This is a genomic window from Mesorhizobium sp. WSM4828 (assembly GCF_055811175.1).
In genome coordinates this window covers 1-114,404 of record NZ_JBVVQK010000016.1, presented here as the reverse complement: position 1 = coordinate 114,404, position 114,404 = coordinate 1, and the positions used below count along the sequence as shown (strand labels likewise).

Annotated in this window: 100 protein-coding genes (1 of these 100 running past the window's edge); 56 read left to right on the top strand and 44 right to left on the bottom strand. The window is 64.0% G+C overall.

What is annotated here, in order from left to right:
- The 4 genes from AC0L2X_RS19230 to AC0L2X_RS19215 form a co-directional block, all read right to left on the bottom strand.
- Positions 1–2,045 carry the 5' portion of a thiamine pyrophosphate-dependent enzyme gene (locus AC0L2X_RS19230; protein WP_473560686.1) on the bottom strand. Its footprint begins 109 nt before the window's first position, so the window shows 2,045 of its 2,154 coding nt (coding positions 1–2,045); its start codon is at positions 2,043–2,045; its stop codon lies off the left edge, out of view.
- 45 nt (positions 2,046–2,090) lie between these two features.
- Complete coding sequence (locus AC0L2X_RS19225) at positions 2,091–2,570, bottom strand: MarR family winged helix-turn-helix transcriptional regulator (RefSeq protein WP_473560685.1); 480 nt, start codon at positions 2,568–2,570, stop codon at positions 2,091–2,093.
- Positions 2,570–4,141 (bottom strand): phytoene desaturase family protein, encoded by a 1,572-nt coding sequence (locus tag AC0L2X_RS19220; RefSeq protein WP_473600259.1) that lies wholly within the window; start codon positions 4,139–4,141, stop codon positions 2,570–2,572. The genes AC0L2X_RS19225 and AC0L2X_RS19220 overlap by 1 nt, the downstream gene beginning before the upstream one ends.
- A gap of 305 nt (positions 4,142–4,446) precedes the next feature.
- Positions 4,447–5,238, bottom strand: a complete 792-nt coding sequence (locus AC0L2X_RS19215) for a cyclase family protein (RefSeq protein WP_473560680.1) — start codon at positions 5,236–5,238, stop codon at positions 4,447–4,449.
- A gap of 117 nt (positions 5,239–5,355) precedes the next feature.
- Here AC0L2X_RS19215 and AC0L2X_RS19210 point away from each other — a divergent pair, with 117 nt between their 5' ends.
- From AC0L2X_RS19210 to AC0L2X_RS19135, 16 genes are all read left to right on the top strand, one after another.
- Positions 5,356–6,930: a phytoene desaturase family protein gene (locus tag AC0L2X_RS19210; protein WP_473600258.1), complete on the top strand. Its 1,575-nt coding sequence runs from the start codon at positions 5,356–5,358 to the stop codon at positions 6,928–6,930.
- A 108-nt stretch (positions 6,931–7,038) separates the two neighbouring features.
- A complete protein-coding gene (locus AC0L2X_RS19205; RefSeq protein WP_473560676.1) occupies positions 7,039–8,565 on the top strand; it encodes an ABC transporter substrate-binding protein in 1,527 nt (508 codons plus the stop codon).
- 224 nt (positions 8,566–8,789) lie between these two features.
- Positions 8,790–9,797 (top strand): ABC transporter permease, encoded by a 1,008-nt coding sequence (locus AC0L2X_RS19200; RefSeq protein ID WP_473560674.1) that lies wholly within the window; start codon positions 8,790–8,792, stop codon positions 9,795–9,797.
- Positions 9,790–10,638: an ABC transporter permease gene (locus tag AC0L2X_RS19195; protein WP_473560673.1), complete on the top strand. Its 849-nt coding sequence runs from the start codon at positions 9,790–9,792 to the stop codon at positions 10,636–10,638. Before AC0L2X_RS19200 ends, AC0L2X_RS19195 begins: the two co-directional genes overlap by 8 nt.
- Entirely contained in the window at positions 10,635–11,525 is an 891-nt protein-coding gene (locus tag AC0L2X_RS19190; protein WP_473560672.1) for an ABC transporter ATP-binding protein, read from the top strand. The genes AC0L2X_RS19195 and AC0L2X_RS19190 overlap by 4 nt, the downstream gene beginning before the upstream one ends.
- A complete protein-coding gene (locus AC0L2X_RS19185; protein WP_473560670.1) occupies positions 11,518–12,348 on the top strand; it encodes an ATP-binding cassette domain-containing protein in 831 nt (276 codons plus the stop codon). Before AC0L2X_RS19190 ends, AC0L2X_RS19185 begins: the two co-directional genes overlap by 8 nt.
- Before the next feature lie 81 nt (positions 12,349–12,429).
- Positions 12,430–13,029, top strand: coding sequence for a VOC family protein (locus AC0L2X_RS19180; protein ID WP_473560669.1), 600 nt, complete (start codon positions 12,430–12,432; stop codon positions 13,027–13,029).
- Positions 13,030–13,171: 142 nt separating this feature from the next.
- Positions 13,172–15,466: a bifunctional salicylyl-CoA 5-hydroxylase/oxidoreductase gene (locus AC0L2X_RS19175; RefSeq protein ID WP_473560666.1), complete on the top strand. Its 2,295-nt coding sequence runs from the start codon at positions 13,172–13,174 to the stop codon at positions 15,464–15,466.
- A complete protein-coding gene (locus tag AC0L2X_RS19170) occupies positions 15,463–16,236 on the top strand; it encodes an SDR family NAD(P)-dependent oxidoreductase (RefSeq protein ID WP_473560665.1) in 774 nt (257 codons plus the stop codon). Before AC0L2X_RS19175 ends, AC0L2X_RS19170 begins: the two co-directional genes overlap by 4 nt.
- Complete coding sequence (locus tag AC0L2X_RS19165; RefSeq protein ID WP_473560664.1) at positions 16,230–16,700, top strand: MarR family winged helix-turn-helix transcriptional regulator; 471 nt, start codon at positions 16,230–16,232, stop codon at positions 16,698–16,700. The genes AC0L2X_RS19170 and AC0L2X_RS19165 overlap by 7 nt, the downstream gene beginning before the upstream one ends.
- On the top strand, positions 16,697–17,509 hold the full coding sequence (locus AC0L2X_RS19160; protein ID WP_473560662.1) for an enoyl-CoA hydratase family protein: 813 nt from the start codon (positions 16,697–16,699) through the stop codon (positions 17,507–17,509). Before AC0L2X_RS19165 ends, AC0L2X_RS19160 begins: the two co-directional genes overlap by 4 nt.
- A gap of 231 nt (positions 17,510–17,740) precedes the next feature.
- Positions 17,741–18,889 (top strand): acyl-CoA dehydrogenase family protein, encoded by a 1,149-nt coding sequence (locus tag AC0L2X_RS19155; RefSeq protein ID WP_473560661.1) that lies wholly within the window; start codon positions 17,741–17,743, stop codon positions 18,887–18,889.
- A 74-nt stretch (positions 18,890–18,963) separates the two neighbouring features.
- Positions 18,964–19,359: a RidA family protein gene (locus tag AC0L2X_RS19150; protein WP_473560659.1), complete on the top strand. Its 396-nt coding sequence runs from the start codon at positions 18,964–18,966 to the stop codon at positions 19,357–19,359.
- Positions 19,360–19,533: 174 nt separating this feature from the next.
- Positions 19,534–20,325, top strand: coding sequence for an ABC transporter substrate-binding protein (locus tag AC0L2X_RS19145; RefSeq protein WP_352565195.1), 792 nt, complete (start codon positions 19,534–19,536; stop codon positions 20,323–20,325).
- A gap of 109 nt (positions 20,326–20,434) precedes the next feature.
- A complete protein-coding gene (locus AC0L2X_RS19140) occupies positions 20,435–21,109 on the top strand; it encodes an amino acid ABC transporter permease (protein ID WP_292656040.1) in 675 nt (224 codons plus the stop codon).
- 30 nt (positions 21,110–21,139) lie between these two features.
- Positions 21,140–22,432: a cysteine desulfurase-like protein gene (locus tag AC0L2X_RS19135; RefSeq protein WP_473560657.1), complete on the top strand. Its 1,293-nt coding sequence runs from the start codon at positions 21,140–21,142 to the stop codon at positions 22,430–22,432.
- On the opposite strand, the gene AC0L2X_RS19130 is transcribed toward AC0L2X_RS19135, so the two are convergent.
- Positions 22,363–23,235, bottom strand: coding sequence for an NAD(P)H-dependent oxidoreductase (locus AC0L2X_RS19130; protein WP_473560656.1), 873 nt, complete (start codon positions 23,233–23,235; stop codon positions 22,363–22,365). The two genes, AC0L2X_RS19135 and AC0L2X_RS19130, sit on opposite strands and share 70 nt — an antisense overlap.
- 94 nt (positions 23,236–23,329) lie before the next feature.
- Between AC0L2X_RS19130 and AC0L2X_RS19125 the strand changes: the two genes are divergently transcribed.
- Positions 23,330–24,250, top strand: coding sequence for a LysR family transcriptional regulator (locus AC0L2X_RS19125; protein ID WP_473560655.1), 921 nt, complete (start codon positions 23,330–23,332; stop codon positions 24,248–24,250).
- 22 nt (positions 24,251–24,272) lie between these two features.
- Here the strand turns inward: AC0L2X_RS19125 and AC0L2X_RS19120 are convergent, their stop codons facing one another.
- From AC0L2X_RS19120 to AC0L2X_RS19100, 5 genes are read right to left on the bottom strand one after another with little or no spacing between them, the layout of a single operon-like run.
- A complete protein-coding gene (locus AC0L2X_RS19120; protein ID WP_473560653.1) occupies positions 24,273–25,103 on the bottom strand; it encodes a dipeptide ABC transporter ATP-binding protein in 831 nt (276 codons plus the stop codon).
- Positions 25,100–25,975, bottom strand: a complete 876-nt coding sequence (locus AC0L2X_RS19115; protein WP_473560651.1) for an ABC transporter ATP-binding protein — start codon at positions 25,973–25,975, stop codon at positions 25,100–25,102. The genes AC0L2X_RS19120 and AC0L2X_RS19115 overlap by 4 nt, the downstream gene beginning before the upstream one ends.
- Positions 25,976–25,979: 4 nt before the next feature.
- The gene (locus AC0L2X_RS19110; protein WP_023676823.1) at positions 25,980–26,897 is read right to left on the bottom strand and encodes an ABC transporter permease subunit; all 918 of its coding nucleotides are present in this window, start codon (positions 26,895–26,897) and stop codon (positions 25,980–25,982) included.
- 1 nt (position 26,898) lies between these two features.
- Positions 26,899–27,906 (bottom strand): ABC transporter permease subunit, encoded by a 1,008-nt coding sequence (locus tag AC0L2X_RS19105; RefSeq protein ID WP_473560649.1) that lies wholly within the window; start codon positions 27,904–27,906, stop codon positions 26,899–26,901.
- A gap of 58 nt (positions 27,907–27,964) precedes the next feature.
- Positions 27,965–29,557 (bottom strand): ABC transporter substrate-binding protein, encoded by a 1,593-nt coding sequence (locus tag AC0L2X_RS19100; RefSeq protein WP_473560647.1) that lies wholly within the window; start codon positions 29,555–29,557, stop codon positions 27,965–27,967.
- Positions 29,558–30,033: 476 nt separating this feature from the next.
- Between AC0L2X_RS19100 and AC0L2X_RS19095 the strand changes: the two genes are divergently transcribed.
- Together AC0L2X_RS19095 and AC0L2X_RS19090 are read left to right on the top strand one after the other, a co-directional pair.
- A complete protein-coding gene (locus AC0L2X_RS19095) occupies positions 30,034–31,995 on the top strand; it encodes a long-chain-fatty-acid--CoA ligase (protein WP_473560645.1) in 1,962 nt (653 codons plus the stop codon).
- 37 nt (positions 31,996–32,032) lie between these two features.
- The gene (locus AC0L2X_RS19090) at positions 32,033–32,737 is read left to right on the top strand and encodes a class I SAM-dependent methyltransferase (protein ID WP_473560717.1); all 705 of its coding nucleotides are present in this window, start codon (positions 32,033–32,035) and stop codon (positions 32,735–32,737) included.
- Here the strand turns inward: AC0L2X_RS19090 and AC0L2X_RS19085 are convergent.
- Positions 32,721–33,443: an HAD family hydrolase gene (locus tag AC0L2X_RS19085; RefSeq protein ID WP_473560643.1), complete on the bottom strand. Its 723-nt coding sequence runs from the start codon at positions 33,441–33,443 to the stop codon at positions 32,721–32,723. The genes AC0L2X_RS19090 and AC0L2X_RS19085 overlap by 17 nt on opposite strands.
- A 5-nt stretch (positions 33,444–33,448) precedes the next feature.
- Positions 33,449–35,092 (bottom strand): glucose-6-phosphate isomerase, encoded by a 1,644-nt coding sequence (gene pgi, locus AC0L2X_RS19080; protein ID WP_473560641.1) that lies wholly within the window; start codon positions 35,090–35,092, stop codon positions 33,449–33,451.
- 254 nt (positions 35,093–35,346) lie between these two features.
- On the opposite strand from pgi, the gene pdxR reads away from it, so the two are divergent.
- Both pdxR and AC0L2X_RS19070 read left to right on the top strand, forming a co-directional pair.
- Positions 35,347–36,840 carry a MocR-like pyridoxine biosynthesis transcription factor PdxR gene (gene pdxR / locus AC0L2X_RS19075; RefSeq protein ID WP_473600257.1) on the top strand — a complete coding sequence of 498 codons (1,494 nt, stop codon included), beginning with the start codon at positions 35,347–35,349 and terminating at the stop codon, positions 36,838–36,840.
- 190 nt (positions 36,841–37,030) lie between these two features.
- A complete protein-coding gene (locus AC0L2X_RS19070) occupies positions 37,031–38,620 on the top strand; it encodes a trimethylamine methyltransferase family protein (protein ID WP_473560639.1) in 1,590 nt (529 codons plus the stop codon).
- 3 nt (positions 38,621–38,623) lie between these two features.
- Here AC0L2X_RS19070 and chrA read toward each other — a convergent pair whose 3' ends face one another.
- From chrA to AC0L2X_RS19050, 4 genes are all read right to left on the bottom strand, one after another.
- Entirely contained in the window at positions 38,624–40,012 is a 1,389-nt protein-coding gene (chrA, locus tag AC0L2X_RS19065) for a chromate efflux transporter (protein ID WP_473560638.1), read from the bottom strand.
- Positions 40,009–40,848, bottom strand: coding sequence for a chromate resistance protein ChrB domain-containing protein (locus AC0L2X_RS19060; protein ID WP_473560637.1), 840 nt, complete (start codon positions 40,846–40,848; stop codon positions 40,009–40,011). Before AC0L2X_RS19060 ends, chrA begins: the two co-directional genes overlap by 4 nt.
- Positions 40,849–41,116: 268 nt before the next feature.
- Positions 41,117–42,922, bottom strand: a complete 1,806-nt coding sequence (locus AC0L2X_RS19055) for an IlvD/Edd family dehydratase (protein WP_473560636.1) — start codon at positions 42,920–42,922, stop codon at positions 41,117–41,119.
- 234 nt (positions 42,923–43,156) lie between these two features.
- Complete coding sequence (locus tag AC0L2X_RS19050) at positions 43,157–44,341, bottom strand: Mrp/NBP35 family ATP-binding protein (RefSeq protein ID WP_352488071.1); 1,185 nt, start codon at positions 44,339–44,341, stop codon at positions 43,157–43,159.
- Between the two features lie 196 nt (positions 44,342–44,537).
- Between AC0L2X_RS19050 and AC0L2X_RS19045 the strand changes: the two genes are divergently transcribed.
- Positions 44,538–44,915, top strand: coding sequence for a VOC family protein (locus AC0L2X_RS19045; RefSeq protein WP_352448526.1), 378 nt, complete (start codon positions 44,538–44,540; stop codon positions 44,913–44,915).
- A 38-nt stretch (positions 44,916–44,953) separates the two neighbouring features.
- On the opposite strand, the gene AC0L2X_RS19040 is transcribed toward AC0L2X_RS19045, so the two are convergent.
- Together AC0L2X_RS19040 and AC0L2X_RS19035 are read right to left on the bottom strand one after the other, a co-directional pair.
- On the bottom strand, positions 44,954–45,958 hold the full coding sequence (locus tag AC0L2X_RS19040) for an inorganic phosphate transporter (protein ID WP_352488068.1): 1,005 nt from the start codon (positions 45,956–45,958) through the stop codon (positions 44,954–44,956).
- Positions 45,958–46,599: a DUF47 domain-containing protein gene (locus AC0L2X_RS19035; protein ID WP_254816177.1), complete on the bottom strand. Its 642-nt coding sequence runs from the start codon at positions 46,597–46,599 to the stop codon at positions 45,958–45,960. The genes AC0L2X_RS19040 and AC0L2X_RS19035 overlap by 1 nt, the downstream gene beginning before the upstream one ends.
- A 192-nt stretch (positions 46,600–46,791) precedes the next feature.
- Between AC0L2X_RS19035 and AC0L2X_RS19030 the strand changes: the two genes are divergently transcribed.
- The 9 genes from AC0L2X_RS19030 (at position 46,792) to AC0L2X_RS18990 (ending at position 56,602) form a co-directional block, all read left to right on the top strand.
- Entirely contained in the window at positions 46,792–47,691 is a 900-nt protein-coding gene (locus AC0L2X_RS19030; protein WP_023717897.1) for a LysR family transcriptional regulator, read from the top strand.
- 133 nt (positions 47,692–47,824) lie between these two features.
- Positions 47,825–48,304, top strand: coding sequence for a formate dehydrogenase subunit gamma (locus AC0L2X_RS19025; RefSeq protein WP_352488066.1), 480 nt, complete (start codon positions 47,825–47,827; stop codon positions 48,302–48,304).
- Positions 48,301–49,857: a formate dehydrogenase beta subunit gene (locus AC0L2X_RS19020; protein ID WP_473560633.1), complete on the top strand. Its 1,557-nt coding sequence runs from the start codon at positions 48,301–48,303 to the stop codon at positions 49,855–49,857. Before AC0L2X_RS19025 ends, AC0L2X_RS19020 begins: the two co-directional genes overlap by 4 nt.
- 12 nt (positions 49,858–49,869) lie before the next feature.
- Positions 49,870–52,782, top strand: coding sequence for a formate dehydrogenase subunit alpha (gene fdhF, locus AC0L2X_RS19015; RefSeq protein ID WP_473560632.1), 2,913 nt, complete (start codon positions 49,870–49,872; stop codon positions 52,780–52,782).
- A gap of 3 nt (positions 52,783–52,785) precedes the next feature.
- Complete coding sequence (gene fdhD, locus AC0L2X_RS19010) at positions 52,786–53,616, top strand: formate dehydrogenase accessory sulfurtransferase FdhD (protein ID WP_473560630.1); 831 nt, start codon at positions 52,786–52,788, stop codon at positions 53,614–53,616.
- A complete protein-coding gene (locus tag AC0L2X_RS19005) occupies positions 53,606–53,911 on the top strand; it encodes a formate dehydrogenase subunit delta (protein ID WP_352488059.1) in 306 nt (101 codons plus the stop codon). The genes fdhD and AC0L2X_RS19005 overlap by 11 nt, the downstream gene beginning before the upstream one ends.
- A 105-nt stretch (positions 53,912–54,016) precedes the next feature.
- Entirely contained in the window at positions 54,017–55,570 is a 1,554-nt protein-coding gene (locus tag AC0L2X_RS19000; protein ID WP_473560627.1) for an alpha/beta fold hydrolase, read from the top strand.
- Positions 55,571–55,681: 111 nt separating this feature from the next.
- Positions 55,682–56,155 (top strand): carboxymuconolactone decarboxylase family protein, encoded by a 474-nt coding sequence (locus AC0L2X_RS18995; protein WP_473560625.1) that lies wholly within the window; start codon positions 55,682–55,684, stop codon positions 56,153–56,155.
- An 84-nt stretch (positions 56,156–56,239) separates the two neighbouring features.
- On the top strand, positions 56,240–56,602 hold the full coding sequence (locus AC0L2X_RS18990) for a nuclear transport factor 2 family protein (protein ID WP_352836830.1): 363 nt from the start codon (positions 56,240–56,242) through the stop codon (positions 56,600–56,602).
- A 178-nt stretch (positions 56,603–56,780) separates the two neighbouring features.
- Here AC0L2X_RS18990 and AC0L2X_RS18985 read toward each other — a convergent pair whose 3' ends face one another.
- The 3 genes from AC0L2X_RS18985 to AC0L2X_RS18975 form a co-directional block, all read right to left on the bottom strand.
- Complete coding sequence (locus AC0L2X_RS18985) at positions 56,781–57,281, bottom strand: MmcB family DNA repair protein (protein ID WP_352488561.1); 501 nt, start codon at positions 57,279–57,281, stop codon at positions 56,781–56,783.
- Between the two features lie 62 nt (positions 57,282–57,343).
- Positions 57,344–57,670, bottom strand: a complete 327-nt coding sequence (locus AC0L2X_RS18980) for a hypothetical protein (protein WP_473560623.1) — start codon at positions 57,668–57,670, stop codon at positions 57,344–57,346.
- Between the two features lie 782 nt (positions 57,671–58,452).
- Positions 58,453–58,752, bottom strand: a complete 300-nt coding sequence (locus tag AC0L2X_RS18975) for a DUF1330 domain-containing protein (protein ID WP_023717905.1) — start codon at positions 58,750–58,752, stop codon at positions 58,453–58,455.
- A 153-nt stretch (positions 58,753–58,905) separates the two neighbouring features.
- Here AC0L2X_RS18975 and AC0L2X_RS18970 point away from each other — a divergent pair, with 153 nt between their 5' ends.
- The gene (locus tag AC0L2X_RS18970) at positions 58,906–59,232 is read left to right on the top strand and encodes a GYD domain-containing protein (protein ID WP_023717906.1); all 327 of its coding nucleotides are present in this window, start codon (positions 58,906–58,908) and stop codon (positions 59,230–59,232) included.
- 65 nt (positions 59,233–59,297) lie between these two features.
- Here AC0L2X_RS18970 and AC0L2X_RS18965 read toward each other — a convergent pair whose 3' ends face one another.
- Positions 59,298–59,567 carry a hypothetical protein gene (locus AC0L2X_RS18965; RefSeq protein WP_473560621.1) on the bottom strand — a complete coding sequence of 90 codons (270 nt, stop codon included), beginning with the start codon at positions 59,565–59,567 and terminating at the stop codon, positions 59,298–59,300.
- Between AC0L2X_RS18965 and AC0L2X_RS18960 the strand changes: the two genes are divergently transcribed.
- A complete protein-coding gene (locus AC0L2X_RS18960) occupies positions 59,560–60,177 on the top strand; it encodes a L,D-transpeptidase (protein WP_473560620.1) in 618 nt (205 codons plus the stop codon). The two genes, AC0L2X_RS18965 and AC0L2X_RS18960, sit on opposite strands and share 8 nt — an antisense overlap.
- A 110-nt stretch (positions 60,178–60,287) precedes the next feature.
- On the opposite strand, the gene AC0L2X_RS18955 is transcribed toward AC0L2X_RS18960, so the two are convergent.
- The 5 genes from AC0L2X_RS18955 to AC0L2X_RS18935 form a co-directional block, all read right to left on the bottom strand.
- Entirely contained in the window at positions 60,288–60,857 is a 570-nt protein-coding gene (locus AC0L2X_RS18955; protein ID WP_023676386.1) for a NifU family protein, read from the bottom strand.
- Between the two features lie 306 nt (positions 60,858–61,163).
- Positions 61,164–61,655, bottom strand: coding sequence for a universal stress protein (locus AC0L2X_RS18950; protein WP_352469977.1), 492 nt, complete (start codon positions 61,653–61,655; stop codon positions 61,164–61,166).
- An 89-nt stretch (positions 61,656–61,744) separates the two neighbouring features.
- Positions 61,745–62,821 carry a tryptophan--tRNA ligase gene (trpS, locus tag AC0L2X_RS18945; RefSeq protein WP_473560618.1) on the bottom strand — a complete coding sequence of 359 codons (1,077 nt, stop codon included), beginning with the start codon at positions 62,819–62,821 and terminating at the stop codon, positions 61,745–61,747.
- 281 nt (positions 62,822–63,102) lie between these two features.
- Positions 63,103–64,701 (bottom strand): murein biosynthesis integral membrane protein MurJ, encoded by a 1,599-nt coding sequence (murJ, locus tag AC0L2X_RS18940; RefSeq protein WP_473562107.1) that lies wholly within the window; start codon positions 64,699–64,701, stop codon positions 63,103–63,105.
- 46 nt (positions 64,702–64,747) lie between these two features.
- Positions 64,748–67,546: a [protein-PII] uridylyltransferase gene (locus AC0L2X_RS18935; protein WP_473562106.1), complete on the bottom strand. Its 2,799-nt coding sequence runs from the start codon at positions 67,544–67,546 to the stop codon at positions 64,748–64,750.
- Positions 67,547–67,775: 229 nt separating this feature from the next.
- Here AC0L2X_RS18935 and AC0L2X_RS18930 point away from each other — a divergent pair, with 229 nt between their 5' ends.
- The 3 genes from AC0L2X_RS18930 (at position 67,776) to AC0L2X_RS18920 (ending at position 71,642) form a co-directional block, all read left to right on the top strand.
- Positions 67,776–70,280, top strand: a complete 2,505-nt coding sequence (locus AC0L2X_RS18930) for a heavy metal translocating P-type ATPase (RefSeq protein ID WP_473562105.1) — start codon at positions 67,776–67,778, stop codon at positions 70,278–70,280.
- Between the two features lie 43 nt (positions 70,281–70,323).
- Entirely contained in the window at positions 70,324–70,710 is a 387-nt protein-coding gene (gene copM / locus AC0L2X_RS18925; RefSeq protein ID WP_473562104.1) for a CopM family metallochaperone, read from the top strand.
- 86 nt (positions 70,711–70,796) lie between these two features.
- The gene (locus tag AC0L2X_RS18920) at positions 70,797–71,642 is read left to right on the top strand and encodes an aldo/keto reductase (RefSeq protein WP_473562103.1); all 846 of its coding nucleotides are present in this window, start codon (positions 70,797–70,799) and stop codon (positions 71,640–71,642) included.
- 234 nt (positions 71,643–71,876) lie between these two features.
- Here AC0L2X_RS18920 and mutS read toward each other — a convergent pair whose 3' ends face one another.
- The gene (gene mutS, locus AC0L2X_RS18915; RefSeq protein WP_473562108.1) at positions 71,877–74,528 is read right to left on the bottom strand and encodes a DNA mismatch repair protein MutS; all 2,652 of its coding nucleotides are present in this window, start codon (positions 74,526–74,528) and stop codon (positions 71,877–71,879) included.
- A gap of 203 nt (positions 74,529–74,731) precedes the next feature.
- Between mutS and AC0L2X_RS18910 the strand changes: the two genes are divergently transcribed.
- The gene (locus AC0L2X_RS18910) at positions 74,732–77,011 is read left to right on the top strand and encodes an NADP-dependent malic enzyme (protein ID WP_473562102.1); all 2,280 of its coding nucleotides are present in this window, start codon (positions 74,732–74,734) and stop codon (positions 77,009–77,011) included.
- 179 nt (positions 77,012–77,190) lie between these two features.
- Here the strand turns inward: AC0L2X_RS18910 and AC0L2X_RS18905 are convergent, their stop codons facing one another.
- Entirely contained in the window at positions 77,191–78,183 is a 993-nt protein-coding gene (locus tag AC0L2X_RS18905; RefSeq protein ID WP_473562101.1) for an adenosine kinase, read from the bottom strand.
- 219 nt (positions 78,184–78,402) lie between these two features.
- Between AC0L2X_RS18905 and AC0L2X_RS18900 the strand changes: the two genes are divergently transcribed.
- Together AC0L2X_RS18900 and AC0L2X_RS18895 are read left to right on the top strand one after the other, a co-directional pair.
- Positions 78,403–79,293: a DMT family transporter gene (locus tag AC0L2X_RS18900; protein WP_473562100.1), complete on the top strand. Its 891-nt coding sequence runs from the start codon at positions 78,403–78,405 to the stop codon at positions 79,291–79,293.
- An 83-nt stretch (positions 79,294–79,376) separates the two neighbouring features.
- A complete protein-coding gene (locus tag AC0L2X_RS18895; protein WP_473562099.1) occupies positions 79,377–80,072 on the top strand; it encodes a sulfate transporter family protein in 696 nt (231 codons plus the stop codon).
- Here the strand turns inward: AC0L2X_RS18895 and AC0L2X_RS18890 are convergent.
- The 6 genes from AC0L2X_RS18890 to AC0L2X_RS18865 form a co-directional block, all read right to left on the bottom strand.
- Positions 80,069–81,067, bottom strand: coding sequence for a proline racemase family protein (locus AC0L2X_RS18890; RefSeq protein ID WP_473600256.1), 999 nt, complete (start codon positions 81,065–81,067; stop codon positions 80,069–80,071). The two genes, AC0L2X_RS18895 and AC0L2X_RS18890, sit on opposite strands and share 4 nt — an antisense overlap.
- Before the next feature lie 15 nt (positions 81,068–81,082).
- Positions 81,083–81,886, bottom strand: a complete 804-nt coding sequence (locus AC0L2X_RS18885; protein ID WP_473562097.1) for an isocitrate lyase/PEP mutase family protein — start codon at positions 81,884–81,886, stop codon at positions 81,083–81,085.
- A 77-nt stretch (positions 81,887–81,963) separates the two neighbouring features.
- Complete coding sequence (locus AC0L2X_RS18880) at positions 81,964–82,815, bottom strand: hypothetical protein (protein ID WP_473562096.1); 852 nt, start codon at positions 82,813–82,815, stop codon at positions 81,964–81,966.
- Between the two features lie 79 nt (positions 82,816–82,894).
- Positions 82,895–83,551, bottom strand: coding sequence for an HAD family hydrolase (locus tag AC0L2X_RS18875; RefSeq protein ID WP_473562095.1), 657 nt, complete (start codon positions 83,549–83,551; stop codon positions 82,895–82,897).
- Complete coding sequence (gene dut / locus AC0L2X_RS18870) at positions 83,551–84,036, bottom strand: dUTP diphosphatase (RefSeq protein WP_473562094.1); 486 nt, start codon at positions 84,034–84,036, stop codon at positions 83,551–83,553. Before dut ends, AC0L2X_RS18875 begins: the two co-directional genes overlap by 1 nt.
- A gap of 84 nt (positions 84,037–84,120) precedes the next feature.
- Complete coding sequence (locus AC0L2X_RS18865; RefSeq protein WP_473562093.1) at positions 84,121–84,591, bottom strand: Lrp/AsnC family transcriptional regulator; 471 nt, start codon at positions 84,589–84,591, stop codon at positions 84,121–84,123.
- 115 nt (positions 84,592–84,706) lie between these two features.
- Between AC0L2X_RS18865 and AC0L2X_RS18860 the strand changes: the two genes are divergently transcribed.
- Together AC0L2X_RS18860 and AC0L2X_RS18855 are read left to right on the top strand one after the other, a co-directional pair.
- Positions 84,707–84,922 (top strand): DUF6356 family protein, encoded by a 216-nt coding sequence (locus AC0L2X_RS18860; RefSeq protein ID WP_473562092.1) that lies wholly within the window; start codon positions 84,707–84,709, stop codon positions 84,920–84,922.
- A 172-nt stretch (positions 84,923–85,094) separates the two neighbouring features.
- Positions 85,095–86,468: an amidase gene (locus AC0L2X_RS18855; RefSeq protein ID WP_473562091.1), complete on the top strand. Its 1,374-nt coding sequence runs from the start codon at positions 85,095–85,097 to the stop codon at positions 86,466–86,468.
- Here the strand turns inward: AC0L2X_RS18855 and AC0L2X_RS18850 are convergent.
- Entirely contained in the window at positions 86,462–87,538 is a 1,077-nt protein-coding gene (locus AC0L2X_RS18850; RefSeq protein WP_473562090.1) for an NAD(P)/FAD-dependent oxidoreductase, read from the bottom strand. The genes AC0L2X_RS18855 and AC0L2X_RS18850 overlap by 7 nt on opposite strands.
- Before the next feature lie 118 nt (positions 87,539–87,656).
- On the opposite strand from AC0L2X_RS18850, the gene AC0L2X_RS18845 reads away from it, so the two are divergent.
- The 4 genes from AC0L2X_RS18845 (at position 87,657) to AC0L2X_RS18830 (ending at position 91,508) form a co-directional block, all read left to right on the top strand.
- Positions 87,657–88,247 (top strand): TetR/AcrR family transcriptional regulator, encoded by a 591-nt coding sequence (locus AC0L2X_RS18845; RefSeq protein WP_473562089.1) that lies wholly within the window; start codon positions 87,657–87,659, stop codon positions 88,245–88,247.
- A gap of 4 nt (positions 88,248–88,251) precedes the next feature.
- Complete coding sequence (locus tag AC0L2X_RS18840) at positions 88,252–89,169, top strand: haloalkane dehalogenase (RefSeq protein WP_473562088.1); 918 nt, start codon at positions 88,252–88,254, stop codon at positions 89,167–89,169.
- 300 nt (positions 89,170–89,469) lie between these two features.
- Positions 89,470–89,799 carry a hypothetical protein gene (locus tag AC0L2X_RS18835; RefSeq protein WP_352488014.1) on the top strand — a complete coding sequence of 110 codons (330 nt, stop codon included), beginning with the start codon at positions 89,470–89,472 and terminating at the stop codon, positions 89,797–89,799.
- A 110-nt stretch (positions 89,800–89,909) separates the two neighbouring features.
- Complete coding sequence (locus AC0L2X_RS18830) at positions 89,910–91,508, top strand: peptide chain release factor 3 (RefSeq protein WP_473600255.1); 1,599 nt, start codon at positions 89,910–89,912, stop codon at positions 91,506–91,508.
- Positions 91,509–91,678: 170 nt separating this feature from the next.
- Here the strand turns inward: AC0L2X_RS18830 and AC0L2X_RS18825 are convergent, their stop codons facing one another.
- Positions 91,679–92,152 carry a VOC family protein gene (locus AC0L2X_RS18825; protein ID WP_473557535.1) on the bottom strand — a complete coding sequence of 158 codons (474 nt, stop codon included), beginning with the start codon at positions 92,150–92,152 and terminating at the stop codon, positions 91,679–91,681.
- A gap of 290 nt (positions 92,153–92,442) precedes the next feature.
- On the opposite strand from AC0L2X_RS18825, the gene ilvD reads away from it, so the two are divergent.
- From ilvD to AC0L2X_RS18810, 3 genes are all read left to right on the top strand, one after another.
- Positions 92,443–94,287: a dihydroxy-acid dehydratase gene (gene ilvD / locus AC0L2X_RS18820; RefSeq protein ID WP_473557538.1), complete on the top strand. Its 1,845-nt coding sequence runs from the start codon at positions 92,443–92,445 to the stop codon at positions 94,285–94,287.
- A 231-nt stretch (positions 94,288–94,518) separates the two neighbouring features.
- Positions 94,519–95,793, top strand: coding sequence for an amidohydrolase family protein (locus AC0L2X_RS18815; protein ID WP_473557540.1), 1,275 nt, complete (start codon positions 94,519–94,521; stop codon positions 95,791–95,793).
- A 218-nt stretch (positions 95,794–96,011) separates the two neighbouring features.
- Complete coding sequence (locus AC0L2X_RS18810) at positions 96,012–96,932, top strand: DMT family transporter (RefSeq protein ID WP_473557542.1); 921 nt, start codon at positions 96,012–96,014, stop codon at positions 96,930–96,932.
- Here AC0L2X_RS18810 and AC0L2X_RS18805 read toward each other — a convergent pair.
- A complete protein-coding gene (locus AC0L2X_RS18805) occupies positions 96,929–97,831 on the bottom strand; it encodes a phosphotransferase (protein ID WP_473557545.1) in 903 nt (300 codons plus the stop codon). The two genes, AC0L2X_RS18810 and AC0L2X_RS18805, sit on opposite strands and share 4 nt — an antisense overlap.
- A gap of 103 nt (positions 97,832–97,934) precedes the next feature.
- Here AC0L2X_RS18805 and AC0L2X_RS18800 point away from each other — a divergent pair, with 103 nt between their 5' ends.
- Complete coding sequence (locus tag AC0L2X_RS18800) at positions 97,935–98,567, top strand: class I SAM-dependent DNA methyltransferase (RefSeq protein WP_473557546.1); 633 nt, start codon at positions 97,935–97,937, stop codon at positions 98,565–98,567.
- 18 nt (positions 98,568–98,585) lie between these two features.
- Here the strand turns inward: AC0L2X_RS18800 and AC0L2X_RS18795 are convergent, their stop codons facing one another.
- Both AC0L2X_RS18795 and AC0L2X_RS18790 read right to left on the bottom strand, forming a co-directional pair.
- Positions 98,586–101,039: a GcvT family protein gene (locus AC0L2X_RS18795; protein ID WP_473557548.1), complete on the bottom strand. Its 2,454-nt coding sequence runs from the start codon at positions 101,037–101,039 to the stop codon at positions 98,586–98,588.
- A complete protein-coding gene (locus tag AC0L2X_RS18790; protein WP_473557834.1) occupies positions 101,036–101,920 on the bottom strand; it encodes a phosphotransferase in 885 nt (294 codons plus the stop codon). Before AC0L2X_RS18790 ends, AC0L2X_RS18795 begins: the two co-directional genes overlap by 4 nt.
- 435 nt (positions 101,921–102,355) lie before the next feature.
- Here AC0L2X_RS18790 and AC0L2X_RS18785 point away from each other — a divergent pair, with 435 nt between their 5' ends.
- The 7 genes from AC0L2X_RS18785 to AC0L2X_RS18755 all read left to right on the top strand — a co-directional run bounded on the left by AC0L2X_RS18785 (position 102,356) and on the right by AC0L2X_RS18755 (position 109,890).
- Positions 102,356–103,132, top strand: a complete 777-nt coding sequence (locus tag AC0L2X_RS18785) for a DeoR/GlpR family DNA-binding transcription regulator (protein ID WP_473557551.1) — start codon at positions 102,356–102,358, stop codon at positions 103,130–103,132.
- Between the two features lie 67 nt (positions 103,133–103,199).
- Positions 103,200–104,126, top strand: coding sequence for a LysR family transcriptional regulator (locus tag AC0L2X_RS18780; protein WP_473600254.1), 927 nt, complete (start codon positions 103,200–103,202; stop codon positions 104,124–104,126).
- 202 nt (positions 104,127–104,328) lie between these two features.
- The gene (locus AC0L2X_RS18775) at positions 104,329–105,483 is read left to right on the top strand and encodes an ABC transporter substrate-binding protein (protein WP_473557555.1); all 1,155 of its coding nucleotides are present in this window, start codon (positions 104,329–104,331) and stop codon (positions 105,481–105,483) included.
- A 188-nt stretch (positions 105,484–105,671) separates the two neighbouring features.
- The gene (locus AC0L2X_RS18770; RefSeq protein WP_473557557.1) at positions 105,672–106,667 is read left to right on the top strand and encodes an ABC transporter ATP-binding protein; all 996 of its coding nucleotides are present in this window, start codon (positions 105,672–105,674) and stop codon (positions 106,665–106,667) included.
- A gap of 14 nt (positions 106,668–106,681) precedes the next feature.
- Complete coding sequence (locus AC0L2X_RS18765) at positions 106,682–107,632, top strand: ABC transporter permease (RefSeq protein ID WP_473557836.1); 951 nt, start codon at positions 106,682–106,684, stop codon at positions 107,630–107,632.
- Positions 107,622–108,437, top strand: coding sequence for an ABC transporter permease (locus AC0L2X_RS18760; RefSeq protein WP_473557558.1), 816 nt, complete (start codon positions 107,622–107,624; stop codon positions 108,435–108,437). The genes AC0L2X_RS18765 and AC0L2X_RS18760 overlap by 11 nt, the downstream gene beginning before the upstream one ends.
- Before the next feature lie 25 nt (positions 108,438–108,462).
- Positions 108,463–109,890 (top strand): gamma-aminobutyraldehyde dehydrogenase, encoded by a 1,428-nt coding sequence (locus AC0L2X_RS18755; RefSeq protein ID WP_473557559.1) that lies wholly within the window; start codon positions 108,463–108,465, stop codon positions 109,888–109,890.
- A gap of 123 nt (positions 109,891–110,013) precedes the next feature.
- Here the strand turns inward: AC0L2X_RS18755 and nhaA are convergent, their stop codons facing one another.
- The 4 genes from nhaA to AC0L2X_RS18735 all read right to left on the bottom strand — a co-directional run.
- On the bottom strand, positions 110,014–111,207 hold the full coding sequence (gene nhaA, locus AC0L2X_RS18750; RefSeq protein WP_473557562.1) for a Na+/H+ antiporter NhaA: 1,194 nt from the start codon (positions 111,205–111,207) through the stop codon (positions 110,014–110,016).
- Between the two features lie 91 nt (positions 111,208–111,298).
- Complete coding sequence (locus tag AC0L2X_RS18745) at positions 111,299–111,862, bottom strand: ActR/PrrA/RegA family redox response regulator transcription factor (RefSeq protein WP_023676342.1); 564 nt, start codon at positions 111,860–111,862, stop codon at positions 111,299–111,301.
- Positions 111,863–111,925: 63 nt separating this feature from the next.
- Positions 111,926–113,251: an ActS/PrrB/RegB family redox-sensitive histidine kinase gene (locus AC0L2X_RS18740; RefSeq protein ID WP_473557564.1), complete on the bottom strand. Its 1,326-nt coding sequence runs from the start codon at positions 113,249–113,251 to the stop codon at positions 111,926–111,928.
- An 89-nt stretch (positions 113,252–113,340) separates the two neighbouring features.
- A partial coding sequence (locus tag AC0L2X_RS18735) for an ATP-dependent helicase C-terminal domain-containing protein (protein WP_473600253.1) occupies positions 113,341–114,404 on the bottom strand: 1,064 nt, incomplete at its 5' end.

Below are 114,404 nucleotides of genomic sequence, written 5' to 3'. Positions count from 1 at the left end.
ACCACGTCGGCGCGGTAGAAGGACGGGCAGAGCACCGCCGCATCGGCGACCTCGCCGCAATTGCCGCAGCCGACACAGCTCTGGTCGATATGCGCCACCGGATCGTCACGCAACGGATCGTCCAGCGATTTCACCGAAAGCGACGGGCAGCCGGAGAGCCGCATGCAGGCATGGTCGCCGGTGCAGATGTCCTCGTCGACACCAAATTTCGGCTTGACGATGCGCGTCCCGCCCTTGATGGCCTTGTCGACCAAGGGCTTTTCGCGGCGCTGCCGGTTGAGCATGCATTCGGACGAGGCGACAATGACTTTCGGGCCCTTTTCGTCCGTCGTCAGCGCCTCGCGCAGCGTGTCTTGCATCTTGGCTACGTCGTAGGTGCGGTCGATGTGGCGTAGCCATTTGACGCCCATGCCTTTCACCGCCTCGGTGATCGGATGCTTGGTCGATTTCGTTTTGTTGCCGGCGCGGGATGACAGGATGTCCTGCCCTCCGGTCGCGGCCGAATAGAAATTGTCGACGATGACGATGACGCCGTCGTTCTGGTTGAAGACGGCGTTGCCGACCGAGGAGGTCAGGCCGTTGTGCCAGAAGCCGCCGTCGCCGACGAAGGAGATCGAGCGGCGCTTGGCATCGGGCGAATTGAACGCCGAAGCCGAGGCTGGCCCCAGCCCGTAGCCCATAGTGGTGGCGCCGAGCTCGAAAGGCGGCATGATCGAGAACAGGTGGCAGCCAATATCGGAGGCGATGTGGTGCTTGCCCAACTCCTGCTCGACCAGCTTGGTCGCGGCGAAGATCGGCCTTTCCGGGCAGCCGACGCAGAAGCCGGGCGGGCGGCCCGGGACGACGTTGATCAGGTCGGCGGTGTCGAGCCCGTCGCCGATCTTGTTCGGCGCGCGGACCTCGCTTGGCAGCAGATGCGGGATGGTGGCGCGCAGGAACGATCCGATGCCGTCGAGCATCACCTGGCCGGTGTATTCGCCGGCCATAGGCAGATGTTCCTTGCCGACGAGTTTGGTGCCGCGCCCGGCCTTGTGCAGCATCGCGGCAAAGGCCTGCTCGATGTAGTTGGGCTGGCCTTCCTCGACGACGAGCACGGCGTCCTTGCCTTCGCAGAAGGACAGGAACTCGTCATCGACTAAGGGATAGACGGCGTTGAGCACGTAGAGCGGCACATCGGTGTCGCCATAGGTGTCGGCGAGGCCGAGCCGCTGCAGCGCCCGGATGACCGAATTGTACATGCCGCCCTGCATGACGATGCCGACCGAGTCGTGCTCCGGGCCGAAAAACTCGTTGATCCTGTTGGTGCGGATGAAATCGACCGCCGCCGGCCAGCGTTTCTGCACCTTTTCCTTCTCGTGCAGGAAGGACGCGGGCGGCAGCACGATGCGGCCGGTGTCGCGGCGCGGCGCCTCGAGGGCATCCGCCACCGTCATCGCCGGGCGCTTGTTGTCCTTGGCAATGAAATGGCCGTGGACATGGCAGCAGCGGATGCGAACCTGCAGCATGACCGGCGTGTTGGAAACCTCGGACAGCTCGAAGCCGTCCTCCACCGCCTTGACGATCGACGGCAGGTTCGGTCGCGGATCGAGCAGCCAGACCTGGCTCTTCATGGCAAAGGCGTGGCTGCGCTCCTGCATGATCGAGGAGCCTTCGCCGTAATCCTCGCCGACGATGATCAATGCGCCGCCGGTGACGCCGCCGGACGCGAGATTGGCGAGCGCGTCGGAGGCGACATTGGTGCCGACCGTCGACTTGAAGGTCGCCGCACCGCGGATCGGATAGTGCACCGATGCCGCCAGCATGGCAGTGGCGGTCGCTTCCGAGGCGCTCGCCTCGAAATGCACGCCGAGCTCGCCGAGGATGTCCTGCGCGTCGGCCAGCACGTCCATCAAATGGCTGATCGGTGCACCTTGATAGCCGCCGACATAGCCGACGCCGCATTGCAGCAGCGCCTTGGTGATGGCCAGAATGCCCTCGCCGGAAAACTCCTCGCCGGCGCCGAGCCTGAGCTTTTCGACTTCCTTGGCAAAAGACCGTTCGGCCATTTTGGGCTCCTTCCGTTACCGCCCCGATGGCGGCGCGTAAGATCGTCAGATGTCGTGCTTGCGAATGTTCTTCAGCATCTTTTGCAGCGTCGCGATCAGCGCCGCATATTCGGCATCGTCGATGTCGTCGAACATCGTCTCGAAAGCGTCGTGCATGGCCGGCCAGGCGCGCGCGAATTCGGCGCGGCCATCGTCGGTCAGGAACACATGGCGGATCCGGCTGTCGGTGACCCCCTGCTCGCGCCGAACAAACCCTTGTCCCTCCAGCGTGTCGAGCGTGCGGCTCAAGGTCGACTGCTCGATGACAGTATAGACCGAGAGATCGTTGACGGTGACGCCATCGGTGACCGACAGCACGGCCAGCGTCCTCACCTGTGGAATGGTCAGGCCCTGCTTGCGGAAATTGTCGCGCAAGGTGGCATTGTAGCGGCCCATGATGCGGTTCATCAGATAGGGCGCGAACTGCTGCAGGCCGATCTGGCCCAAAGTCGAGATGCGCTGGCGCCTTTCGACCTTCTGTTCCATCACAGCCTCCCCGCCAGGAGAAAGCCGGAGCCGCCGCCCAAGCCAGCACCCGGATGGGTCGAGGCGCCGATGTGGTAGAGTCCCTTGACCTCGGTGGCGTGATTGCGGCTCGTCTTGAACGGCCGCCACAGGAACGACTGGTCGATGGTCGAGGAGCCGCCATAGGGGTCGCCGCCAACCAGGTTGATGTTCATCGCTTCGAGATCAGCCGGCGAATAGGCACGACGTGCGATAACGCTGTCCTTGAACCCGCCTATATGGCTGGCGAGGATCGCTTCGGCACGATCGGCATAGGCTTCGCGCAATGCCTCGGTCCAGCGGCCGTCGGCCGGTATCTGCAGTTTGCCGGCGGCATCGCCCTTGATATGCCGTGGCGCCTCGGGCAATTGCAGCCACAGGACCGCCTTGCCATCCGGGCAGCGCGATGGGTCGAGCGCGTGCGGCTGGCCGACACAGATGGTCGGCACCTCAGGCAACATGCCGCGCACGGCCTCGTTGCAGGCCTTCGACACGCCATCCAACCCGGGCGTCAGATGCAGCAGCGCGACCTTGTCCAGGCCGTCGCCGCGCCATGCCGGTGGTTTATCCAAGGCATAGTGGATCTGGAAATTGCCCTTGCCGTAGCGGTATTTTTGCGCTGCCTCGACGTCGGCTTTCGAGGCCGCGTCGCCGAGCAGCCGCTCGTAGAGCTGGGTCGGCGTGACCGAGCAGATAACGCTCTTGTTCGCCGTGACCGTTTCGCCCGAAGCCAGCCGCACGCCGGTGGCGCGGCCTCCGCTTTGGACGATAGCCGCGACGTCGGCGCCGGTGCGGATTTCGCCGCCACGTTCCCTGATCAGGGCTTCGAAGGCGGACAGCAGGTTCCTGGCGCCGCCCTTGACGATCGGCGCGCCGGCCGCCTCAAGCGCGAAGGCGATGACCCTGGCGATCTGGCCGGAGAACGCGTCCTCAGGCCCGAGGCCGGCATGCAGCACCCAGGGCGCCCACAGCGCGCGCATGGTTTCCGACTGGTAGGTGCTTTCCAGCCAGCCGCGCGCCGGCACCAGTGCGTCGCCGAGAAAGGCGGCAAGGCCGCGCGGGCCGCGCCGCCAGGCTTCACCCGCCAGCAGCCTGGCCGTCGGGTAGGACCACAGGCTGCCGCCGAGCAGCCCGAACAGCAGACCGGCGTTGCGCTCGATCTCGCCGACATCGTTTGCGTGCCGGTCGCCGTCACCCGCGGCAAGCGCATTGATCGCCGCTACATTGGCGGTACGGTCGGTGCGCAGGACGGCATGGCTGCCGTCCGGGCGCAGCACGCCGGTCGGCCTGGAGGTGTTGCAAAACTCCAGGCCGTGCCGCGCCAGTTCCTTGCCCAATGCCGCATAGGCCGGCGAGGTGATGAACAGGACGAAGGTCGTCGCCATCACGTCGTGGATGAAGCCGGGCGCGGTGATTTCTTCGGTGCGCACGCAGCCGCCGATGCGGTCGTTGCGCTCGAGCACCAGCACCTTCGCCCCCTTGCCGCCGAGCATCGCCGCGCAAACCAGCGCGTTGATGCCGCTGCCGACGATGATGTGATCGGGAGCGCTCATCGAGGGTTGCTCCTAACCGGCAGGAGTTCAATTGCAGAGATTGGCGCTCTACGGCGCCCCCCTCTGTCCTGCCGGACATCTCCCCCACTTGGGGGGAGATCGGCCGTCACCTTGGCCTTCGCCACGCTCCAACGTCGCAGGAATGAGCGGGGCGCCGAAACTGCCAATCTCCCCACAAGTGGGGGAGATGTCCGGCAGGACAGAGGGGGGCGCCGTAGAGCCGCAGCCTTGCAGGTCTGCTGCTCCCAAACCGTCACTACAGCATTGCCTGCGCACATGATCTTCTCCCGAAGACCGCAGCTACCCTATTGCCTTGGCACCAATGCCAGCGCGCGGATCGGGCTGCCGGTACCGTGCTCGATCTTGAGCGGTGCCGCGATCAGGATCGCGCCCTTCGGCGGCAGCCGGTCGAGGTTGCAGAGGCTGGCAAGGCCGTAGCGGTTGGCCTTGTGCATCAGGCTGTGCGCCGGGAATGGCGGCTCCATGCCGCCTGCTTTTCCAGCATCCGTGCCGATCGTCTCACTACCCCAGCCCTTGATGTCCTTGCCGATCAGATACTGGATGGCTTCGGCGGTCGGGCCGGGCGTGTGCGGACCAGTCTCATTGGCGTTGAGGAACTCGGCTTCCGAGCCGTTGCGCTTATACCAGTCGGTGCGCATCACCACCCACTCGCCCGCGTTGATAGCGCCATGTTCGGCTTCCCATGCCTTGATGTGATCGACGGTGAGCAGGAAATCGTGATCGGCTGCCGCTTGCTTCGAACAGTCGATGACGTTGACGGGGCCGACGAAGTTCTGCGCCGGAATGGTGTCGGTAGCGCCGTCCGGATAATCCTTGCCGGTGATCCAGTGGTTGGGCGCGTCGAAATGGGTGCCCGAATGCTCGCCGAGCTTCAACCAGTTCCACGCCCACCACGGGCCATTCTTGTCATAGGCGGAGATGGCGTGGATCTCGATCTTCGGCGTGTCCACCGCGAGTTCCGGCGGCAGCTTGATCAGCGGCGTGTCCGGCCCGAGCGGCGCCGTCAGGTCGACCACCTGGATGGCGCCGGAAAGAAGCTGGCCGGCAACTTCGCCGAGGAGTTGTTGTGTTTCCATGGTCTCTGTTCCCTCTTTCTCGATGGTGCTGAAGGCTCTCGCGGCCCTTAATATCCTACTAGACGAAAACATATGCATCTGCAATTATCTTTAAGCATAAAGGAAATGGGACGGGGCGTGAGCGAGTTCGACGCCATATTTGTCGGGGCAGGCCACAACAGTCTGGCATGCGCCGCGCATCTGGCGCTCAAAGGTTGGAAAACTGCGGTTTTCGAACGCAATGCAACGATCGGCGGCGCCGTCCAGACGCGCGAATTCACGCTGCCGGGCTTCCGGCACGATTTCGGTGCGATGAATGTGAGCCTGTTCGCTGGTTCGGGCTTCCACAAGAAATATGCAAATGAATTGAAAACCCGCGGGCTGGAGTTCGCGCCGGTCGCCGACTGCTTCGCCAGTGCCTTCCCGGATGGTCGCTGGTTCGGCGTCAGCAACGACCTGGAAAGGACCGCGTCGCGGATGGCGGCTTTTTCCGCGGCCGACGCGGCGACATGGCGCCGGCTGGTCGCGGCTTTCCCTGCCGAGGCCGAGCATCTGTTCCGGCTGCTGGGCGCACCGATGAGTGGCCGTGCGCTGGCCGGCACCGCCTGGAACCTGTGGCGCAAGAAGGGCCTTGCCGGCGCGCTCGACACTGGCCGGTTGCTGCTTTCCTCGCCGCGCGCCTGGCTCGAGGAGAACTTCGAGTCGCCGCATGTCAGGGCAACGCTCGCCACCTGGGGCATGCATCTCGATTTCGCGCCCGACATCGCCGGCGGCGCGGTATTCCCATACCTTGAATCCATGGCCAACCAGTGCTTCGGCATGGTGCTCGGCAAGGGCGGCGCCGACACCATCATCCGCGCTTTGTCGGGCATGCTCACGGCTGCCGGCGGCAAGATCGTCACCGAGGCTGATGTTGCCGAGATCACAGTTTCGGCCGGCAAGGCGACCGGCGTGCGGCTCGCTTCCGGCGAGACCCACACCGCCACCAGGGCCGTCATCGCCGGTGTCGCGCCCAAGGCGCTGACCGGGAAACTTTTGCGTAATGGATCGGGCGATGCCGGCTTCGACACGGCCATGAAAAAATTCCGCCGCGCGCCGGGGACGATGATGATCCATCTGGCACTCGACGATCTGCCGGACTGGCGCGCCGGTGCCGAGCTTCGGCAGTTCGCCTATGTGCATCTGTCGCCGTCGCTCGATGCCATGTCGCGGACCTATCAACAGGCGATGTCCGGCATGCTGCCGGATGAACCGGTGCTGGTCGTCGGCCAGCCGACCGCGGTCGATCCCTCGCGTGCGCCAGACGGCAAGCACGTGCTGTGGGTGCAGGTGCGCATGCTGCCGGCCGAGATTGTGGGCGATGCGGCGGGCACGATCGCGGCGGCTCACTGGGACGAGGCTAGGGAGCACTACGCCGAGCGCGTCCTCGACATTATCGAGCGCTATGCGCCCGGCCTTCGCCGGAAGATCCTCGGCCGCGCCGTGTTCTCGCCCGTCGACCTCGAACGCGAGAACCCGAACCTCGTCGGCGGCGACCAGATCTGCGGCAGCCATCATCTGGCGCAGAATTTCCTGTTCCGGCCGGCGCGCGGTTACGCCGGCTGGAACACGCCGGTCGGCAATCTGCACCTGACCGGGGCGGCAACATGGCCGGGCGCCGGCACCGGGGCGGCGTCGGGCTTCATGCTCGCGCAACAACTTGGCGGGAGGTAGGCACCATTTTTCATCCAGGGGTGAAGGAGGACAAGGCGCGGTTGCCCAAGGAGCCTGAACCCACGAAACGACAACGACACCGCGCATAAAAGCAACAGGGGAACGACCATGACAATCAACAGACGAGAATTGCTCGGATATGGCGCGGCGGCACTTGGCGCAACGGCGCTCGGCCTGCCGCAAATCGCCAAGGCTGCCGGCGAACTGACCATCGCCTACAATGTCAACCTGCCGTCCTGGGACCCGACCACCGGGCCTTCGGCCGTCAACCCGACCATCCAGGGCCTCTACCAATCGGTGTTCGACCAGTTCATCCCGCAGAAGCCGGATCTTTCCTTCGCGCCCGGCCTGCTCACCGAATGGGGCTGGAACGAAGATCGCGGCAAGATCATGATGACGGTGCGCGAGGGCGTGAAATGGCATGACGGCTCGCCATTTACGGCCGAAGACGTGGTCTGGTCGCTGCAGCGGGCGGGCGACGAAAAGACCGGCAACCCGATCCAGTTCGTCTGGAAGAACGTCAACAACTTCAAGATCGACGGCAACAAGATCACCGGCGATGTCGTGCAGTTCGACCCGGTGTATTTCAAGTGGATGTCGTTCCTCACCGGCTACATCATGCCGAAGGCCTATTACGAGAAGGTCGGCGCCGAAGGCTTCGAGAAAGCTCCGATCGGCACCGGACCCTATATGGTCGACAAATTCGAGCGCAACGCCTTCCTGCGGCTTAAAGCCAACCCGAACTACTGGGGCGGCAAGCCGGCCTTCGAAAACGTGACCATCAAGTTCGTCACCGATGCGGCGAGCCGCGTCGCCGAGATCGAGTCCGGTTCCTCGCAGGTGACGCTGGAAATTCCTTACGAGGAATATGACCGCCTGATCGCCAAGGACGGGCTTGCCGGCTCGTGCAAGAATGTTTCCGACATCGGCATGATCTTCTTCAACGACATCGACGTGATGCTGGACAAGAACGTCCGCCAGGCAGCGGTGATGGCGGTCGACAAAAAGCTTTTGGTCGATCGGTTGCTGCGCGGCTACGGCCAACCCATAGATACGCTGGAGACACCGGAATACGCCGCCTACGATGCGTCGATCAAGGTCGAGCACAATCCGGAAAAGGCCAAGGAATTGCTGGCCGCATCCGGCTATTCGCCGGAAAAGCCGGTCAAGTTCACGATACAGACGACCAAGGGCTTCAAGCCCAAGGATTACGAGATGATCCAGGCGATCGTCGGCATGTGGCGCAAGGTCGGTATCGAGGCGAAGATCGAGGTCTACGAGATCGCCAAGCACTACGAGCTGCGCGCAGCCGACAAGCTGGCGCCGGCGGCCTTCTACAATTGGGGCAATGCCATCGGCGATCCCACGACGTCGACCGGCTTCGCCATGTATGGCCCAAGCCCGCATTCGGTATGGGACAGTCAAGACCTGATCGACATGATCAACCCGCTATGGGGCGAGAAGGACGAGGCCAAGCGCATCGCCGGCTGGAAGGCCGTCGACAAATACATCGCCGAACAGGCCTATGTGCTGCCGCTGATCCAGTATGCGCAGCCGATCGTGCATGCCAAGGGCGTCAACGTCGTACAGCATGTGTCGGGCGCACTTCTGCCGGCGCTGATGAGCCCGGCCTGAGATCAGCGCGAGGAGGCCCGCGGTCGCAAGATAGCGTGCCTCCTCTGCTTGCGCAGGCCCCCTCATCCGGCCCTTCGGGCCACCTTCTCCCCAGCTGGGGAGAAGAGACTGGCTCAGCCGTCAGCGACCTCTTCTCCCCTCGGGGAGAAGGTGGCCGCGAAGCGGCCGGATGAGGGGGCCTGTTCGTTCCATCAGTCACTGAAACGCATTAGGCTTAAGCCAGAATGCTGCTGCAAAGATTCCTGATCCGTCTTCTGACGATGGCGATCACGCTGTTCGGTGTGGCCGTCGTCGTCTTCGTCGTCATCCGCGTCGCGCCGGGCGACCCAATCGCGATGATGCTGCCGCCCGGCGCGACCGATGCCGACATCGCCCGGCTGCGCGCGCTTTACGGGCTCGACAAGACCATCGTCCAGCAGTTCTTCATCTGGCTGGCCGGTGTCGTCAGGGGCGATTTCGGCACGTCGATCTCACTGCGTCAGGACGTGCTTGGGTTGGTCTTCAATCGCCTCCCGGCGACGCTGGAACTCGCCACCGTCGCGCTCCTGATGGCGGTGGCGATCGGCGGCACGACGGCGATCCTCGGCGCGCGCGAGCGCGGCACAGCGGTCGAAGCCGGCATCGACATTGCGAGCGGTGCGGCGCTCTCGATTCCCGATTTCCTGTGGGGCCTGGTGCTGATCCTGCTGTTCGGCGTGCTGGTGCCCATCTTCGACATTTCCGGCCGGGTGTCGCCGCAGCTCGACCTGCCCTTCGCCACGCAATTCTATCTGTTCGAAAGCATCGTGCGACTGCGCTTCGACCTGACCAAGGATTTGCTGGCGCACGTGCTGATGCCGGCCGTGGCCTTGGCGCTGCCGCTGGCCGCCATCATCTCGCAGTTGCTGAAACAGTCGCTCAAGGAAGTGCTCGACCTCGACTATGTCGTGCTGGCGCGGGTAAAGGGCTTTTCGGAAACGCAGGTCATCCTGCGCGAGGCGCTGAAGAACGCGGCGCTGCCGACGCTGACGCTGGTCGGCGTGCAGTTCACCTTCCTGATCGGCGGTACGGTCATCGTCGAGCGGCTGTTTTCCTATGAAGGCCTCGGCAATATGGCGATCGATGCCGTCATCAACCGCGACCTGCCGCTGATCCAGGGCATCGTGCTGGTGTTCGCGCTGTTGTTCGTGCTGATCAACCTTGCCGTCGACATGATGTATGCGCTGCTCAATCCGAGGCTGCGCCATGGATGAGGCCCGTATTTCAAGACATGGCTCGCGGGCACGCCTGTGGCTGGCCGGCGGCTGGCTGCTGATTGCGCTGCTGGCCGCAATTTTCGCGCCGCTGGTCGCACCGCAGGACCCGCTGGCGCAGGATTTGATGCTGGAGCGGCTGCCGCCGATCTGGCTGACCGGTGCAGAGCCCGGCTACTGGCTCGGCACCGACAGCCTCGGCCGCGACCTGCTCTCCCGGCTGATCTTCGGCGGCCGCATCGCCTTCATCGTCGCCTTCGCCGCCGCGATCGCCGCCTGCCTGGTCGGCTCGACGCTCGGCCTGATATCAGGCTATTTCGGCGGCTGGGCCGACCGCATCATCTCGCGCATCGTCGATGTCTGGATGGCGTTCCCGCCGGTGCTGTTTGCCATCCTGCTGGTCGCCGTGCTCGGTACCGGCTTGAGCTCGGTCATCATCGCCATCGCCGTCATCGACTGGACGCGCTTCTGCCGGGTGATCCGCGCCGAGGCGATGGGCCAGTCGCGAATGGACTATGTCGAGAACGCCCGCATCGCCGGCTATGGCCGCATCGGCATCATGCTGCGCGAGGTGCTGCCCAATGTGGTGCCGTCGATCGTCGCACTGCTGTCGCTTGAGATGGGCATTGCCGTCATCGTCGAGGCGATCCTGTCCTTCGTCAATCTGTCGATCTCGACCGACGATCCGACCTGGGGCGGCATCATCGCCGAGGGCCGCCTGTCGATCCATCAGGCCTGGTGGGTGCTGGTGTTCCCGCTGGTCACCCTGATCCTGACGGTGCTGTCGTTCAGCCAGTTCGGCGAAGGTCTCAGGGCACGTTTCGATCCGGTGCTGCGATGAACGCGCCCGCGAAACCCTGCCTGGACATACGCAGCCTTAGCGCGGTGCTGCCTAATGGCTTGCGCGTGCTGCGCTCGGTGTCGCTAGCCGTCGGGCCCGGAGAAGTCCGGGCGCTGGTCGGCGAGAGCGGCGCCGGCAAGACGATGATCGGCAAGGCGGTGCTCGGCGTGCTGCCACCCAGCGTACGCATCGTCGAAGGCGATATGCTTTTCGAGGGCGAGGACCTCGGCAAGCTCCAGCCCAGGGCACGGCGCACGCTGATCGGCGCGCGCACGGCGCTGATCCCACAGGATCCCTTGACCGCGCTCAATCCGTCGCGCCGCATCGGCCCGCAGATGACCGACCGGCTGGTGCGCATCCTGCGCTGGAGCGGCGAGAAGGCCGATGCACGCATCCGGCAATTGCTGGACGAGGTGCAGATCCGCGATCCCGAGCGTGTCCTCAAATGCTATCCGCACGAGCTGTCCGGCGGCATGCGCCAGCGCGTGCTGATCGCCGCGGCGTTCGCAGCCGAACCAAGGCTGATCGTCGCCGACGAGCCGACCACGGCGCTCGACGTAACCGTGCAGAAGCAGATCCTGCGGCTGATCGCGCAATTGCAGCGCGAGCACGGCACGGCGATCCTGTTCGTCACCCACGATCTCGGCGTCGTCGCCAAGATCAGCCAGAAAGTTTCCGTGCTCTATGCCGGCAAGGTGGTGGAGGAGGCCGAGACGGCTGTCCTCTTCGCCGCCCCGCAGCACGCCTACACACGGGCGCTGATGGCGGCGACGCCGCGCTACACCGATCCGCTTGCATCGCTGAAACCGGTGGACGAGGCGGTATTGGCCGGGCTTGCTGCGGAGATCGCTTCTGCCGATCAGGCCTGGAGGCGACCGCATGACTGAGCCGCTGTTTTCCGTACGTGGGCTGAAGGTCGCGCTGCCCGACATGACGCGCAAGCCGCTGATCGGTCGCGCGCCAATGGCCGAGATCCTGAAAGGCCTCGATTTCGACCTGCCAAGGGGATCGGTAACCGGCATCGTCGGCGAATCCGGCTCCGGCAAATCGACGCTTGGCCGCGCGCTGGTGCGGCTTTTGGAGCCGAGCGCCGGCACCGTCACCTTCGACGGCCGCGACATCACGCATCTGGCGGAGAATGAGCTGCGGCCGCTGCGCCGCAATCTGCAGATGATCTTCCAGGATCCGATGTCGTCGCTCAACCCGCGCCGCACCATTGCCAGCATCATCGCAGCACCCCTCAAGCAGAACGGCCTTGGCGATAATCTCAAGGCGCGCGTCGCCGAGGCGTTGAAGCGCGTCGGGCTGCCGCAGAGCTTTGCCAGCCGCTACCGCCACGAATTGTCGGGCGGCCAGCGCCAGCGTGTCGGCATCGCCCGCGCCCTGGCGCTGTCGCCGAAATTCGTGCTGGCCGACGAGATCGTCTCCGGCCTCGACGTCTCGACCCAGGCGCAGATCCTCATGCTGCTGGAAAAACTCGCCGCCGAGATGGGCCTCACCATTGCCTTCATCAGCCATGATCTGTCGGTGATCCGGCGGCTCTGCAGGCAAGTGATCGTCATGCGCGAAGGCGCGATCGTCGAAGCCAGCGCGACGGATACTTTGTTCGAGAAGCCTCAGCAGGCCTACACGCGCGACCTCCTCGCCGCCATTCCGCTGCCCGAGATCGATGACGCTTGGTTGCTGCCCGCCGCAAAGGCGCCGGCATGAAACACAATCCTATTCGCACGCCGAAGGGCGGGCCTCGGACGTGCGTCGACAAGTCAGCTCGCGAAACGGAGGAGAACTGGAATGAAATACGCGATCAGAAACACGATGCTTGCGGCAGCTCTGCTCGGCTCGATGGGGACAGCCTCGGCTGATTCGATACCCGGCATGCGTGGCCACGACCACACCGGGGTCACCGTCCCCGACATGCAGCAGGCAGTCGAGTTCTTCACCGAAGTGGTTGGCTGCAAGAAGGCGATGTCGTTCGGCCCGTTCGCCGACGACAAGGGCACGTTCATGCAGGATCTGCTGGGCGTCGATCCCAAGGCGGTGATCGAGGAGATCACCCTGGTCCGCTGCGGACACGGGTCGAACATCGAGCTGTTCAAATACACTGCGCCGGACCAGAAGGACCTGACGCCTCGCAACAGCGACATAGGCGGCTTCCATATCGCCTTCTATGTCGACGACATCGCCGCCGCAAAAACCTATCTTGACGGCAAGAGCGTCAAGACGCGGATGGGGCCGCTGCCGGTTACCGAAGGCCCGGCCGCAGGCCAGACCATCCTCTACTTCCAGGCGCCTTGGGGCTTGCAGTTGGAAGCGATCAGCTATCCCAATGGCATGGCCTATGAAAAAGATGCGGAGACGGTGCTGTGGAGCCCGAAGAACCCGGAAAAATAGTCCGGGCGTCCCTGGCCTGCGCAAGCCGATTGCCGGCAAGCTGGGTTTCCGAGGCGGATTGTTTCAATCCTGAAACTTCAAGCTTGAATTAATCCGCCTCAGGCGTAAACTCGACGGACAGAAGCGAAGAGGAGATCGCACGATGAAAGTTGCGGTTCTCGGCGGCGGACCAGCCGGGCTCTACTTTGCCATCTCGCTGAAGCTCAGGGATGCCGCGCATGAAGTGACGGTGCTCGAGCGCAACCGTGCCGATGATACGTTCGGCTGGGGCGTCGTGCTGTCGGCCGAAACGCTGGAGAACCTGACCAAGAACGACCCGGTCAGCGCCGTCTGGATCCGCAAGCACTTCGCCTATTGGGACGACATTGCCGTCATCCATGACGGCGTGCGCACGGTCTCGACCGGCCACGGCTTTTGCGGCATCGGCCGCAAGCGGCTGCTCACGCTGCTGCAGCGGCGGGCGCGCGAACTAGGCGTCAAGCTGGTCTTCGAGACCGACATCGCCGATCCCAAGCCGTATATGGAGACGCACGATCTGGTCGTCGCCGCCGATGGGCTGAACTCGAAAGCGCGGGGCGCCTTCGTCGACGTGTTCAAGCCCGATATCGACATCCGTAAATGCAAGTTCGTCTGGCTCGGCACCCACCAGAAATTCGACGATGCCTTCACCTTCATCTTCGAAAAGACCGAGCATGGCTGGGTGTGGGCGCATGCCTACCAGTTCGACAGCGATACCGCGACCTTCATCGTCGAATGCAGCGAGCAGACCTGGCAGCGCTTCGGCTTCGGCGCGATGTCGCAGCAGGAATCGATCGCCGTCTGCGAGCGCATCTTCGCCAGGCATCTGGGCGGCCACGCGCTGATGACCAACGCCAATCATATCCGCGGCTCGGCGTGGATCAATTTCCCACGCGTCTTGTGCGAACGCTGGTCCTACAAGAACCTGGCGCTGATGGGCGACGCGGCGGCGAGCGCGCATTTCTCGATCGGCTCCGGCACCAAGCTGGCGCTGGAAAGCGCGGTTGCGCTGGCCGACTATGTCGAGTCCGAGCCGGGCCTCGATGCGGCCTTCCGCAAATATGAGGATGCGCGGCGCACCGAAGTGCTGAAGCTGCAGTCGGCGGCGCGCAATTCGCTCGAATGGTTCGAGGAGGTCGAGCGCTATCTCGGCCTCGATCCAGTGCAGTTCAACTATTCGCTGCTGACCCGCTCGCAGCGCATCGGCCACGAAAATTTGCGGCTGCGCGATGCCGAATGGCTGGCCGGCGCTGAAGAATGGTTTCAGCGCCAGGCCGGAGCCGGCGGCAACAGTCTTCGTCGCGCGCCGATGTTCGCGCCGTTCCGGCTGCGCGACATGACGCTGCAGAACCGCATCGTCGTCTCGCCGATGGCGCAGTACAAGGCCGTCGACGGCTGTCCGACCGACTGGCATTTCGCCCATTACGCCGAACGGGCCAAGGGCGGCGCCGGCCTCCTCTACATCGAGATGACCTGCGTCAGCCCGGAGGGCCGCATCACGCCTGGCTGCCCCGGTTTCTATGCGCCCGAGCATGAGGTCGCCTGGAAGCGGCTGGTCGAGTTCGTCCATGGCGAAACCGAGGCCAAGATCTGCGCCCAGATCGGCCATTCGGGTGCCAAGGGGTCGACCAGGCTCGGCTGGCAAGGAACCGACGTGCCGCTGCCCTCGGGCAATTGGCCGGTCATGGCAGCGTCTTCCGTGCCGTGGTCGCTGGAAAACCAGGTGCCGAGGGCGATGAACCGCGCCGACATGGATATGGTGCGCGACCAGTTTGTCGCCTCGGCCGAGATGGCGGCGCGCTGCCGCTTCGACATGCTCGAAATACACGCCGCGCACGGCTATCTCCTGTCCTCCTTCATCACGCCCCTGACCAACCGGCGTACCGATGCCTATGGCGGCTCGCTGGAAAACCGCATGCGCTATCCCTTGGAAATCTTTCATGCGGTGCGCGCCGTGTGGCCGGCCGAGAAGCCGATCTCGATGCGCATCTCCGCCAATGACTGGCTCGGCATCGAAGGCGTGACGCCGGCCGATGCCGTCGAGATCGCGCGGCTGCTGCATGAGGCCGGCGTCGACATCTGCGACGTGTCGGCCGGCCAGACTTCGGCCGTGGCAAGACCGGTCTATGGCCGCATGTTCCAGACACCGTTTTCCGACCGCATCCGCAACGAGGTCGGTATGGCGACGATGGCGGTCGGCAATATCTACGAGCCGGACCATGTCAACTCGATCCTGATGGCGGGCCGTGCCGATCTCGTCGCACTGGCTAGGCCGCATCTTGCCGATCCCTACTGGACGCTGCACGCGGCCGTCACGCTTGGCGATCGCGGCGTCAAATGGCCGGATCCCTATCTGCCCGGCCGCGACCAGCTCTACCGGCTGGCCGAACGCGAAGCGGCAGCGGGGCTGAAAGTATGAGTGCCGCGACGACGATTTCGGGGCGTCATGCGCTGGTCACCGGCGGCGGCTCCGGCGTCGGCCGGGCGATCGCGCTGGCGCTTGCCGGCGCGGGCGTTAACGTGACCATCTGCGGCCGGCGCGAAGCGGCGCTGGCTGCGGTTGCCGCCGAGAACAAGCGCATCTTCGCCAATGCCGCCGACGTCGCCGACGAGGCATCGATGGCGTCGCTCTACGAGGCCGCGGAAGCGGCACGCGGACCGTTCGACGTCGTCGTTGCCAATGCCGGCATGTCCGGCAGCGCCCCGGCGCAGCGGACCTCGCTGGCAGACTGGCAGCGCACGCTCGACGTCAACTTGACCGGTGCGTTTCTGACTGTGAAGCCGGCGTTGGCCGGCATGGCAGTGCGCAAGACTGGCCGTATCATCTTCGTCGCCTCCACCGCCGGACTGAAAGGCTATCCCTATGTTGCAGCTTACGTTGCCGCCAAGCATGGCGTCGTCGGCCTGATGCGGGCACTCGCCGTCGAGACCGCCAAGTCCGGCATAACAGTGAATGCCGTGTGCCCAGGGTTTGTCGAAACCGAGATGCTGGAGAGCGCCGTCCAGCGCATCGTCCAAACGACCGGCCGCTCGTCCGAGCAGGCACGGACAAGCCTTGCCGCGACCAACCCGCAAGGCCGCTTCATCCAGCCGGAAGAAATTGCGGCCGCGGTACTTTATCTGTGTGGCGACGCCGCCCGGTCGATTACCGGGCAGACGATTTCGATCTCCGGAGGTGAGACATGGTAGCCGGTCCCCTGCCTGCCCCGTCCGGACCCGGCAAAGACCGCCTGCGGCTGTGGATACGCCTGCTGCGCGCCTCGCGCACCATCGAGGCCGAGCTGCGCGAACGCTTGCGGCAAGAGTTCAACACGACGCTGCCACGCTTCGACGTGATGGCCGCGCTCTACAGGGCGCCTGAAGGCATGCTGATGAGCGACCTGTCGCGCTTCCTGCTGGTGTCCAACGGCAATGTCACCGGCATCATCGACCGGCTGGTCTCGGAAGGGCTGGTGATGCGGGCCCGACGCAATGGCGACCGCCGCACTTCGATGGTGCGGCTGACCGAGGAAGGGTCGAGGACTTTCGCCGTAATCGCCGCCGCGCATGAGAAATGGGTCGGCGAGTTGCTGGGCAATGTGAGCGAGGACGAGGCGCGCCGGCTGACCGGCATGCTGACCTCCTTCCGCAGCAATTGGGAGGGACGGGAATGACGAAGATGGCGGGCCGCAAGCCGAAGCATTTCCAATGGCAGGTCGAAGGCAAGGTCGCAAAGATCCGGCTCGACCGGCCCGAACGCAAGAACCCGTTGACCTTCGACAGCTATGCCGAATTGCGCGACACTTTTCGCGACCTCGTCTATGCCGACGACGTCGATGCAGTGGTGTTCCTGCCCAATGGCGGCAATTTCTGCTCGGGCGGCGATGTCCATGAAATTATCGGCCCGCTGGTCAAGATGGACATGAAGGCGCTGCTCGCCTTCACTCGCATGACCGGCGATTTCGTCAAGGCGATGTTGAATTGCGGTAAGCCGATTGTTGCGGCGGTCGACGGCGTGGCGGTCGGCGCCGGCGCGATCATCGCCATGGCTTCCGATATCCGCATCGCAACGCCACAGGCCAAAACGGCTTTCCTGTTCACCCGCGTCGGCCTTGCCGGCTGCGACATGGGCGCCTGCGCGATCCTGCCGCGCATCATTGGCCAGGGCCGCGCCGCCGAGCTGCTCTATACCGGCCGCACGATGAGCGCCGAGGAAGGCGAGCGCTGGGGCTTCTACAACCGGCTGGTCGATGCCGCAACGCTCGAGACCGACGCGCTCAACATGGCCGCGCGCATCGTTTCCGGCCCGACCTTCGCCCATGGCATGACCAAGACGCAGCTGAATCAGGAATGGTCGATGGGGCTTGACCAGGCGATCGAAGCGGAAGCCCAGGCGCAGGCGATCTGCATGCAGACCCGTGACTTCGAGCGGGCGTACACGGCTTTCGTCGCGAAGGAAAAACCGGTGTTCGAGGGGGATTGAGAATGATCGCTTCCATGGCCACGCTGGCGGGACAGCACCCCCCTCTGGCCTGCCGGCCATCTCCCCCTCAAGGGGGGAGATCGAATGTCGCTGCGGCTTTCGCCAATCGCCACCGCCGCAAGATAGGAGCCGACGCCGGAGCTGCCAATCTCCCCACTAGAGGGGGAGATGTCCGGCAAGACAGAGGGGGGCGCCGTGGAGCGGCAGGGCCGGAGAACTGTGGAGGCAGAAATGCCTGACCGTTCCTTCCTCTCCTGGCCGTTCTTCGAGGATCGTCACCGCGAACTGGCAGAGCGGCTGGAGGCATGGTGCGCCAAGAACCTGCCGGTCGCGCATGACGATGTCGACGCCGCCTGTCGCGAGCTGGTGACCAAGCTCGGCAAGGACGGCTGGCTGAAGCCGACGGGGCTCGATTCCGACAACCCTGCAGCACTCGACGTGCGCACGCTCTGCCTCACCCGCGAGACGCTGGCCCGGCATGACGGGCTGGCCGATTTCGCCTTCGCCATGCAAGGGCTCGGCACTGGTGCGCTCAGCCTGTTCGGCTCGCCCGACCAGCAGAGCTGGCTGGCGAAAACACGGGCCGGCAAGGCGATTTCGGCTTTCGCGCTGTCGGAGCCGCGCTCGGGCTCGGACGTTGCCAATATGGAAATGACGGCCACGCGTGACGGCGACAGCTATCTCCTATCGGGCGAAAAGACTTGGATCTCCAACGGCGGTATCGCTGACTTTTATGTTGTCTTTGCCCGTACCGGCGAGGCGCCCGGCGCCAAGGGGCTTTCCGCCTTTGTCGTGCCTTCCGAAACCGAGGGGCTGATCGTTGCCGAGCGGCTGGAGGTGATTGCGCCGCACCCGCTCGCCCGGCTGTCCTTCGACAATGCACGCATTCCAGCCTCGGCGCTGATCGGCAAACCCGGTGACGGTTTTCGCATCGCCATGTCCGTGCTCGACGTGTTCCGTTCGACCGTCGGCGCAGCGGCGCTCGGCTTTGCCCGGCGCGCGCTGGACGAAAGCATCACAAGAGTGGCCGAGCGCAGCCTGTTCGGTGCGCCGATGGCCGAGCTGCAGATGGTGCAGGGCCACATCGCCGACATGGCGCTGGATGTCGATGCCGCCGCGTTGCTGGTCTATCGTGCCGCCTGGACCAAGGACATGGGCGCGGCTCGGGTTACCCGCGAAGCCGCCATGGCCAAGCTGTTCGCTACCGACAAAGCGCAAGAGGTGATCGACAAGGCTGTGCAGCTGCATGGCGGCGACGGCGTCCGCAAGGGCCATATCATCGAAAGTCTGTATCGTGAGATCCGGGCGCTGCGCATCTACGAGGGAGCGTCCGACGTGCAGAAGGTGGTGATTGCACGGCAGGTGATGGGGGCGGCCTGAGACCGGAGTTGTGTGGAAGAATTGATTGTCTTTGAGTTTTAAGCGACCGGATTTGAGCATTGGGAGGTTTTGACATGCACACCATCCTGCAGCCGGAAGGCTGGGCGAAACCCGTCGGCTACGCCAATGGCGTTACCGCGCGTGGGCAGCTTGTCTTCGTCGGCGGGCAGGTCGGCTGGAACGGACAGGGCCGCTTCGAGACCGATGATCTTGTCGGCCAGGTGCGGCAGACGCTGGCCAATATTGTTGCCGTGCTCGCCGAGGCCGGCGCCACGCCTGATCATATCACCTCAATGACCTGGTACTTTACCGACAAGGCGGAATATCTGGCCAATCTCAAGGGGATCGGCGAGGTCTATCGCGAGGTGATCGGCCGGCATTTTCCGGCGATGGCCGCTATGCAGGTGATGGCGCTTGTCGAGGATCGCGCCAAGGTTGAGATCCAGGCCACGGCGGTTATTCCGGAGTGACGGCAACACGCGGCAATTTTTTAAGCTTAAAACTTTCGCCTTGAAAAGCACGGTACTTTGGATAGCATCGATCTTACGACTGCCGTGCCGGGAGGGCTTTCCGGCAGTCCGGTCACTTGGCGTATCAAAGCCGTGCGGGGCCAACCCGTCCGATCACAACCAGAGGGAACGAAAATGAACTTCACCCGTCGCAACCTGCTGCTTCTTGCTGCCGCCATCGGCATCGCCGGCGGCCCGGCCTATGCCGAAGGCACGCTGAATGTCGGCGCCTATCCGACCAATCCGCCTTTTGAATACAAGAACGAGAGCGGCACGTTCGAGGGTTTCGAAGTCGACATCATCAATGAGGCGGCAAAGCGTATCGGCATGACCACTGATATCGCCGACCTCGGTTTCCAGGCGCTGTTCGCTGCCACCACCTCGAAGCGCATCGACGTCGCCATCTCGTCGATCACCATCACGCCGGAGCGGCTGAAGTCTCAGTCGTTCACGCAGCCCTACTATGATTCCGACATGGGCATCGCCGCGAAGGCCGACAGCCCGATCAAAGCCGAGGCCGACCTCAAGGGCAAGATCGTCGGCGTGCTGTCCGGCTCGACCGGCGAAGCCTGGGTCAAGGCCCACCAGGAAGCGGACGGGTTCAGTGACGTCAAAGGCTACGACACGCAGCAGAATTTGCTGCTCGATCTCAGCTCCGGCCGCGTCGATGCGGCGGTCAGCGATATTCCGGGCCTGGAATATTCTTTCACCAGGATGAAGGATCTCGCCGTAAAAGAGCGCATCAAGACCGGCGAGCAGTACGGCCTGATGATGACCAAAGACCACCCGCTGCTCGGCAAGCTGAACGACGCGCTGACCGCGATGAAGAAGGACGGCACGCTGGCCGCGATCCACAAGAAGTGGTTCGGCAGCGACGCACCTGCCGAGTCCTCGACCGTCAAGGAAATGCCTATGCCGAAGGCCTGAGCGGCAGTTCGCGCTTAAATGTCGTGCCGGCTTTCGTGCTGGCACGATTTTCGGATTTCGGGCTCGGGCTCGAGCGTCGCGGGACGCCAAACGTTTCGGGAATGCTGCGATGTCGCTGCTGGACACCTTCTTCAACGCCGACGTCATGGTCTCCAGCCTGCCGGCGCTGCTGCGCGGTTTCCTGAACACGCTGTTGCTTGGAATCATGAGCATCGGCATCGGTATTCCCGTCGGCCTCGCGATCAGCCTGGTGCGGCTCTATGCGCCGAAGCCGCTTCGGTTACTGGCTGTCGGCTACATCGACATTTTCCGGGCGATGCCGGTGCTGGTCGTGCTGATCCTGATCTACTATGCGCTGCCGTTCCTCGGCATTCGCCTGTCATCGTGGACGTCCGCGGTGATGGCCTTCGCCATCATCATGGCGGCCTATTCGGCCGAGGTGTTCCGCTCCGGCATAGAGAGCATTCCGCGCGGCCAGTTCGAGGCGGCGCAGGCGCTCGGCCTGCCGTTCTTGCTGACATTGCGCAAGGTGGTACTGCCGCAGGCGATCCGCGTGGTCATTCCGCCAATGACGAGCAATTGCGTTTCGATGTTCAAGGATACTTCGCTCGCATCCACCGTGGCGCTGCCCGAACTGCTGAAGGAAGCGACCAACGCACAGTCGCTCTATGCCAACCCCTCACCGCTGATCGGCGCGGCGCTGGTCTACCTCATCTTTCTCTGGCCGATGGTCCGTCTCGTCAGCCTCCTTGAACGCCGCTTCCAAACCGAAAAGACCCGCTGAATCTGTCAGCGCACTTCGCAGGAGACGACCTTGAACCAGCATCAGATTTCGAAAACCGGCGATGCCGCAGCTTTCCCGGTCGAGACGATCCGCGCCATGTTTCCCGCCTTGCAGCAGGCGGGCGACTTCGTCTTCATGGACAATGCCGCCGGCGCGCAGATCCCGCAAAGCGTACTCGATGCGGTCACCAACCATTTGGTCGCGCATAATGTGCAGCGCGGCGGCCGCTATGGCCGCAGCGTCACCGTCGACCAAGCCGTCGCCGGCGCGCGCGAAAGCGTGGCCTTGCTGATCAACGCCGCCAACCCGGCGGAGATCTGTTTCGGCATGAACGCCACTTCGTTCATCCGCCTGGTCAGCCTCGGCATCGGCCAGATGCTTTCCGAGCGACCAAACGAGGAGCGTGATGAGATCGTCGTCACCGACATGGACCACGACGCCAATATCGCGACGTGGCTGGCGCTGGCGCCCGCCGGCGCCAAGTTCAAATGGTGGCGGATGCGCGAGGACGGCAATCTGCATGTCGACGATTTGCGCCCGCTGGTCTCCGAGCGCACCCGGCTCGTGGCCTGCACGGTGACGGCGCATTCGATCGGCTCGATTGTCGACGTTGCCTCCGTGGCTGGGATTGCGCATGCGGCAGGCGCTGAAGTGTTCCTCGACTGCGTGCATTACGGACCGCACGGGTTGATCGATGTGCAGGCTTGGGATTGCGACTATCTGGTCTGCTCCGGCTATAAGAATTTCTCGCCGCATATGGGCTTCCTGTGGGGCCGCTTCGAAACGTTGAAGCGCTTGCCGACCTTCCGCGAGGATTTCATCCCCGACGAGCCGCCCTACAAGATCGAGGCCGGTACCTTCATTTACGAGAACGTCTCCGGCATGGATGCCGCGGTGCGCTACCTCGAATCGATCGGCCGCAATTTTGCTCCAGCCAATAACCGGTCGCGCCGCGACAACATCGTCGCCGGCATGAATGCCATCCGCGACTACGAGCAGGTGCTGGCGCGCGAAATGCTGGCGGTGCTCAAAGATTGCGGCGCTACGATCTACGGCGTTGCCGAAGAGGCACGCCTCGGCGAGCGCGTGCCGACCTTCTGCTTCAACATCGGCACGCTGTCGCCGCAGAGGATCGTCGAGGAGATGGCCGAGATGCAGATCGGCATCCGCGACGGCCACATGTATGCGCCGCGCCTGATGAAGCGGCTCAATCTCAGCATGGACAGCGGCGCCGTGCGCGCCTCGCTGGTGCATTACAATACGATCGAGGAAGTCCGGCGCTTCGGCGAGGCGCTGCGCACCATCATCGCCCGGCTGTCCTGATCGGGCTGGCCGGCGGCGCCGGCGCGGTTCTCGTGAAGCGCGAAGGCGGTCGCACCCGGGTTCTCCAGGCCCGGGCGCAATTGCATGCTTGGGATCAAGTAATCGCCGCCATTCTGCTGCCGATAAGGAATGGGCCGGATTGTCTCGAGCGTCCGCATCCTCTCGCGCAGTCGCTCCGCGGCAGGCTCGAAATCGGCCTCCCCGAAACGGTCCACCCTGTAGACCACGAACGGCGGAAGCACGTCGTAGCCCGGATAGTAGAGAATCCCGTGATTGATCGGGAACAGCAGGTCGTCGATCGGGCCGTTGACGCCGCGGGCGGAATAATGCTCCTCCCAGCCGCCGGTGGTCACGATCAGCATTGCGCGCTTGCCGGCGAGCGTTCCCTCACCAAAGCGGTCGCCCCACCGCTTGTCGCTGTGCTCGCCGACGCCATAGGCGAAGCCGTAGGCGTACACCCGATCGACCCAGCCCTTGAGGATCGCCGGCATGGCGTACCACCACAGCGGGAACTGGAGGATCAGGGTGTCGGCCCATAGCAGCTTGCCGATCTCGGCTTTGACGTCATTGGTCAGAGTGTTCGTCGCGAAAGCCTTTTTGGAGGCGCCGGCCGGCAGGAAACGTGCTTCGGGCGGCCACGACGGAAAGTCGGCACGGTCTACCTCGGATTTCCAGCCATCGGCATAGAGGTCGGACACCCGCACCTCGTGGCCCTGGGCCTCGAGTTCCCTGATGGCGACGTCACGCAACGCGCCGTTGAGCGAACGCGGTTCAGGATGAGCAAAAACAAGCAGGACTTTCATGGGTCTACTCCGAAGAAGGGACGATAGACACCAAAAGTAGCCAGCCGTGGGCTGATCCACTATATGCAGGAAATGTATAATATAATGCCGAATAATGGATAGATCGGACGTCACTCTCGAGCGCATGCGCACCTTCGTTCGGGTTGCCGAGCGCGGTAGCCTCTCGGCTGTGGCGCGCGAACTCGGAGTTGGGCAGTCGACAATCACACGGCATTTGCGGGAACTCGAGGAGGCCGTCGGAGTACCCTTGCTCAGCAGGACCACCCGGCGCGTCACGATGACCGACGAAGGCAGCCGTTACTATGCCGACAGCGTCCAGATCCTGCGCCTCGTTGAGCAGGCCGGCGACGAGGCGCGAGGCACGCGCGGCGCATCGGCCGGCACGATCCGGATATCCTGCACGGCGGCGCTCGGGGTCTTGCATGTCAGCCGGCTGATCTTCGCCTTTCAGGACCGCTATCCCGACATCGGCATCGATCTCAGCCTCACCGACGACCGCATCGATCTTGTGCGGGAGGGCGTCGATATCGCGCTTCGCCTCGGTCCGCTCACCGACAGCTCGATGAAACTGCGGGCGCTCGGCCAGTCCCGACGTCTGCTGGTGGCGGCGCCGGCCTATCTGGCGGCGCGCGGCAGACCGGCTGTCCCGCAGGATCTGCCTGGCCATGAAGGCATCCGGATGTCGAACATCGCGGGAAGCGACATGCTCGTCCTGCAGGGGCCGGGCGGCGAGACCTTTGCGGTGCCCTTTGGCGGGCGATTTCGTGTGGACCATGGGCTTGCCGCGCGCGAAGCCCTTGTCGCCGGACGCGGCATCGCACCCGCGCACCACTGGCTTGTCGACGATCTCCTGGCGGCCGGCCGGCTGGAGGTGGTCATGCCGGGCTATTTTCCGCCTCCGGTCCCGCTGAGCATGCTGATCGTTCCGGAGCGTGCGGGCATTGCCCGGGTGCGGCTGCTGGTCGACTTTCTCGTCGAGCAGATCTCCGGCATTCCGGGGATCGAGAAGCGGTAGCCGGCCGGCAAACCTCGCCGGATCAGGCGGCCTTCTTTTTCGCCAACCTTGCCTTGATGCTGGCAACGTCGGCACGCGGCGTCGCCGCGAACAGCGTCCTGGTGTAGCTGTGCTTGGGGTCGGCGAAGACCTCGTCGCGCGCGCCGTATTCGACCGCTTCGCCGAAATACATCACCATCACGTCGTCAGCGATATAGCGCACCACCGACAGGTCGTGGCTGATGAAAACATAGGTCAGCTGAAACTCGTCCTGCAGGTCGGCGAGCAGGTTCAGCACCTGCGCCTGCACCGACAGGTCAAGCGCCGAGACCGGCTCGTCCAGCACCAGGAGGCTGGGGTTGAGCATCAGCGCGCGGGCGATGGCGATCCGCTGGCGCTGGCCGCCCGAAAACATATGCGGGTAGCGATTATAGTGCTCGGGGCCGAGACCGACCTTCTTCAGCATCTTCATGGCAAGATCGCGCCGCTCGTCAGCCGTGCTGTCGGTGTTGATGAGCAGCGGCTCGCCAAGCACGTCGCCGATCTTCTGGCGTGGATTGAGCGAACCATAGGGGTTCTGGAAGACGATCTGCACCTTGCGACGCATTTCCTTCGACAGGCCGTCCCTGGCGATGTCCACCTTCTTGCCGTCGATGAAAAGCTCGCCGGAGGTCGCCGGATCGATCAGGGTGATGATGCGGGCAAGTGTTGACTTGCCGCAGCCGCTTTCGCCGACGATGGCCAGCGTCTTGCCCTTGTTGACGCTGAACGAAACACCCTTGACCGCATGAACCGTACGGGAAGGGCGGAAAAGCCCGCCGCCGACATGATAGTCGCGCACGATGTTCTTGCCTTCGACTACCGTCACGCTCATGAGGCGGTTCCTCCTGCGGACCGGGCTGCGACTACAGATGGGGCCGGCTCGAACAACATGTCGGAAACAGTAGGCAACCGGTCGCCGACGGCGTTTTCCGGCAGCGCCGACAGGAGCGCGCGCGTGTAGTTGCTCTTGGGGGACTCGAACAGCGACAGCACGTCGGCCTCTTCCATCTTGCGGCCCTTGTACTGGACGATGACACGGTCGGCGGTCTCGGCAACCACCCCCATATTGTGGGTGATCATGATCAGGCCCATGCCATATTTGGCCTGCAGGCCGACCAGCAGATCGAGGATCTGCTTCTGGATGGTGACGTCGAGGGCCGTGGTTGGCTCGTCGGCTATCAAAAGCTTGGGATTGCAGGCGATGGCGATGGCGATCATGACGCGCTGACACTGACCACCCGACATCTGGTGCGGGAAGGAGCCCAGCCGTTCCTCGGGGTCGGCGATGCCGACGAGCTTCATCAGTTCAATGGCGCGCGCCCGGCGCTGGGCGCGGTCCATACCCATGTGGAAGCGCAGCACCTCCTCAATCTGGAAGCCGACGGTAAAGCACGGGTTGAGGCTGGCGACCGGCTCCTGGAAGATCATCGAAATGTCCTTGCCGACGATCTTGCGCCGCTCGGATGGGCCGAGCTTAAGCAGGTCGATGCCGTCGAAGGCCATGCGGTCGGCCCTCACCGTCGCCGTGTTGGGCAAAAGCCCCATCACCGCCAGCATCGCCACCGATTTGCCGGAACCGGATTCGCCGACGATCGCCAGCACCTCGCGCGGTTCGATCGACAGGTCGATGCCTTGTACCGCCATGAATGGTCCGGCGGCGGTGTCGAAGGAAACGGTCAGGCTCTTGATCTCGAGAAGAGGCATTGGATCATGACCTCTTCAGCTTGGGATCGAAGGCATCGCGCAGACCATCGCCGATCAGGTTGATGGCAAGCACAGTGATCAGGATGGCAAGGCCGGGGAAGGTCACCACCCAAGGCGCGCGCAGGATGAACTCGCGCGCCGAGGCCAGCATCGTGCCCCATTCCGGCGTCGGCGGCTGCGCACCGACACCGAGGAAGCCGAGCGCCGCAGCCTCGAGAATAGCGTTGGAGAAGGACAGCGTCGCCTGCACGATCAGCGGTGCCAGGCAGTTCGGCAGGATCGTCCTCACCATCAAGCGAAGATGACCGGCGCCGGCCACCTTGGCGGAGATGACATATTCGCGGTTCTTTTCGGCCATCACAGCGGCGCGGGTGAGGCGTGCGAAATGCGGCTGCAGCACCAGCGCGATCGCCAGCATGGCGTTGAACAGGCCCGGGCCGAGGATCGCCACCAGCACCAGCGCCAGAAGCAGCGACGGGAAGGCCAGGATGATATCCATGATGCGCATGATCAGCGTGTCGACCCAGCCGCGGAAATAGCCGGCGAGCACGCCAAGCACGATGCCGCTGGTGAGTGAGAAGACGACGACCACCAGGCCGATGAACAGCGAAAAACGCGCCCCGAAGATCAACCGTGAAAGCATGTCGCGACCGACGGCGTCGGTGCCGAGCAGGAACATCGATTTGCCGCCTTCCTGCCAGGCAGGAGGTGCCAGCAGCGCATCGCGAAACTGCTCGTCGGGCGAATGTGGGGCGACGAACGGCGCAAAGATCGCCACCAGCACCAGCGCCGAAAACACGACAAGGCCGATTACCGCGCCGGTGTTCATCGAGAAATAGTGCCAGAACTCGGCGAAAGCCCGTTGCCTGCCGCCTGTCGGGATGGAGGCAGCGGTGGCTTCGGCGGCGGATTCGTCGGTCATCTCACTGCACCCGGATGCGCGGATTGATGACGGCGTAGAGCACGTCGACGATCAGGTTCACCGCCATGACGATCAGCGCGATGATCAGCAATCCGCTCTGGACGACGACATAGTCGCGCTTGCCGATGGCGTCGATCATCCATTTGCCGATGCCCGGCCAGGAAAAAATGGTTTCGGTCAAAATGGCGCCCGCCATCAATGTGCCGACCTGCAAGCCAATGGTGGTGACCACCGGGATCAGCGCGTTGCGAAAAGCGTGCAGACCGATGACGCGGCGCGGCGCCAGGCCCTTGGCGCGCGCGGTGCGGACATAGTCCTCGCCCAGCACCTCGAGCATCGCCGAGCGCGTCTGACGCGCTATGACGGCAAGCGGGATCGTCGCCAGCACGATCGACGGCAGGATCAAATGGCTGACGGCGGATTTGAAAGCGCCGCTCCTGCCGGAGATCAGGCTGTCGATGAGCATGAACCCGGTCGTCGGCCTGAAGAAATACTGCAGGCCGATGCGGCCGGAAACCGGCGTCCAGCCGAGATAGCCGGAGAAGAAGATGATGAGCAGCAACCCCCACCAGAAGATCGGCATCGAATAGCCGGTCAGCGCGACACCCATCGTCGCCTGGTCGAACCACGAGCCACGCTTGACCGCGGCGAAGATACCGGCAGGAATGCCGAGCAGGACGGCGATGATCAACGCCACTGTCGCCAGTTCCAGCGTGGCTGGAAACAGCGCCTGGAATTCGCCGAGCACTGGCCGCTTGGTGGCAATGGATATGCCGAAATCGCCGGTCAGGACCCTGCCGATATATTCCAGGTATTGGATGACATAGGGCCGGTTGTAGCCGAACTGCTCGATGAGCCGGGCGTAGCGCTCGGGGCTGACGCCGCGCTCGCCCGCCAGGGCCAGGATAGGATCGCCAGGCAGAAGCCGGACGAAAGCGAACGCCGCCAGCGATATGCCGAACACGGTCGGGATGATCAAAGCGAGCTTGTGGAAGAGATAACGGAGCATCTTGCTTCATAGAACGGCGGCGCGGGAAGTCCAGCGCCGCCGTTCAATTTCTCAGGACTTATTCGGTGACGTCGACGCCGTCAAACCGATGAATGCCGAGCGGGTCCATAACGAAGCCCGACACCTTCTTGTTCATCGGCATGAAGACCTTGGAGTGGGCGATGGTCAGCCACGGAGCCTCACGCTTGAACACCACCTGAGCTTCCTCGTAGATCTTGGTGCGCTCGGCGACGTCGGTCGTCGCCTTGCCCTTCTTCAGCAGATCGTCGAACTCCTTGTTGCACCAGATCGCATAGTTGGACTGGCCGATAGCATCGCAACCGAGCAGGAACAGGAAATTGTCCGGGTCGCCATTGTCACCGGTCCAGCCCAGTTCAAAGGCGCCGTCACGATCCTTGGCCTTGCCGCGCTGGCGGTATTCGGTCCATTCGTAGCTGACGATCTCCGCCTTGACGCCGACGGCGGCATAATCGGCCTGGATCAGTTCGGCCACGCGCTGGGCGTTCGGGTTGTAGGGACGGCTGACCGGCATTGCCCAGATCTTCATCGACAGATCCTTGACGCCTGCATCGGCCAGCATCTTCTTGGCCGCCTCGGGATCATAGGGATCGTCCTTGATGTCCTTGTTGTAGGACCACATGGTCGGCGGAATCGGGTTGACGGCAACCTGGCCGGCGCCCTGATAGACGGCGTCGATGATCGCCTTCTTGTTGACCGCCATGTTGAGGGCCTTGCGGACCTCGACCTTGTCGAAGGGCGGCTGCGTGGTGTTGTAGGCGAGATAGCCGATGTTGAGGCCTTCCTGCTCGTCGACCTTGAGGTTCGCGTCACCCTGCAGTCCGGCAATGTCGGCCGGCGCCGGGTATGACATGATATCGCACTCGCCTGCCTTCAGCTTCTGCGCGCGTACGGCGGGATCGGGTGTAATGGCGAAGATCAGATCGTCGATCTTCTGGCGGCCGCCAAAGTAGCCGTCCCATGCCGCATAGCGCACGACCGCATCGACCTGATAGTCGACGAACTGGAACGGACCAGTGCCGACCGGCTTCTGGGTGAACTGCTGCCTGGTGCCGGCCTTGTCGAGCTGGTCGGCATATTCCTTGGAAACGATCGAGGCGAAATCCATGCCGAGGTCCGGCAGGAACGCGACTTCAGGCTTGTTCAGCACGAATTTCACCGTCAGGTCGTCGACCTTGACGATTTCCTTCAGGAGATCGGGGAAGCCCATGCCGGTGAAATATTCCCAGCCGGTGCCTTCCAGATAGCTGTACCACGGGCTTTCTTTCTTCCACTGGCGTTCGAAGGAAAAGATCACGTCGTCGGCGTTGAGGTCGCGCGTCGGCGTGAAATAATCCGTCGTCTGGAATTTCACACCCGGGCGAAGCTTGAAGGTGTATTCGAGACCGTCGTCGGAAACCGTCCAGCTCTCGGCCAGGCCGGGCGAGATGGTGGTCTTGCCATGCTCGAACTCGACAAGGCGCGAATAGATGGTGCGCGACGAGGCGTCGAAGTCGTTGCCGCCGCTCCATGGCGACGGGTCGAAGCCGGCCGGCGAAGCCTCCGAGCAATAGACCAGTTGTTTTGCATTGGCCATGCCGCCGAGGACGCTTGCAGCCAGCAACGCGGCTGCAAAAGTCAGTTTCTTTTTCATTGAGCACTCCCTGATGTTCTTCCAAGCCCCTCTGTCAGGCTCGCGAAGGCCGCATATAAGCACCGTTTTTCTAGCTTTGGAACTGCTTGTTTGCCTAACCCACGGGAAGCAGAAAAAGAATTCCGGCACGCAGCAAATTGTGGAAAAAACGAGCCGAATCCGCAGATCACGACATTATTAGCGACTTCAATTTTTTGTTGATCTGCGATGCCGCCAATTGGGGGAATCGAGCCGTTCGGTTCAAGAGATGCGCGTCCAAAAACCGGTCGCGGCCGAGAGGTTTGACAGCAAGTCTTGCCGCACTCCAGGTGGGCGAGGCTTGCACGGCCGCCGCGTGTGGCAATACATAGATAGATGGACAGCGTGCTGGATTTCCCAGGTTCCGGACATGGCCGCAAGCGTGGGATACCTTTGTTCGTCAGGGGCGGCGGCGCGCAAGCGTACCGACACAATAAGAACGATTGAGGGAGCGACAGGTGGCAAAACCGGCAAAGACAACCAACGCGGCGAAAGCAAAGGCCGAGGCAACATCGAAAGCGGTCAAGCCAAAAGCGGCCGCCGCCAGGCCGACGGCTACCGCGAAGGCAAGCGCGAAGCCGGCGGCGAAGACCGGGGCTGGAACGGCTGCTAAACCGGCAACCGGCAAGACGGCGTCTGCAGCAAAATCTGCCGCCAAGCCGGCGGCGAAGGCAGTGCCGACAGCGCCACGACCGCCGGCAGGTCCGGCCAAGAGATTACCGAAGGCGATCACCGCACTGGCCGCCGGCCTGCCTGAAAAACCATGGCTCCAGAGTTACCCAAAGATCGTGCCGGCCGAGATTGGCGCCCTGCCCTCCAGCTCGATCGGCGACTTTCTCGTCGCCGTGTGCAAGCAGTTTGCGAATCGGCCGGCCTTCGTCTGCATGGGCAAATCGATCACCTATGCCGACCTCGAGCAACAGTCGGCCGCCTTCGGCGCCTATCTCCAATCAACGGGGCTGCAGAAGGGCGCGCGCGTCGCGCTGATGATGCCGAATGTGCTGCAATATCCGGTGGCGATTATGGCAGTGCTTCGCGCCGGCTATGTCGTGGTCAACATCAATCCGCTCTACACGCCGCGCGAGCTGGAGCACCAGCTCAAGGATTCCGGCGCTCAAGCCATTGTCATCCTCGAAAATTTCGCCTGCACCCTGCAGGCGGTGATCGCCAGGACGGCGGTCAAGCATGTCGTGGTCGCCTCGATGGGCGACATGCTCGGCGGGGTCAAGGGACCAATCGTCAACTTCGTTGTACGCCGCGTCAAGAAGATGGTGCCGGCATGGTCACTGCCCGGCCATGTCAAATTCAACGCCGCATTGAAGGCCGGCTCCGGCGTGACCTTCAAACCCGCCGAGGTCGTGGCCGACGACATCGCCTTCCTGCAATATACGGGCGGCACGACCGGCATCTCCAAGGGCGCGATGCTTTTGCACAGCAACATTTTGGCGAACGTCGCGCAGAACGCGTTATGGGCCGAAGACGCCTTTACCGTCAAACCGAAGCCGGCCCATATGAACTTCCTCTGCGCGCTGCCGCTCTATCACATTTTTGCGCTGACGGCGAACGTGCTGGTAGGCATGCAGCAAGGCGCGCAGAATGTCCTCATCCCCAATCCGCGCGACATTCCCGGCTTCGTCAAGGAGCTGCAGAAATACCCGATCCACATCTTTCCGGGCCTCAACACGCTGTTCAATGCGCTGCTCAACAATGAGGATTTCCGCAAGCTCGATTTCAAGCCGCTGATCCTGACGCTGGGTGGCGGCATGCCGGTGCAGAGGGCCATCGCCGAACGCTGGAAGGCGCTGACCGGCTGCCCGATCAGCGAAGCCTACGGGCTCACCGAGACCTCGCCGGGGGCAACCATCAACAAATTCAGCGACGGCGTTTACACCGGCACGATCGGCCTGCCGCTGCCCTCGACCGAGCTCGCCATCCGCGACGACGACGGCAACAATTTGCCGCTCGGCGAAGTTGGCGAAATCTGCATCCGCGGACCGCAGGTGATGGCCGGCTACTGGAACCGGCCGGACGAGACCGCCAAGGTGATGACCGAGGACGGCTTCTTCAAGTCGGGCGACATGGGCTTCATGGACGAGCGCGGCTACACCAAGATCGTCGACCGCAAGAAGGACATGATCCTTGTTTCCGGCTTCAACGTCTATCCGAACGAACTCGAGGAGGTGGTGGCGCAGCATCCGGGCGTACTCGAAGTGGCGGCGATCGGCGTGCCGGACGAGCATTCGGGTGAAGTGCCGAAGCTGTTCGTCGTCAAAAAGGACCCGGCACTGACCGCCGAGATGCTGACGGCTTATTGCCGCGAGAACCTGACCGGCTACAAACGCCCCAGATATATCGAGTTCCGCACCGAACTGCCGAAGACACCGGTCGGCAAGATCCTGCGCCGGGCGTTGCGGGGCTAGGCGCAGCTTGAGTCATTGCATCGCCGACGCCCACGCCATGGATACAGGTGCGCGTCCGGACCCGGCAGAGTTCATCCGGGCGAACATGCGGATCGCGGCAGTGCCTGCGATTCCCGATATTCGGCTTTACACCGCCCATCCGGGAAGCGGACTCAGGCGGCTTGTCGAGTGGAGCCAACACGCGACCGAAGAAGACGGGCCTGAACCGGAGCCACCGTACTGGGCCTATGTCTGGGCCGGCGGCGCGGTGCTCGCCCGCTACATATTCGACCGGCCGGAGACCGTGGCCGGCCGTCGCGTGCTCGACCTCGGCGCCGGTTCGGGTCTGGTCGGCATCGCAGCGGCAAAAGCCGGCGCCAGCGAGGTCGTCGCGGCCGAGATCGATCGCAATGGTGTGGTTGCGCTCGGCCTCAACGCCGCGGCGAACGGCGTCGTGATCGCGACGATCGGCGAGGACATCACCAACGGTCCGCCGCCACCTGTGGATGTCGTGGTGGTCGGCGACCTGTTTTACGCCCATGATCTTGCGGGCCGGGTCGTTCCCTTCCTCGACCGCTGCCTTGAGGCCGGCATCGCCGTGCTGGTCGGCGATCCGGGCCGCGCCTATCTGCCCCGCTCGCGGCTTCGCCTGCTGGCCGAATACGAGGTGCCGGATGTCGGCGAAGGCAGGAATGCGGCGATGAAGCCGAGCGGCGTGTTCTCGTTCGGACCAGCCAGCTGCGAGTCTAGACCGTCGCGCTGACTCGGGCGGAAAGAAAATCGGGCAGATCGGCAACTGAATCCAGGATGACGTCGGCGATCTGCGACAGCGATTCACGTGTGCCGGTGCCGGACAGCACGCCAATCGCCAGGCCACAGCCGCCGGCCCGCGCCATCTCCAGATCGTGGCGATTGTCGCCGACCATTGCGATCGTCGCCGGCCTGAGCCCTGTCAGGTCCGAGAAGGCAAGGATCGTATCCGGCGCCGGTTTTGGATTGGCCACCGCATCGTAACCATAGGCGGCGTCGAAAAGCTGCGCGACGCCCAGCGTGACCAAGGTCTTTTCCGCACCGCTGGTCGAGTCGTTCGTGGCGACGCCAAGCCGGTAGGATTTTCTGTGAAGCAGGCCAAGCGTCTCGACCACACCCGGCAGCGCCACCGCCATTGCCGATCCCTGCGCCGAAGTGATGGCGTTGAAGCGGGCAACGGCAAGCATCTGGTCCTCGTCGGACAGCCGTGGAAACCACAGCTCGACGACGTCCATGTTGGTACCGGAGGCAAAAATCGAATCCGGCTTGAAGCGCTTGGTGGCGAAGTCGAAGCCCGCCGCCGCAAGCAGCCTGTCTGCTTTCCAGCGATCGCCTTCGGCCGCGTCCATCGCCATGAAATCGGCGATGCCCAGCCATGTCGCATTGAAATCTACGAGCGTGCCGTCCTTGTCGAACAATATTCCCTTGATGTCCGCCAAGCTTTTCACTCCGGGCCGCGCAAGCGGTGAATGTATTCCACCAGTCCGGCAGTCGAGGCATCTCGCTTTGCGGCGTTCTCCTTGCCTTCAACGACGGGCAGCAGCCCGGTCGCCAGTTCCTTGCCAAGCTCGACGCCCCACTGGTCGAAGGAGTTGATGTTGAACAGCGTGCCTTCGACGAAGACGCGGTGCTCGTAGAGTGCAATCAGCCGTCCGAACGTGTGGGGGTCGAGTTTCCTGTAGAGGATCGTCACCGAGGGGCGGTCGCCGGAGAAGACGCGGTGCGGAGCAATCCTGTCGACATCGGCCGGCTTCATGCCTTTCGCCAGCATCTGCGCGCGGGCTTCCTCAAGCGTGCGGCCCTTCATGAAGGCTTCCGACTGCGCCAGGCAATTGGCGAGCAGAAGGTCGTGGTGATGCTTCAGTTCCGGCTCGTGGCCCACGGCAGCGGCAAGGAATTCGACCGGAATGAAATCGGTGCCCTGATGCAGAAGCTGGAAGAAGGCATGCTGGCCATTGGTGCCGGGCTCGCCCCAGACCAGCGGGCCGGTCGGCGTCGTTACAGCGCCGCCGTCCAGGGTGACGCTCTTGCCATTCGATTCCATGTCGAGCTGCTGCAGATAGGCCGGCAGCCTGGACAGACGCTGATCGTAGGGGATGACGGCGCGAGCGGGGTATTTGCAGACCACCCGGTGCCACCAGCCGATCAGCCCCATCAGCGCCGGCAGGTTCTTTGGCAGCGGCGCGGTGCGGAAATGCTCGTCCATCTCATGGGCGCCGTCGAGAAAGGCGCGAAAATTCCGCGGGCCGACGGCAATCATCACCGGCAGGCCGATCGCGCCCCAGACGGAATAGCGGCCGCCGACCCAGTCCCAGAAGCCGAAGACGCGATCGGGCGCGATGCCGAATTTGGCGACCAGGTCGAGCGCCGTCGAGACGGCGGCGAAATGCTTGCCGACCGCTTCCTTGCCGAGCGCCTTCTCGACCCATCCGCGCGCCGTCTCGGCATTGGTCATCGTCTCGACCGTGGTGAAGGTCTTGGAGGCGATGATGAACAGGGTGGTTTCGGCGGAAAGACCCTTCAGCGTGTCATGGATGTGGGCACCGTCGATATTGGACACGTAATGCGCGCGCGGCCCGTCGTGATAGGGCGCCAGCGCCAGCGTCGCCATGGCCGGGCCAAGATCGGAGCCGCCGATGCCGATGTTGACGATGTCGGTGATCTTCTTGCCGGTCGCGCCGGCCGCCTTGCCGGAACGCACCGCGTCCGCGAAGGCACCCATCGCGTCGAGTACGGCAAGGACTTCCACCTTCACGTCCTGGCCGTCGAGCACGATGCCCTTGCCGGTCAGGTTGCGCAGCGCCGTGTGCAGCACGGCGCGGCCTTCGGTGACGTTGATCTTCTTGCCAGCAAACATCGCATCGCGCCGGCCTTCGAGGTCGGCGGCCTCAGCCAGCTTCTCCAGCAACTCCATCGTCCGCGCATCGACCGCGCATTTCGACCAGTCGAGCAGCAGGTCGCCGTCGCTGGCGGAGAATTTCTCGAAGCGCTGCGGATCGGCGGCGAAAGCCTCGCGCATCGAGCCCGATTTGGCCGCACGATGATCGCGCAATGCGTCGAGCTGCTTTTGAAAGGACGGTTGATCCACTGCCTCGCTCCGGTTCTTGAGGTGCATCTTATCAGGCCGGATGTTTCCGGCGCGTGTCGTCGCGGCAAACTATCGGGTCGAATTCCATCTGTTTCAATGCGCAGCGATGCCGCAGCGCAGCGTGGGCCGGCGCAAAGGATCACTGGCATAAATCCCAGCGATCAGAAAAATTGATTGGCGCAACACCTTGTGCCACCGGTACATTCGACTGGTCCAGCCAAGTGAAAAAAGCTGGCCATCGAGGAACATCTCCCATGCCACAGCGAAACGACACGGCCATATGGTCCGGCCTGTTCCGGATTTCGGCGGAATCCGGTCAGACCCTGCAGGCGCAGATCCGTCAGGCGATCGTCGCCGCCATCCTCGACCGGCAGATCGCGGCTTCCATGCCGCTTCCGTCCTGCCGGATTCTTGCCGAAAAACTCGGCGTAGCGCGCGGCACCGTGGTGCTGGCCTTCCAGCAGCTGGTCGACCAGGGCTTCCTGGTGGCGCGCGAGCGCCGCGGCCATTTTGTCAATCCCGAAGTGCTGGCGACGCCAGCCAAACCGCACCAGAAGGCGCCCGACCAGGCCAATGAGATCGACTGGAAGGCGCGCCGGCAGATCGCGGCGAGCGACATGCCACCGCCGGCCAAGCACGACAACTGGATCAAGTCGTCCTACCCCTTCGTCTACGGCCAGTTCGACCCGGCGCTGTTCCCGACCGCCGAATGGCGCGAGTGCAACCGCATGGCGCTGGCGGTGCTCGAAATCCGCAACTGGGCGTCTGACATGGTCGACCGCGACGATCCGCTCCTGATCGAGCAGATCCAGGCACGGCTGCTGCCGCGACGCGGCATCTTCGCTAATCCGGACGAGATCATCGTGACGCTGGGCGCGCAGAACGCGCTTTACATGCTGGCGACGCTGTTGATGACCAAGGGCTCCAAGCTGGCGATGGAGGACCCGGGCTATCCCGATGCGCGTTCGATCTTCCGGCTGGCCGGCGCCGAGATCCAGCCGGTTCCGGTCGACCACTCCGGCATCGTAACCTCGGCCATTCCCAATGATTCCGGCTTCGTCTTCGTCACGCCCAGCCATCATTGCCCGACCATGGTGCCGCTGTCGGCAGAGCGTCGGCAGGATCTTTTGGCGCGTGCCAACCGGCACAACCAGATCATCATCGAGGACGGCTATGACAGCCAACTCCTGGACGAGGCGCCGCAGCAGGCGCTGAAGAGCCTCGATCGCTCCGGCCGCGTCGTCTATGTCGGCTCGATGTCGAAGACGCTGGCTCCCGGCCTCAGGCTCGGTTACATCGTCGCCTCGGCCGGGCTGATCTCCGAGCTTCGGGCGCTGCGCCGCTTCATGCTGCGCCATCCGCCGGCGAACAACCAGCGCGCCGTCGCGTTGTTCCTGTCGCTCGGCCATCACGAAGCGCTGGTGCGGCGGCTGTCGAGTGCCTTCGACGAGAGGCGCAAGCGTCTGGTCCATGCGATTTCCGCCTTCCTGCCGGAATGGCGCTCGACCGATTCGGCCGGCGGTACGTCGCTCTGGCTCGAGGGGCCGCGCGGCACCGATTCGCGCGGACTGGCGGAGGCCGCAGCCTCGCGCAGCGTCATCATCGAGCCTGGCGACCGCTTCTTCGACCGCACTGAAAAACCATCGCGTTTCATGCGCTTGGGCATTTCCTCGATCGCTTTGCAGCACATCGAACCCGGCATCCGCGAACTGGCGACGGCAGCTGGGCGCAGGCCGGCAGCGGCCTGATCTCCCTTCCCCGATCGGAGCCGGCGCATGTTGTGCGGCTCCGGTTCTTTAGCACCTTGGCATATGCGACGGGACCGGCTGGCACATAGGCTGTGCCAATGCCGGCGGCATAGTCGGCGTATAGGGGACGAAGCAGGCAGATGGTGGACCAACCGCCGCGCCCGCTCCGCAGCTAAGTTGGAGTGCCTTCATGCCAGTGGCCCATGAGAAGCAGGACGTGTCCGCAGACCAGCGTTCGCGGCGGTCCGGCGGGCGCGAGGCGCGCCGCGCCATGCGGGCGGCACCGCTCGCCGACGACGTGAAGCCGGTGCGCGCCGGCCTCGAAGGCGGGAGCTACAGCCCGCTCAGCGGCAATGATTGCGAACGTATCCACGAGGCCGTGCTTACCCTTCTGGAGACGGTCGGCTTCGCCAACGCCATCCCCTCCTGCATCGAGGCGCTGACCAAGGCCGGCGCGACCTTCAGTGAGGACGGCCGCCTGCGCTTTCCTCGCGGCCTTGTGCTCGACACCATCAAGAAAGCGGCGCGCCATTTCACCCTCCACGGCCAGGATCCGAAGCACGACATGGTGATCCAGGGCAAGCGTGTGCATTACGGCACAGCTGGTGCTGCGGTGCATCTCGTCGATGTCGAAAAGCGTGAGTATCGCGAGTCGCTGCTGCAGGATATTTACGATGCCGCGCGCCTGGTCGAAGGGCTCGACAACATCCATTTCTTCCAGCGGCCGATGGTGCCGCGCGACATTCCCGACCCGCTCGATATGGATTTCAACACGCTCTACGCCTGCGTCATGGGCACGTCGAAGCATGTCGGCACCTCGTTTACCGTGCGTGAGAACGTCAAGCCGGCGCTCGACATGCTCTATGCGATCGCGGGCGGCGAAGAGAATTTTCGCGCGCGGCCTTTCGTCTCCAATTCCAACTGCTTCGTCGTGCCGCCGATGAAGTTCGCCGAGGACGCCTGTGGCGTGCTCGAGGCCTGCGTCGAGGGCGGCATCCCGATCCTGCTGCTGTCGGCAGGCCAGGCGGGTGCGACGGCACCGGCGGCGATTGCCGGCGCCGTCGTGCAGGCGGTCGCCGAAGTGCTCGTCGGCCTCATCTATGTCAACGCCATCAAGCCAGGCCATCCGGCGATTTTCGGTACCTGGCCGTTTGTCTCGGATCTCCGGACCGGCGCCATGTCGGGCGGTTCGGCCGAGCAGGCGGTGCTGACCGCGGCCTGCGCGCAGATGGCGCAATTTTACGACCTGCCGGGCGGTTCGGCCGCCGGCATGACAGATTCGAAACTGCCTGACATTCAGTCCGGCTACGAAAAGGGCATAACCGACGTGATGGCCGGTCTTGCCGGCCTCAACCTGGTCTATGAATCGGCCGGCATGCACGCCTCGCTGCTCGGCTTTTGCCTTGAGAGCCTGATCATCGACAACGACATGCTCGGCCACTGCCTGCGCTGCGTGCGCGGCATCGAAGTGACGGACGAATCGCTGTCGATCGACACCATTGCCGATGTCTGCCTGAAGGGCCCGGGCCATTATCTCGGCAACGAGCAGACGCTGCGGCTGATGCAGACCGAATATTTCTATCCGGCCGTCGGCGACCGCTTTTCGCCGAAGGAATGGAATGAGAAAGGCAGGCCCGATATCCTGCAGCGGGCGATCATCGAGAAGAAACGCGTGCTTGCCGAACGCTTCCCGCGCCATGTGCCGAAGCCGGTCGACGACAAATTGCGCGCCCGCTTCGGCGATATGATCAAGCTGCCGCGCGGCAGAATGGGCGGCTGAGCGTTACCCACTTACCGCCAGCAACAAGACACCGGCCAGCGCCGATCCGGCGAGCGTCGGCAGCATACCGATCTTCAGCTTCAGAATGGCGATCATCGAGGCACAGGAAAGCAGCGCCGCGCGCCAGTCTATCGATGAAAGCACCGGCACGTCCATTCCAAGCCCGACATTGCGCACTTCGCCGAAGATGACGTGCAAGCCGAACCATAGAGCGAGATTCATGATGACGCCGACGACGGCGGCGGTGATTGCGCCGAGCGCCGCCGACAGCGCCTTGTTGCCGCGCAGCGCTTCGATGTAGGGCGCGCCAAGGAATATCCACAAGAAGCACGGCGCAAATGTCGCCCACAATGTGAGCAATGCCCCAAGCGCGCCGGCGAGCAGCGGAGCAAGCGCGCCGGAGTGGCGGAAGGCGGCAACGTAACCGACGAACTGCAAGACCAGGATCAACGGGCCGGGCGTGGTTTCGGCAAGCCCAAGGCCGTCGACCATTTCACCGGGTGCGAGCCAGCCGAAGGACTCGACCGCTGCCTGCGCGACATAGGCAAGCACGGCGTAGGCGCCGCCAAAGGTGACGACCGCCATGACACTGAAGAAGCCACCGATTTGCGTCCAAACGCTGGCAGGACCGGTGACAGCCCAGACCAGCAGAACAGGCCCCAGCCAGATCGGCAGCCAGATCGCCAAAGTGCGCGGCGCATGCCATCGCGTCGGCCTGACGTGGGTCAGTTCACCGCGCTCGAACATCAGATCGACCGCGCCCTTGATGTCGGGAACATCGCCCTTGCCCTGCGATGCCCCTGAAAAAAATGCCGGCGCACTACGGTTGCCGATCCAGCCTGCCAGGCCGGCAAGCAGGACGATCAGCGGAAACGGTACGTTCAACGCGTAGATAGCGATGAAGGCGGCGAGTGCGATCGACACCATGACGGGGTTCTTCAGCGCGCGTCTGCCGATCCGGATCACCGCCTCGATGACGATGGCGAGCACCGTTGCCTTGACCCCGAAAAACAGCGCCGCGACGAGTGGTAGATCGCCATAGAGCGCATAGAGGCTGCTGAGGACGAGCATGACAAGCGCGCCCGGCACGACGAAGAGAATGCCGGCAACAAGGCCGCCGACCGTCTTGTGCAGCAGCCAGCCGATATAGATGGCGAGTTGCTGGGCCTCGGGGCCAGGCAGCAGCATGCAGTAGTTCAACGCATGCAGGAAGCGCTGTTCGCCGATCCAGCGCCGTTCCTCGACCAGTTCCTTGTGCATGAGCGCGATCTGCCCGGCCGGGCCGCCAAAGCTGAGCACGCCGATTTTCGCCCAGACCTTCACGGCCTCCCGGAAGCTCGGCACAGCGGGCTCCCGGATCTCCGCCGGCTTTTTCGAAAGGACGGCGCTCACGATGGTTTGCCTGCGCCGAGACTGACTGCGCCGGCCGCCGGCCAGTTATGCGTCTCCTCGGTGGCATCGCGGCACCAGCGGAAGAACGCATCGTAAAGCAGCATGCCGGCCTCGAGCTGCTCCAGATCGTCGCGAAACATCCGCGACAGGCCAAGCGAGGCGGCCAGGAACCCGGCCGCCTGCGGAACAAGATCGAGGCTGGCAGTATCGGCAGCGCGTATGATCGTGGCCAGGCGATCGAGCGCTTCGGATCTAAGCCCGAACTCCTCGATCATGGTGTCGAAAGTGCAGCGTTCTCCGCGGTGGCTCCAGAACACGTTCTCGATGTCGAAAGGCACGGCCTGAAAGCGATCGGCGACGGCCGCCACTTCGGCCGGCTCGACGAAGAGAAAGACCGCGTGAGGATCGATGAAGCGCCGGATCAGCCAGGGGCAAGCGATGCGGTCGACCTTCGGGCGCGTACGCGTTACCCAAACGGTGCGGCCCTTGGCATCGACGGGCGGCATCTTGTCGGCGTAAACGAGAAGGCCCTTGGCATCGCGCCATGCTTCAAACCCGCCGTCGAGCGACTCGGCGGCAATGCCCTCGTACCGCAGCCACGCGACTACGCCTTGCGAGAGCTTTTTTCCCTGCTGGCAGACGACTGTCACTTGCCTGCCGGTGAAGTCGGCAGCCCAGTTCGAGACAGTCCTGAAATCACGACGATCCGACCCCGGCAGCAGGCGCGGATCGTCGTTGTAGTCATCATCGATGCGGACGTCGATGATTGCGGGTGCACCCGGCAGCCCAATCAGACGGGACAGTTGCGACACGGTGATAGCGGTTGTTGACGGCATGGCGTCCACCTCCTTGAATGAGAAGCTTGGACGCGAACGTTGGGCTGACGCCTCACGGGGTCGTCGCGATGCACCCCTTGCGATGATCGTGGATTTGTCACGCCCGCTTGTCAAGCATTCCCGTTCTCGCGGGCGCAATCGCTTTTGACAAATGACCGCGTCCAACCCTGTGCCGGGCATTTCTCCCCGTTAGCGGGCTGTTAACGGGGAGAAATGAGGTGACCACAACATTGGCGACCTGACGGCCGCCTCATGCGACGGATCCTGGTCAGTGATTGTCCCTCGGTACGCCGCTCGTATGAGCCACATCCTGGTATTTCACCGCCGGCTTCAGCACCATGCCTTCGGAAAACTGGTCGACCATGCCGCGCTGGATTTCCTGCCAGGGCGTCTGATGCTTCGGATAGTGATAGCCGCCCTTGTTTTGCAGCTGGGCGCGGCGCCGCGTGATCTCGTCGTCGCTGACGAGGATGTCGGCGGTACCCTTGCGCAGGTCGATGCGGACGCGGTCGCCGGTCTTCAGCAGCGCCAGGCCGCCGCCGATGGCGGCTTCCGGCGAGGCGTTGAGGATCGATGGCGAGCCCGACGTGCCCGACTGGCGACCGTCGCCGATGCAGGCCAGCGCGTGGATGCCCTTTTTGATCAGATAGGCAGGCGGCTGCATGTTGACGACTTCGGCGCCGCCGGGATAGCCGATCGGGCCGGCGCCGCGCATGAACAGGATGGTGTGCTCGTCGATGCCCTGTGCCGGGTCGTCGATGCGGGCGTGATAGTCCTCGGGACCGTCGAAGACCATGGCGTTGCCCTCGAACGCTTCGGGGTCCTTCGGGTTCGACAGATAGCGCTCGCGGAATTCGGGCGAGATGCCGCTAGTCTTCATGATCGCCGAATCGAACAGATTGCCCTTGAGGTTGATGAAGCCGGCATTGGCTTTCAGCGGCTCGGCAACCGTGCGGATGACGTCGAGGTTCTCGTTGACGGCGCCGCTGCAATTGTCGCCGATGGTCTTGCCGTTAGCGGTCATGGCTTCCGGATAGGGCAGCAGGCCGCCCTTCATCAGTTCGGCGACCACGGCCGGCACACCGCCGGCATGGTGATAGTCCTCGCCAAGATATTCGCCCGTCGGCTGCAGATTGACGATGAGCGGTATGTTGAGGCCGACCTTCTGCCAATCGTCATTGTCGAGCGGTACGCCGAGATGGCGGGCGATGGCGTTGAGGTGGATCGGCGCATTGGTCGAGCCGCCGATCGCCGAGTTGACGACGATGGCGTTCTCGAAGGCCTTACGGGTCATGATGTCGGAGGGCTTCAAATCCTCATGCACCATGTCGACGATGCGCTTTCCGGTCTCGTAGGCGATCTGGCCGCGTTCGCGATAGGGGGCGGGGATAGCGGCCGAGCCCGGCAATTGCATGCCGAGCGCCTCGGCCAGCGAATTCATCGTGGTTGCGGTGCCCATCGTGTTGCAATAGCCGGTCGACGGCGCCGAGGAGGCGACGATATCCATGAACTCGTCATAGCCAATCTCGCCGGCCGACAGGCGCTGGCGCGATTCCCAGACGATAGTGCCGGAGCCGGTGCGCTTGCCCTTGTGCCAGCCGTTGAGCATCGGGCCGACCGAAAGCGCGATAGCCGGAATGTTGACGGTGGCCGCGGCCATCAGCATGGCCGGCGTCGTCTTGTCGCAGCCGATGGTGAGCACCACGCCGTCGAGCGGATAGCCGTAGAGCACCTCCACCAGGCTGAGATAGGCAAGGTTGCGATCAAGTGCAGCAGTCGGCCGCTTGCCGGTCTCCTGGATCGGGTGGCAAGGGAACTCGAAAGGAATGCCACCCACCGAGACGATGCCTTCGCGCACGCGCTTGGCCAGTTCGATGTGATGGCGGTTGCAGGGCGACAGGTCCGAGCCGGTCTGGGCGATGCCGATCAGCGGCTTGCCGGACATCAGTTCGGCCCGCGTCAGCCCGTAATTCAGGTAACGTTCCAGATAGAGTGCCGTCATGCCCGGATTGTCGGGATTGTCGAACCACTCCTGCGAGCGAAATTTTTTCTTGTGGGTGGGGGCGCCTGCCATCGTGGTCTCCGTATTTGTATGACAAATCGATATGACAACGCGCGGGAGCAGGCAAGGGGCACGCGCCATCCGAATCCGCTCTTTGGTACGAAAGACATACATCTGCCTCCGCGCTAGACGGGATCGTGGTTTGTCAGCCCGCCATCCGGAAAAGTCGGAGCGCGTCGCCACGGACCTCACCCCGCCCTTCCGGCCACCCTACCCCTCAGGTCCACTTGGGGGAGGACATCCGTATCACTCGAATACGATGCTCGGCACCGCAGCCTCGGCCGCGCCGCGCTCTTCATTGACGCGGTCCCAGACCTTGGCGGCGATGTCGCGGTAGATTTTCGCCTCGGCGCCATCGGGTTTCGAGACCACCACCGGCGTGCCGGCATCGGAGCTTTCGCGGATGCCCATCTCGAGCGGCACTTCGCCAAGGAAGGTGACGCCGAGACGCTCGGCCTCGCGGCGCGCGCCGCCATGGCCGAAGATGTCGTAGCGTTTTCCCGTATCGGGGGCGAGAAAATAGCTCATGTTTTCGACTATACCCAATAGCGGCACGTCGACCTTTCTGAACATGTTGAGGCCTTTGCGCGCATCGATCAGGGCCAGGTCCTGCGGCGTCGAGACAATGACGGCGCCAGCCAGCGGCACCTGTTGGGCCATGGTCAGCTGGGCGTCGCCGGTGCCGGGCGGCATGTCGACGACGAGCACATCAAGCGGTCCCCATTCGACCTCGCGCAGCATCTGCGTCAATGCCGACATCACCATCGGCCCGCGCCAGATCATCGGCGTCTCCTCATCGACGAGGAAGCCCATCGACATGACCTTGAGGCCATAGTTCTGCATCGGCTTCAGGATCTTGCCGTCGACGGTCTGCGGCCTGCCACGAATGTTGAGCAGACGCGGCATGGAAGGGCCATAAATATCGGCATCGAGCACACCGACCCGCAGCCCGTTGGCGGCAAGCCCAAGGGCGATATTGACGGCGGTGGTCGACTTGCCGACGCCGCCCTTGCCGGAAGCGACGGCGATGATCGCCTCGATGCCGGGTACGCCGCGCTTGCCGTGGCTGTGCGAGGCGGGCGCCTGCGGCGCGGGACGCGCAGGTGCGGCCGGCGGAGCGGGCCTCTGAGCCGGTCTTTGCGGAACCGGCGCCTCCATGCCACCGCCCTTCTTTTCAGCCGTCAGCGCGACCACGGCGCCGGCAACACCGGGAATCGCCTTGACGACGCGCTCGGCCGCCGCACGCAGCGGTTCCATCTCCTGGGCACGGGCAGCGGGAACGGTGATCGAAAAGAACACCTTGGCATCGGCAATGAAAATCTCGGAAACCAGGCCGAGGTCGACGATATTGCCGGTGAAATCCGGCCCATTGACCGTCTTCAGGCGCTCGATAACGATTTCCTTGGTCACGTTTTCATTAGCGGCGGGCATGAGTTCTTTCCTCTACTTTTCCGCTCCAGATAATGCAGTTCCGGAACAGAACCAAGCAATGGACCAACAGTTGCAGCAGCGTATCAGGGAGGCGGCGACCATATGACGGCATTTCCAGTGGGAGTGGCCGTCGCCAAATCGTCAACGCAGCCTATTTCAATGGACAGGGAATGACCGCCAGGGAAGGAGACGAACCATGCTCGCAAACAGCAACGCAACGGCCAATCTCGCTGTGAAGGACCTGGCCAAGGCCAGGGCTTTCTACGAAGGGGTGCTCGGCCTGAAAGAGGTGCACAATGAAGGTGGCGAACTGATCGTCTATAAAAGCGGCGATACCAGCATCAACGTCTACCGTTCGAACTTCGCTGGAACCAACAAGGCGACAGCTGTGACCTGGACGGTCGGCGATGAACTCGGCAAGATCGTTGAGGCATTGAAATCGAAGGGCGTGACCTTCGAGCATTACGACATGCCAGGCCTGACGCTGGAGGGTGACGTTCATGTCGGTCAGGGCATGAAGGTCGCATGGTTCAAGGATCCGGACGGCAACATCCTGAACCTTGTGGATAGGTAGATACGGCGCATCGCCTGCCGCGCAGTGCTACGGTGCTGTCACCTTGCCAGGCCGAGCGCAAGGTAGGTGAGAGCCGCGATCGCCGCGGTTGCCGGCAGGGTGACGATCCATGCCACCACGATGTTGCCGGCAATGCCCCAGCGAACGGCGGAGACGCGGCGGGCGGCGCCGACGCCGATGATGGCGCCGGTGATCGTATGGGTAGTCGATACCGGAATACCGAGCCAGGTGGCGGCAAACAGCGTGATCGCTCCGCCGGTCTCGGCGCAGAAACCCTGCATCGGGTTCAGCCGGGTGATCTTCGAGCCCATTGTGTGGACGATACGCCAGCCGCCGAGCAACGTGCCCAGCGCCAGCGCCGACTGACAGGTGATGACGACCCACAGCGGCACGTAAAAATGCGCGCCGAGCATGCCTTGCGAATAGAGCAGCACGGCGATGATGCCCATGGTCTTCTGCGCGTCGTTGCCGCCATGGCCGAGCGAATAGAGCGAGGCGGAAAAGAACTGCATGACGCGGAAGGTGCTGTCGACGGCGAATGGTGTCTGCCGCAGGAACAGCCAGGAGACCGCGAGGATCAAGACGAGCGCCAGCAGAAAGCCTGCCGCCGGCGATAGCACGATGGCCGCCGTGGTCTTGCCCAACCCGGCCCAGACGATGGCGCCGGTGCCTGCCTTGGCAACGCCGGCGCCGACCAAACCGCCGATCAGCGCGTGCGAGCTGCTGGACGGGATGCCGACGAGCCAGGTGACGATATTCCAGACGATGGCGCCGACAAGTGCTGCGAAGATCACTGCCGGCGTGACGATGCTGGCGTCGATGATGCCGGTTCCCAGCGTCTCCGCCACGTGAAGACCGAAGAACATGAAGGCGATGAAATTGAAGAAAGCCGCCCAGAACACCGCATAATGCGGCCGCAGCACCCGGGTGGAGACGATGGTGGCGATCGAGTTGGCGGCATCATGCAGGCCGTTGAGGAAATCGAAGAACAGCGCGACGACGACAAGGCCGACCAGCACGGGAAAGGCTATTGCGGCTTCCACTATACGTTCTCGATGACGATGCCGCTGATTTCGTTGGCGACGTCCTCGAAGCGGTCGACCACCTTTTCCAGTTGGCCGTAAATCTCGCTGCCGATCAGATAGGCCATCGGGTCGCTGCGGCCGTGCCGCTTGAACAGGTCCTTCAGGCCTTGCTCGTGCAGGTCATCGGCCCGGCCTTCGGCGCGCATGACTTCCTCGGCGATGGCATTGAGGCGCACCGTATGCGCCCCGACCTTGCCGAGCAGCGGGATCGCCTCGGCCACCAACTTGGCGGCCTCGACGATGACGCCCCCCATTTCCTGCATCAGCGGGTCGAATTCCTTCTTTTCGAACAGCCTTACCGTCTTGACGGTCTTGTGCATCATGTCGATGGCATCATCCATCGACTGGATCAGGTCCTTGATGTCGCCGCGATCGAAGGGCGTGATAAAGGAGCGGCGCACGGCCAGCAGCACTTCCGCCGTGATCTGGTCGGCTTCGTCCTCGAGATCGATGATCGTCTGACACCAGCGGTCGATGTCGTTGCCCTGCAAAAGCTGCTGCAGTGCCTCGGCGCCGCCGACCACGGTGCGGGAATGCCGCTCGAACAGGTCGAAGAAGCGATCTTCGCGCGGCAAAAGCTTGCGGAACCAGCCCAGCATGTTCGGTCTCCCGTCGTGTCCAGTCCACGACCCGTCTCATCCACATAGCGCCGCATTCCATCGCGGGAAACAGTAAGCAGGCTGAAAGATGTGGATGCGGACGATTTACAGAGGCGGCTTGCGGCCGAAGGCGATTTCCACGACGTTGCGCGCTACGATCGGACACAGCGTCCGTGACAGGCTCCCGACGGCATGATCGACAAGCTGGAATTCTTCATAGCACTTGCCAGGGAAGAACATTTCGGCCGGGCGGCGGAGGTGTGCGGCGTCACCCAACCGACGCTTTCGGCCGGCATCAAGCAGCTGGAGGGCCAGCTCGGCGTGATGCTGGTGCTGCGCGGCTCGCGCTTCCAGGGGCTGACGCCGGAAGGCAAGCAGGTGCTGGTTTGGGCGCGCCGCATCGTCGGCGACAGCAGGACCATGCGCGAAGAGATGCGGGCGGCACGCCACGGCCTGTCGGGGCGCATCCGTATCGCGGCGATCCCGACGGCGCTCGCCATGGTGGCGCGATTGACGACACCGTTTCGGGCAAAGCACCCCGGCGTCACCTTTTCGGTGCTGTCGCGGACCTCGATCGAGGTGCTGTCGCTGCTCGGCAATTTCGACATCGACGCCGGCATCACCTATCTCGATAACGAGCCGCTCGGGCGCGTCACCAGCGTGCCGCTATACGACGAGCGCTACCAGCTGATCACCGCGGTCGGGAACCCCTATTTCGACCGCGACAAAGTGACATGGGCGGAACTCAGCCAGCTGCCGCTCTGCCTGCTGACGCCGGACATGCAGAACCGCCGCATCATCGACCAGCATCTGGCCGAAGCCGGCGTGCAGGTGCGGCCGACATTGGAATCCAACTCGATGATCGTGCTGTTTTCGCATATCCGCACCGGCAAATGGTCGTCGATCATGCCGCTTAACCTTGCGGAAACGTTCGGCTTTTCCGAGCCGATCCGGGCTATCCCGATCGTCGAGCCGGATGCCAGCCACACCGTCGGGTTGGTGGCGGCGCCGCGCGAGCCGCACACGCCGCTGGTCTCGGCGCTGTTGGACGAGGCAATGGCGCTGGCGGACGATTTCCGCGCCCGTCGCTAGGCTAGAAAATGCTGGTGACCGCCAACGATAGAAAATTTCTATCGAGCAACGGATCGGCTTTATTGATTTAGCGGGTTTCCTCTGATTTCCTAAGCACTTAGCGGAAGACCGCCACGACCAGGGAGGGCGCTGCATGACGATGCAGCCTGCAAGTACCGAGATCGCATCGCGCACGGCGGCGATCATCCACGAGCTAAAAAGCCTCGAAGGCCCGCTGTTGCCGATCCTGCACGGCATACAGGAAGAGTTCGGCTATGTGCCGCAGGAGGCGCTGCCGGTCATCGCCGAGGCGCTGAACATCTCCAGGGCCGAGGTGCATGGCGTCGTCACCTTCTATCATGATTATCGCAGCCAGCCGGCCGGCCGGCATGTGCTGAAGCTTTGCCAGGCGGAAGCCTGCCAGTCGATGGGTTCGGATGCGATTGCCGCCAAGCTCAAGCAATTGCTGGGCATCGGTTTTCACGAGACAACCCGCGACGGTTCGGTGACGCTGGAGCCGGTCTATTGCCTCGGCCTTTGCGCCTGCTCGCCGTCGGCGATGCTGGACGGCGAGGTGATCGGGCGGCTCGATGACGAAAAGCTCAATGAAATCGTTGCCGAGGTGCGCTCATGATCCCGCGTATCTACATTCCCGGCGATTCCGGCGCGCTGGCGCTGGGTGCGGAAAAGGTCGCCAAGGCGGTTCGGGCGGAATTGGCCGAGCGCGGCATCGAGGCCAAGATCGTGCGCAACGGCTCGCGCGGCGCCTATTTCCTCGAGCCGATGGTCGAAGTGGCGACAGCCACTGGCCGCGTCGCCTACGGGCCGGTGAAGCCCTCCGACGTCAAAAGCCTGTTCGACTGCGGCTTCCTCACCGGCGGCCACCACAAGCGCTGGCTGGGCGCACCGGACAAGATCCCGTTCCTTGCCAGGCAGACGCGGCTGACCTTTGCGCGCTGCGGCGTCACCGATCCGCTGTCGCTAGACCACTACAAGGCGCATGGCGGACTGAAGGGCCTGCAGAATGCAGTGGCGATGACGCCGGCCGACGTCGTCAAGCAGGTGACCGAGTCCGGGCTGCGCGGTCGTGGCGGCGCCGGCTTCCCGACCGGCATCAAGTGGAAGACGGTGCTCGATACGTCGGCCGACCGCAAATACATCGTCTGCAATGCAGATGAAGGCGATTCCGGCACGTTCGCCGACCGCATGATCATGGAAGGCGACCCCTTCGTGCTGATCGAAGGCATGGCGATCGCCGGCATCGCCACCGGCGCGACCAAGGGCTTCATCTATATCCGCTCCGAATACCCGCATGCGGTGGCGGTGATGCAGAAGGCCGTCGAGATCGCCCGCAAGGCCGGCGTGCTCGGCGTCAATGTGCTCGGCTCGGCCAATTCATTCGACATGGAAGTCCGCATCGGCGCCGGCGCCTATGTCTGCGGCGAGGAGACGGCCCTGCTCGACAGCCTCGAAGGCAAGCGCGGACAGGTGCGGGCCAAGCCGCCGCTGCCGGCGCACAAGGGCCTGTTCGGCAAGCCGACGGTAATCAACAACGTCATCTCGCTGGCCTCGGTGCCGGTGATCATGGACAAGGGCGCCGCCTTCTACAAGGATTTCGGCATCGGCCGTTCGCGCGGCACCATCCCGATCCAGATTGCCGGCAACGTCAAGTATCCCGGTCTCTACGAGGCCGCGTTCGGCATGACGCTGGGTGAGATCGTCGACGACATCGGCGGCGGCACGGCGACCGGGCGTCCGGTCAAGGCGGTGCAAGTGGGTGGCCCGCTCGGCGCCTATTTCCCGCGCGCCCTGTTCGACACGCCGTTCGACTACGAGGCGTTTGCCGCCAAGGACGGGCTGATCGGCCATGCCGGCATCGTCGTTTTCGACGACAGCGCCGACATGCTGAAGCAGGCACGCTTTGCCATGGAATTCTGCGCCATCGAGAGCTGCGGCAAGTGCACGCCGTGCCGCATCGGCTCGACGCGCGGCGTCGAGGTGCTGGACCGGCTCGCCCAGAACGTCGAACCGGAAAAGCAGATCGCGCTGGTCACCGACCTTTGCAACACGATGAAGTTCGGCTCGCTTTGCGCTCTCGGCGGCTTCACCCCATATCCAGTGATGAGTGCACTCAACCATTTCCCGGACGACTTTCGGCCGACGCCGGTCGCCGAAGCAGCGGAATAGGAGCGGACAGGCATGAACGCGGCATTCGACATCAAATCGCTGGTCCAGGAAATCGACTACGGCACGCCCGCCTCCGACGCTGAACAGCAGGTGACGCTGACGGTTGACGGCAAGTCGGTAACGGTGCCGGCGGGGACCTCTATCATGCGCGCTTCGATGGAAGCGGGCGTCGAAATCCCGAAACTCTGCGCCACCGACATGCTGGACTCGTTCGGCTCTTGCCGGGTCTGCCTCGTCGAGATCGATGGTCGCGGCGGCACGCCGGCCTCGTGCACGACGCCGGTCGGCGAAGGCATGGTCGTGCATACGCAGAGCGACCGGCTAGACGCCATCCGCCGCGGCGTGATGGAACTCTACGTCTCCGACCACCCGGCGGCGTGGGGCGAGAAGGCCGGCACCGGCGCCAGCGAGTTCGACAAGGTCGCCAGGACGGTCGGTCTGACCGAGAACCGCTATGGTGTGGACGGCCGCAACCACGTCAAACAGGAAAACGGCGTGGCGCCCGGCCATGGCTCGCTGACCATCGACTACATCGCCCGCGATGAATCGAACCCCTATTTCACCTACGATCCGGCGCAGTGCATCGTCTGCTCGCGCTGCGTGCGCGCCTGTGAGGAGGTGCAGGGCACGTTCGCGCTGACCATCGAGGGCCGCGGCTTCGAATCCAGGGTCTCGGCCGGTATGCACGAGGCGTTCGTCGATTCCGAATGCGTTTCGTGCGGGGCCTGCGTGCAGGCCTGCCCGACCGATGCGCTAAGGGAAAAGACCGTGCTGGCCAAAGGCCTGCCCGAGCGCTCAACCGTCACCACCTGCGCCTATTGCGGCGTCGGCTGCTCGTTCAAGGCCGAGGTCAAGGGCGACGAGGTCATCCGCATGATGCCCTACAAGGCAGGCAAGGCCAACCACGGCCACTCCTGCGTCAAGGGCCGCTTCGCCTATGGCTACGCGACGCACAAGGACCGTATCCTGAAGCCGATGATCCGCGAGCGGGTCAGCGATCCGTGGCGCGAAGTGTCGTGGGAAGAGGCGCTCACCCATACGGCGAATGAATTCCGCCGCATCCAGTACCAGTACGGCCGCACCTCGATCGGCGGCATCACCTCCTCGCGCTGCACCAACGAGGAGACCTACCTCGTCCAGAAACTGGTCCGGCAGGGCTTCCGCAACAACAATGTCGACACGTGCGCCCGCGTCTGCCATTCGCCGACCGGCTATGGCCTCGGCCAGACCTTCGGCACCTCCGCCGGCACGCAGGACTTCGATTCGATCGAGCAGACGGACGTCATCCTGCTGATCGGCGCCAATCCGACCGATGCGCATCCGGTGTTCGCCTCGCGCATGAAAAAGCGCATGCGCCAGGGCGCCAAGCTGATCGTGCTCGATCCGCGCCGCACCGACATCGTGCGCTCGGCCCATGTCGAGGCGCAGTTCCATCTGCCGCTGAAGCCGGGCACCAACGTCGCCATGCTGACCGCACTTGCCCATGTCATCGTCACCGAAGGCCTGTTCGACGAAGCCTTCATCCGCGAGCGCTGCGACTGGGACGAGTTCCAGGACTGGGCATCGTTCGTGGCGCTGCCGGAAAACAGCCCGGAAGTCGTCGGCCAGCTCGCCAATGTCGATCCCGACGACATACGCGGCGCGGCGCGGCTTTACGCCCGCGGCGGCAACGGCGCGATCTATTACGGCCTCGGCGTGACCGAGCACAGCCAGGGCTCGACCACCGTCATCGCCATTGCCAATCTCGCCATGGCGACCGGCAATATCGGCCGGCCGGGCGTCGGCGTGAACCCGCTGCGCGGCCAGAACAATGTGCAGGGCTCCTGCGACATGGGCTCGTTCCCGCACGAGCTTCCCGGCTATCGCCACATCTCAGGCGACGCCGTGCGCGCCATCTATGAGAGCCTGTGGGGCGTCAAGCTCGACCACGAGCCCGGCCTGCGCATCCCCAATATGCTGGATGCAGCTGTCGACGGCTCGTTCAAGGGGCTCTATGTGCAGGGCGAGGACATCCTGCAGTCGGACCCCGACACCAAGCATGTCGCGGCGGGTCTCGCCGCGATGGAATGCGTCGTCGTGCACGACCTCTTCCTCAACGAGACGGCCAATTACGCGCATGTGTTCCTGCCCGGCTCGACCTTCCTCGAGAAGGACGGCACCTTCACCAATGCCGAGCGCCGCATCAACATGGTGCGCAAGGTGATGGAGCCGAAATGCGGCTATGCCGACTGGGAAACGACGCAGGAGCTCGCCAAGGCGCTCGGCCTCGGCTGGAACTACACGCATCCGTCGCAGATCATGGACGAGATCGCCAAGACGACACCGAGTTTCGCCGGCGTTTCCTTCGACCTTCTCGACCGGGTGGGCTCGGTGCAGTGGCCCTGCAACGAGAAGTCGCCGGAAGGCACGCCGATCATGCATATCGGCGGCTTCGTGCGCGGCAAGGGCAAGTTCATCCGCACTGAATACGTCGCGACCGACGAGAGGACCGGGCCGCGCTTCCCGCTGCTGCTGACCACCGGCCGCATCCTGTCGCAATACAATGTCGGCGCGCAGACCCGGCGCACGGACAACGTGGTCTGGCATAGCGAGGACCGGCTGGAGATCCATCCGCACGACGCCGAAAATCGCGGCCTGCGCGACGGCGACTGGGCGCGGCTGACCAGCCGCTCCGGCGAGACGACGCTGCGCGCGCTGATCACCGAGCGGGTGTCGCCGGGCGTCGTCTATACGACCTTCCACCATCCCGACACCCAGGCCAACGTCATCACCACCGACTTCTCCGACTGGGCGACCAACTGCCCGGAATACAAGGTGACCGCGGTGCAGGTGGGTGCATCCAACGGCCCGTCGGAATGGCAGCGCGACTATGACGAGCAGGCGAAGCAAAGCCGCCGCATCGCGAAGCTGGAAGCGGCGGAGTAGTCTTTGACCGCGCGCCGCAAAGCCATTGCGCAGATCAGCCGCCTCGCGCGCCGCGCGGGCGGCACCGCGGCCGCCAACCGGATGGTGCCGGAAGAGACGCCGGTGGCATTCTCCTTTGCCGGCACCACGCATGCGGTGATGATGGCAAGCCCGGCCGATTTCGAGGATTTCGCGCTCGGCTTCTCGCTGACCGAAGGCATCATTGCCTCGCCGGACGAAATCGAAGCGATCGAGGTCGAGGACCACGGCGCCGGCATCGATATCCAGATCCGGCTGAAGGATAGCGCCAACACCCGTTTCGAGGCGCGTCGCAGACGGCTGGCCGGCCCGGTCGGCTGCGGGTTGTGCGGCATCGAATCGATCGAGGAGGCGATGCGCTCGGTAAACCCGGTCGGTGCGTCGCAACTTACACTTCAGGCCGATGACATCGTCCGCTCGGTCAAGCTTTTGTCGAAGCTGCAGCCACTGCACGCCGAAACCGGTGCCGTCCACGCCGCCGGTTTTTACCTTCCCGGCAAGGGCATCGTCATGGCGCGCGAGGATGTCGGCCGCCATAACGCGTTGGACAAGCTGGCCGGCGCACTGGCCAGGACCGGTATCGACGGCGCCGGCGGTGCGGTCGTCGTCACGTCGCGCGTTTCGGTCGAGATGGTGCAGAAGACCGCGGCAATCGGCTCGGCCGTCATCATTGCCGTCTCGGCGCCGACCGCGCTTGCCATCCGCACCGCGGACGATGCCGGCATGACGCTGGTGGCGCTGGTGCGCGGCGATGATTTCGATATTTTCACCCATCCTGACCGCGTGGTTTCCGGAGTTGCCAAGCATGTCGCATGACGAAGGCCACCTCATGAGCACCAGCGAAAAGCTGGTTCGCATGGCCAACCAGATCGCCGCCTTCTTCCACTCCAAGCCGCGCGAGCAAGGCATTGCCGGCGTCGCCGAGCACATCAACAAGTTCTGGGAACCGAGGATGCGCCGGCAATTGTTCGAGATGCTTGATAGCGGCGGCGAAGGGTTCAATGAGCTTGTCGTCGCGGCTGCGCCACACATCAAGCGGCCGGGCGCGCCGGAGGGCGCAGGTTTTAGCGTCGGCGGAGCGAACACCGAGACCGCCGCGTCACAGAAGTAGGTGCCGCGGGCCTACATTCACTCGCTCTAAAGTTTCATCTGCCGCAAGCTGCGCGGCTCTGCTATGATCCGGCGATAAGAAATCGTCGGGTCGGGCGGACAACTCGTGAGGCCGATCGAAACTCGATACGCGCTTAGCGGCGACGTGCGGATCGCCTATCAGGTGGTCGGCCAGGGATCGCTCGATCTCGTCTTCGTGCCGGGTTTCATTTCCAATCTCGACCTGCACTGGGAAGACGAAGGCTACACCCGGCTGTTGAGGCGGCTTTCCGCGTTCTCACGGCTGATCCTGTTCGACAAGCGCGGCACCGGTCTGTCCGACCGCGTCGATGTCCACCACCTGCCCAGCCTCGAAACCCGTATGGACGATGTGCGCGCGGTGATGGACGCGACCGGCAGCGGCCGCGCCGCCTTGCTCGGCGCTTCGGAAGGCGCGCCGATGGCAATGCTGTTCGCCGCCACCTACCCCGAGCGGACGCGGGCGCTGGCGCTTTATGGCGGCTATGCGCATTTCCACAAATGGGTGATGCCGCCGGAGCGCCTGGAGGCCTTCATCGCGACGGCGGAGACCGCATGGGGCACCGGCGCCACCCTGCCGCATTTCGCGCCCGGACGCGTCGACGATCCGCGTTTCGCCACATGGTGGGCGCGCTTCGAGCGGCTGTCGGCGAGCCCGACGGCGGCAATCGCCCTGGCCCACATGAATGCGGCGATCGACGTGCGCGGCGTACTGGAAGCGATCAGCGCACCGACACTGCTGATCCATCGCCGCAACGACGCACGCGTCGACCCGGAGGCCAGCCGCTTCCTGGCAAGGAAGATCCCGAATTCGCGGCTGGTCGAGGTGCCCGGGCGCGACCACCCGATCTGGACCGGCGATGTCGACCGGGTGGCCGATGTGATCGAGGAGTTCCTGACCGGAGCGCGAGCGGTAGCCGAGGTGGAACGCGTGCTAGCGGCACTGCTGGTCACCCGGATCTACGACACGGCGCGGCTTGGCGACCGCATGTGGAGCGAGCGCAGCCAGCGCTTTCAGGAAACATGGCGCCTGCTGGTCGGACGCCATGGCGGCCGCCCGGCCGGCACGCATGGCGAGCTGATGATGGCGCGCTTCGACGGCCCAGCGCGGGCCGTACGCTGCGCGGCGGCGCTGCGCGATGCGGCGCAGGAAATCGGCGTCGCCAGCGCGCAGGGCGTGCATGTCGGCGAGGTCGAGTTGCGCGGACCGCCGACGGGATTGACGGCGCGCGTGACGATGCAGCTCGCCACGCATGCCGGGCGCGGCGACATCCTTGCGTCGCGGCTGGTCGCCGAACTTGCCGCCGGTTCAGGCCTTCATTTCAACGACGCCGGGCGCATCGCGCTTGACGAGCTGGATGAACCGCTTGCGCTGGTGCAGGCGACCTCGGAACAGCATCTGGAGCCTGCCTGCCGCCCAAAGGCCAAGGCGACCGAGCCTGCCGCGTTGACGGCGCGCGAAAGCGAGGTGGTGAACCTGATCGCCGATGGCAAGAGCAATGCCGCGATCGCCGCCGAACTCGGGCTGAGCGAACACACGGTCAAGCGTCACGTCGCCAACATTCTGCTCAAGCTGGACCTGCCGTCGCGGGCGGCGGCGGCGGCGTTCTCGGCCCGGCACGCTGGCCCGCACGGGCCATAGGCGCCATGGCGCTTTCGGGCGAAGCGGCCGGGCATGCGTAAGCGCTATCACTTCGTCCCATGCAGGCCAGGCGGATATCGCCGGGAAAGGCCCTGCGAAGGGAGAAATAAAATGCTGAAGTCGACACTCAAATCGCTGCTGCTGGCGGCAGGCGTTGGCGCGCTGCTGGCGATAGTTCCTGCCAAGGCCGAGGACGCCTCGGCGACGGCCGCCTACAAGGACATCCAGGCCACGCTTGGCTCGGTGCCGGACATGTTCAAGACGCTGCCGGATGTCGCCGTTGCCGGCGGCTGGGCCGAGATCAAGGGCGTACAGCTCAACCCGAACACCGCGCTCGACGGCAAGACCAAGGAATTGATGGGCCTCGCCGTCGCCTCGCAGATCCCATGCCAATACTGCATCTATTTCCACACGCAGGCGGCCAAGCTCAATGGCGCCAGCGATGAGGAGATCAAGGAGGCGGTGGCGATGGCGGCGATCGTGCGCCACTGGTCGACGATGCTCAACGGCAGCCAAGTCGATCTCGCCACCTTCAAGAAGCAGTCCGACGAGGTGTTTGCGGCCGTCAAGGCAAAGTCGCAGTGAAAGATCGCTGCCCGACGGCGAGCGCCGGGCAGCGCCTGATCAAATAAACCGCCCGATCGAGAAGAAGGGCCTGTGGAGGGTAAAATGCTGACCAAGACACAGACGATAGACGGCGCTGCGATCAAGAAGGCGATCGAGGGCCGTGACGGAAAATTGCTGGCGAGCTTCTATGCCGACGATGCATTGGTGCGGGTGATCGACCGCAACAACCCGCCGAGCAAGCCTCGCGAAATCCGCGGGCGCGCTGCGATCACTACGTTCTGGGACGACATCTGCAGCCGGGCGATGACCCACAAGGTCGACACCACCATCGCCGACGGCAACAATCTCGCCTTCACCCAGGCCTGCGCTTATCCGGACGGGACCAAGGTGTTCTGCGCGGCGATGCTGGAGCTGAAGAACGGCCTGATCGCGCGGCAGACTGTGGTGCAAGCCTGGGACGAGTGAGGCGGCCATGTTCGCCAAGATCGACGCGCGCGCCAATGGGTCAAGGAGATGGAGCCCTACCGCATCATGGAATAGCTTCTCTCTGGTTTGCTCCCTTCTCCCCGTCACTTACGGGGAGAAGGTGGCGGCAGCCGGATGAGGGGCAGCGCCGCATCTACAATTACGCGGAGTGCAAAGCCTACTCGCTCTCACCCTCCAGCGCCGGCACCGACACGCCGGCAAGCTCGGCCGCCAGCAACCGCGCAGCACCGGCGCGGGCGATCCTCAACATCAGCGCCTTGCGCGTCGCCGCCGCCATCCGGTGTTCGGGCGCATCGCGCAGAATCTCAGCACCATAGCCGTCCGAGAGAATGAAGCCGCATTCCTCCGGAAAGATTTCCTGGGGCACGCCGGGATGCGTGGCGAAGAAGAAGCGGTCGGAATGCAGGCGGTAGTCCGGCCATTTGCGGTCGACCCTGAAATCCTCGACCGAGGATTTGATCTCGATGATCCAGATGTCGCCCTGGCGGGTCAGTGCCACGAGATCGGCGCGGCGCCCGGTCGCCAGCGACAGTTCGGGCAAGACATGCGCGTCCATCTGCTTGAGCAGCCGCTGGACGCCACGCCTGACCAGCATGGCACGCTCCGACTGGCGACCGTCGATAAGCGGGTTGAGGGGTAGAGGTGAGATGATCGGCATGACCGCACCATGCCAGATTTTGTTCACGGTTTGAACGCGGTTTTTTGGGGCGATTATGTACTTTACAAACAGGAAGGTCTGAAGACGCGGGTAGCCCCCTCTTCGGGGTCGATCACCAACACAACGTTTTCTGGGTTTTGCCAAGGCAGCGACATCACGTAGGCCGCAAAGTCGTCTTCGGAGAAATGGTTGAAGCCGCCGCCAGCTACAAACATTTGCGGATGCTTGCTGCCGCCGAAGCTAGCCTCGACGCTGTTAAGTTGTTGGAAGGGGCCGGCGCGCTCCGCCAGCCATTCCTGTATGCGCCCAAAAAGAACGAGCTGACCGTTCGGGCTCGAACAATCTTCAGCAATAGATGTACAAAGCACCACACCGCTGACGACGCTCATTGTGACTCATCCATTGCCTAACGGGCCTCCTTGCCTTTCGGCTTTGGTTTTGGGGCGAGCGGCATGTGCGCCAGCTTGCCCATCAACGTGTACATAATCGCCTTTTTGGGGGCGATTACCGGGCTGACGAACCTATCTGCAAAATACTGTGGAGCGGGCGCTACAAGGCCCGCCCTTCCACAAGGCGGGCTGCTCGCGTTATGAATGCGGTTCCTACTAGCGAGGGGAGCTATGTTTTCGCGAGGCGTCGCGGTTGATCTAATATTCACCGCTGCATGCCCGATAGTGGTCGCAGCGTAATCAAAAAGGTGGCGAAGCATGGTTACTGAGAATGCAAGTTTGACGGTCGAGCAGACTAGGCTCAATAGGATGCTCACGCGGGGCGTCGTATTTTCCGTCATTTGGCTCGCCGGTTTCGGGTCTTCTTATGCACTCTACCAGGGGCTTCTGGCGCGACGGATGATAAAAATGAATCCCGTGCTTCGGGGAAATGGCCGCGCCTGGTGGTGCATCATTGTGGGAGGGCTTGGGGCCGCAGTCTTATGTGCGATAGTTGGCGCCGGCATTTTCAACGCCATGACACAACCCTAGGTCTGCCGATCCGGTGTGGGGCCATATTGATATGTAGGTCTCGTTCAATGAGTGCTGCCGGCGTCATCCCCCCATCATTGGCCGTCATTTCCCGCCCGCAAGTTTGAAGCTTGCTGATTCATATCCTGTCCTGTCGCCGGACCGCACCAGATATGGCAACTCAGATTTACCATTGTCATCGACCCGGCCCTCTAACTAACCGGCATCATGCCCTCCAGTGCAATAATCCTCGTCTTTGCGCAGCGTTCGCGGATGGCTTTGAGGCGGCCGTATTCCGGAGAGTCGTACCATGCTAGGAGGGAAGCCATGTCTGGGAATTCGACAATGACGAGGCGATGAGGTTCCCAATCACCTTCCAGAACTTTGGTGGCTCCGCCGCGAGCTATGTATCTGCCCCCGTAGCGGGCTTCGGTTGCCGGCACGTCCCGGCGGTATTCCTCGAAAACGGCGGCGTCGGTTATGTCGACATCAGCAATGAGATATGCGGCCATTGACCTTACTCCCCTTGGGAAAGGCAATTGAAACAGGTCTATTAGCGGCCCCGCAACTAAGCCAGCGGTACTACGCCTCGGAAACGACTCGCCTTCTCCCGGATTGCGGCGCTTAACTATCCTCGTGGGGGCAGCTCTGGGAGGAGACGAACCATGCCGATGTATCTTACGCGATTCAGCTACAGGCCCGAAACCTGGGCGCGCTTGATGGATAATCCCGAGGATAGACGCGAGGCTGCCCGTTCTTACATCGAGTCGGTCGGCGGAAAGCTGCACGGGTTCTGGTATGCCTTCGGAGAATACGATGGCTGGAACCTATGGGAGGCGCCGGACAATGTGTCCATGGCATCCGTCATGCTCGCCATCGGTGCGGGAGGCGCGCTCAGCTCTTACGAGACCACCGTCTTGTTAAGTGTCGAAGAGACGATGGACGCGCTTGGGAAAGCCAAGTCGATCCGGTACCGCCCGCCGGGATCGTGACCGCCGCCCCTGCCTTGCGGCGTGTCGAAGGCTGGGGAACGCTTGCTCTCGAACGGCGCAGGTTCCTAAACTTTTGAGCGCTGGGCAGCGTCACCGACATTCATGGTGATTTCCTCGTCTTCCGGTTGTTGTTCTTGTCCCATTGATTTTGCAGCATAATCCTGCTGGGGCTGTTGCCGAAATGCCATAGTCGCAGGTTTACCAACACGCGAGGCCAAGGATATAGGCATCGCCCGCTTGGCAAGCAAAGCAAATGCCAGCATGAATGAAGATGAAAAAAGCGGCCGACTCGAGCCGCTGTTGTTTGGGCAGGCATCGGACCTTTTCATGCGCATGAAGTCACTTGCAATCGTCGCGGCCCTGGCGCTGTCGACGGCTGTCGCCGGTTGCAGCACCATCGGCTCGCAGATCTTCACCAACAACTATGGCGCGGTAACCGACGCCGGCTATCATCTGCCGCGCGTTCCGATCGAAAAGGTGCCGTTCAAATACCGCCGGCAGATCGTCGACTACGACACCAAGGAAAAGCCGGGCACCATTATCGTCGATACGCAGAACAAGTTCCTCTATTTCGTCATGGGCAACGGCGAGGCGATGCGCTACGGCATCGGCGTCGGCCGTGAGGGTTTCGAATGGCACGGCACCGCCCATATCGCGCTGAAGCGCGAATGGCCGACCTGGACACCGCCTTCGCAGATGATCAGGCGGCAACCGGAGCTGGCCAAGTTTGCCGGCGGCATGGAGCCGGGGTTGAAGAACCCGCTCGGCGCGCGCGCCATGTACCTGTTCAACAAGGGCGGCGACATGGGCTACCGCCTGCATGGCAGCCCGGAATGGAATTCGATCGGCAAGGCGATGTCGTCGGGCTGCATCCGGCTGATGAACCAGGACATTATCGACCTCTACGACCGCACCTCGGTCGGCGCCAAGGTCATTGTGATATAAAACCCTTATACGCGGACCGTCTAGGCAACAACACAGACGTCGCAAACAGAAAACCGGGCACTTTGGCCCGGTTTTTTGTTGTCTATCGACGTTGACGATGGAACGGTGCGTCAGGAGACCTGTTCGACATGCTGCACTTCCGGCACAAAGTGCCGGAGCAGGTTCTGGATACCGTGCTTCAGCGTCGCCGTCGAGGACGGGCAGCCGGCGCAGGCGCCTTTCATGTGCAGGAACACGGTGCCGTTCTCGAAGCCGCGGAAAGTGATGTCGCCGCCGTCCTGGGCCACCGCCGGGCGCACCCGCGTATCGAGCAGCTCCTTGATGGTGACGACAAGCTCCTCGTCGGCCTTGTCGTAGAATTCGCCGGTCTGGCTGGTCTCGGCGGCGGGGCCGGCCTTGGCCATCACCGGGGCGCCGGACATGAAATGCTCCATGATGGCGCCGAGGATAGCCGGCTTCAGATGCTGCCAGTCGGGGCCGTCCTTGGTCACGGTGATGAAATCATAGCCGAAGAAGACGCCGGTGACGCCGGGGATCTCGAACAGCCGGCCAGCCAGCGGCGAAGCCGTCGCGGCGCTGTCGGCATCGCGGAAATCGGCAGTGCCTTCTTGCAGCACTTCCTTGCCGGGCAGGAATTTCAGCGTCGCCGGGTTTGGCGTCGACTCGGTCTGGATGAACATGGCCGTCTCCGTGCCCGTTTCGGGCAGCTAGTTTGGAATAATTCTAATTAGGCTTTATCCGCCCGACATTCAAGCGAAAGGCATCGCGGGGAACGGCTGGCTGGCGGAATGTTTTGCTAGCGCTCTGAAACGCTTGGAGATGTGTTGAGATTCAGGTCAGGCCGAGCCGGAGTCGAAGACGGGCGCGAAGCGACCAAACTGGGTGGGTTCCGAGAACCGGAGCGGAGCGTACTTTTGGGTACGTGAGCACCGGAAGCGGAGGAAGCCGCCATTTGCAGGCCGGCCTCACCTGAATATCGACACATCTCAGGCTAGGCTGTCGATCTCCTCGTCGGACAGGTTCTGCGGCACCACCGTGACCGGGATGGGAAAGGCGGCGCCCTTGCCGGCGACCGCGCCGACCAGCGGCCCGGGCCCTTCCTTGCCGGCGCCTGCCGCCAGCACCAGGATGGCGATGTCCTGGTCTTCCTCGATCAGCTTGTGGATCTCTTCGGTCGGCTTGCCTTCGCGCACCACCAACTCCGGCTCGATGCCGAGCTTCTGGCGCACCTTGTTGGCGTAGCTGTCGAGTGCCGCGCGCGCCGTGGCGTTCGCCTCCTCGCGCATGATCTTCTCGACGCCGAGCCAGTGCTGGAAATCATCCGGCTCGATGACATAGAGCAGCACCAGCACGCCGCCCGTGCTTTGCGCCCGCTTCGAGGCGTAGGCGACGGCGCGCTCGCATTCCGGCGTGTCGTCGATGATCGCCAGGAACTTGCGGCGATGACCGGCTTCGCGGCTGAGGCGTTTGGAGACCATATTCACCCTGTTCGATGGTTTCGGTCGCAATCTGCCACCGCCACAGCCCGCCCGCAAGCGACCGGCGGCTGTGGCGATATTGGTGCAGCTCAGCCCTGCAGCAGGCCAATAATGTCGCGCACGGTCTTCATCGTCGTTTCGGCCAATGTGCCGGCACGCTCGCCGCCATCCCGCAGCACCGCGTCGACATAGGCGCGGTCGCCGGAGATGCGGCGCATCTCGCCGGCGATCGGCGCCAGCTTTTCCACCGCAAGGTCGGCCAGTGCCGGCTTGAACACCGAAAACTGCTGGCCGCCATATTCCTTCAGCACCGCCTCTTTCGATATTTCGGCGAGGCCGGCATAGATGCCGACGAGGTTTTCCGCTTCCGGCCGGCCGGCAAGCCCGTCCAGTTCGCCGGGCAAAGCCTCCGGGTCGGTCTTGGCCTTGCGGATCTTCTTCGAAATGGCATCGGCATCGTCGGTCAGATTGATGCGCGACAGGTCCGACGGGTCCGACTTCGACATCTTCTTCGAACCGTCGCGCAGCGACATGATGCGCGCCGCTGGGCCGCCGATGACCGGCTCGGTCAGCGGGAAATAGCCGTTCACCGTTTCCTCGCCGACCTGCATCTCGACGCCGACGCCAAGCGCTGCGATCCGGTCCGAAAAGTCGTTGTTGAATTTCTGCGCGATGTCGCGGGTCAGCTCCAGATGCTGCTTCTGGTCGTCGCCGACCGGCACGTGGGTGGCGCGGTAGACGAGGATGTCGGCGGCCATCAGGGAGGGATAGGCGAGCAGGCCGAGCGAGGCGTTCTCGCGGTCCTTGCCGGCCTTGTCCTTGAACTGCGTCATGCGGTTCATCCAACCGATGCGCGCCACGCAGTTGAAGATCCAGGCAAGCTCGGCGTGCTGCATCACCCGCGACTGGTTGAAGACGATGTGCTTGGTCGGGTCGATGCCCGAGGCGAGAAACGCCGCGGTGATCGAACGCGTCTGGTCCTGAAGATCCTCATGGACGAGCTGTGCGGTCAGCGAATGCAGGTCGACGACGCAATAGATGCAGTCGGAGGTGTCCTGCAGGGCGACGAATTTCTTGATGGCGCCGAGATAATTGCCGAGATGCAGATTGCCGGTTGGCTGGACGCCGGAAAAAACGAGCGGCTTGAAGGGGGGCTGATCGGTCATGGTGTTTCCCTGGCTTGTGGAGGGCCGTTTCGCGCGCGGCGAAAGTCTTGCGACGGCGCGCTTATGGACGAGAGCGAGGAGACGATCAAGAGGGGCGTTGGCCAGAGCGCGGGGCTTTGGCTTCGGCCGAACAGAAGGCTGTTTGAGGGGATGGCGCCGACCAGAAACAAAAACCCGCCTCGGCGGGCGGGTCACTGGAGCCAATTAGCACCATACTGAGATTAATAGCATAGCTGCCGGCACAAAGCAAGAACAAAATTGGCGCTGACGAATTTTCCGCCTCATGAATCGGGAGATTGCTCCTTGACCGGCTGGGATCCCTTCCGGCCGATATTGCGGCGGATCATGCCGAAATCTGCGCCGCCGATGGCGAAGGCGGTGACGAAGTAGAGCAGCGCCCCGCCGGCGACGAGCGCAAGCAGGGTTACCGCCTTGATCACCAGAGGCGAGCCGGAAGCCAGCCTTGCGGCGAACCAGTGCTCGGCAAAATAGAGCGCGGCGGCCATAACCGCCGCCGACAGCACCAGCCGCGGGATGCGTTTCATGAGCGGCACGTCGCGGCCCCAATGGCCGCGCCGGATCAGCACGGCGAGCAGCATCGCCGCATTGACCCAGCCGGCGACGGCGGAGGCAACGGCAATGCCGGGCGCGCCCATGGTCGGAAACAGCGTCAGCGCCGTGGTAATGTTAACCGCCACCGAGATGGCGGCGAAAATCATCGGCGTGCGCGTGTCCTCGCGGGCGAAATAACCTGGGGTGAAGGCCTTGATCAGCACGAAGGCCGGCAGGCCGAGGCCGAAGATCGCCAGGATTGCCGCGACCGTCGGCGTCGAATTGTTGGCGGCAAAGGCGCCGCGCTCATAGACCAGCCGCACGATCGGCTCGGACATGACCAGCAAGGCGGCCGCCGCCGGCAAGGTCATGAAAAGGGTAAACTCGACCGAGCGGTTCTGCAGATTGGCCGCCTCGACCAGATTGCCCGATTTCAGCGCCCGCGACAGTTCCGGCAAAAGCACGATGGCGACGGCGACGCCGACGACGCCCAACGGCAGCTGGTAAACGCGGTCGGCATAGGCCAGCGACGACACGGCGCTGTCCTGCGCCGACGCGATCGCCGTGCCGATCAGCTGGTTGATCTGGGTGATGCCGCCAGTGATCGCCGCCGGCAGCGCCAGGATCAGCAGCCGCTTGACGTTCGGCGTCATCTTCGGCCGCCGGAAGCCGATCGAAATGCCGGCATGGCGCACCGCCGCCCAGACGATCGCCAGCTGCACCAAGCCGGCCGCCAGCACGCCCCAGGCCAGGCCGAAACCAACGGTGCGGGCGTCCGAACCCTTGTACCAGGCATAGGCGAGCACGGCGATGAGGATGACGTTGAGGAACACCGGCGCCACTGCGGCGGCGAAATAGCGGCGCAGCGAATTCAGCATGCCGGCCATCATGGCGCCGAGTGACATGCAGATCAGGTAGGGGAACATGACGGTCGCCAGCGCCACCGTCGTTTCGAATTTTCCCGGCGTGTCGGCAAAGCCCGGCGCCACCAGGTAGCGCACGATCAGCGGCATCGCCAGTTCCATGGCGATGGTCAGCGCCAGAAGCGCGGTGAACAAGACGCCGAACACCTCTTCGGAAAAGCGCTTGGCGCCGTCGGTGCCGTGCGTCTCGATCTCCTTGGCGAACAGCGGCACGAAGGCGGCGTTGAAGGCGCCTTCGGCGAACAGCCGGCGAAAGGTGTTGGGGAACTGGAAGGCTGCGTTGAAGGCGTCGGCGATCGGCCCGGTGCCGAGTGCGGCAGCCATCAGCATCTCGCGGCCGAAACCGAGGGCCCGGCTCATCAGCGTGCCGGAAGCGACCGTGGCGAATTTCTTGACAAGGCTCATGCGCTTGAAGACTGCCTGTGCGATTGGGGCAAATGGAAGGTAACAGTCACTCGGCGGCCGTTTTGGTCTTGCCGCGCTCGGACGCCGTGCCCTCGAGCACCGCGATCAGCCTGTTGCGGATGGTCGCGGTGCGCGACGGGCTGTCGATCTTCTGGCCAGTGAGATCGGTGACATAGAACGTGTCGATGACCTTTTCGCCGAAAGTGGTGATGTGGGCCGAGGCGATGTCGAGCGACAGGTCCGACAGCATGCCGGTGATCTCCGACAGAAGGCCCGGCCTGTCCAGCCCCTCGACCTCGACCACCGAGAACCGGTTCGACAGCGCGTTGCGGATTTCGGCGCGCGGCGGGATGCGGAAAACCTTGGCGCCGCGCCGTGGCTTGGTGCGCTTTTCGATCATTTCGGGCAGCCAGCTCTTGCCCGACAGCACGTCCTCGATCAGCCGGCCGACGCGCTCGGCGCGGCGGCGCTCGTCCTCGTCGCGGTCGAACTCCCTCGAGATCAGGATAGTGTCGAGCGCCCGACCATCCGAGGTCGTGAAGATCTGCGCGTCGACGATGTTGCCGCCGGCCGCAGCACAGGCGCCAGCAATCACCGAAAGCAGGCGCGGATGGTCCTGCGCCAGCACCGTGATCTCGGTCACCGCCTCGAACTGGTGAGTCTTGACCATGGTGGCCAGCTTCTTGCCGGCGTGATCGGCCTCGCGGATGAATTCGGCATGGCGCAACTGGTCGGGAAGATCGACCGCCAGCAGATAGTTCTCGTAGTGCTGGCCGACATAACGCTTGCGGGCCTTTTCCGGCCAGTCGGCAAGCGCCTCGGCCAGTTGCTCGCGCGCCGCCGCCGTCCGCTTGGCGCGCGACACCTCCGAAAACCCGCCGGTCAACAAAAGCTCGGTCTCGTAGTAGAGCGTACGCAGCAACTGGCCTTTCCAGCCGTTCCAGACACCAGGCCCGACGCCACGGATATCGCAGACGGTAAGCACCAAAAGCATCTTCAGCCGTTCGACCGACTGCACGATGGCGGCAAAATCCTCGATCGTCTTGCGGTCGTTGAGATCGCGGGTCTGCGCGGTCATCGACATGACGAGGTGGTTCTCGACCAGCCAGGCGACCGTTTCGGTGTCGGCCGGCGAGAGCCCCATATGCGGGCAGATGCGCCGCGCGATCCTGGCGCCGGCTTGCGAATGGTCCTCCGGCCTGCCCTTGGCGATGTCGTGCAGCAGCACGGCGACATAGAGCGCCTCGCGGCTCTTCTTCAGCCCCGGCATCAGCGCGTGGGAAAGCGGATGGACCTTTTCGCCGTCGCCGCGCTCGATCTCGGCCAGCACGCCGATGCAGCGGATCAAATGCTCGTCAACGGTGTAGTGGTGGTACATCGAGAACTGCATCATGGCGACGATCTTGCCGAAGTCCGGGATCAGCTTAGCAAGCAGTCCAGCCTCGTTCATGCGCCGCAGATTGAGCTCGGCATTGCGGTCCGAGGTCAAGATGTCGAGGAACAGCCGGTTGGCCTCCTCGTCGCGCCTGAGCGCCTTGCCGACGAGGCCGAGAGAGCGGGTCAAAAGCTTCAGCGCATCGGGGTGGAATTCCAGGCCGTGCTTGTCGGCAAACCAGAACAGCCTGAGCAGGTTGACCGGATCGCGCTCGAACACCTCGTCGTCGGCAATATTGATGCGGTGGTTGTCGACGATGAAATCGGCCGTGCCGGCGAGCTTGCGCTTGCGGCGCGAGAAGGTGAGAAAGATGCGGTTGAAACCCGGCACATGCTTGGCCTGCTCCTCCTCGAGCGCGGCGCAGAAGATGCGGGTCAGGTCGCCGACATCCTTGGCGACGAGGAAGTAGTGCTTCATGAAGCGTTCGACCGCCGACAGGCCGGGATGGGTGGTGTAGCCGAGCCGCTCGGCGATGTCGCGCTGGATGTCGAAATGCAGCCGCTCCTCGGCCTTGCCGGTGAGGAAATGCATGTGGCAGCGCACCGCCCACAGGAAGTCCTCGGCCTTCTGGAATTCCCGGTATTCGGCGTCGGTAAAGACGCCCTTGTCGACCAGTTCCTCGCCGGTGCGCACCCGGTAGAAATATTTGGCGATCCAGAACAGCGTCTGCAGGTCGCGCAGGCCGCCCTTGCCGTCCTTGACGTTGGGCTCGACCAGATAGCGGCTCTCGCCGGCCTTGGCGTGACGCTCGTCGCGTTCGGCAAGCTTGGCCTGGACATATTCAGGGCCGGTGGTGCGCACCACCTCGTGGTCGAAGCGCTGCAAAAGCTCGTCATAGAGTTTTTGCTCGCCCCACAGGAAGCGCGCTTCCAGGATCGAGGTGCGGATGGTGATGTCGGTGCGCGACAGCCTGAGGCACTCGTCGATGTTGCGGGTGGCGTGGCCGACCTTCAGGCCCAGGTCCCACAGCATGTAGAGCATGTACTCGACGATCTGCTCGCCCCATGGCGTCTGCTTGTAGGGCAGCAGGAACAGCAGGTCGATGTCGGACCCCGGCGCCAGCGTGCCGCGGCCATAGCCGCCGACGGCGACGACCGCCATGCGCTCGGCCGATGACGGGTTTTTGACGCGATAGACATGGGTGGCGGCGAAATCGTAGAGCGCGCGGATGATCTCATCCATCAGATGCGACAGCCGGGCGGCGCAGGCGGTGCCGCTGCCATCGTCCATCAGCATGCGTTCGGCGACCGCGCGGCCGTCGGCGAGCCGGCCTTTGAGCAGCTTGAGAACGCCGCTGCGCGCGGCCTTGCCGGAACCGTCGCCTGCCGTGGCCGCGGTCAGTTCCGTCATCTCGCGGCGCAAGGCTTCGCCGTCGATCAGTTCCTCGAGCTTAAGGGATATTCTTGCCATAAATGCCGTTCGGCCTCGCCGTTTTGGCGGCGTCTATAGCGCGTTTTCGCGGCGCTGGGTATGGGGCGGACGGATGCGTTCTCCACGGCCGTGGAACGGGACGATCGTCTCGTGCCCGCGGCCGGTCCAGTTTGGGCTTGGCCCACGAAAAATCGAAAACAGCCCTTGACCTTCCAGTTACTGGAAGCACTACCTCCGCCGCAACATCGAAATTCAGGGGGCTTTCGCCATGACGCATTCCGACCACCATCATCACGCCCATGGCAGTTGCTGCTCGGCAAAGGGTGCCTCGGCCGTCGCGGACGCCGTCGTCCGCGATCCGGTCTGCGCCATGAGCGTCGATCCGGCCGCCGGCAAGCCGACGGCCGAGCATGGCGGCCACCGCTATCATTTCTGCAGCGAAAGCTGCCGCGCGAAATTCGTCGCTGATCCCGAAAAATACCTGACCGCAACCGATCCCGTCTGCGGCATGAGCGTCGACCGTGCGACGGCCAGGCACTTTTTGCGGCACGAGGGCCGGGGCTTCTATTTCTGCTCGGCCGGCTGCCAAGCGAAGTTCGAGGCCGAGCCGGCAAAGTATCTCGGCGACAGACCGGCGCCGCAGGCGATGCCGAAGGGCACCCAATACACCTGCCCGATGCATCCCGAAATCATCCGCGACAAGCCCGGCTCCTGCCCGATCTGCGGCATGGCGCTGGAGCCGATGGGGGTGCCGACCGGCGACGAGGGACCGAACCCCGAACTGGTCGACTTCACCAGGCGCTTCTGGGTGAGCGCGGTGCTGTCAGTGCCGTTGCTGGTCATCGCCATGGCGCCGATGCTCGGCCTGACGTTCCAGGCCTTCATCGATGACCGTGCGAAGGTCTGGCTGGAACTGGCGCTGGCCAGCCCCGTGGTGCTGTGGGCGGCATTCCCGTTCTTCCACCGCGGCTGGGATTCGATCCTCAATCGCAGCCCCAATATGTGGACTCTGATTTCGCTCGGCGTCGGTGCAGCCTATCTCTACAGCGTCGTCGCCACACTGTTTCCAGGCCTCTTTCCGCACCAGTTCCGCGGCCATGACGGCACCGTGCCGGTCTATTTCGAGGCGGCGGCGGTGATCGTTGCGCTGGTGTTCCTCGGCCAGGTGCTGGAATTGCAGGCGCGGGAGAAAACCGGCTCGGCCATCCGCGCGCTGCTAGACCTCGCGCCGAAGACGGCGCGGCTGATCGGCGCGGACGGTTCCGAAAACGACGTGCCGCTCGAAACCGTCAAGGCCGGCGACCGCTTGCGTGTCCGGCCTGGCGATGCCGTGCCGGTCGACGGCATTGTGCTCGAAGGGCGTTCTTCCATCGACGAATCGATGATCACGGGCGAGCCGCTGCCGGTCGAAAAGACCGAAGGCGACAACCTCACCGGCGGTACGCTCAACAAGAACGGCTCGCTGGTCATGCGCGCCGAAAAGATCGGCGCCGAAACGACGCTGGCGCGTATCGTCGAGCTGGTCGCCAAGGCGCAGCGTTCGCGCGCGCCGATCCAGGGGCTGGCCGACCGCGTCTCGTTCTACTTCGTCCCGGCCGTCGTGCTGGTTGCCATCATTGCGTTTATCGCCTGGGCGATCGTCGGACCGGAACCCAGCCTGGTCTTTGCCATCGTCTCGGCGGTCTCGGTGCTGATTATCGCCTGTCCGTGTGCGCTCGGCCTTGCGACGCCAATGTCGATCATGACCGCCACCGGGCGCGGCGCGCATGCCGGCGTGCTGATCAAGGAAGCGGCGGCGCTCGAGCGCTTTGCCTCGGTCGACACGCTGATCGTCGACAAGACGGGAACGCTGACCGAAGGCCGGCCGCGGCTGACCGACGTCATTGCCGTCGAAGGCATGGCACAGGACGAGCTGCTGGCGCTCGCCGCCGGGCTGGAAAAAGGCTCCGAGCATCCGCTGGCCGAGGCGATCGTCGAAGGCGCCCGCGAACGCGGCTTGAAGGTTGCCGACGCGAGCGGTTTCGATGCAATCACCGGCAAGGGTGTTTCTGGCACGGTCTCGGGACAGAAAGTGGCGCTCGGCAATGCCGCAATGATGGCCGATCTCGGCATCGATACCGCATCGGTCCAGGCCAGCGCCGAGGCGCTGCAGGCCGACGGCAAGACCGCGATGTTCGTTGCCGTCGGCAACAGGCTCGCCGGTCTCGTTGCCGTTGCCGACCCGATCAAGGCGACCACCGCCGAGGCGATCAAGGCGCTGCATGACAGTGGGCTGAAGATCGTCATGGCGACCGGTGATAACGAGCGCACCGCCAAGGCCATCGCAGCCAAGCTCGGCATCGACGCGGTGCGTGCCGGGCTCTTGCCCGAACAGAAGAACGCGCTGGTCGACGAATTGCGTGCCGGCGGTGCCGGCGTCGCCATGGCCGGCGACGGTGTCAACGATGCGCCGGCACTTGCCGCCGCCGATGTCGGCATCGCCATGGGCACAGGCGCCGATGTTGCGGTCGAAAGTGCGGGAATTACGCTGGTCAAGGGCGATCTCAACGGTATCGTCAGGGCCCGCACGCTGGCTCGCGCGACGATCCGCAACATCCGCCAGAACCTGTTTTTCGCTTTCCTCTACAATGTGCTCGGCGTGCCGGTTGCTGCCGGCGTGCTCTATCCACTCACCGGCACGCTGCTGTCGCCGATGATTGCGGCGGCGGCGATGAGCCTGTCGTCGGTTTCGGTCATCGCCAACGCATTGCGGCTCAGGACGTTGAAACTCTGAGTAAAACTTCCAGATAGACCCTGTTCGAATAAGGAGACGATGAATGACCTTGGCCAAGAAGATCGTGCTTTTGATGATGGCGGCGGGAATGCTGCTTGCCGTTTTCCTCGAAAGTGTTCCGGCACAAGCCGAGGAGATGAAGCACGACATGGGCGCAATGGGCGCGCAAAGCCCCTCGACCGACGGCTATAAGGCGGCGATGGACAAGATGCATACCGACATGATGGCGATCGAATATTCCGGCAATGCCGATGTCGATTTCGCCCGCGGCATGATCCCGCACCACCAGGCGGCCATCGACATGGCCAAGATCGAGCTCGCCAATGGCAAGGATCCGGAAATCCGCAAGCTGGCCGAGGCAGTGATCGCCGCGCAGCAAGCCGAGATCAAGCAGATGCAGGACTGGCTCGCCGCCCATCCGGTGAAGTAGGCATCACGCTATCAGAGCGAATCCGGGGAAGAGGCTTCACCTGGATTCGCTTTGGCGGCTATGATGTCGCCTGACTGGAGCATGCCATGCCATCGACGATACGAACGACCACCCTGCCCTGCGGCGAAGCCGTGCCGGTGCTCGGCCAGGGCACCTGGAAGATGGGCGAAGACGCTCGCCGCCGTGCCGACGAGGCCAATGCCCTGAAGCTCGGGCTGGATCTCGGCATGACGCTGATCGACACCGCCGAAATGTATGCCAGCGGCGGTGCCGAGGAGGTGGTGGCGGAGGCCATCGCCGGTCGCCGCGACGAAGTGTTCCTCGTCTCTAAGGTGCTACCGTCCAATGCCTCGCGCACCGGCGTCAAACGGGCCTGCGAGAACAGCCTGAGGCATCTCGTCACCGACCGCATCGATCTTTATCTGCTGCATTGGCCGGGCAGCGTGCCTTTGATGGAAACGGTAGAGGCGTTCGAAGCGTTAAAGGCAGCCGGCAAGATCCGCCACTGGGGCGTCAGCAATTTCGATACCGGCGAGATGGAGGAGCTGGTCCGGTTGCCGGCCGGCAACAACGTCCAGACCAACCAGGTGCTCTACAATCTGTCGCAGCGCGGCGTCGAGTTCGACCTCGCCCCGTGGAGCCGGCAGCGCGGCATGCCGCTGATGGCCTATTCGCCGGTCGATCAGGGGGTATTGGCGCGCAACGCCAGGTTAGATGCCATCGCCGCTCGCCACGGTGCGACGCCGGCGCAGATCGCGCTTGCCTGGGTGGTGGCGCAGGAGGGCGTGATCGCGATTCCCAAAGCTAGCAGCGCCGAGCATGTCCGGCAGAATGTCGCGGCGTTGGAGATCGAGCTCACGAGCGAAGATTTGGCCGAAATTGACCGCGCCTTCCCGCCGCCGAGGCGGAAGCGTGGTTTGGCGATGATCTGAGGGTGAAGCTGCCAATCTCCCCCCTCGTGGGGGAGATGCCCGGCAGGGCAGAGGGGGGCGGGAAGGATCGCTAACCTTTCAGTCAAAACCTATGCGCGCCGAAGATCTACGCAACCATGCATATGCAATCGACGGATAGGCCGGTGGGACAGCGCCCCCCTCTGTCCTGCCGGACATCTCCCCCACGAGGGGGAGATCGGCGGTTTCGGCGACGCCGCTCCGATTGCAGAAGCACTACTTCCCAGCCATCCCCTTCAACCTGTACAGCGCCTCCAGCGCCTCGCGTGGCGTCATCTCGTCGGGATTGATCTCCGCTAGCGCTTTGCCCAGCCCATCACTCTTCGCCGGCTTCGACGCTTCCCGCTTCGCCGCCACGGAAAACAGCGGCAGGTCGTCGACCAGACGGTTGGCCTTGCCCGAGACCTCGCCGGCTTCGAGCTGGTGCAGCACTTCCTTGGCCCGGCCGACGACGGCTTCCGGCAGGCCGGCCAGCCGCGCTACCTGGACGCCGTAGGAACGGTCGGCGGCACCCTTGCCGACCTCGTGCAGGAAGACCACGTCGCCCTCCCATTCCTTGACCCGCATGGTGACGTTGGAGAGCCGCGGCAGTTTTCCGGCCAGCGCCGTCATCTCGTGGAAATGCGTGGCGAAGATCGCCCGGCAGCGGTTTTTCTCGTGCAGATATTCGACCGCCGCCCAGGCGATCGACAGGCCGTCGAAGGTGGCGGTGCCGCGGCCGATCTCGTCGAGGATGACCAGTGCGCGTTCGCCGGCCTGGTTGAGGATCGCCGCCGTCTCGACCATCTCGACCATGAAGGTCGAGCGGCCGCGCGCCAGGTCGTCGGAGGCGCCGACCCGCGAAAACAGCCGATCGACGACGCCGATATGCGCTGATGCCGCCGGCACGAAGGAGCCGGTCTGGGCAAGGATGGCAATCAGCGCGTTTTGCCTGAGGAAGGTCGATTTGCCGCCCATATTGGGACCGGTCAGCAGCCAGATCGCGCCGGCCTTAGCATCGCCTTGCGGCGACAGATCGCAATCATTGGCGACGAACGGGCCTTCGCCGGAGCGCCGCAGCGCCTGTTCGACCACCGGATGGCGTCCACCCGAAATCTCGAAGGCAAGGCTCGAATCGACCAGCGGCCGGCACCAGGCCTCGCTTTCGGAAAGCAAGGCAAGTGCGGCCGAAACGTCGAGCACCGCGAGCGCTTCGGCGCCGGCGCGGATCGTGTCGGCCTGGCCGACGACTTCGGCCGTCAGCGCCTCGAAAGCGGCAAGCTCGATCGCCAGCGCCCGGTCGGCGGCATTGGCGATCTTGGTTTCCAGTTCGGCAAGTTCGGTAGTGGTGAAGCGCATGGCGTTGGCCATGGTCTGGCGATGGATGAAGCGCGCCTTGGCGCCATCGCTGCCGGTCATCAGCGCATGGTGGTTGGCGGTGACTTCGATGTAATATCCCAGCACGTTGTTGTGCCTGATCTTCAGCGAGCGGATGCCGGTCTCGTCGATCAGCGAGCGTTCCAGCCCGGCGATGACTTTTCGCGACTCGTCGCGCAGTGCCCGCATCTCGTCGAGTTCGGCGTGGTAGCCGGAACGGACGAAGCCGCCGTCGCGCTTGAGCAACGGCAGCTCGTCGCTGAGCGCCTGCGCCAGATGCGTCGCCAGTTCACTCGGCAGTGCCTTGATAGCTCCCAACGCCGCGGTCAGTTCGCCCGGCAAGGCGGTTTGGCCGAACAGTTCGGCGATGGCGCCGGCCGCTTCGAAACCGGCGCGCAGCGCGCCGAGGTCGCGCGGGCCGCCGCGGTTGAGCGCCAGCCTGGACAGGGCGCGCGGCATGTCGGCGACGCTCTTCAGGCTGGCCCGCACCGCCTGGCAGAGGCGCGTCTCGGAGCGGAAGAACGATACCGAATCCAGCCTTGCAGCGATTGCCGCCGGGTCGGTCAGCGGCGCCATCAGCCGGTCGGCGAGCAGCCTTGCGCCGCCGCCGGTCACCGTGCGGTCGATGGCCTTGAACAGCGACCCCTCGCGGCTGCCGGACAGCGTGCGCAGCAGCTCCAGATTGGCGCGCGTCGCCGGGTCGATGAACAGCGTCGATCCCTGCTCCTCGCGCTCCGGCCGCGACAGCGGCGGCCGCTCGGCCTTTTGCGTCTTCTCGACATAGGCGATGGCGCCCGAGATCGCGGACAGCTCGGCGCGCGAAAACGTGCCGAAACTGTCAGGCGTTGCCACCTCGAAGAAGCGGGCGATGCGGCCGGCGGCCGAAGCCGAATCGAACAGCGACGGCGGCTGCGGGCTGGCGACGCGGCCGAGCACGTCGAACACCGGTTTCAGCTCCGGGTCGTAAAACACCGGTTCGGCGACGATCAGCTCGCGCGGATCGACGCGGAAGACATCGGCGAGCAGCCGGTCGGCGGTGGTTTCGGCGACACGGAAGACACCGGTCGAGATCTCGATCCAGGCCAAAGCGAAAGCGTGATCACTGCTGCCGCCCTTGACCCGCCCCAGCGCCATCAGAAAACTCGATTCCGACGGCGCCAGCAGTTTGTCTTCGGTGATAGTGCCGGGGGTGACCAGCCGCACCACGTCGCGGCGCACCACCGATTTGCCGCCGCGCTTCTTGGCCTCGGCCGGATCCTCGATCTGCTCGCAGACAGCGACGCGGAACCCCTGGCCGATCAGCTTCTGCAGATAATCGTCGGCGGCATGCACCGGCACGCCGCACATCGGGATGTCGAGCCCCTGGTGCTTGCCGCGCTTGGTGAGCACGATGCCGAGCGCCCGGCTTGCCTTCTCGGCATCGTCGAAGAACAGCTCGTAGAAATCGCCCATGCGGTAGAACAGCAGCGAATCCGGGTTCGCCGCCTTGATCTCGATATACTGCTCCATCATCGGCGTCGCCGGCGCGAAGGCCGGCGTGGCGGTGTCGCTTCGAATGGGCGTCTCGTCGTTCAAGAAGCTGCTTCCAAAATTTTGCAAGCCATGCTTGGCGGTTTACAGCGGCGAAGTGTAGCCTTAATCCCGAACCTTCCACAAAAGAAAGCATGCGCACCCATCGCAAGCGGTGCCGTACGGGCGAGGAAACCAAAAGTACCATGGCCAAGAAAACAGAAAGCAACGGGCCCTCCGTCAGCGCCCAGGAGGCGTTGGAATTCCACGCCATGGGCCGCCCCGGCAAGCTGGAGATCGTCGCCACAAAACCGATGGCGACGCAGCGCGATCTCAGCCTGGCCTATTCGCCGGGCGTCGCGGTTCCGGTTCTCGCCATCGCCGAGGATCCGAGCCGCGCCTTCGACTACACGGTTCGCGGCAACATGGTCGCCGTCATCTCCAACGGCACCGCCATCCTCGGCCTCGGCAATCTCGGCGCGCTGGCCTCGAAGCCGGTTATGGAAGGCAAGGCGGTGCTGTTCAAGCGCTTCGCCGATGTCGATTCCATCGACCTCGAGGTCGACACCGAGGATGCCGACGAATTCATCAACTGCGTGCGCTTCCTTGGGCCCTCGTTCGGCGGCATCAACCTCGAGGACATCAAGGCGCCGGAATGCTTCATCATCGAGCAGCGGCTGCGCGAGCTGATGGACATACCGGTCTTCCATGACGACCAGCACGGCACCGCCATCATTTCGGCCGCCGGCCTGATCAATGCGCTGGAGGTCACCGGCCGCGACATGAAGACCACCAAGATGGTCTGCAACGGCGCGGGTGCTGCCGGCATCGCCTGCATCGAATTGATGAAGGCGATGGGCTTTGCGCCAGAAAATATCATCCTGTGCGACACAAAGGGCGTGGTCTTCCAGGGCCGCACCGAAGGCATGAACCAGTGGAAATCGGCGCACGCCGTGAAAACCGGCGCGCGTTCGCTGGCCGAGGCGCTGGACGGCGCCGACGTGTTCCTCGGCCTCTCGGCCAAAGGCACGCTGACCACCAGGATGGTGCAGTCGATGGCCAAGAACCCGATCATCTTCGCCATGGCCAATCCCGACCCCGAAATCACGCCGGAAGAAGTCGCCGAGATCCGCACCGACGCCATCATGGCGACCGGACGGTCCGACTATCCCAACCAGGTCAACAACGTGCTTGGCTTCCCCTACATTTTCCGCGGCGCGCTCGACGTGCGGGCGACCACCATCAACGACGACATGAAGATCGCCGCCGCCCGGGCGCTGGCGGAACTGGCGCGCCAGGACGTGCCCGACGACGTCGCCGCCGCCTACCAGGGAAACCGGCCGAAATTCGGCCCCAACTACATCATCCCGGTGCCGTTCGATCCGCGGCTGATATCGGCGATCCCGATCGCGGTCGCCAAGGCGGCGATGGACTCCGGCGTCGCCCGCAAGCCGATCCTCGATCTCGACCGGTACGCGCAGGAGCTTTCCGCCCGCCGCGACCCGATCGCCTCGACGCTGCAGCGCATCTACGACCGGGTGCGCCGCCAGCCCAAGCGCATCGTCTTTGCCGAGGGCGAGGAGGAGCAGGTGATGCGCGCCGCCGTCTCCTACGTGAACCAGCGGCTCGGCACCGCCATCCTGCTCGGCCGCGACGACATCATCAAGGAAAACGCCAGGAACGCCGGCATCGATCTCGGCAAGCAAGGCATCGAGATCATCAATGCGCGGCTGTCACGGCGCAACTCGGTCTACACCGATTATCTCTACGAGCGCATGCAGCGCAAAGGCTTCCTGTTCCGCGACTGCCAGCGGCTGATCAACAACGACCGCAACCATTTCGCCGCCTGCATGGTGGCGCTGGGCGATGCCGACGGCATCGTCACCGGCGTTACCCGCAACTATTCGACGGCGCTCGACGACATCCGCCGCGTCATCGACGCAAGGCCCGGCCATTGCGTCATCGGCGTGTCGATCGTACTCGCGCGGGGTCGCACCGTGCTCGTCGCCGATACCGCCGTGCACGACATGCCGAATGCCGTCGAGATCGCCGACATCGCCGAGGAGGCAGCCGGCTTCGCCCGCCGCATGGGCTACGAGCCGAGGCTCGCCATGCTCGCCTATTCGACCTTCGGCCATCCGCAGGGCGAGCGCTCCGAGCGCGTCCAGGAAGCGGTGCGCATCCTCGACAAGCGCCGCGTCGATTTCGAGTATGACGGCGAGATGGCCGCCGACGTGGCGCTCAACGCCCGCGCCATGGCGCAGTATCCGTTCATCAGGCTGACCGGCCCGGCCAATGTGCTGGTCATGCCGGCTTTCCACTCGGCCTCGATCTCGACCAAGATGCTGCAGGAGCTCGGCGGCTCGACCGTCATCGGCCCGCTGCTGGTCGGCCTGAACAAGCCGGTTCAGATCGTCTCGCTGAATGCCAAGGATTCGGACATCGTCAACATGGCAGCGATTGCGGCGTATAGCGCGGGGGCTTGAGCGGCGCGTAGCGGCAGCGTCTCTTCCTTCTCCCCTTGTGGGAGAAGGTGTCGCCGAAGGCGACGGATGAGGGGTGCTCCAGCTTGGCTCGGACGGCATTCCTTCCAACACCCCTCATCCGTCTCGGCGCTGCGCGCCGATCCACCTTCTCCCACAAGGGGAGAAGGGAAGAGGTGCTGCTACAACAACCCCGCCTGCTCGGCCTCGCGGCGCAGATTCTGCCTTGGCCTTGGGCCGATTTGCTGGATGACCAGTCCGGCCGCCAGCGAGCCGAGATCGCCGCACTGCTTCAGGCTGCGGCCTTGCGTGTAGCCGTAGAGGAAGCCGGCGGCGTAGAGGTCGCCGGCGCCGGTCGTGTCGACCAGCTCGCGGATCCTGGTGGCCTCGATGGTGACGGTCTCGTGCCCGCGCACGATGACCGAGCCCTTTTCCGACCGAGTGACGGCGGCGATCTTGCAATCCTTGCGGATCTGCGCCAGCGCCTCGTCGAAGGACGCGGTCTGGTAGAGCGACTTGATCTCGTGGCTGTTGGCAAAGACGATGTCGACGGTGCCTGAGCGCATCAGGTCGAGAAACTCGTCGCGATAGCGGTCGACACAGAACGAGTCCGACAAGGTCATCGACACTTCGCGCCCGGCGGCGTGGGCGAGCTTGGCAGTCTGCCGGATCGCTTCCTTGGCGCGCGGCGGGTCCCATAGATAGCCCTCGAAATAGGTGACCGCGGCGCCCGACGCCTTGTCGGCCTCGACGTCCTCCGGGCCGAGCTCGATGCAAGCGCCGAGGTAGGTGTTCATCGAGCGCTCGCCGTCCGGCGTGACGAAGATCATCGAGCGCGCCGTCGGCGGTTCGCCGTTGAGCGGCCTGGTGTCGAAGGCGACGCCCTGGGCATGGATGTCATGCGCGTAGATTTCGCCGAGCGCGTCGTTGGAGACCTTGCCGAAGAAGGCGGCGCGGCCGCCGAAGGAGGCGACGCCGGCCGCCGTGTTGCCGGCGCTGCCGCCCGAGGCTTCAATGGCCGGGCCCATGCGGCTGTAGAGCAGTTCGGCGCGCCTCGTGTCGATCAAATTCATCGCGCCCTTGATGATGCCGTTGGTCTCCAGGAACGCCTCGTCGCACTGGGCGATGATGTCGACGATGGCATTTCCGATACAAAGCACGTCATAGTCCGGCATCAATTCAGTCTCCGCCAAAAAAGCCACCGGCTTTCTGCCACGCCGGGCGCGGGCGGGTCTAGCGGTTTGATGCGGCTTTGCCTAGTTGCCAATGCGGCGATCCGACGAATGTCGGCATAGCGACCATCGTTGGATGACGGCCGAAGCATTTTCCCGCGTGCCTGGCTTACAAGCATGGCTGAGATGAGCGATGCCCAGAGGTTCCAGCCGGCCATGTCCATGAAAACCGACACCCGGATCGAGCTGGTGCTGCTCGTCATATTGGCGGTGCTGTGGGGCGCATCCTACAGCTTCATCAAGATCGGCGTCGCGACGATCCCGCCGGTGGCGCTGATCGCCGCGCGAACCCTGATCGCGGGTGGCATCCTGCTCGCCCTGATCCGCTGGCGCGGGCTGGCCTTGCCGGGTGATGCCGCAAGCTGGCGCCGGTTTACATTCCAGGCATGCCTCAACAGCGTCGTGCCGTTCACGCTGATCGCTTCGGCCGAGCGCTCGCTGGATGCCGGACTGGCCACGATCCTGAATGCGACCTCGCCGATCTTCACCTTCTTGCTGACCGTGCTGATAACCCGCCACGAACCGGCGACCATGCGCAAGCTGTTCGGCGTCGCGGCGGGAATAGCCGGAATATGCCTCGTTGTCGGCGCCCCGGCGCTTGGCGGCCTCGGACAGCAATTGTTGCCGCAACTTGCCGTGGTCGCGGCGACGATCTGCTATGCCGGCGCTGCCGTTTTCGGCCGCGGCTTCCGGGGGCTCGATCCGATGGTGCCGGCCGCCGGTTCGATGCTCTGCGGCGCCGCGATGCTGATCCCGTTGAGCCTTGCGTTCGACCGGCCATGGACCCTGGCGCCATCGACAGCTTCGATCCTTGCGCTGCTCGGGCTTTCGGTGTTTTCAACCGCGCTGGCCTTCTCAATCTATTTCCGCCTCCTGCACACGCTGGGCTCCGTCGGCACCACCTCGCAAGCCTATCTGCGGGTGCCGATCGGCGTCGCTATCGGAGCTGTATTCCTTGGCGAAAGCCTTGGTCCGAGCGCATGGTGGGGAATGGCCCTGGTCGTCGCCGGCGTGGCGGCGATGACCATTCCCCAGGCGAAGGTCGCGCGCTAGGAAGCCGCGCTTGCGACTTGGGCGGTCTCCGCCTATTCGGAGATATCAGCCACGGGCACGTTTGATATGGAATTGGAAACGCCGTGATTCTCGACGCCGCCCGCGCCGCCTTGAGCCGGCTGTTCTCGCCCGAATTCCGTTCCGTATTCCTGAAGACGCTGGGGCTGACCTTGCTGGCGCTGGCGGCGCTGTGGTTCGGGATTAAGAGCCTGTTCGAATGGCTGGCCTGGCCGTGGATCGACGCATGGCTGCCGGCGCTTCCATCCTGGGCCGGATGGCTGGGCGCCGTCGTCGCCGGCATCGGCCTTGCGCTGGGGCTGGCGCTTTTTATCGCGCCGGTGACGGCGATCATCGCCGGCCTGTTCCTCGACGACGTCGCCGAAGTGGTCGAGCGCACCGACTATCCCAACGATCCGCCCGGCCGCGCCGTGCCTGCGCTGCGCTCGCTGGTGCTGGCGATCAGGTTCTTCGGCGTCGTCATCCTCGGCAATATCGTCGCCCTGCTGCTTCTGCTGGTGCCGGGCATCAACATTGCCGCTTTCTTCGTCGTCAACGGTTATCTGCTCGGGCGCGAGTTCTTCGAATTCGCCGCCATGCGCTTTCGCCCGGAGGCCGAGGCCAAGGCACTGCGCAGAAAGCACGCGGTCACCGTGTTCCTGGCCGGGCTGGTCGTCGCCGCGTTCCTGGCGGTGCCGCTGCTCAACCTTCTGACGCCGCTGTTCGCCGCCGCCATGATGGTGCATCTGCACAAGGCGATCTCGGCGCGGGAAGGGAGCTAGCGCAGCAGGAAGCCCCTGCCCAGTTCGTCGTCGTCCTCGACGATGAATTCGGCCCGGCCTGAGTAATAGGCGCGGCCGCCGACGCGGGCGATGATGGCATCATGCGGCCCGGCTGTGGCCGTGCGTACGACCGCGCCGGAAAAGCGCGAGCCGGCGATGCTCTCGAACAGCCGCGTCCGGCCAATCTCGATCTGGCCCTTGGCGTGCATGGCCGCCAGGCGCGCGGTGACGCCCGAGCCGGTCGGCGAACGGTCGACCTCGGCCTCGGCGAAAACGCAGATGTTTTTGGTCGGCGTATCGGAGAACGCATCTTGTCCGTCGGTCAGGATGGTGCCGTAGAGAAAGGCGAGATCTGCGTGGTCGGGGTGCGACAGCGGCAATTCGGCCTTGACCTTGTTGGTCAGCGCGGTCGCCGCATCGACGAAATCGCGCACCCGGTTCCTGCCGAATTCCAGCCCGAACTGGCGGCAGTCGGCGAGCGCATAGAAGGCGCCGCCATAAGCGATGTCGAAGCCGACCGGACCATACCCCGGCAGCTCGATCCGCTGATCGCGGGCGAACAGAAACGCCGGCACGCTTTCGAAGGACACCGCACCGGCCTTGCCATCTCTTACCTCGACCGCAGCCGAAATCAGCCCGCATGGCGCCTCGATATTGACGGTCGTCAGCGGCTCGCGTGGCACCACCAGCCGCTCGTCGACGGCGTAGCGGCCGAGCGCGACGATGGCGTGGCCGCACATCGTCGAATAGCCCTCATTGTGCATGAACAGCACCGCGAGGTCGGCGCCCGGCAGGTCGGGCTCCACCAGCAGCGCGCCATACATGTCGTAGTGGCCGCGCGGCTCGAACATCAGGATCTTTCTGAGATGATCGAGATGGTCGCGCACATAGGCGCGCTTTTCGAGGATCGTGCCCTTGGGAATGTCGGGGTAGCCGCCGGTGACGATCCGCAGCGGCTCGCCGCCGGTGTGCATGTCGACGACGGTGAGCGTCATTCGCCGGGCCCGGACCTAGGCTGAAGATTTGGCAAACAGCGCCTGCAGCTTGCCGAACGGCATGGCGGCGCGAGTGAAGCCGAAGGTGCCGTCCTGCTGGATCTCGCGCGCCGCGGTCTCCAGCATGCCGAAGGCGAAATTGGTGAGCCATGGGCCGAGCGAGACGCGCTTTACCCCCGCCATGGCAAGGTCGGCGATGGTGAAGCCGGGCCTGGCCATGACGTTGACCGGCTTGGTCAGCGCCGAGCAGACGGTTCGCACCATCTCAACGTCGCCCAGCCCAGGTGCATAGAGCACGTCGGCGCCAGCCTTCTCGAAGGCCTGCAGCCGCTTGATCGTATCGTCAAGGTCGGGCTTGCCCCACAGAAAATTCTCGGCCCGCGCGGTGAAGACGAAATCGCGTTTCAGCGCCCGTGCCGCCTCCGCCGCAGCCGCGACGCGCTCGACGGCATGCGTAAAATCATAGATCGGCTTGTCGGGCTCGCCGGTATGGTCTTCGATCGAGCAGCCGGCGAGGCCAGCCGCCTCGGCGGCGAAGATGGTCTCGCCGGCACTTGTCGCGCTGTCGCCCTTGCCCCTTTCGAGATCCGCCGAAACCGGCAGCCCGGTCGCCGCCGACACTTCACGGCAATGATGGATCATCGCCTCGAACGTCACCGCGCCATCGGGCAGGCCGCGCGAAAAGGCAAAGCCGGCGCTGGTCGTGGCAAGCGCCTTGAAGCCGAACGAGGCTAAGAGCTTGGTCGTGCCGACGTCCCAGGAATTGGCCATGACGAAGATCGAGGCATGCAGGTCGCGAAAAATCTTGCCCTTATCCATGGATGCTCCCCTCCAGTGCAGAATGTGAGGCAAATTCTAGCCCGGCGGAAGGCGCCGGGCAAACAAATGCGGTTGGTTCAGAAGCGTTTGGCGTTCTCATCTGCCAATCGGTCCAGCGCATCGGAATCCTTGACGTAGCGCGAAGCGTTTTTGTCCCAATGATAGGTGACGGAAATGTCGCGCGAAGACGCCTCTGGCGGCTGCTGGCCGTCGCAGCTGTCTTCCCCCGGCAGCGTCGCGTCGGTCACCGTGACCTTGATGGCTGCATAGGGCTGGCCGTCGGCCATCGCCTGGAACGCCGCCTTCTGCGTCCTCCTATGGGTGCAGAGGTTTTCGTCGAACGTATAGATCATGTCGATCAACTCGAACCTGTCGTTGCGGACCATGATCAGCGGCGTGATCCCATAGCCCTGGCTCGAATTGAAATGCATGCTCATGCTGATGATGGCGTCGTCACCAGGCCCGATCGGCAGCTTGCCCGGCTCGCGAAGAGAGGTGATGCGGTCGACGGCGACATTGACCGCGTCGAGCAGCGCCGGCTTGCCGGTGACGTCGTAGAGTGCCAGCACGGCATAGCCTTCGGCGCTGTCAGGCGAGTCGCCAAGGTCGAACAGCATGGTCAGCCGCTCCTTGCCGCCGGCCTTGATGCCGAGCACGCCGGCATTGGAAAGGCCCGACGTCGCCGGTGGCGAGCCGCCGTAGCCCGGTCCAGCGATGTGACGCATCTCGATCGGCATCGAACCCCGGAAAAAGCCGTCCTTGTCCGCGGCCAGATCGGGAATGACCAGCCTGGCGAGGTCGAGATAGGTGACATCGCCGTGGCTGGGGACAGCGCTGCCGAGCTCCGGGAAGCTGACGGCCTCAGCGCTCGCCGTCGTCCAGAGACAAGGCAGCAGCAGGCAGGCACAGAGGAAACGAGGAAAGGTCATGCGCGCGCTCGTTATGTCGGGCACGCGCAAGCTAGCACAAGCAGCTGCAACATACAGCGCAGCTTGAACAAAGGCCCGATCAGTGGATCGGCACCAGCCCGGCCAGTTCACGCATGTCGTCGAACAGGATGCCGCCGGCTTCGATCAGCCCATCGCGGTCGGAAAGCGGGTCGCCGTGATAGGAATAGACGCGCATGCCGGCGGCGATGCCGGCTGCCGTCCCGGCGACGCTGTCCTCGATGACGATGCAGTCGGCGGGCGCGAAGCCCATCGTCGCTGCCGCATGCAGGAAGAGGTCGGGGAACGGCTTGCCGCGCGAGACCATGGTCGAGCTAAACAGTGCATCCTCGAACAGCGGCAGCAGCCCGGTCTGGCCGAGCGTGATGTGCATTTTCGACACCCGTGCCGACGAGGCGACGCAGGTGGCGATACCGGCGGCGTGCACAGTTTCGATGAACTCGCGAACATAGGGGATAGCCTCGACGCCATGCGCGAACAGGTCCGGCAGGCCGGCGTTCCAGCGCTCGACGAAATCGGCGCCGAGGCTGACGCCGGTTGCCTCGACTTCCTTCTGCACCGAGACCATGCTGCGGCCGGAGAAGTTCTTGCGGCAATATTCGAAGCTGGCCGGAAAGCCGGCCGCGGTCAGCCACTCGGCGAGGCGCCGATTGGCCAGGTTCTCGGTATCGACCAGAACCCCGTCGCAATCGAAGATAACGAGCTTGGGGATTTTCATCAGGCGGTGCCGGTCGATCCGAAGCCGCCCGAGCCGCGCGTTGTGCCGCCGGCCAATGTGCGCTCCTCGACGGTCGCCTGCGTCACCGGGGCGAAGACGATCTGGGCGATCCGCATGCCACGCGTCACTGCGAAATCCTCTTCGCCGAGATTGATCAGCAGCACCTTGACCTCGCCGCGATAATCGCTGTCGATGGTGCCCGGTGTGTTGAGGCAGGTGAGCCCGTGCTTGAAGGCGAGGCCGGAACGCGGCCGGACCTGACCTTCGACGCCCTCCGGAATTTCCAGGATCAGCCCGGTCGGCACCAGCGCGCGCTTTCCCGGCAGGATCAAGAGCGGCCTGTCGTCCGGGACGGCGGCGCGCAGGTCCATGCCGGCGGCGCCCGAACTCTCATAGGCGGGAAGCGGCAATCCCTCGCCGTGCGGCAGCCTGACAAAGCCGACAGCCGGACCGATGACGGAAGAGGGATAAAGTGCTGCGCGCATAAGGCTGATCCTATCGTCGCGAACGCCGATCCAGTCAACTCGGCGGCAATGCTATCAACGGCTTTCTTTCAGCACAGTTCCGCTTCAGCGCAGTTCCATCGGAACGACCGTGGTCTCCTTGATCTCCTCCATGACGAAGGAGGCCGAAACGTCCGACAGTGCCACCTTGGCGATCAGCCGCTGGTAGAGCCGGTCATAGGCCTTCACATCGGCGACGCGGGCGCGCAGGACATAGTCGAGGTCGCCGGACATGCGGTAGGCGCCGGTGATCTCGGCAAAGCCGGTCACCGCCGCTCGGAATCTTTGCAGCCAGTCGGGATCGTGGTTCGAGGTGCGGATCAGGATGAACACGGAAAGGCCGAGTCCAAGTTTGTCGGCGTCGACCAGCGCCACCCGGCCGGTGATGACGCCGTCTTCCTCCAGCCGCTTGACCCGGCGCCAGCAGGCATTGCGCGACAGCGATATTCTTGCCGAGAGCTGGTCGACGGACAGCGTGCCGTCGCGTTGCAGCTCGGCCAGCAATCTCCGGTCTATTTCGTCGATTTCCGGCATCATGTGGGATGTTTGTCCCAAAATCTGGCTTAAGACAAGGACAATTTGAGACCGATGGACCTGACAGCCGTGGCAGGATCTTCATCGCCGGCTCTTCATGCCGGCAGGAGGGATCGACATGACAGCACGGCTCGCAAGACTTTTCACCTCTCACCCGGCCGCGGTCGGCGAGAGTTATTTCGGCCATATGGCTTTCGCCGCATGGTTCTCGTCGCGATTGTTCATGGCGGCCTTTGCCGCGCTCATTCATGCTTTCTTGCCGTTTCTGTTCGAGACCACGGCCAGCGGCATCATCCGCCAGCTTTACGAGCGGACGCACCACAGGGGGCGGTAAGCCGTGGAGGCGCCGATCGCGGCGACGCCGCTGGACAGCGCCGACGCTCAACGGATCCCGGCAGCGCAATCCCGATCAAGCGCCGCCGTCGTCGAAATGCCGAGCCAAGCTTGCATCCACGCGCCAATCCGCCATTTTGAGGAGCGCAGCGCGATCGCCCGGAGCATTTACGATGGATATCGTCTTTTCCTCGACCACCAAACTGGCCGCGGCCATTCGCGACCGTAAGGTTTCCGCAATAGAGGTGCTGGACGAGCATCTGGCGCAGATCGACAGGCACAATGCGGCGGTTAACGCCGTTGTAACCCTCGATCGGGACGGTGCGCGGCAACGCGCCGGCAAGGCCGACGAAGTGCAGGCGCGCAGCGAGGCACTTGGGCCGCTGCAAGGTGTGCCGTTCACCCTGAAGGACACGCACGAAACCGCTGGCATGAGAACCACCGTCGGCTTCCCGGCCTTCGCCGACTATGCCCCGAGGGCAGACAGTCCGGTCGTTGCCCGGCTGAAGACGGCAGGCGGCATATTGGTGGGCAAGACGAACGTGGCGACAATGCTCGGTGACTGGCAGTCGAGCAATCCGTTGTTCGGCCGCACCGGCAACCCCTGGAACCTCCAGCGCACCGCCGGCGGCTCCAGTGGTGGTGCGGCGGCGGCGCTCAGCACCGGGATGACGCCGTTCGAGGTCGGCACCGACATGCAGGATTCAATCCGGCTGCCCGCTGCATTTTGCGGCGTCTATGGCCTCAAGCCGACCGAGCACCGCGTCTCGCTCGCCGGCGCCTTCCCCGATCCAGGCGGGGCGCCGCGCAGCGTGAGGCTGATCTCCTGCCTAGGACCGATGGCGCGCAGCGTCGAGGACCTGGCGCTGATCTACGGCCTCATTGCCGGGCCGGATGGAAGCGATACCGACCTTGCGCCGGTACCGGTCGAAACCACACCGGAGCTGGATCTCAAAAATTTGCGCATTGCCGTCGCGCCGTCCTTTCCGGGCTTTCCGGTGGCCGGCGAGATCAGCGCGGCGGTCGAAAGCCTGGCAAAAGAGCTTCAGGCTGCGGGCGCCATCGTCGAGGAGGCCGAATTGCCGAAGCTCGACCTGCATGACGACCTGAGGCAAGGCGGTGCACTGATCGGCATGATGCTGGAGGCGGCGCAGCCCGAACCGCCGGAGAAGCCGACGCCGGTCTCGCGCTGGTTCGAGGCGCTCGCCCGCCGCGACCGCTCCATCCTGGCGTGGGATCGGTTCTTAGACGGCTGCGACGCCTTGCTGTGCCCCGTCGCCATGGTCACCGCGTTCCCGCATTGCGAGCCGGGAACGCCGATCGAGGTCGATGGTAGCGAGCAAAGCTACTGGATGCTGCCGGCCTATGGCGCGGTGTTCAACTACAGCGGCCATCCCGCACTGTCGCTGCCCTGCGGACAGGACAGCGACGGCCTGCCCATCGGCCTACAGCTTGTTGGCAAACGCTGGTCGGAGTCGCGCCTGTTCGGGATCGCGAGGGCAATCGAGCCGCTAACCGGCGGCTTTCGCCGGCCGCCCGGTTATTGAGTAAACCGCCCCAGCCCGTAGGGATCAAGCAGCGGATCGCGCTCGCCGTCGAGGACTTCGCGGGCGGCGAACAGGCCGACGGCCGGGGCCAGCGTGATGCCGGAATGCATGACCGCGACGTAGACGCCGCGCACGCCTGCGGCGCGGCCAATGATCGGAAAGCCGCCGACCGGCGTCGGCCGGTAGCCTATGGTGTGGAAATCGAGTTCCAGCCCATCCGCGCCGCGCAGCATCGCCTTCATCGCCGCAAACAGGTCGCGGGCGGTGGCCGCGGCATCCATGCCGGGATCGGCGCCGCCGAAATCCGAGCCGGCGATGATGCGGCCTTCCGCCGTCTGGCGCATATGCAGGCGGTCGCCGATCACCAGCCCGTTGAGCAGCTTTTCGTAGGGGCGCGAGTGCACGATCAGGCCGGGTGGCGTCTCAATCGGCAGTTCTATCCCGGCTGTTGCCGCTAGTGCCGGAGAGCCGGCTCCGGCCGCGATCATCACCTCGTCGGCAGCAATCCGCCCGCCGGATGTATCGACGCCGGCAATCCTGCCGTTGGCCTGCACAAGCGCGGTCGCGGTAACTCCCGTCAGCAGCCGCGCGCCGCGCCGTTCGGCGTCGGTCAGCAGTGCTTGCGTGGCGGCGACCGGCTCGGCAACGCCTTCCCCAGGCACATAAAGGGCGACATCGGGAAGCTCGGTCAGATTGGGCTCGATGCGCGCCGCTCCGGCACGGTCGACACGCTCGATGCCGTAGCCCCAGGCGGCGTGCTCGGCCGCATAGGCCTCAAGTTCGGCACGCGGCAGGTCCCAGCACAAGCCGCCGCACCATTGCAACGGGATGCCGGGCACCTCGTTCGCCAATCGCGTCCATTCGGCCATCGACCGAGTGCGCAGCCGGAAATAGACCTCCGGATTGCCCCAGCTGGCGTTGATCCAGGCAAAGGAATTCGGCGTCGCGACGCCGCCGGCGCCGCTGCCGGCAATGACCGTCACCTTTGCCCCGGCCCTGGTCAGGTGCCAGGCGATGGAGGCGCCGATGATGCCGGCGCCGATGACGATCACTTCTTGTGCCGCTGCCATGCTCGCTCCTCGTTCCAACGCCCACCACTGCGATGCCATGCCTGTGGGTTCTGCCAAGAGCGCGCGGTACCAAAAAAATGCCTCTTGACTCTAATACGTACGTACGTATTGTATCGATATGGCTAGACATTCACTTCGCGAAAAACTTCTCGACGCCGGTTTCAAAACCATCTGGAGTTCCGGCTATTCGGCTGCCGGCGTACGCGACATCGTCGCCGCGGCCGATGCCCGCCCGGGGTCCTTCACCAACCATTTTGCCTCCAAGGAGGCGTTCACCGGCGAGGTGCTGGACCGCTATTTCGCTTATGTGAGCGGTTTGGTGAAGCAGGCCCTCGCCCGCGACGGCACGCCCCCGGTCGGGCGCTTGCGCCGTTATCTCGAAATCATCACGTCGAAGCTGGAGGCGCATGATTGGGCACGGGGCTGCATGATCGGCAATCTCAGCCTCGAGACGGCGGCTCACAGCGAGGCGCTGAGGCTGCAACTTGTCGCCATTTTCGAACGCTGGCGTAAGCCCTTCGCCGCATGCATCGCCGAGGGCCAGGCGGCCGGCGACATCACCGACGCGTTCGATGCCGAGGATCTCGCCGATTTCCTTTTGAGTTCCTGGCAAGGCGCGATGCTGCGCATGAAGGTGGAGCGCAGTCCCGAACCGCTCGAGCGTTTCAAGAACATCGTCTTCAAAACAGTCTTCGCAAAAAGGAGCTGATCCGATGAACCCGAAACTCGAAAAGCGCACAATGTTGCCACGCTCGCAAGTCGCGGTACTCGATTCCACCATCTCCTATGTCGAGGCAGGTATTGCCGGTCCGACTGTGCTCTTCCTGCACGGCAACCCGACGTCGTCCTTTATCTGGCGCGACATCATCCTGCACGTGGCGCCGTTCGGCCGCTGCATAGCGCCCGACCTGATTGGCTATGGCCAATCCGGCAAGCCGGACATCGACTATCGCTTCTTCGACCACGTCCGGTATCTCGACGCTTTCATGGAGACGCTTGGCATCACCGACATGGTGGTCGTCGCGCAGGACTGGGGCACCGCGCTCGCCTTCCATCTCGCCGCACGGCGGCCGCAGCGGATCCTCGGCCTCGCCTTCATGGAATTCATCCGCCCGTTCGATAGCTGGGACGATTTCCACCAGCGTCCGCAGGCGCGCGAATTGTTCAAGGCAATGCGCACGCCTGGCGTCGGTGAGAAGCTTGTCCTGGAAGACAACGTCTTCGTCGAAAAAGTGCTGCCGGCTGCTGTGCTGCGCACGATGAGCGATGAGGAAATGGCCGCCTACCGGGCGCCGTTCCCGACACCGCAATCGCGCAAGCCGATCCTGCAGCTGCCGCGCGACCTGCCGATCGAAGGCCAGCCCGCCGATGTCGCCGCCATCAGCGAGAACGACCATCGGGCGCTACGGCTCTCCTCCTACCCGAAGCTGCTTTTCTCAGGCGATCCAGGCGCCCTCGTCTCGCCGCAGGCGGCACGGGAATTCGCGGCGGGCCTGAAGAACTGCCGGTTGATCGATCTCGGACCCGGCGCGCACTATCTGCAGGAGGACCATGCCGACAGGATCGGCGCCGCAATTGCCGAGTGGATTCCCGAGGTGGCCTCACAGAGCCATGCCGCCGAACCGGCCTGACGTCGGAACGTGAACCGCCGGCAGCCGGAGAGGTCGACTGCACTGCACTCAGGTTCCAGGCGATGGAAGCGCAGATGCCGAGGATGTCTTTGCTCACGGCCGTCCACCTTTAACGGCAGGACTTCATACCCTCCTGCCGTCGTGATACATGCACGTCGTGGTGTTCCGTTCTCGAAACGGTCGATGACATCGTCTTTGCGAGAAAGCTCTGCGCTGTTGAGTTCCCGACCAGAAATCATGTCCCAGCCACGAAGGGCTCGTTTGCGCCGCTGGACGCGAGGTCTCGCTCTTGGCACTGCCATGGTCATGATCGTCTATGCCGTCTTCTTCGGCCCACTGCCGTTCATTCGATCGTGGTGGCAAGTCGGTGACTACAGCTGGCATGATCCCTTGCATAAACGCCATCGCATCGCCGACAGCCTGGTGCTGACCGGGTGGTTGGTTGGGAAATCGCGGGCAGAAGTCCTTGCGGCGCTCGGCGCGCCGCCTGAGACCGACAAGTTTTCCGATTGGAGCCTGGTCTATGTCCTTGGCCCGGAAAGGGGATTGCTTTCGATCGACTATGAATGGCTCGCCATCCGCACGGATGATGCCGGTTCGGTCACTGAAGCGGCTGTGATCCGTGACTGAACTCGCGGCCCGCAGCGACATTTGCATCATCTGGCATTGAGGGCGAAGGGTGTTTCCGTTCGACAGGCCGGAAAAGCGCTGCTAGAAGCCCGCGCCACAGACAGGATTCCATGAAATTGGCTGAAGACATCGAACAAGCGGTATCGCGCCGCCGCACATTCGCGATCATCGCGCACCCCGACGCCGGCAAGACCACGCTCACCGAAAAGCTGCTTCTGTTCGGCGGCGCCATCCAGCTTGCCGGCGAGGTCAAGGCCAAGAAGGACCGCATTCAGACCCGGTCGGACTGGATGAAGATCGAACGCGAGCGCGGCATTTCGGTGGTCACCTCGGTGATGACCTTCGAATATGAGGATACCGTCTTCAACCTGCTCGACACGCCCGGCCACGAGGATTTCGCCGACGACACCTATCGCACGCTGTCGGCGGTCGACAGCGCCGTCATGGTCATCGACGCAGCAAAAGGCATCGAACCGCGTACGCTAAAACTCTTCGAGGTCTGCCGGCTGCGCGATATCCCGATCATCACCTTCGTCAACAAGATGGACCGCGAAAGCCGCGATCCGTTCGACATCCTCGACGAGATCGAGCAGAAGCTGGCGCTCGATACCGCGCCGATCACCTGGCCGATCGGCCGCGGCAAGACCTTTTCCGGCACCTACCATCTGGCGCTGAACGCGGTGCGCAAGGGTGACGCCGAGAAGGAGCGCACGCCGGTCAACGGTCCCGATTCCAACCGCGTCGCCGGCCTGTTGCCGGAGAACGACCGCGAGGCCTTCATCGAGGAGCTGGAGCTCGCGCGCGAGGCCTGTCGCCCGCTCGACCTCGAAGCTTTTCGCGAAGGCCATCTGACGCCGGTATATTTCGGCTCGGCGCTGCGCAATTATGGCGTGCGCGACCTGATCGAGGCGCTCGGCGCCTATGGGCCGCCACCGCGCGCGCAGGAGGCCGACAGCCGCAAGGTCGAGGCGACCGAGGACAAGATGACCTCCTTCGTCTTCAAGATCCAGGCCAATATGGACCCCAACCACCGCGACCGCATCGCCTTCGTCCGGGTCTGCTCCGGCAAGCTCGAGCGCGGCATGAAGGCCAAGCTGGTGCGCACGGGCAAGCCGATGAGCCTGTCGGCGCCGCAATTCTTCTTCGCCCGCACCCGTGTCACCGCCGACGAGGCATTCGCCGGCGATGTCGTCGGCATCCCCAACCACGGCACGCTGCGCATCGGCGACACGCTGACCGAGGGCGAGGAGATCCTGTTTCGCGGCGTGCCGAATTTCGCGCCTGAAATCCTGCGCCGCGTTCGCCTCGGCGACGCGATGAAAGCCAAGAAGCTCAAGGAAGCGCTGCACCAGATGGCCGAGGAAGGCGTCGTGCAGTTGTTCTCCCCGGAGGACGGCTCGCCGGCCATCGTCGGCGTCGTCGGCGCCCTGCAGCTCGACGTCCTGAAAGAGCGGCTGAACTTCGAATACACACTGCCGGTCGATTTCGAGATGTCGCGCTTTTCCGTCTGCCGCTGGATATCGGCCGACGACAGGGCAGAGCTCCAGCGCTTCATCGAGGCGCATCGCGGCGACATCGCCCGCGACCTCGACAACGATCCAGTGTTCCTCGCCCAGCACACTTTCTCGCTCAACTACGAGGCCGAGCGCTGGAAGGCGATCCGCTTCGCCGCGGTCAAGGATTATCAGGTGCGCGATAGAGCGGCTTGAGCTACTGGTTTTCCCTTCTCCCCTTGTGGGAGAAGGTGTCGCCGAAGGCGACGGATGAGGGGTGTCCAGAAAACACCAATGTCTCATTCCGTCCAGCACCCCTCAACCGTCTCGGCGCTTCGCGCCGATCCACCTTCTCCCACATGAGGAGAAGGAAAGATCGCGTTCGTTCACCCTCTGGCTGCCTCTTCGATCTTGGCGATGTCGATCTTGCTCATCTGCATCATCGCCTGCATCACGCGGCCGGCCTTTTCCCTGTCGGGGTCCAGCAGCAACCTGGGCAGCTGCTCGGGAACGACCTGCCAGGAGAGGCCGAATTTGTCCTTCAGCCAGCTGCACTGGCTGGGCTCGCCACCGCCAGCGATGAGCCTGTCCCAGAAATAGTCGACCTCCTCCTGCGTCTTGCAGTCGATGGAGAGCGAGACGGCCTGGGTGAACTTGAATTGCGGCCCACCGTTGAGTGCCTGAAACTGAACGCCGTCGAGCTCGAATGAGACCATCAGCACCTTGCCCTCATTATCGCCGCTGCCCTTGGGCCAGCGCAGCACGCTCAGCACCTTCGAATTCTTGAAGATGGAGACGTAATGGTTCATGGCCTCCTCGGCCTGGTCGTCGAACCACAGGCAGGTGGTGATCTTTTGCATTTGCTTGCTCCTCGGGCTGGTCTTGGCTTTGTTTTCACTCGCAAAACGGCCGGCTGGCTATTGATGCCCGGTCCCGCCGTCTGCCTAAGGACGCTCGAGCAAAACCCGATCCGACAGCACCTCTGACTTTTTTACGGTCTGGACCGGCTGCGTCCTTGGCTGGCCGCTCGTTCCGCACCCTGGCGCAGCGCAAAATTGTGGCCAGACCGGAGCGTGGCGTCTATAAGGCCTGCGGCTCAATTCCGGTTTTCCGCGCCTTTGGGCGCGACGCAGACAGCAAGGACAGTTCAATGCCCGCCTACCGTTCCCGCACCACCACCCATGGCCGCAACATGGCCGGCGCCCGCGGCCTGTGGCGCGCCACCGGGATGAAGGATTCGGATTTCGGCAAGCCGATCATCGCCGTGGTCAATTCCTTCACCCAGTTCGTGCCCGGCCATGTCCATCTGAAGGACCTCGGCCAGCTGGTTGCCCGCGAGATCGAAAAGGCCGGCGGCGTCGCCAAGGAGTTCAACACCATCGCCATCGACGACGGCATCGCCATGGGCCATGACGGCATGCTGTATTCGCTGCCGTCGCGCGAATTGATCGCCGACTCGGTCGAATACATGGTCAACGCGCATTGCGCCGACGCGATGGTCTGCATCTCGAATTGCGACAAGATCACGCCCGGCATGTTGATGGCGTCGCTGCGCCTCAACATCCCGACTGTCTTCGTCTCCGGCGGGCCAATGGAGGCCGGCAAGGTCATACTCGCCGGCAAGAGCCAGGCGCTTGATCTGGTCGACGCCATGGTGGCGGCCGCCGACGACAAGATCTCCGACGAGGACGTTAAAACCATTGAGCGCTCGGCCTGCCCGACCTGCGGCTCCTGCTCGGGCATGTTTACCGCCAATTCGATGAACTGCCTGACCGAAGCGCTCGGCCTGTCGCTGCCGGGCAACGGCTCGACGCTGGCGACACACGCCGACCGCAAGCGGCTGTTCGTCGAGGCCGGCCACCTGATCGTCGATCTCGCCCAGCGCTATTACGAGCAGGACGACGACACCGCGCTGCCGCGCCGCATCGCCTCGAAGGGCGCCTTCGAGAACGCCATGACGCTGGATATCGCCATGGGTGGTTCGACCAACACGGTGCTGCATATCCTTGCCGCGGCACATGAGGGCGAGGTCGATTTCACCATGGAGGACATCGACCGGCTGTCGCGGCGGGTGCCGGTGCTGTGCAAGGTGGCGCCGGCCAAGGCAGACGTCCACATGGAGGACGTCCATCGCGCCGGCGGCATCATGGCGATCCTCGGCCAGCTGGATAGCGCCGGGCTGATAAACCGCGACCTGCCGACGGTGCACACGGCGAGCCTCGGCGAAGCGCTGGATCATTGGGATATTTCGCGCACCACCAGCCAGAATGTCCGCGACTTCTTCCTGGCTGCACCCGGCGGCGTGCCGACGCAGGTCGCCTTCAGCCAGGACCGCCGCTGGGACGATCTCGATCTCGACCGCGAGAAAGGTGCTATCCGCTCGGCCGAACATCCTTTCTCCAGGGACGGCGGCCTTGCCGTGCTCAAAGGCAATCTGGCGCTCGACGGCTGCATCGTAAAGACCGCCGGCGTCGACGAATCGATCCTGAAATTCACCGGCCCGGCCAGGGTGTTCGAAAGCCAGGACGCCAGCGTCAAGGCAATCCTGTCGAACGAGATCAAGGCGGGCGATGTCGTCGTCATCCGCTATGAAGGGCCGCGCGGCGGCCCGGGCATGCAGGAAATGCTCTACCCGACCAGCTATCTCAAATCGAAGGGCCTCGGCAAAGCCTGCGCGCTGATCACCGACGGTCGTTTTTCCGGCGGCACCTCCGGCCTGTCGATCGGCCATGTCTCGCCGGAAGCGGCGGAAGGCGGGCTGATCGGGCTGGTCAGGGAAGGCGACACGATCGAGATCGATATCCCCAACCGCACCATCAGGCTGGCTGTCGACGACGCCGAAATCGTCGGCCGTCGCGCGGCGATGGAGGCCAAAGGAACGGCTGCCTGGAAGCCCGAGGAAAAGCGCAAGCGCAAGGTGACGACGGCCTTGCGCGCCTATGCGGCGATGGCGACAAGTGCCGCCAGGGGGGCGGTGCGGTATGTGCCGGAATAGGGGCTTTTCCTTCTCCCCTTGTGGGAGAAGGTGGATTGGCGCGCAGCGCCAAGACGGTTGAGGGGTGCTGGACGGAGTGTCGTCGGCGCCAAGCTGGAACACCCCTCATCCGGCCGCTTCGCGGCCACCTTCTCCCGCAAGGGGAGAAGGGAAGGGCCGCGCCTGAAGGTTCCGCCTTGCGGCAGCACGCTGAATGGAAAGAAACGGCTTTTTTGAACGAGGTGGCGCTAGATGGATTTTGACCTTGTGGTGCGCGGCGGGACGCTGCCCGACGGCAGGATCGCCGATATCGGCATCGTCGGCGAAACGATCGCAGCGATAGAGTCCGAGCTGAACGTCAGCGCCGGTACGGCGATCGATGCCCATGGCAATCTGGTCTCGCCGCCCTTCGTCGATCCGCATTTCCATATGGACGCAACGCTTTCGCTCGGCATTCCGCGCATCAATGTCTCGGGCACGTTGCTGGAAGGCATCTCGCTTTGGGGCGAGCTGAAGCCGCTTCTGACCCACGAAGCGGTGCGCGACCGTGCACTTGCCTATTGCGACTGGGCGGTGTCGATGGGCCTGCTCGCCATCCGTACCCATGTCGATGTTTGCGACGACCGCCTGCTGGCGGTCGAAGCGCTGCTCGACGTGAAGAAGACGGTTGCCCCCTATATCGACCTGCAACTGGTCGCCTTCCCGCAGGACGGGCTCTATCGCTCGCAGACAGCGCACCAGAACACCGTCCGCGCGCTCGACATGGGTGTCGATGTGGTCGGCGGCATCCCGCATTTCGAGCGCACAATGGCCGACGGCACGCGCTCCGTCACCGAGCTCTGCGAGATCGCCGCGAAGCGCGGCCTGATGGTCGACCTGCATTGCGACGAGACTGACGATCCGCTGTCGCGCCACATCGAGCAACTAGCCTATGAGACGCAGCGCCTGGGATTGCAGGGCAGAGTGGCCGGCTCGCACCTCACCTCAATGCATTCGATGGATAATTACTACGTCTCGAAACTGCTGCCGCTGATTGCCGAGGCCGGCGTTTCGGCGATCCCCAATCCGCTGATCAACATCATGCTGCAGGGCCGCCACGACACCTTTCCCAAGCGCCGCGGCCTGACGCGGGTCAAGGAGATGCTGGCGCAAGGCATCCGCGTCGGCTGGGGCCAGGATTGCGTGCTCGACCCCTGGTATTCGCTGGGCACCGCCGACATGCTCGACGTCGCCTTCATGGGCCTGCATGTCGCGCAGATGTCGAGCCCGGCCGAGATGGCGCGCTGTTTCGACATGGTCACCAACGTCAATGCCGCCATCATGGGCCTCGACCACCTCGGGCTGGCCGTCGGCAAGCGCGCCAGCCTGGTCGTTCTCGATGCCGGCAACCCGGTCGAGGCGCTGCGGCTGCGCCCCGAGCGTCTCTGCGTCATTGCCAGGGGCAAGGTGGTGGCCGAGCGGAGCCGGCTGGACACGCGGCTTTCGATCGCCGGAAGGCCGGGCACAGTGAACCGGCGCCACGCTTAAAGCGCGTCGCGCTCGACCGGCCTCATGCGACGCGCTTTAAGTTCCTGTTTTGATGCATGTCGTTGTCGCAAAACCGCTGCACACTTTTGCGCGACATGCATTAGTCCAGCCGATTTCCGGCGCTGGTCTTACCGAATTCTCGATTTTCGCCTCGTCATGGCCGCAGCTTGCGACTACGACGCGGGTCACCGTAGCCACGGTGAGGAACCGGTAACGGAATGGCGCAGCCCGCGACCCAGAATTCGACGATCAGGAATGTGCTGCTGGCCGGCATCCTGCTGATGCTCGCCGGCGATTTCCTGTTTGCGTTGAACGACGCGATGGGCAAGTGGCTGGTTGCCAGTTTTTCCGTCGGCCAGGTCGTGCTGATCCGCTCGATCGGCGCTTTTTTCATACTCGGGCCGATGATCGCACATCAGGGTGCGGCCAAGCTGTTTCGCATGGAGCGGCCCGAGCTGCAGCTGCTTCGCGTGGTGATGACGACGCTCGACACGGCGCTGTTCTACGCGGCGGTCGTCTATCTGCCGCTCGCCGACGTGATGAGCTTCTACATGGCCGGGCCGATCTATGTGGCGGCGCTGTCGCACTTTTTGCTCGGCGAAAGGGTCGGCTGGCGCCGCTGGGGGGCTATCCTGGTCGGTTTCTGCGGCGTGCTGATCATGCTGAAGCCGTCCTCGGCCGCGCTCTCGCTGTCGTCGATATTTGCGCTCGCCGGCAGCATTTCCTTTGCCTTCGCCATCATCCTCAATCGGCGGCTGCGCGGCACCAGCGACACGTCGCTGGTCACCTGGCAGACCATCGGCACGCTGCTGGTCGGCGCTGCGTTGACCATCGGCACCTGGAAGACGCCGTCCTCGCTCGATTTCGGCGCCATGCTGCTGCTCGGCATCGTCTCCTGCGGCGCGCATCTGATGATCACCAGGGCGTTGAAGCTGGCGCCGGCCTCGACCTTGGCGCCGCTGCATTACAGCCTGCTGTTGTGGGCAGTGGTCTTCGGGCTCGCCTTCTTCGGCGACGTGCCTGGGCCGCGCATCCTGATCGGCTCGGCCATCGTCGTGCTGGCCGGCCTGTTCATTTTCCATCGCCAGAAGGTGGTCGACACCGTGCCACCAGAAAACGTGCCGAAGGGTGTGAATTAACCCCGGCGCACCGCCGCGAGATGCCGCGAAAACTCCGGCGTCTCCATCAGTGCCTTGCAGCGTGCAAACCGGCCGTCGGCATAGGCGCGAAAGTCGTCGGCCGGATTTTTGTTGGCAAGCTGGATCAAGCCCCACAGCGTCCACAACAGGTCGCACATCGCCTTGTAAATGACGATGCGGCCGCGCTCGGCCGGTCTTGGCTCGCCGCCGAAATAGGCCAGCATCATTTCCTCCTCCTGCGCGGCGTCGAATTGCCCTTCGACGCTGAGGTCACCGAGATCCCAGAGCGGATCGTTCATGCCGGAATATTCCCAGTCGACGATCCACATCCTGTCGCCAGTATCGAGAAAGTTCTCGCAGAGCGGATCGCAGTGGCAGGCGACGATCGGCAGAGGATAAGCCGCGAGTGCCGAGCGCACGGTTTCCGCTTCGCGGACCACATCGTGATAGCCGGAAGGCAGGGCGACGTCCTTGGTCGACAGCACTTTCAGATAATCGTCGATCATCGCAAACAGCTCGAAGCGGAAGGGGAACACCGCGCCGGATGTGTGCAGTTTGCCAAAGGCCTTGCCGGCGCGTGCCGGGCTACCCGGTCGGGTCTTGAATTTTTCCGGCGACATCGTCTCGGCGCCGGCGATGAAGCGGGTCACCAGCACGCCAGTCTCGGCATCGACATGCAGCACTTCGGGGCTGACGCCGGCCCTCGCCGCCTCCCGCGCCGCCACTGCCTCGTTGGCGCGGTTGATGTATTCCTCGGTACCCTTGCCGGGGATACGCAGGCAGAAATCCTTACCCCTGAAGACGAGGTTGGTGAGGCCACCGAGCCGTTCCAGCGGGCCGTCATAGCCGGCCAGCATCGGAATGGCCGCAAGTGCGGCGCGTGCCTGGTCGTCCGCCATGGCTTTCGCTCCTTTCCCCGTGTTATTGCGACGATGACGGTTCCACAGTTTTCGCCGTTTGGCTATGATCGCATTACGGATCGATACCAGGCGACGGAAAGCGATGACGGACAGCAAACAGCAGAGCGCGCTCGCCGCAGCCTACGCGGCGAAGCGGCCGGAAGACGTCGCGGCGCTCTACGACAGGTGGGCCGGCACTTATGACGCCGACATGTCGGCGGCCGGCTACCGCCATCCGACCATCTGCCTTGCCTTGCTGACCCGCCATCTGCCGCGCGGCGCAGCACCTCTGCTCGATGCCGGCGCCGGCACCGGGCTCATCGGGGAATGGCTTGCCATCACCGGTTATCCGCAGGTCGAAGCCCTCGACATCTCGGAAGGCATGTTGGCGCAAGCCGCGCGCAAGGGCGTCTATTCGGCGCTGCACTGCCTGGCGCTTGGCGGACCGCTGCCCTTCGTGGACGATGCCTATGCCGGGATCATCTCAGCCGGCGTCTTCACGTCCGGCCATGTCGGGGCCGAGGGTCTGGACGAGCTGATCCGCATCTGCCGGCCGGGCGGGGTGATCGTGCTGACAGTGAAGAACACGCTGTGGGATTGCGGGTTTGCCGCCCGGATCGCCGAGCTCGAGGCGCAAGGCACCGTCACGCGCGCCGAAGAGACGCCGCCCTATGTTTCGATGCCAGGCGAGGCCGATACCGTGCCCAGCCGGGGGCTGGTGCTCATCGTGAACTGAGGCTGAAACCGGAAGGCTCTACGCCTTCACCTTTGCTCCCGTCGGATCGTAAAGCGGCTCGAGATGGATCTTAGCCGGCGTCCGTTCCATTGCGACCACGAGCTCGTAGTCGCCGGAGGCTAGGAAATCATCGCTGACGCCATCGGCATTGCGCACATAGCCGTAGCCGATGTTCTTGCCGATGGTGTAGCCATAGCCGCCGCTGGTGAGATAACCGACGGCGTCGCCGTTGCGCAGGATGGTCTCGCGCCCGAGCAGCACGACATCCGGATCGTCGACAGTGAAGCCGGCAAAGCGTTTCCTGAGCGTCGAGCCATCGAGCTTTTCAAGCGCCCGCCGGCCGAGGAAATCGGTGTTCTTCCTGAGCTTCACCGCCCAGCCGAGGCCGGCCTCCTGCGGCGTGTCGTTGGGTGTGATGTCGGCGCCCCAGGCGCGGTAGCCTTTTTCCAGCCGCAGCGATTCCAGCGCCCGGTAGCCGACCGGGCGAATGTCGTGGACAGCGCCCGCCGTCATTAGCGCATCGAAAACCTCGCCCGTCGCCGCGATCGGCGCATGCAGTTCCCAGCCGAGTTCGCCGACATAGGTGACGCGCAGTGCCCGCACGGCGTGGCCGGCAATGGCGATCTCGCGAACATGGCCGAACGGAAAGGCGGCGTTCGAGACGTCGGCATCGGTCACCGCTGACAGCACCTCACGGGCGCGCGGCCCCATCAGCGACAATGTGCCGAAATCCTCGGTGACGTCGGTCAGCGTCACGTCGAACTCTCTGCCGATATGATCGGCAATCCAGGAGAAATCATGCGTGCGGAAACCGGTACCGGTGACGATATAGAATTTCTCCTCACCGAGCCTCGCCACGGTCAAATCGGCCTCGATGCCGCCGCGCGTGTTGAGGAGTTGCGTGTAGGTCAGCCTGCCGACCGGCTTGGCGACGTCATTGGCGCAGATCCAGTCCAGCGCCTTCAGCGCGTCCACTCCGGTCATTTCGTATTTGGCAAACGACGATTGGTCGAAAATGCCGATCTTTTCGCGCACATGGCGATGTTCGTCACCGACGGGTGAAAACCAGTTCTGCCGGCCCATCGAATAGACGTCTTTCGGCTCGACGCCCTCCGGCGCGAACCAGTTCGGCCGCTCCCAGCCGAGTTTCGAGCCGAACACGGCGCGATGTTTTTGCAGCCGCTCGTACAGAGGCGAGACGATGCGAGGCCGGCCGCTGACATATTCCTCATGCGGGAAGCCGATCGTGTAGTGCTTGCCATAGGCTTCCAGCGTGCGGTCGCCGACCCATTTCCTGTCGCGATGCAGATCGGAGAAGCGGCGGATGTCGACCACCCACAAATCGAGCGGCGCCTCGCCGTCAACGACCCATTGCGCCAGCACCCAGCCGGCGCCGCCGCCGGACGCGATGCCGAAGGCATTGAAGCCGGCGCCGACGAACATATTGGGGCATTCCGGCGCCACGCCGAGGATGAAATTGCCGTCCGGCGTAAAGCTCTCCGGCCCGTTGATCATCTGCTTGACGCCGGCATTGGCGAGCGCCGGGACACGCTCGATCGCCTGGCTCATATGCTGCTCGAAATGATCGTAATCATCGTCGAACAGCCGGAACTCCCAATCGTCCGGCACATCGCCGCCCGGCAGACCGGTCGTCCACGCCTGCGGGTTCGGCTCGTAGCCGCCCATCACCAGCCCGCCGACCTCCTCCTTGAAATAGGTGCGGCGGTCGGGGTCGCGGATCGTCGGCGCGTCGGTCGCCAACCCGTCGATCCTCTCGGTGATGATGTACTGGTGCTTCACCGGCTGCAGCGGCACGTTGATACCGGCCAGCGCACCGACCTGCCGCGCCCATTGCCCGGCGCAGTTCACCACCTTGTCGCAGGCGATATCGCCCTTGCTGGTCTTCACCGCGGTGATGCGGCCGTCTCTCATTTCGAAGCCGGTGACCCGCACCTCCTCGAACAATTTTGCGCCATGCATGCGCGCGCCCTTGGCCAGCGACTGGGTGATGTCGGAAGGGCTTGCCTGACCGTCGCTGGGCAGCCAGGAGGCGCCGACGAGGTCGCCGGTTTCCAGCAGCGGCCACATTTCCTTGACCTCGGCCGGCGACAGCAAATGCATATCCATGCCGAAGCTCTTTGCCGTCGTTGCCAGCCGCTTATACTCGGTCCAGCGGTCGGCATTGGTGGCGAGGCGCAGGCAGCCGGTCATCTTCCAGCCGGTGGCGAGGCCGGTTTCGGCCTCCAGCCCCTTGTAGAGATCGACCGAATATTTGAGCACGCGCGTGATCGACGCCGACGAGCGCAGCTGGCCGACCAGCCCGGCAGCATGCCAGGTCGAGCCCGACGTCAGTTTGCCCTGTTCGAGCAGCACGACTTCGGCCTTGTGGTCGCGCGCCAGATGATAGGCCGTCGAACAGCCGATGATGCCACCGCCGATGACGACGATCCCGGCCTGGGACGGCAAGGTCATGTCCCCGTCCCGTATTTTGTCCTGTAGTTTTCCAGGGCGGCTTCGAGCCGCGTCAGATTTTCGTCGGCGTAGGCGGCGTAGTCGACGCCGGGCGCGTCGAGGTAAAGCTCGGAAACCATGCCCCACATCGCCTCACGCAGCAGCGAGGCACATTGCATGGCGGCGTGCGAGCGCCGTATCGCCGGGTCCGGCTCCTTCATGAAATAGGCGGTCAGGAAGGCGAAGGACTCCTCGTCGCTCATGCCGGCATTCGACGCCGCGCCGGCAAGGTCGAACATCGCGGTGTTGAAGCCTGCATATTCGAAATCGATGAGCCACAGCCTGTGACCGTCGTCGATTATGTTAGCCGGCAGAAGATCGTTGTGGCCGAAGACGATTGGCAGCAGTTTTTGCGCGCGCTCGAGCTCGTCCGCCAGCGTCAGCAGGCGCGGCAGTTCGCCCAGCTTGCGGCTGCGGCCTTCCTCCAGCGTGCGCGCATAGTCGCGAATGACGTGAAACACCCAGAACATGAAGCCGGCGCCGGAGACATGACCGGGCATCTCCCGGTGGAAACCGCGCAGCAACGCGGCAACGCGGCCGAGATCGGCGCGCACGTCTTGCGCGACATAGGCCTTGGCGCCGAGATACTCCGTCACCATGACGCCGGGTCCGGTGTAGCGGACGGCGGGAGCGAAGCCTGCCGCGTGCGCTGCTCGCGCGGTCATCATCTCGCGCTCGCGAAAGACATGGTGGAACGGATAATCCTGGCCGATCCGCACGACGTGCCGCCCGGCCGCGTCCTTGACCAGATAATTGGCATTGCTCAACCCGCCCGGCAGCGGCGCGATGTCGATGCTGCCGGTCCAGCAAGGCAGCGCACGGATGCGGTCTTCGACAGTCACGATCTCGTCCAACATTGGGTCAATTTTCTACGCATGTCACGGCTGGCCAGCGATGACAATCGGACGGAGGAATGGCGGCAACGCGAAGATCTCGTCGGTGCAGATCCCGGGATCGGTATCCCGCACCGCACCGACGAGCCCCTTTGTGCCGGGTTCTTCGACGCCGGCATCCGCCCCCGCGGATCCTGAATTTCGGCACCCTTGCACCCGACGATCTCCCGGGCGTTCGGGCAGGCGATTTTTCGTGCGGCTCAGCCGTCGTCCTCCGTTCCGAGCCTGTCACAGCGATAATGTCGCGCCACGCTGGAGACGTTGTCAACGCGAAATTGTGGTGTTTTCTGGTTTTTTGCCCGAATTTTGCTAAATTCCTTGGAGTTAGTGGCATTTATGCCGTAGAAACGGTCAATATTGCAACAATCCGGCCGGATGGAACCGATGGTCCACTCGAAGCGGCATGGCGAAATCCTGCGCCTCCTCAAGGAGGAAGGCACTGTTACCATTGCCAGCCTGGCCGACCGGCTGGGCGTCTCGCTGGAGACGGTACGCCGCGACGTCAAGCCACTGACCAGCGACGGTTCCATCCTCAAGATGCACGGCGCCGTCGGCCTGCCGTCGATTGCCGGTGAAGCGCCGTTCGAGCGGCGCATGCGCGAGAACGCCGATGCCAAGCGGGCAATTGCCCGCATGGTCGCCGCCACCATCCGCGACGGCGAATCGATCATGCTCGACACCGGCACCACCACCTCATTCCTGGCCCGGGAACTGCTCGGCCACCGGCGGCTGACGGTCGTCACCAACTCCTCCGACATCGCCCGCACACTGGCCACCGTCAACGGCAACAAGGTCTATATGGCCGGCGGCGAGCTACGCAGCGATTCCGGTGCTGCCTTTGGCGTCTCGGCCATCGAATTTGTCAGCCGCTTTTCCGTCAGCCATGCGGTGATATCGACCGGTGCGGTCGATGCCGTCACCGGCGTCATGGACTATGATTTGGAAGAGGCCGAATTCGCCCGCATGGTGCTGTCGCGCGGCCAGCGCTCGCTTGTCGTCACCGACCACAGCAAATTCGGCCGCCAGGGCCTTGTTCAGGTCTGCGGCTTCGGCGGCTTTTCCGAACTCGCGACCGACCGGCCGCCGCCGCACGACATCGCCGCCACCCTCGCCCAGGCCGGCGCGCGGCTCAGCATTGCGGACGGCGGAAGCGAGGGCTGAGCTCTATCGGGAGATCGGCACCAGCATCCCACTTCCCAGCGCCGCCTCTGCCGTGTTTAGTCCAGCCATGGCTTTCACCATCCGCCAATTGCAGTTCTTCATCGCCGTCGCCGAGCAGGGCACAGTGTCGGGCGCCGCCCAGAACCTGTCGATCTCACAATCCTCGGTCACCGAAGCGATCAAGGAGTTGGAGCACGATCTCGGCGTCGAACTGTTCGAACGCCATCCGCGCGGCCTGAACATCACCCACAAGGGTCACCAGTTCCTGCGCCATGCGAGAAAGATCCTGGCCGACGTTTCCGATGCGCGCCGCGCCTTCTTCGGCCAACGGATCGCGGCAAGCGGGCGGCTGCAACTTGGCGTCACCTCGCTGGTCGCCGGCTATGTGCTGTCCGATCTTCTTGCCCGCTATCGCCGCGCCTATCCGGGTGTCGAAGTCTCGGCGATCGAGGACAATGGCGACTATCTCGAGCACCTGTTGATTGGCGGCAAGCTCGACATTGCCGTCATGGTCACCTCGAACCTGCGCGACCGCACGGCACTGCAGTCCGAAATCCTCGAAGTCTCGGCCTACCGGCTGTGGCTGCCGCTCGGCCACCCCTTGGCCGGCGCCGACATCATCGGCATCGGCGACATCGCCTCGGAACCGCTGATCATGCTGACCGTCGACGAGATCGAGGAGAATACCGGAAAGCTGCTGACGGCGATCGGCGCCAAGCCGCACGTCGCCTTCCGCACCCGCTCGGTCGAAGCGGTGCGCAGCCTCGTCGCTACCGGCGCCGGCGTGGCACTGCTGCCCGACCTCGTCTACCGGCCATGGTCGCTGGAAGGCGACCGCATCGAATCGCGCGATATTTCGGGGTCGTTGCCGGTCGTCCAGGTCGGCATGGTCTGGCGGCGCGGCTCCGGCCTGCCGCAGGCAGCGCGCGACTTCATCGGACTCGCCCAGTCGCACCGCATGGTGCGCCAACGGCCCGAGAAGATCGGCCGCTGACGTATCGGAAAAACCGATATCGGCTTTCTGATAAATGAATTTGCGAAACCGGAATTTTCGCAGCACTTTTCGATCAGGGAACAAAGCTGCCGCCGGAGCACGGCCCTTCAGAGCCGCGCATCCAACGTTTTTGAACGGGCGCATGATCTTCTTCCGAAAACCGAAACCGGTTTCGAGGTCATGCAAAAATGGGAGATCGACGATGAATTCATTGCTGAAATCATGCACTGCCTTGACGGTCGCGCTGAGCTTCTCCGGCCAGGCCATCGCCCAGGTCAAGGAGCTCGGCAAGGGCGAAGGCGAGGTCAATATCGTCGCCTGGCCGGGCTATATCGAGCGCGGCGAAACCGACAAGGGCTATGATTGGGTCACTTCGTTCGAAAAGGAAACCGGCTGCAAGGTCAACGTCAAGACCGCCAACACTTCCGACGAGATGGTCTCGCTGATGAACGAAGGCGGCTTCGACCTGGTCACCGCCTCGGGCGATGCCTCGCTGCGCCTGGTCGCCGGCAAGCGCGTCCAGCCGATCAACACCGACCTCATACCGAGCTGGAAGACGGTCGACGACCGGCTGAAGGATGCGCCCTGGTTCACCGTCGGCGGAGTCCATTACGGCGTCCCCTATCAGTGGGGGCCGAATGTGCTGATGTACAACACCGAAGTGTTCAAGGAGGCGCCGAAGAGCTGGAACGTGGTCTTCGAGGAAATGAAGCTTCCCGACGGCAAGTCGAACAAGGGCCGCGTCCAGGCCTATGACGGGCCGATCCACATCGCCGACGCCGCCAATTACCTGATGGCTCACAAGCCGGAGCTCGGCATCAAGGATCCGTACGAACTGACCGAGGACCAGTACAAGGCCGCGCTCGACCTGCTGCGGGTCCAGCGTACGCTGGTCGGACGCTATTGGCACGACGCCGCCATCCAGGTCGATGATTTCCAGAACGAAGGCGTCGTCGCCTCCGGTTCTTGGCCCTACCAGGTCAACACGCTGATCGCGGCCAAGAAGCCGGTCGCCTCGACTATCCCCGAGGAGGGCGTTACCGGCTGGGCCGACACCACGATGATGGAGGCCGATGCTGCCCACCCGAACTGCGCCTACATGTGGATCGAGCATTCGCTGTCGCCGAAAGTGCAGGGCGACGTCTCCGCCTGGTTCGGTTCGCTGCCGGTGGTGCCCGCCGCTTGCAAGGGCAACGAACTGCTCGGCGAAGAAGGCTGCAAGACCAACGGCTACGACAATTTCGACAAGATCAAGTTCTGGAAGACGCCGGTCTCGAAATGCGCCACCCAGAACGATCAGTGCGTGCCCTATTACCGCTGGGTGTCGGACTATATCGGCGTCATCGGCGGGCGGTGAGTTCGTCTCACCTACTAAGCTCGGCGCTGCCCCTCACCCTTACCCTCTCCCCGTGAAGAACGCGGGGTCGCCAGCGTTGGAGCGCCTCCCTTCTCCCCGTCCACTATATGGGGAGAAGGCGCCGGCAGGCGGATGAGGGGCGGCGCAACCGCCTGAAATTTAATGAGCCTGACAGATCAGGACAGCCCATGACCTCCGCCGTTTCCTTCCAAAAAGTCTCCCGCCATTTCGGCAGCGTGCGTGCCGTCGACGCGGTCGATCTCGACATCGTGCCGGGCGAGTTCTTCGCCATGCTCGGGCCTTCCGGCTCGGGCAAGACGACGTGCCTGCGCCTCATCGCCGGTTTCGAGCAGCCGACGGGGGGCTCGATCTCGATCTTCGGCGAACGCGCCGAGGGCGTGCCGCCTTATCGCCGCAACGTCAACACCGTGTTCCAGGATTATGCGCTGTTTCCGCATCTCAACGTGCTCGACAACGTCGCCTATGGGCTGATGGTCAAGGGCGTCGGCAGACCGGAGCGGCAAAAGGCGGCGGAAGAGGCGCTGGCGCTGGTGCGGCTTCCCGGCTACGGCGCGCGTCGCCCCGGCCAACTTTCCGGCGGCCAGCGCCAGCGCGTCGCGCTCGCCCGGGCGCTGGTCAACCAGCCCAAGGTGCTGCTGCTCGACGAGCCACTTGGCGCGCTCGACCTCAAGCTTCGCGAAAACATGCAGGAGGAGTTGAAATCGCTGCAGAAGGCGCTCGGCATCACCTTCGTGTTCGTCACCCACGACCAGGGCGAAGCGCTGTCGATGGCCGACCGTGTCGCCGTGTTCAACGACGGCAAGATCATGCAGATCGGCACGCCGGAAGACATCTACCAGCGTCCCAAGACCCGCTTCGTCGCCGACTTCGTCGGCTCGTCCAACGTGCTGCCGCCGGATTTCGTCCAGCGCTATGCCGGCCAGCATCGCTGGGGGAGTCTCAGGCCCGAATCCATCCGTATTGGCCGGGCCAACGGCGAAGGCGTTGCCGCCCGCCTCGTCTCGACCAATTATCTCGGCGCCACGACAAGAGTGGCGCTCGATGCAGAGGGCTTGCGGCTGCATGCCATCGTCCCGGCGGGTGCTGCCTTGCCCCGGGAAGGCGAGGCGGTGGTGCTCACCTTCAACCGCGAGCATTTGCATTTGATGGACGAGCTGGGATGAGCCTTGACGCTGCCATGCCGCGGGCCACGGCGCCTGCCATCCTGCCGGGCAGTGGCGGGGTACGCGGCGCGCTCTCCGACCTCTTCTGGCGCCGGCCGCAATTCCTGCTCCTGCTCATGCTGCTGCCGCCGGTTCTGTGGCTCGGCATCGTCTATATCGGCTCGCTCTTCGCGCTGCTTTTGCAGAGTTTCTTTTCGATTGACGAGTTCTCCGGCCTCATCAACCGCGAGTTCACGCTGAAGACTTATGGCGACCTGCTGCAGGCCGCTAATCTCGACATCATCCTGCGCACGGTGACGATGGCGGCGCTGGTGACGCTCGCGTCGGCGGTCATCGCCTTTCCCATCGCCTATTACGCGGCGCGCTATGCGCGCGGCCGTTGGAAGGCGTTGTTTTATCTCGGCGTCATGCTGCCGCTGTGGTCGAGCTACCTGGTCAAGATCTATGCCTGGAAGCTGATCCTCGCCAAGGAAGGCATCCTGACCTGGCTGCTGGCCAAATTGCATCTTCTGTGGCTGCTTGATGCCTGGCTATCGCTGCCGGTCGTCGGCGGCAACTCGCTGTCGGTCTCCTCAACCGGCACCTTCATCGTCTTCGTCTATGTCTGGCTGCCCTTCATGATCCTGCCGGTGCAGGCCGCACTCGAGCGCGTGCCGGGCAATTTGGTCGAGGCCTCGTCCGATCTGGGAGCCTCGCCCGGCCAGACCTTCCGCAACGTGCTGTTCCCGCTGGCGCTGCCCGGCATCGTCGCCGGGTCGATCTTCACCTTCTCGCTGACGCTCGGCGACTACATCATCCCGCAGATCATCGGTACCTCGCGGCTGTTCATCGGCCAGGCCGTCTATTCGCAGCAAGGCACTGCCGGCAACATCCCGCTCGCCGCCGCCTTTACCGTGGTTCCCATCGTCATCATGGGCTTCTACCTCTGGGGCGCCAAGCGCATGGGGGCTTTCGATGCGCTCTGACCGTGGCCCATCCGCGCCTCTCGGCCTGAAGCTCGCCGCCACCGGCGGCCTGCTTTTCCTGCATTTGCCGATTGTGCTGATCTTCGTCTATGCCTTCACCACCGAGGAGAAGAGCTTCGTCTGGCCGCCGCCGGGGCTGACGACGCAATGGTTCGCCGTCACCTGGAACCGCCCCGACGTCTGGCAGGCGCTGTCGCTGTCGGTGCGCGTCGCGGCGATCTCGACCGCCATCGCGCTCGTCCTCGGCACGCTCTGCGCCGCCGCCGTGTCCCGCACAAAATTCTTCGGCCGCGAAACCATCTCGCTGCTGGTGATCCTGCCGATCGCGCTACCTGGCATCATCACCGGCATTGCGCTGCGCTCGGCCTTCGCGCTGGCCGAAATCCCGTTCTCGTTCTGGACGATCGTGCTCGGCCACGCGACCTTCTGCGTGGTCGTCGTCTACAACAATGCGGTCGCCCGTTTCCGCCGCACGTCCGGGTCGATGATCGAGGCGTCGATGGACCTCGGCGCCGACGGTTTCCAGACCTTTCGGCATGTCGTGCTGCCCAACATCGCAACCGCGCTGCTGGCCGGCGGCATGCTTGCCTTTGCGCTGTCCTTCGACGAGGTCATCGTCACCACCTTCACCGCCGGCCAGCAGCAAACGGTGCCGATCTGGATGCTCGAAGAGCTGATCCGTCCGCGCCAGCGTCCGGTCACCAATGTCGTGGCGATGGTCGTGGTCCTGGTGACGCTGCTTCCCATCCTCGCTGCCTATTACCTGACCCGCGACGGCGACCAGATCGCCGGTTCGGGCAAATGATCTCGTTCATAAGGGAGAGACTTCCATGGACACGCAGATGCTGATCGGCTCGAAATTCGAAAAAGGCACCGAGACCGAGGAACCGATCCTCAACCCGAAGACCGGGGGGACCATCTTCAATCTGCCCGAGGCCAGCCCAGCGCAGATCGAGGTGGCAGTGCTTGCCGCCGAAAAAGCCTTCGTCACCTGGTCGCGCACCACGCCGGCGCAGCGCGCCGGCTATCTCCTGAAGATCGCCGATCGCATCGAGGCTGCTGCACAGGATTTCGCGGCGCTCGAGGCGCTGAACTGCGGCAAGCCGATCAATGCCGTGCTCAATGACGAGATCCCGGCGATCGTCGACTGCTACCGCTTCTTTGCCGGCGCGGTGCGCTCGATGCCCGGCCAGGTCGCCGGCGAATACATTCCCGGTCACACCTCGATGGTCCGCCGCGACGCCATCGGCGTTGTCGCGTCGATCGCGCCGTGGAACTATCCGCTGATGATGATGGCCTGGAAGCTGGCGCCGGCGATTGCCGGCGGCAATACCGTCGTCTTCAAGCCGTCGGAACAGACGCCGCTGACTGCGCTCAAGCTGGCAAAAATCCTTGCCGAGATCCTGCCGGAAGGCGTCGTCAACGTCGTGCTCGGCCGCGGCGACAGCGTCGGCAACACGCTGATCAACCATCCGAAGGTCAACATGATCTCGATCACCGGCGACGTCGCCACCGGCAAGAAGGTGCTGCAGGCCGCCGCCAAATCGGTCAAGCGCACGCATCTCGAGCTCGGCGGCAAGGCGCCGGTCATCGTCTTCGATGACGCCGATCTCGGTGCGGTGGTCAACGGCCTGCGCGCCTTCGGCTATTACAATGCCGGCCAGGACTGCACCGCCGCCTGCCGCATCTATGCCGGCAAGAAGATCTACGACAAGCTCGTCGCCGACCTCTCCGCTGCGGTCTCAACCATCAAGTATGATCGCCCCGACGATACCGAGAACGAAATCGGGCCGCTGATCTCGCGCCGCCAGCGCGACCGCGTCTCGAGCTTCGTCGAGCGCGCATCCGAGCTCAAGCACATCGAGATCACCACCGGCGGCAAGCCGGGCGAGGGCTCCGGCTTCTTCTACCAGCCGACCGTCGTTGCCGGCGCGCTGCAGGAGGACGAGATCGTGCGCCGCGAAGTGTTCGGCCCGGTGGTCTCGGTCACCCGCTTTTCCGAAGTCGACGAAGCGGTGAACTGGGCCAATGATTCTGACTACGGCCTGGCGTCGTCGGTGTGGACCAAGGATGTTTCGCGCGCCATGGCGACGGCGGCCCGGCTGCAATATGGCTGCACCTGGATCAACACCCATTTCATGCTGACCAACGAGATGCCGCATGGCGGACTGAAGCAATCCGGCTACGGCAAGGACATGTCTCTCTACGCGCTGGAGGACTATACAGCCGTCCGCCACGTCATGGTTGCGCACGGGTGAGAAGCGGTCCGCGTAGCGGACGAAAAGCCAATTGCTTGGCTTTTCGAGCTTCGAACGCCCTGAGCCTGCGAAGGGCCGGGGGACGGTCGCGGGCACAAGGCGCCGGCTGAAAGCGCGGCGCGACTATTCTTCCGCCTCCTCCGGCTCGCCTGCGGCGGGCGCCACCAGCAGCACAGCGGCGCCGAGGAGCGCGGCAATAAAGGAGCCGGCGAGGATGCCGACCTTGACCGCGTCCTGCAGAGCGACGTCGCTGGCGAAGGCGAGCAGGCCGATGAACAGGCTCATGGTGAAGCCGATGCCGCAGAGCAGCGAAATGCCGACCATATGCAGCCAGCCGGCATTGACCGGCAGATCGGCGAAGCCGAGCCGGATGGCAAGCGCGGAAGACCCGAACACGCCGACCAGCTTGCCGGCGACGAGACCGGCGGCGACGCCGAGCGTCAGCGGCTCGGCCAGCGCGCCAGCGCTGAGACCGCCGAGCGAGACGCCGGCGTTGGCGAAGCCGAAAATCGGGATGACGAAAAAGGCGACGACTTTGTGCAGGCCGTGTTCGAGCCGGTGCAGCGGCGAATGGTCGAGATCGTGGCCGCTGCCGGGCGAGATCTTCAATGGGATGGTGAGGGCCAGTGCAACGCCGGCGAGCGTCGCATGGACGCCCGATTTGAGCACCAAAACCCACAGAACGATGCCGAGCAAGACGTACGGCAGCAGCGTCAGCACGCGCATGCGGTTGAGCACCACCAGCAGCGCGATGACGGCAAAGGCGGCGCCGAGATAGGCGAGCGAGAGGCCGCTGGTATAGAACACCGCGATGATGAGCACGGCGCCGAGATCGTCGATGATGGCAAGCGCGGTGAGGAATATCTTCAGCGAGCCGGGCACGCGGCTGCCAAGCAGCGACAGCACGCCGAGCGCAAAGGCGATGTCGGTGGCGGTCGGAATCGCCCAGCCGGACAGAGCGGCTGGATTGTTGCGGTTGATGGCGACGTAGACCAGTGCCGGCACCGCCATGCCGCCGGCGGCGGCGATGCCGGGCAGCACGCGGCGCGGCCAGGTCGAGAGCTGGCCGTCGAGCATCTCGCGCTTGATTTCCAGGCCGACCAGCAGGAAGAACACTGCCATCAGGCCGTCATTGATCCAGTGCGAGACGCTGAGCGGTCCGAGATAGGCATGGAGGGCGGAGAAATAAGCCTCGCCCAGCGGCGAATTGGCGACGATCAGGGCCAGGGCCGCCGCAGCCATCAGGATGAGGCCGCCGGCCGCCTCGCTGTCGAGGAATTCGCGCAGCATTGAGACCAGCCGCTTTTCGTCCTGCATGTCGCCTCCGTCATATCAGCGGCAAGGTCCGACACCGCCAAGCGATGATGCGCAAACAGCGCTGGCCGGGCAAGCCTGTAATGGGAGCCCTTTAGCGCGGCGCGCGCTTGGCGAGGATGCGTTGCAGCGTGCGGCGATGCATGTTCAGGCGGCGTGCGGTTTCCGAGACATTGCGGTCGCACATTTCGTAGACGCGCTGGATGTGTTCCCAGCGCACGCGATCGGCCGACATGGGATTTTCGGGCGGCGCTGCGCGTTCGCCCGCCGTGCGGGTCAGGGCGGCAAAGATATCGTCGGCATCGGCCGGCTTCGATAGATAATCGATGGCGCCGAGCTTTACCGCCGTCACCGCAGTGGCGATGTTGCCGTAGCCGGTGAGGATGATGGCGCGGGCATCGTCGCGCTTCTCGCGGATCGCGGCGACGACGTCGAGGCCGTTGCCGTCGGCCAGCCGCATGTCGACCACCGCATAGGCGGGCGGATTGGCGCGCGCCTTGGCAACCGCCTCCTCGACGCTCTCCGCCGTCTCGACCACGAAACCCCTGGTTTCCATGGCGCGGGCAAGCCGCGTCAGGAACGGCTTGTCGTCGTCCACGATCAGCAGCGAGGTGTCCTCGCCTTCGACCATTGCGCCAATCGTTTCGTCAGTACTCATCGTGCTGAAAATCCTGCTGCCTGATTTTTACGCAAATATAGTTTCGCAAGGCTATTGTCCAATTTAGGCCGTGTCGAACATGGTGGCCGAAGCCTGCTCGGGATTGAGGAAGACGCTGCGCGGCCACGATATCTGCACGATAGCGCCCTCGCCGGGCTCGCTCGAATTGCGGAAATCGAGCGTCGCGCCGGAGCGTTCGAGCAAGGTCTTGGCGATGAACAAGCCGAGGCCGAGGCCGCCGCCGGCTTCGGTGCCCTGGCGCGTCGACATATAGGGTTCGCCGATGCGGTCGATGATCTCCGGGGGAAAGCCCGGCCCGTCGTCGATGATCGAGAAGCTGACGGCGGCCTCATTCCATTTCCAGCGCACTGTCACACTTTTGCGGGCGAAGTCGACGGCGTTCTCGACCAGATTGCCGAGGCCGTAAATGACGCCGGGATTGCGCCGGCCCACCGGTTCCGGGCCGATGCGCTCGCCCGGCCGAAGCTTGATCGAAATGCCGAAATCGCGGTGCGGCGCCGTCACTTCCTCGACCAGCGAGGTCAGCGGCAGACGCGAGAGGTGCACCTCGCTCTCGGAGGAAAGGCTGGTCAGGCGCTTCAGGATTTCGCGGCAGCGCTCGCTCTGCGAACGCAGCAGCTTCACGTCCTCGCCGTATTTCGGATCTTCGCCAAGCGCCTTCTCCATCTCCTTGGCGACAAGCGTGATGGTGGCGAGCGGCGTGCCGAGCTCGTGCGCGGCGGCCGCCGCGAGGCCGTCGAGGGCCGAGAGATGCTGCTCTCGCTGCAACACCAATTCCGTGGCGGCAAGCGCGTTGGCAAGCAGCCGCGCCTCCTCGGCCACCCGAAAGGCATAGATCGCGGTAAAGGCGATGGAGCAGAACACCGCCATCCATATGCCGGCGACATAGACGAACGGCATCGCCAATGGCGCGCCCTCATGCCAGGGCAGCGGCAGGTGGTAAAAGACCAGCAGCGTCGCCGCCACGATCACCAGCGCGCCGAGCATGGCGGTCAGCCGCAGCGGCAGCGACGTCGCCGAGACGACGACGGGCACGGTCATCAGCAGCGAAAACGGATTGGTAAGGCCGCCGGTCATGTAGAGCAGGCCGGCAAGCTGCAGGCTGTCGAAGGTCAGGATGGCGAAGGCCGAGAACGGGGTAAGCCGATGCGCCGCCGGATAGCGGAAGGTCAGCAAAAGGTTCATCCAGGCCGAACAAGCGATCAGCGCAAAACACATGCTGACCGGCAGCGGAAATTTCAGCCCGTAAGCGACGACGAGCACGGTCAGGCTCTGGCCGACGATGGCAAGCCAGCGCAACCTGATCAGCGTATTGAGGCGCAGCCGCTGGCTTTGCTGGAAGTCGGGTGCGTGCAGAATGTTTATCATGGCCGACGATTATAGAGGGGAAACAGCCGGAGGTCTTTTCCGAAAACTGCCGAAGCTTGCCTTCCGTTCGGGATGACAGCCTCGAAGCATCAGGTACCGCGCGGCTTGGCGCGGCTGGTGGCGGCGGCGAGAAGCGGGTTCTCCGGCCAGACATGCTTGGGATAGCGGCCACGCATCTCTGCCCGCACATCGGTCCAGGAGCCGCGCCAGAAGCCGGGCAGGTCGCGCGTCGTCTGAATCGGCCGATGCGCCGGCGACAGCAATTCGAGCGTCAGCGGCACAGTGCCGTTGGCGATCGCGGGGTGCCGGTCGAGACCGAACAGCTCCTGCACGCGAACCGCCAGCACCGGCCATTCGCCGTCATAGCGGATCGGCAGCCGGCTGCCCGACGGCGCGTCGAAGTGGGTCGGCGCCAATGTGTCGATCTTGCGCTGCAATTCGTGCGGCACCAGCGTCATCAGGCCTTGCGATAGCACGCTGGGATCGATTGCCGCAAAGGATGCGGCGCCGGAAAGGAACGGCAGCAGCCAGTCGTCGAGGCGCTCGGCGAGCGCGGCATCGGAGACATCGGGCCATGGTGCGCCAAGGCCGCGATGCAGCCAGCCGAGCCGCTGCCGCAACATCTCCGCCTCCCTGTTCCACGGCAACAGGGACAGGCCGTGTTCGCGCAAGGCGCCGAGAATGGCGCTGTCTGCGTCGGCACCGGTCGGCGCCGGCAGCATGCGTTCGGACAACATGATGGCGCCGAGGCGAACCGTTTCGCGCACCCGCACCGCGCGCCTGTCGCGGTCGAAGCTCGCCTCGCGGCGGGTCTCGATCCTTTCCGCCAGCGCGGCACGGATGTCGGCCTCGTCGATGGCTGCCGCCGCGGTGATGCGGGCGTTGTGCGCCTTGCCCTGCAGGTCGGCGACGACAAGCCAGGTCTCGCCGGCCAGCGGATCGGAGGCGTCGAGCATGGCGCCCGAGCCGTTGGCCAGCACGAAGCGACCACGCTCGCCGCGCGCCTTGGCGACCCGATCCGGCCAGGCATGGATGAGGAGAGCGCCGGCATTACCCTCCCCCTTGAGGGGGGGGGGGGGGGGGGGGGCGTGGGGCGGCACGCGCGGGGGGCGGGGGGGGGGGGGGGGGGGGGGGGGCGGCCCCCGGGGGCCCC

Excerpts from the sequence above, each read along its gene's own strand:
- AC0L2X_RS19220 (WP_473600259.1), bottom strand. The coding sequence starts at position 4,141 with ATGAGCGCTCCCGATCACATCATCGTCGGCAGCGGCATCAACGCGCTG.
- AC0L2X_RS18810 (WP_473557542.1), top strand. The coding sequence starts at position 96,012 with ATGGCGCAGCCCGCGACCCAGAATTCGACGATCAGGAATGTGCTGCTG.
- AC0L2X_RS18920 (WP_473562103.1), top strand. The coding sequence starts at position 70,797 with ATGCCATCGACGATACGAACGACCACCCTGCCCTGCGGCGAAGCCGTG.
- AC0L2X_RS19205 (WP_473560676.1), top strand. The coding sequence starts at position 7,039 with ATGACAATCAACAGACGAGAATTGCTCGGATATGGCGCGGCGGCACTT.
- AC0L2X_RS19145 (WP_352565195.1), top strand. The coding sequence starts at position 19,534 with ATGAACTTCACCCGTCGCAACCTGCTGCTTCTTGCTGCCGCCATCGGC.
- AC0L2X_RS18760 (WP_473557558.1), top strand. The coding sequence starts at position 107,622 with ATGCGCTCTGACCGTGGCCCATCCGCGCCTCTCGGCCTGAAGCTCGCC.
- fdhF (WP_473560632.1), top strand. The coding sequence starts at position 49,870 with ATGAACGCGGCATTCGACATCAAATCGCTGGTCCAGGAAATCGACTAC.
- AC0L2X_RS18970 (WP_023717906.1), top strand. The coding sequence starts at position 58,906 with ATGCCGATGTATCTTACGCGATTCAGCTACAGGCCCGAAACCTGGGCG.
- AC0L2X_RS18840 (WP_473562088.1), top strand. The coding sequence starts at position 88,252 with ATGAACCCGAAACTCGAAAAGCGCACAATGTTGCCACGCTCGCAAGTC.
- AC0L2X_RS19045 (WP_352448526.1), top strand. The coding sequence starts at position 44,538 with ATGCTCGCAAACAGCAACGCAACGGCCAATCTCGCTGTGAAGGACCTG.
- AC0L2X_RS18745 (WP_023676342.1), bottom strand. The coding sequence starts at position 111,862 with ATGAGTACTGACGAAACGATTGGCGCAATGGTCGAAGGCGAGGACACC.
- AC0L2X_RS19225 (WP_473560685.1), bottom strand. The coding sequence starts at position 2,570 with ATGGAACAGAAGGTCGAAAGGCGCCAGCGCATCTCGACTTTGGGCCAG.
- AC0L2X_RS19050 (WP_352488071.1), bottom strand. The coding sequence starts at position 44,341 with ATGCCCGCCGCTAATGAAAACGTGACCAAGGAAATCGTTATCGAGCGC.
- AC0L2X_RS19035 (WP_254816177.1), bottom strand. The coding sequence starts at position 46,599 with ATGCTGGGCTGGTTCCGCAAGCTTTTGCCGCGCGAAGATCGCTTCTTC.
- AC0L2X_RS19070 (WP_473560639.1), top strand. The coding sequence starts at position 37,031 with ATGCCAGTGGCCCATGAGAAGCAGGACGTGTCCGCAGACCAGCGTTCG.
- AC0L2X_RS18835 (WP_352488014.1), top strand. The coding sequence starts at position 89,470 with ATGGTCATGATCGTCTATGCCGTCTTCTTCGGCCCACTGCCGTTCATT.
- AC0L2X_RS19005 (WP_352488059.1), top strand. The coding sequence starts at position 53,606 with ATGTCGCATGACGAAGGCCACCTCATGAGCACCAGCGAAAAGCTGGTT.
- AC0L2X_RS18740 (WP_473557564.1), bottom strand. The coding sequence starts at position 113,251 with ATGATAAACATTCTGCACGCACCCGACTTCCAGCAAAGCCAGCGGCTG.
- AC0L2X_RS18975 (WP_023717905.1), bottom strand. The coding sequence starts at position 58,752 with ATGGCCGCATATCTCATTGCTGATGTCGACATAACCGACGCCGCCGTT.
- AC0L2X_RS18960 (WP_473560620.1), top strand. The coding sequence starts at position 59,560 with ATGCGCATGAAGTCACTTGCAATCGTCGCGGCCCTGGCGCTGTCGACG.
- murJ (WP_473562107.1), bottom strand. The coding sequence starts at position 64,701 with ATGAGCCTTGTCAAGAAATTCGCCACGGTCGCTTCCGGCACGCTGATG.
- AC0L2X_RS19165 (WP_473560664.1), top strand. The coding sequence starts at position 16,230 with ATGGTAGCCGGTCCCCTGCCTGCCCCGTCCGGACCCGGCAAAGACCGC.
- AC0L2X_RS18985 (WP_352488561.1), bottom strand. The coding sequence starts at position 57,281 with ATGCCGATCATCTCACCTCTACCCCTCAACCCGCTTATCGACGGTCGC.
- ilvD (WP_473557538.1), top strand. The coding sequence starts at position 92,443 with ATGCCCGCCTACCGTTCCCGCACCACCACCCATGGCCGCAACATGGCC.
- AC0L2X_RS19215 (WP_473560680.1), bottom strand. The coding sequence starts at position 5,238 with ATGGAAACACAACAACTCCTCGGCGAAGTTGCCGGCCAGCTTCTTTCC.
- AC0L2X_RS18935 (WP_473562106.1), bottom strand. The coding sequence starts at position 67,546 with ATGGCAAGAATATCCCTTAAGCTCGAGGAACTGATCGACGGCGAAGCC.
- AC0L2X_RS18965 (WP_473560621.1), bottom strand. The coding sequence starts at position 59,567 with ATGCGCATGAAAAGGTCCGATGCCTGCCCAAACAACAGCGGCTCGAGT.
- AC0L2X_RS18815 (WP_473557540.1), top strand. The coding sequence starts at position 94,519 with ATGGATTTTGACCTTGTGGTGCGCGGCGGGACGCTGCCCGACGGCAGG.
- AC0L2X_RS18900 (WP_473562100.1), top strand. The coding sequence starts at position 78,403 with ATGAAAACCGACACCCGGATCGAGCTGGTGCTGCTCGTCATATTGGCG.
- AC0L2X_RS19025 (WP_352488066.1), top strand. The coding sequence starts at position 47,825 with ATGACGATGCAGCCTGCAAGTACCGAGATCGCATCGCGCACGGCGGCG.
- AC0L2X_RS19120 (WP_473560653.1), bottom strand. The coding sequence starts at position 25,103 with ATGAGCGTGACGGTAGTCGAAGGCAAGAACATCGTGCGCGACTATCAT.
- AC0L2X_RS19060 (WP_473560637.1), bottom strand. The coding sequence starts at position 40,848 with ATGCCGTCAACAACCGCTATCACCGTGTCGCAACTGTCCCGTCTGATT.
- AC0L2X_RS19030 (WP_023717897.1), top strand. The coding sequence starts at position 46,792 with ATGATCGACAAGCTGGAATTCTTCATAGCACTTGCCAGGGAAGAACAT.
- AC0L2X_RS18830 (WP_473600255.1), top strand. The coding sequence starts at position 89,910 with ATGAAATTGGCTGAAGACATCGAACAAGCGGTATCGCGCCGCCGCACA.
- AC0L2X_RS19155 (WP_473560661.1), top strand. The coding sequence starts at position 17,741 with ATGCCTGACCGTTCCTTCCTCTCCTGGCCGTTCTTCGAGGATCGTCAC.
- mutS (WP_473562108.1), bottom strand. The coding sequence starts at position 74,528 with ATGATGGAGCAGTATATCGAGATCAAGGCGGCGAACCCGGATTCGCTG.
- AC0L2X_RS19175 (WP_473560666.1), top strand. The coding sequence starts at position 13,172 with ATGAAAGTTGCGGTTCTCGGCGGCGGACCAGCCGGGCTCTACTTTGCC.
- AC0L2X_RS18955 (WP_023676386.1), bottom strand. The coding sequence starts at position 60,857 with ATGTTCATCCAGACCGAGTCGACGCCAAACCCGGCGACGCTGAAATTC.
- AC0L2X_RS18885 (WP_473562097.1), bottom strand. The coding sequence starts at position 81,886 with ATGGATAAGGGCAAGATTTTTCGCGACCTGCATGCCTCGATCTTCGTC.
- AC0L2X_RS18825 (WP_473557535.1), bottom strand. The coding sequence starts at position 92,152 with ATGCAAAAGATCACCACCTGCCTGTGGTTCGACGACCAGGCCGAGGAG.
- AC0L2X_RS19150 (WP_473560659.1), top strand. The coding sequence starts at position 18,964 with ATGCACACCATCCTGCAGCCGGAAGGCTGGGCGAAACCCGTCGGCTAC.
- AC0L2X_RS19115 (WP_473560651.1), bottom strand. The coding sequence starts at position 25,975 with ATGCCTCTTCTCGAGATCAAGAGCCTGACCGTTTCCTTCGACACCGCC.
- AC0L2X_RS18765 (WP_473557836.1), top strand. The coding sequence starts at position 106,682 with ATGCCGCGGGCCACGGCGCCTGCCATCCTGCCGGGCAGTGGCGGGGTA.
- AC0L2X_RS18860 (WP_473562092.1), top strand. The coding sequence starts at position 84,707 with ATGACAGCACGGCTCGCAAGACTTTTCACCTCTCACCCGGCCGCGGTC.
- AC0L2X_RS18905 (WP_473562101.1), bottom strand. The coding sequence starts at position 78,183 with ATGCCGGACTATGACGTGCTTTGTATCGGAAATGCCATCGTCGACATC.
- AC0L2X_RS19125 (WP_473560655.1), top strand. The coding sequence starts at position 23,330 with ATGGATAGATCGGACGTCACTCTCGAGCGCATGCGCACCTTCGTTCGG.
- AC0L2X_RS18755 (WP_473557559.1), top strand. The coding sequence starts at position 108,463 with ATGGACACGCAGATGCTGATCGGCTCGAAATTCGAAAAAGGCACCGAG.
- AC0L2X_RS19140 (WP_292656040.1), top strand. The coding sequence starts at position 20,435 with ATGTCGCTGCTGGACACCTTCTTCAACGCCGACGTCATGGTCTCCAGC.
- AC0L2X_RS18910 (WP_473562102.1), top strand. The coding sequence starts at position 74,732 with ATGGCCAAGAAAACAGAAAGCAACGGGCCCTCCGTCAGCGCCCAGGAG.
- AC0L2X_RS19055 (WP_473560636.1), bottom strand. The coding sequence starts at position 42,922 with ATGGCAGGCGCCCCCACCCACAAGAAAAAATTTCGCTCGCAGGAGTGG.
- AC0L2X_RS18845 (WP_473562089.1), top strand. The coding sequence starts at position 87,657 with ATGGCTAGACATTCACTTCGCGAAAAACTTCTCGACGCCGGTTTCAAA.
- AC0L2X_RS18795 (WP_473557548.1), bottom strand. The coding sequence starts at position 101,039 with ATGACCTTGCCGTCCCAGGCCGGGATCGTCGTCATCGGCGGTGGCATC.
- AC0L2X_RS19100 (WP_473560647.1), bottom strand. The coding sequence starts at position 29,557 with ATGAAAAAGAAACTGACTTTTGCAGCCGCGTTGCTGGCTGCAAGCGTC.
- AC0L2X_RS18785 (WP_473557551.1), top strand. The coding sequence starts at position 102,356 with ATGGTCCACTCGAAGCGGCATGGCGAAATCCTGCGCCTCCTCAAGGAG.
- AC0L2X_RS19170 (WP_473560665.1), top strand. The coding sequence starts at position 15,463 with ATGAGTGCCGCGACGACGATTTCGGGGCGTCATGCGCTGGTCACCGGC.
- AC0L2X_RS18880 (WP_473562096.1), bottom strand. The coding sequence starts at position 82,815 with ATGACCTTTCCTCGTTTCCTCTGTGCCTGCCTGCTGCTGCCTTGTCTC.
- AC0L2X_RS18770 (WP_473557557.1), top strand. The coding sequence starts at position 105,672 with ATGACCTCCGCCGTTTCCTTCCAAAAAGTCTCCCGCCATTTCGGCAGC.
- AC0L2X_RS18950 (WP_352469977.1), bottom strand. The coding sequence starts at position 61,655 with ATGGTCTCCAAACGCCTCAGCCGCGAAGCCGGTCATCGCCGCAAGTTC.
- AC0L2X_RS18995 (WP_473560625.1), top strand. The coding sequence starts at position 55,682 with ATGCTGAAGTCGACACTCAAATCGCTGCTGCTGGCGGCAGGCGTTGGC.
- AC0L2X_RS19180 (WP_473560669.1), top strand. The coding sequence starts at position 12,430 with ATGAAATACGCGATCAGAAACACGATGCTTGCGGCAGCTCTGCTCGGC.
- AC0L2X_RS18855 (WP_473562091.1), top strand. The coding sequence starts at position 85,095 with ATGGATATCGTCTTTTCCTCGACCACCAAACTGGCCGCGGCCATTCGC.
- AC0L2X_RS19090 (WP_473560717.1), top strand. The coding sequence starts at position 32,033 with ATGGATACAGGTGCGCGTCCGGACCCGGCAGAGTTCATCCGGGCGAAC.
- AC0L2X_RS18850 (WP_473562090.1), bottom strand. The coding sequence starts at position 87,538 with ATGGCAGCGGCACAAGAAGTGATCGTCATCGGCGCCGGCATCATCGGC.
- AC0L2X_RS18865 (WP_473562093.1), bottom strand. The coding sequence starts at position 84,591 with ATGATGCCGGAAATCGACGAAATAGACCGGAGATTGCTGGCCGAGCTG.
- AC0L2X_RS19020 (WP_473560633.1), top strand. The coding sequence starts at position 48,301 with ATGATCCCGCGTATCTACATTCCCGGCGATTCCGGCGCGCTGGCGCTG.
- AC0L2X_RS18775 (WP_473557555.1), top strand. The coding sequence starts at position 104,329 with ATGAATTCATTGCTGAAATCATGCACTGCCTTGACGGTCGCGCTGAGC.
- AC0L2X_RS19105 (WP_473560649.1), bottom strand. The coding sequence starts at position 27,906 with ATGCTCCGTTATCTCTTCCACAAGCTCGCTTTGATCATCCCGACCGTG.
- AC0L2X_RS19110 (WP_023676823.1), bottom strand. The coding sequence starts at position 26,897 with ATGACCGACGAATCCGCCGCCGAAGCCACCGCTGCCTCCATCCCGACA.
- AC0L2X_RS19185 (WP_473560670.1), top strand. The coding sequence starts at position 11,518 with ATGACTGAGCCGCTGTTTTCCGTACGTGGGCTGAAGGTCGCGCTGCCC.
- dut (WP_473562094.1), bottom strand. The coding sequence starts at position 84,036 with ATGCGCGCAGCACTTTATCCCTCTTCCGTCATCGGTCCGGCTGTCGGC.
- AC0L2X_RS18800 (WP_473557546.1), top strand. The coding sequence starts at position 97,935 with ATGACGGACAGCAAACAGCAGAGCGCGCTCGCCGCAGCCTACGCGGCG.
- nhaA (WP_473557562.1), bottom strand. The coding sequence starts at position 111,207 with ATGCAGGACGAAAAGCGGCTGGTCTCAATGCTGCGCGAATTCCTCGAC.
- AC0L2X_RS19160 (WP_473560662.1), top strand. The coding sequence starts at position 16,697 with ATGACGAAGATGGCGGGCCGCAAGCCGAAGCATTTCCAATGGCAGGTC.
- AC0L2X_RS18890 (WP_473600256.1), bottom strand. The coding sequence starts at position 81,067 with ATGACGCTCACCGTCGTCGACATGCACACCGGCGGCGAGCCGCTGCGG.
- AC0L2X_RS19130 (WP_473560656.1), bottom strand. The coding sequence starts at position 23,235 with ATGAAAGTCCTGCTTGTTTTTGCTCATCCTGAACCGCGTTCGCTCAAC.
- AC0L2X_RS19190 (WP_473560672.1), top strand. The coding sequence starts at position 10,635 with ATGAACGCGCCCGCGAAACCCTGCCTGGACATACGCAGCCTTAGCGCG.
- AC0L2X_RS18875 (WP_473562095.1), bottom strand. The coding sequence starts at position 83,551 with ATGAAAATCCCCAAGCTCGTTATCTTCGATTGCGACGGGGTTCTGGTC.
- AC0L2X_RS19195 (WP_473560673.1), top strand. The coding sequence starts at position 9,790 with ATGGATGAGGCCCGTATTTCAAGACATGGCTCGCGGGCACGCCTGTGG.
- AC0L2X_RS18805 (WP_473557545.1), bottom strand. The coding sequence starts at position 97,831 with ATGGCGGACGACCAGGCACGCGCCGCACTTGCGGCCATTCCGATGCTG.
- AC0L2X_RS18930 (WP_473562105.1), top strand. The coding sequence starts at position 67,776 with ATGACGCATTCCGACCACCATCATCACGCCCATGGCAGTTGCTGCTCG.
- AC0L2X_RS18980 (WP_473560623.1), bottom strand. The coding sequence starts at position 57,670 with ATGAGCGTCGTCAGCGGTGTGGTGCTTTGTACATCTATTGCTGAAGAT.
- AC0L2X_RS19200 (WP_473560674.1), top strand. The coding sequence starts at position 8,790 with ATGCTGCTGCAAAGATTCCTGATCCGTCTTCTGACGATGGCGATCACG.
- pdxR (WP_473600257.1), top strand. The coding sequence starts at position 35,347 with ATGCCACAGCGAAACGACACGGCCATATGGTCCGGCCTGTTCCGGATT.
- copM (WP_473562104.1), top strand. The coding sequence starts at position 70,324 with ATGACCTTGGCCAAGAAGATCGTGCTTTTGATGATGGCGGCGGGAATG.
- trpS (WP_473560618.1), bottom strand. The coding sequence starts at position 62,821 with ATGACCGATCAGCCCCCCTTCAAGCCGCTCGTTTTTTCCGGCGTCCAG.
- AC0L2X_RS18780 (WP_473600254.1), top strand. The coding sequence starts at position 103,200 with ATGGCTTTCACCATCCGCCAATTGCAGTTCTTCATCGCCGTCGCCGAG.
- AC0L2X_RS18990 (WP_352836830.1), top strand. The coding sequence starts at position 56,240 with ATGCTGACCAAGACACAGACGATAGACGGCGCTGCGATCAAGAAGGCG.